The 114,218-nt window shown below is 67.3% G+C and carries 103 protein-coding genes (2 of these 103 cut by a window edge); 52 read left to right on the top strand and 51 right to left on the bottom strand.

All coding sequences use genetic code 11. The features are described from left to right. The 4 genes from JS278_RS13040 to JS278_RS13025 form a co-directional block, all read right to left on the bottom strand. Window positions 1-381: the 5' end (the start) of an aspartate:alanine exchanger family transporter gene (locus JS278_RS13040; protein WP_114045565.1), read on the bottom strand. Its footprint begins 1,197 nt before the window's first position; only the first 381 of its 1,578 coding nucleotides appear in the window; its start codon is at window positions 379-381; the stop codon falls past the left edge of the window. 7 nt (window positions 382-388) lie between these two features. Beyond that, window positions 389-1,855, bottom strand: coding sequence for an amino acid permease (locus JS278_RS13035; RefSeq protein WP_245935114.1), 1,467 nt, complete (start codon window positions 1,853-1,855; stop codon window positions 389-391). 199 nt (window positions 1,856-2,054) lie between these two features. After that, window positions 2,055-4,514: an ABC transporter permease gene (locus tag JS278_RS13030; RefSeq protein ID WP_114045564.1), complete on the bottom strand. Its 2,460-nt coding sequence runs from the start codon at window positions 4,512-4,514 to the stop codon at window positions 2,055-2,057. Window position 4,515: 1 nt separating this feature from the next. Further along, window positions 4,516-5,256: an ATP-binding cassette domain-containing protein gene (locus JS278_RS13025; protein WP_181833910.1), complete on the bottom strand. Its 741-nt coding sequence runs from the start codon at window positions 5,254-5,256 to the stop codon at window positions 4,516-4,518. A gap of 306 nt (window positions 5,257-5,562) precedes the next feature. Here JS278_RS13025 and JS278_RS13020 point away from each other — a divergent pair, with 306 nt between their 5' ends. Continuing rightward, the gene (locus JS278_RS13020) at window positions 5,563-5,784 is read left to right on the top strand and encodes a ribbon-helix-helix domain-containing protein (RefSeq protein ID WP_114045562.1); all 222 of its coding nucleotides are present in this window, start codon (window positions 5,563-5,565) and stop codon (window positions 5,782-5,784) included. Here the strand turns inward: JS278_RS13020 and JS278_RS16075 are convergent. From JS278_RS16075 to JS278_RS13000, 4 genes are all read right to left on the bottom strand, one after another. Next, on the bottom strand, window positions 5,762-6,160 hold the full coding sequence (locus JS278_RS16075; RefSeq protein ID WP_181833732.1) for a VanZ family protein: 399 nt from the start codon (window positions 6,158-6,160) through the stop codon (window positions 5,762-5,764). The genes JS278_RS13020 and JS278_RS16075 overlap by 23 nt on opposite strands. Beyond that, window positions 6,157-6,786, bottom strand: a complete 630-nt coding sequence (locus JS278_RS13010) for a response regulator (RefSeq protein ID WP_245935320.1) — start codon at window positions 6,784-6,786, stop codon at window positions 6,157-6,159. Before JS278_RS13010 ends, JS278_RS16075 begins: the two co-directional genes overlap by 4 nt. A 113-nt stretch (window positions 6,787-6,899) precedes the next feature. Then, window positions 6,900-8,081, bottom strand: coding sequence for a sensor histidine kinase (locus JS278_RS13005; RefSeq protein ID WP_114045560.1), 1,182 nt, complete (start codon window positions 8,079-8,081; stop codon window positions 6,900-6,902). 261 nt (window positions 8,082-8,342) lie between these two features. After that, window positions 8,343-8,567: a hypothetical protein gene (locus JS278_RS13000; RefSeq protein WP_114045559.1), complete on the bottom strand. Its 225-nt coding sequence runs from the start codon at window positions 8,565-8,567 to the stop codon at window positions 8,343-8,345. A gap of 589 nt (window positions 8,568-9,156) precedes the next feature. On the opposite strand from JS278_RS13000, the gene JS278_RS12995 reads away from it, so the two are divergent. The 6 genes from JS278_RS12995 to clpB all read left to right on the top strand — a co-directional run bounded on the left by JS278_RS12995 (window position 9,157) and on the right by clpB (window position 16,178). Further along, window positions 9,157-9,405 carry a PLD nuclease N-terminal domain-containing protein gene (locus JS278_RS12995; protein ID WP_220149973.1) on the top strand — a complete coding sequence of 83 codons (249 nt, stop codon included), beginning with the start codon at window positions 9,157-9,159 and terminating at the stop codon, window positions 9,403-9,405. A gap of 249 nt (window positions 9,406-9,654) precedes the next feature. Further along, the gene (locus JS278_RS12990) at window positions 9,655-10,845 is read left to right on the top strand and encodes an Nramp family divalent metal transporter (RefSeq protein WP_245935319.1); all 1,191 of its coding nucleotides are present in this window, start codon (window positions 9,655-9,657) and stop codon (window positions 10,843-10,845) included. Between the two features lie 79 nt (window positions 10,846-10,924). Beyond that, complete coding sequence (locus tag JS278_RS12985) at window positions 10,925-11,425, top strand: flavin reductase (protein ID WP_114045557.1); 501 nt, start codon at window positions 10,925-10,927, stop codon at window positions 11,423-11,425. 303 nt (window positions 11,426-11,728) lie between these two features. After that, window positions 11,729-12,622 carry a fructose bisphosphate aldolase gene (locus JS278_RS12980; protein WP_114045556.1) on the top strand — a complete coding sequence of 298 codons (894 nt, stop codon included), beginning with the start codon at window positions 11,729-11,731 and terminating at the stop codon, window positions 12,620-12,622. Between the two features lie 54 nt (window positions 12,623-12,676). Next, on the top strand, window positions 12,677-13,447 hold the full coding sequence (locus JS278_RS12975; RefSeq protein ID WP_114045555.1) for an HAD-IIB family hydrolase: 771 nt from the start codon (window positions 12,677-12,679) through the stop codon (window positions 13,445-13,447). A 133-nt stretch (window positions 13,448-13,580) separates the two neighbouring features. Then, window positions 13,581-16,178, top strand: a complete 2,598-nt coding sequence (gene clpB / locus JS278_RS12970; RefSeq protein WP_114045554.1) for an ATP-dependent chaperone ClpB — start codon at window positions 13,581-13,583, stop codon at window positions 16,176-16,178. 75 nt (window positions 16,179-16,253) lie between these two features. Here clpB and JS278_RS12965 read toward each other — a convergent pair whose 3' ends face one another. The 5 genes from JS278_RS12965 to JS278_RS12950 form a co-directional block, all read right to left on the bottom strand. Next, window positions 16,254-17,051 carry a carbohydrate ABC transporter permease gene (locus JS278_RS12965; RefSeq protein WP_114045553.1) on the bottom strand — a complete coding sequence of 266 codons (798 nt, stop codon included), beginning with the start codon at window positions 17,049-17,051 and terminating at the stop codon, window positions 16,254-16,256. Further along, window positions 17,051-17,968: a carbohydrate ABC transporter permease gene (locus JS278_RS12960; RefSeq protein ID WP_114046331.1), complete on the bottom strand. Its 918-nt coding sequence runs from the start codon at window positions 17,966-17,968 to the stop codon at window positions 17,051-17,053. Before JS278_RS12960 ends, JS278_RS12965 begins: the two co-directional genes overlap by 1 nt. Window positions 17,969-18,022: 54 nt before the next feature. Then, window positions 18,023-18,574 (bottom strand): extracellular solute-binding protein, encoded by a 552-nt coding sequence (locus JS278_RS16615; RefSeq protein WP_281269199.1) that lies wholly within the window; start codon window positions 18,572-18,574, stop codon window positions 18,023-18,025. Between the two features lies 1 nt (window position 18,575). Further along, complete coding sequence (locus tag JS278_RS16610; protein WP_281269198.1) at window positions 18,576-19,373, bottom strand: ABC transporter substrate-binding protein; 798 nt, start codon at window positions 19,371-19,373, stop codon at window positions 18,576-18,578. Between the two features lie 64 nt (window positions 19,374-19,437). Next, a complete protein-coding gene (locus tag JS278_RS12950; RefSeq protein WP_114045552.1) occupies window positions 19,438-20,535 on the bottom strand; it encodes a carbohydrate kinase family protein in 1,098 nt (365 codons plus the stop codon). Window positions 20,536-20,668: 133 nt separating this feature from the next. Here JS278_RS12950 and JS278_RS12945 point away from each other — a divergent pair, with 133 nt between their 5' ends. From JS278_RS12945 to JS278_RS12925, 5 genes are all read left to right on the top strand, one after another. Next, entirely contained in the window at window positions 20,669-21,430 is a 762-nt protein-coding gene (locus tag JS278_RS12945) for a DeoR/GlpR family DNA-binding transcription regulator (RefSeq protein WP_114045551.1), read from the top strand. Beyond that, the gene (locus JS278_RS12940; RefSeq protein ID WP_114045550.1) at window positions 21,427-22,776 is read left to right on the top strand and encodes a family 4 glycosyl hydrolase; all 1,350 of its coding nucleotides are present in this window, start codon (window positions 21,427-21,429) and stop codon (window positions 22,774-22,776) included. The genes JS278_RS12945 and JS278_RS12940 overlap by 4 nt, the downstream gene beginning before the upstream one ends. A gap of 288 nt (window positions 22,777-23,064) precedes the next feature. Further along, entirely contained in the window at window positions 23,065-23,244 is a 180-nt protein-coding gene (locus JS278_RS12935) for a hypothetical protein (RefSeq protein WP_147243214.1), read from the top strand. A 115-nt stretch (window positions 23,245-23,359) separates the two neighbouring features. Beyond that, a complete protein-coding gene (locus tag JS278_RS12930) occupies window positions 23,360-23,701 on the top strand; it encodes a DUF559 domain-containing protein (protein WP_147243213.1) in 342 nt (113 codons plus the stop codon). Between the two features lie 417 nt (window positions 23,702-24,118). Then, window positions 24,119-24,619, top strand: coding sequence for an Hsp20/alpha crystallin family protein (locus tag JS278_RS12925; protein WP_114045547.1), 501 nt, complete (start codon window positions 24,119-24,121; stop codon window positions 24,617-24,619). A gap of 184 nt (window positions 24,620-24,803) precedes the next feature. Here JS278_RS12925 and JS278_RS12920 read toward each other — a convergent pair whose 3' ends face one another. Genes JS278_RS12920 through JS278_RS12910 form a run of 3 tightly spaced genes read right to left on the bottom strand, consistent with a single transcriptional unit; the run spans window position 24,804 to window position 28,518 of the window. Then, entirely contained in the window at window positions 24,804-26,978 is a 2,175-nt protein-coding gene (locus JS278_RS12920) for a YhgE/Pip family protein (protein WP_114045546.1), read from the bottom strand. Then, the gene (locus JS278_RS12915; protein ID WP_114046330.1) at window positions 26,975-27,766 is read right to left on the bottom strand and encodes an ATP-binding cassette domain-containing protein; all 792 of its coding nucleotides are present in this window, start codon (window positions 27,764-27,766) and stop codon (window positions 26,975-26,977) included. Before JS278_RS12915 ends, JS278_RS12920 begins: the two co-directional genes overlap by 4 nt. Before the next feature lie 47 nt (window positions 27,767-27,813). Continuing rightward, the gene (locus tag JS278_RS12910) at window positions 27,814-28,518 is read right to left on the bottom strand and encodes a TetR/AcrR family transcriptional regulator (RefSeq protein ID WP_114045545.1); all 705 of its coding nucleotides are present in this window, start codon (window positions 28,516-28,518) and stop codon (window positions 27,814-27,816) included. A gap of 229 nt (window positions 28,519-28,747) precedes the next feature. Here JS278_RS12910 and JS278_RS12905 point away from each other — a divergent pair, with 229 nt between their 5' ends. Continuing rightward, a complete protein-coding gene (locus JS278_RS12905; protein ID WP_114045544.1) occupies window positions 28,748-29,617 on the top strand; it encodes an SDR family oxidoreductase in 870 nt (289 codons plus the stop codon). Between the two features lie 86 nt (window positions 29,618-29,703). Here JS278_RS12905 and JS278_RS12900 read toward each other — a convergent pair whose 3' ends face one another. From JS278_RS12900 to JS278_RS12865, 8 genes are all read right to left on the bottom strand, one after another. Then, window positions 29,704-31,485 (bottom strand): glycoside hydrolase family 2 protein, encoded by a 1,782-nt coding sequence (locus JS278_RS12900; protein ID WP_220149972.1) that lies wholly within the window; start codon window positions 31,483-31,485, stop codon window positions 29,704-29,706. 2 nt (window positions 31,486-31,487) lie between these two features. Beyond that, window positions 31,488-32,867 (bottom strand): glycoside hydrolase family protein, encoded by a 1,380-nt coding sequence (locus tag JS278_RS12895; protein WP_114045542.1) that lies wholly within the window; start codon window positions 32,865-32,867, stop codon window positions 31,488-31,490. After that, the gene (locus tag JS278_RS12890) at window positions 32,867-33,736 is read right to left on the bottom strand and encodes a carbohydrate ABC transporter permease (protein ID WP_114045541.1); all 870 of its coding nucleotides are present in this window, start codon (window positions 33,734-33,736) and stop codon (window positions 32,867-32,869) included. Before JS278_RS12890 ends, JS278_RS12895 begins: the two co-directional genes overlap by 1 nt. A gap of 10 nt (window positions 33,737-33,746) precedes the next feature. Continuing rightward, a complete protein-coding gene (locus tag JS278_RS12885) occupies window positions 33,747-34,721 on the bottom strand; it encodes a carbohydrate ABC transporter permease (protein WP_220149971.1) in 975 nt (324 codons plus the stop codon). Further along, the gene (locus JS278_RS12880; protein ID WP_220149970.1) at window positions 34,709-35,851 is read right to left on the bottom strand and encodes a sugar ABC transporter substrate-binding protein; all 1,143 of its coding nucleotides are present in this window, start codon (window positions 35,849-35,851) and stop codon (window positions 34,709-34,711) included. Before JS278_RS12880 ends, JS278_RS12885 begins: the two co-directional genes overlap by 13 nt. 169 nt (window positions 35,852-36,020) lie before the next feature. Further along, window positions 36,021-37,055 (bottom strand): LacI family DNA-binding transcriptional regulator, encoded by a 1,035-nt coding sequence (locus JS278_RS12875; RefSeq protein WP_114045540.1) that lies wholly within the window; start codon window positions 37,053-37,055, stop codon window positions 36,021-36,023. Window positions 37,056-37,181: 126 nt separating this feature from the next. After that, a complete protein-coding gene (locus JS278_RS12870) occupies window positions 37,182-38,435 on the bottom strand; it encodes a type II toxin-antitoxin system HipA family toxin (protein ID WP_114045539.1) in 1,254 nt (417 codons plus the stop codon). Continuing rightward, a complete protein-coding gene (locus JS278_RS12865) occupies window positions 38,432-38,683 on the bottom strand; it encodes a helix-turn-helix transcriptional regulator (protein ID WP_114045538.1) in 252 nt (83 codons plus the stop codon). The genes JS278_RS12870 and JS278_RS12865 overlap by 4 nt, the downstream gene beginning before the upstream one ends. A gap of 352 nt (window positions 38,684-39,035) precedes the next feature. Here JS278_RS12865 and JS278_RS12860 point away from each other — a divergent pair, with 352 nt between their 5' ends. Together JS278_RS12860 and JS278_RS12855 are read left to right on the top strand one after the other, a co-directional pair. Further along, complete coding sequence (locus tag JS278_RS12860; protein WP_181833731.1) at window positions 39,036-39,293, top strand: plasmid mobilization protein; 258 nt, start codon at window positions 39,036-39,038, stop codon at window positions 39,291-39,293. Window positions 39,294-39,357: 64 nt separating this feature from the next. Beyond that, a complete protein-coding gene (locus tag JS278_RS12855) occupies window positions 39,358-39,645 on the top strand; it encodes a hypothetical protein (protein WP_114045537.1) in 288 nt (95 codons plus the stop codon). Window positions 39,646-40,767: 1,122 nt separating this feature from the next. On the opposite strand, the gene JS278_RS15880 is transcribed toward JS278_RS12855, so the two are convergent. The 5 genes from JS278_RS15880 to JS278_RS12835 all read right to left on the bottom strand — a co-directional run bounded on the left by JS278_RS15880 (window position 40,768) and on the right by JS278_RS12835 (window position 50,268). Then, a complete protein-coding gene (locus JS278_RS15880; RefSeq protein ID WP_147243212.1) occupies window positions 40,768-41,523 on the bottom strand; it encodes a hypothetical protein in 756 nt (251 codons plus the stop codon). Between the two features lie 693 nt (window positions 41,524-42,216). Next, window positions 42,217-45,378 carry a type I restriction endonuclease subunit R gene (locus JS278_RS12850; RefSeq protein WP_114045536.1) on the bottom strand — a complete coding sequence of 1,054 codons (3,162 nt, stop codon included), beginning with the start codon at window positions 45,376-45,378 and terminating at the stop codon, window positions 42,217-42,219. After that, window positions 45,379-46,539, bottom strand: a complete 1,161-nt coding sequence (locus JS278_RS12845; RefSeq protein WP_114045535.1) for a restriction endonuclease subunit S — start codon at window positions 46,537-46,539, stop codon at window positions 45,379-45,381. After that, window positions 46,536-48,173 (bottom strand): class I SAM-dependent DNA methyltransferase, encoded by a 1,638-nt coding sequence (locus JS278_RS12840; protein WP_181833730.1) that lies wholly within the window; start codon window positions 48,171-48,173, stop codon window positions 46,536-46,538. Before JS278_RS12840 ends, JS278_RS12845 begins: the two co-directional genes overlap by 4 nt. A gap of 55 nt (window positions 48,174-48,228) precedes the next feature. Then, on the bottom strand, window positions 48,229-50,268 hold the full coding sequence (locus JS278_RS12835; RefSeq protein ID WP_114045533.1) for a hypothetical protein: 2,040 nt from the start codon (window positions 50,266-50,268) through the stop codon (window positions 48,229-48,231). A 230-nt stretch (window positions 50,269-50,498) separates the two neighbouring features. Between JS278_RS12835 and JS278_RS12830 the strand changes: the two genes are divergently transcribed. The 3 genes from JS278_RS12830 (at window position 50,499) to JS278_RS12820 (ending at window position 53,399) form a co-directional block, all read left to right on the top strand. Then, the gene (locus tag JS278_RS12830; protein ID WP_114045532.1) at window positions 50,499-51,188 is read left to right on the top strand and encodes a DUF4352 domain-containing protein; all 690 of its coding nucleotides are present in this window, start codon (window positions 50,499-50,501) and stop codon (window positions 51,186-51,188) included. Window positions 51,189-51,529: 341 nt separating this feature from the next. Continuing rightward, window positions 51,530-52,183: a DUF4352 domain-containing protein gene (locus tag JS278_RS12825; protein ID WP_181833729.1), complete on the top strand. Its 654-nt coding sequence runs from the start codon at window positions 51,530-51,532 to the stop codon at window positions 52,181-52,183. Between the two features lie 307 nt (window positions 52,184-52,490). Continuing rightward, a complete protein-coding gene (locus tag JS278_RS12820; RefSeq protein ID WP_147243211.1) occupies window positions 52,491-53,399 on the top strand; it encodes a hypothetical protein in 909 nt (302 codons plus the stop codon). Window positions 53,400-53,625: 226 nt separating this feature from the next. Here the strand turns inward: JS278_RS12820 and JS278_RS12815 are convergent, their stop codons facing one another. After that, window positions 53,626-54,015 (bottom strand): YchJ family protein, encoded by a 390-nt coding sequence (locus JS278_RS12815; protein ID WP_281269194.1) that lies wholly within the window; start codon window positions 54,013-54,015, stop codon window positions 53,626-53,628. Between the two features lie 721 nt (window positions 54,016-54,736). On the opposite strand from JS278_RS12815, the gene JS278_RS12810 reads away from it, so the two are divergent. The 10 genes from JS278_RS12810 to JS278_RS12765 all read left to right on the top strand — a co-directional run bounded on the left by JS278_RS12810 (window position 54,737) and on the right by JS278_RS12765 (window position 64,835). After that, window positions 54,737-56,110, top strand: coding sequence for a quaternary amine ABC transporter ATP-binding protein (locus JS278_RS12810; protein ID WP_114045529.1), 1,374 nt, complete (start codon window positions 54,737-54,739; stop codon window positions 56,108-56,110). Window positions 56,111-56,115: 5 nt separating this feature from the next. Next, entirely contained in the window at window positions 56,116-56,985 is an 870-nt protein-coding gene (locus JS278_RS12805) for an ABC transporter permease (protein ID WP_114045528.1), read from the top strand. Window positions 56,986-57,040: 55 nt separating this feature from the next. After that, complete coding sequence (locus JS278_RS12800; protein WP_114045527.1) at window positions 57,041-58,048, top strand: glycine betaine ABC transporter substrate-binding protein; 1,008 nt, start codon at window positions 57,041-57,043, stop codon at window positions 58,046-58,048. 141 nt (window positions 58,049-58,189) lie between these two features. Beyond that, a complete protein-coding gene (locus JS278_RS12795; RefSeq protein WP_114045526.1) occupies window positions 58,190-59,206 on the top strand; it encodes a glycine betaine ABC transporter substrate-binding protein in 1,017 nt (338 codons plus the stop codon). A gap of 191 nt (window positions 59,207-59,397) precedes the next feature. Then, on the top strand, window positions 59,398-60,594 hold the full coding sequence (locus JS278_RS12790; protein ID WP_114045525.1) for an aminotransferase class I/II-fold pyridoxal phosphate-dependent enzyme: 1,197 nt from the start codon (window positions 59,398-59,400) through the stop codon (window positions 60,592-60,594). A 49-nt stretch (window positions 60,595-60,643) separates the two neighbouring features. Further along, window positions 60,644-61,447: a spermidine synthase gene (locus tag JS278_RS12785; protein WP_114046326.1), complete on the top strand. Its 804-nt coding sequence runs from the start codon at window positions 60,644-60,646 to the stop codon at window positions 61,445-61,447. Between the two features lie 685 nt (window positions 61,448-62,132). Further along, window positions 62,133-62,633 carry a hypothetical protein gene (locus JS278_RS12780; protein ID WP_114045524.1) on the top strand — a complete coding sequence of 167 codons (501 nt, stop codon included), beginning with the start codon at window positions 62,133-62,135 and terminating at the stop codon, window positions 62,631-62,633. Next, on the top strand, window positions 62,630-63,283 hold the full coding sequence (locus tag JS278_RS12775; RefSeq protein WP_114045523.1) for a sortase domain-containing protein: 654 nt from the start codon (window positions 62,630-62,632) through the stop codon (window positions 63,281-63,283). The genes JS278_RS12780 and JS278_RS12775 overlap by 4 nt, the downstream gene beginning before the upstream one ends. 86 nt (window positions 63,284-63,369) lie before the next feature. Next, entirely contained in the window at window positions 63,370-64,179 is an 810-nt protein-coding gene (locus tag JS278_RS12770; RefSeq protein ID WP_181833728.1) for a LemA family protein, read from the top strand. A gap of 221 nt (window positions 64,180-64,400) precedes the next feature. Further along, window positions 64,401-64,835, top strand: coding sequence for an FAD synthase family protein (locus JS278_RS12765; RefSeq protein WP_220149968.1), 435 nt, complete (start codon window positions 64,401-64,403; stop codon window positions 64,833-64,835). Window positions 64,836-64,844: 9 nt separating this feature from the next. Here the strand turns inward: JS278_RS12765 and JS278_RS12760 are convergent, their stop codons facing one another. Next, entirely contained in the window at window positions 64,845-65,819 is a 975-nt protein-coding gene (locus tag JS278_RS12760; protein WP_245935112.1) for a glycosyltransferase, read from the bottom strand. A gap of 118 nt (window positions 65,820-65,937) precedes the next feature. Here JS278_RS12760 and JS278_RS12755 point away from each other — a divergent pair, with 118 nt between their 5' ends. The 3 genes from JS278_RS12755 to JS278_RS12745 are packed head-to-tail and all read left to right on the top strand — an operon-like array spanning window position 65,938 to window position 69,976. After that, entirely contained in the window at window positions 65,938-67,116 is a 1,179-nt protein-coding gene (locus JS278_RS12755; RefSeq protein WP_114045521.1) for a DUF1972 domain-containing protein, read from the top strand. Then, window positions 67,116-68,033 (top strand): glycosyltransferase family 2 protein, encoded by a 918-nt coding sequence (locus JS278_RS12750; protein ID WP_114045520.1) that lies wholly within the window; start codon window positions 67,116-67,118, stop codon window positions 68,031-68,033. Before JS278_RS12755 ends, JS278_RS12750 begins: the two co-directional genes overlap by 1 nt. After that, a complete protein-coding gene (locus tag JS278_RS12745; RefSeq protein ID WP_114045519.1) occupies window positions 68,030-69,976 on the top strand; it encodes a PIG-L family deacetylase in 1,947 nt (648 codons plus the stop codon). Before JS278_RS12750 ends, JS278_RS12745 begins: the two co-directional genes overlap by 4 nt. Window positions 69,977-69,979: 3 nt before the next feature. Here the strand turns inward: JS278_RS12745 and JS278_RS12740 are convergent, their stop codons facing one another. Together JS278_RS12740 and JS278_RS12735 are read right to left on the bottom strand one after the other, a co-directional pair. Continuing rightward, the gene (locus JS278_RS12740) at window positions 69,980-70,612 is read right to left on the bottom strand and encodes a CDP-alcohol phosphatidyltransferase family protein (protein ID WP_245935111.1); all 633 of its coding nucleotides are present in this window, start codon (window positions 70,610-70,612) and stop codon (window positions 69,980-69,982) included. A 149-nt stretch (window positions 70,613-70,761) separates the two neighbouring features. Next, on the bottom strand, window positions 70,762-71,703 hold the full coding sequence (locus JS278_RS12735) for a glycosyltransferase family 2 protein (protein ID WP_181833727.1): 942 nt from the start codon (window positions 71,701-71,703) through the stop codon (window positions 70,762-70,764). Window positions 71,704-72,006: 303 nt separating this feature from the next. On the opposite strand from JS278_RS12735, the gene JS278_RS12730 reads away from it, so the two are divergent. Beyond that, a complete protein-coding gene (locus tag JS278_RS12730; RefSeq protein WP_181833726.1) occupies window positions 72,007-73,638 on the top strand; it encodes a glycosyltransferase family 39 protein in 1,632 nt (543 codons plus the stop codon). Between the two features lie 15 nt (window positions 73,639-73,653). Here JS278_RS12730 and JS278_RS12725 read toward each other — a convergent pair whose 3' ends face one another. Continuing rightward, window positions 73,654-76,200 carry a right-handed parallel beta-helix repeat-containing protein gene (locus tag JS278_RS12725; RefSeq protein WP_114045515.1) on the bottom strand — a complete coding sequence of 849 codons (2,547 nt, stop codon included), beginning with the start codon at window positions 76,198-76,200 and terminating at the stop codon, window positions 73,654-73,656. Window positions 76,201-76,426: 226 nt separating this feature from the next. Here JS278_RS12725 and JS278_RS12720 point away from each other — a divergent pair, with 226 nt between their 5' ends. Next, window positions 76,427-77,848: a lipopolysaccharide biosynthesis protein gene (locus tag JS278_RS12720; protein ID WP_245935110.1), complete on the top strand. Its 1,422-nt coding sequence runs from the start codon at window positions 76,427-76,429 to the stop codon at window positions 77,846-77,848. A gap of 1 nt (window position 77,849) precedes the next feature. Here the strand turns inward: JS278_RS12720 and JS278_RS12715 are convergent, their stop codons facing one another. From JS278_RS12715 to JS278_RS12700, 5 genes are all read right to left on the bottom strand, one after another. Further along, on the bottom strand, window positions 77,850-79,310 hold the full coding sequence (locus JS278_RS12715; RefSeq protein ID WP_181833725.1) for a tyrosine-protein kinase domain-containing protein: 1,461 nt from the start codon (window positions 79,308-79,310) through the stop codon (window positions 77,850-77,852). Next, entirely contained in the window at window positions 79,300-80,679 is a 1,380-nt protein-coding gene (locus JS278_RS16070) for a hypothetical protein (RefSeq protein WP_181833724.1), read from the bottom strand. Before JS278_RS16070 ends, JS278_RS12715 begins: the two co-directional genes overlap by 11 nt. Then, window positions 80,676-85,400 carry a PKD domain-containing protein gene (locus JS278_RS16605; RefSeq protein WP_114045512.1) on the bottom strand — a complete coding sequence of 1,575 codons (4,725 nt, stop codon included), beginning with the start codon at window positions 85,398-85,400 and terminating at the stop codon, window positions 80,676-80,678. The genes JS278_RS16070 and JS278_RS16605 overlap by 4 nt, the downstream gene beginning before the upstream one ends. A gap of 2 nt (window positions 85,401-85,402) precedes the next feature. Continuing rightward, window positions 85,403-86,062: a DUF4352 domain-containing protein gene (locus JS278_RS12705; protein ID WP_114045511.1), complete on the bottom strand. Its 660-nt coding sequence runs from the start codon at window positions 86,060-86,062 to the stop codon at window positions 85,403-85,405. A gap of 145 nt (window positions 86,063-86,207) precedes the next feature. Then, window positions 86,208-86,963, bottom strand: a complete 756-nt coding sequence (locus tag JS278_RS12700) for a DedA family protein (RefSeq protein WP_114046323.1) — start codon at window positions 86,961-86,963, stop codon at window positions 86,208-86,210. A gap of 158 nt (window positions 86,964-87,121) precedes the next feature. Here JS278_RS12700 and JS278_RS12695 point away from each other — a divergent pair, with 158 nt between their 5' ends. The 7 genes from JS278_RS12695 (at window position 87,122) to JS278_RS12665 (ending at window position 93,486) form a co-directional block, all read left to right on the top strand. Beyond that, window positions 87,122-87,748, top strand: a complete 627-nt coding sequence (locus JS278_RS12695; protein ID WP_114046322.1) for a TrmH family RNA methyltransferase — start codon at window positions 87,122-87,124, stop codon at window positions 87,746-87,748. 9 nt (window positions 87,749-87,757) lie between these two features. After that, on the top strand, window positions 87,758-88,375 hold the full coding sequence (locus tag JS278_RS12690; RefSeq protein ID WP_114045510.1) for a hypothetical protein: 618 nt from the start codon (window positions 87,758-87,760) through the stop codon (window positions 88,373-88,375). Between the two features lie 77 nt (window positions 88,376-88,452). Beyond that, entirely contained in the window at window positions 88,453-89,478 is a 1,026-nt protein-coding gene (gene fbaA, locus JS278_RS12685; RefSeq protein ID WP_114045509.1) for a class II fructose-bisphosphate aldolase, read from the top strand. Between the two features lie 285 nt (window positions 89,479-89,763). Beyond that, window positions 89,764-91,257, top strand: a complete 1,494-nt coding sequence (locus JS278_RS12680) for a methylmalonyl-CoA carboxytransferase subunit 5S (protein ID WP_114045508.1) — start codon at window positions 89,764-89,766, stop codon at window positions 91,255-91,257. 15 nt (window positions 91,258-91,272) lie between these two features. Continuing rightward, entirely contained in the window at window positions 91,273-92,847 is a 1,575-nt protein-coding gene (locus tag JS278_RS12675; protein WP_114045507.1) for an acyl-CoA carboxylase subunit beta, read from the top strand. A 12-nt stretch (window positions 92,848-92,859) separates the two neighbouring features. After that, window positions 92,860-93,105, top strand: coding sequence for a hypothetical protein (locus JS278_RS12670; RefSeq protein WP_114045506.1), 246 nt, complete (start codon window positions 92,860-92,862; stop codon window positions 93,103-93,105). A gap of 15 nt (window positions 93,106-93,120) precedes the next feature. After that, window positions 93,121-93,486: a biotin/lipoyl-containing protein gene (locus tag JS278_RS12665; RefSeq protein WP_114045505.1), complete on the top strand. Its 366-nt coding sequence runs from the start codon at window positions 93,121-93,123 to the stop codon at window positions 93,484-93,486. A gap of 86 nt (window positions 93,487-93,572) precedes the next feature. Here JS278_RS12665 and JS278_RS12660 read toward each other — a convergent pair whose 3' ends face one another. The 3 genes from JS278_RS12660 to JS278_RS12650 all read right to left on the bottom strand — a co-directional run bounded on the left by JS278_RS12660 (window position 93,573) and on the right by JS278_RS12650 (window position 96,453). Then, window positions 93,573-94,322, bottom strand: a complete 750-nt coding sequence (locus JS278_RS12660) for an SDR family oxidoreductase (protein ID WP_114045504.1) — start codon at window positions 94,320-94,322, stop codon at window positions 93,573-93,575. A 185-nt stretch (window positions 94,323-94,507) separates the two neighbouring features. Then, window positions 94,508-96,181 (bottom strand): phosphoenolpyruvate--protein phosphotransferase, encoded by a 1,674-nt coding sequence (gene ptsP / locus JS278_RS12655; protein ID WP_114045503.1) that lies wholly within the window; start codon window positions 96,179-96,181, stop codon window positions 94,508-94,510. A 5-nt stretch (window positions 96,182-96,186) separates the two neighbouring features. Then, window positions 96,187-96,453: an HPr family phosphocarrier protein gene (locus tag JS278_RS12650; protein WP_114045502.1), complete on the bottom strand. Its 267-nt coding sequence runs from the start codon at window positions 96,451-96,453 to the stop codon at window positions 96,187-96,189. 157 nt (window positions 96,454-96,610) lie between these two features. Between JS278_RS12650 and JS278_RS12645 the strand changes: the two genes are divergently transcribed. Then, window positions 96,611-97,360, top strand: a complete 750-nt coding sequence (locus JS278_RS12645; protein WP_114045501.1) for a phosphoglyceromutase — start codon at window positions 96,611-96,613, stop codon at window positions 97,358-97,360. A 73-nt stretch (window positions 97,361-97,433) separates the two neighbouring features. Here the strand turns inward: JS278_RS12645 and phoU are convergent, their stop codons facing one another. Further along, entirely contained in the window at window positions 97,434-98,102 is a 669-nt protein-coding gene (gene phoU / locus JS278_RS12640; RefSeq protein WP_114045500.1) for a phosphate signaling complex protein PhoU, read from the bottom strand. Between the two features lie 204 nt (window positions 98,103-98,306). On the opposite strand from phoU, the gene JS278_RS12635 reads away from it, so the two are divergent. Both JS278_RS12635 and JS278_RS12630 read left to right on the top strand, forming a co-directional pair. Then, window positions 98,307-99,512: a sensor histidine kinase gene (locus tag JS278_RS12635; RefSeq protein WP_114045499.1), complete on the top strand. Its 1,206-nt coding sequence runs from the start codon at window positions 98,307-98,309 to the stop codon at window positions 99,510-99,512. Beyond that, window positions 99,512-100,186, top strand: coding sequence for a response regulator transcription factor (locus tag JS278_RS12630; protein WP_114045498.1), 675 nt, complete (start codon window positions 99,512-99,514; stop codon window positions 100,184-100,186). Before JS278_RS12635 ends, JS278_RS12630 begins: the two co-directional genes overlap by 1 nt. A gap of 102 nt (window positions 100,187-100,288) precedes the next feature. Here JS278_RS12630 and JS278_RS12625 read toward each other — a convergent pair whose 3' ends face one another. Continuing rightward, on the bottom strand, window positions 100,289-100,858 hold the full coding sequence (locus JS278_RS12625; protein WP_114045497.1) for a hypothetical protein: 570 nt from the start codon (window positions 100,856-100,858) through the stop codon (window positions 100,289-100,291). Window positions 100,859-101,142: 284 nt separating this feature from the next. On the opposite strand from JS278_RS12625, the gene JS278_RS12620 reads away from it, so the two are divergent. Next, window positions 101,143-101,628 (top strand): CarD family transcriptional regulator, encoded by a 486-nt coding sequence (locus tag JS278_RS12620; protein WP_114045496.1) that lies wholly within the window; start codon window positions 101,143-101,145, stop codon window positions 101,626-101,628. A gap of 94 nt (window positions 101,629-101,722) precedes the next feature. Here the strand turns inward: JS278_RS12620 and JS278_RS12615 are convergent, their stop codons facing one another. The 4 genes from JS278_RS12615 to JS278_RS12600 form a co-directional block, all read right to left on the bottom strand. After that, a complete protein-coding gene (locus JS278_RS12615) occupies window positions 101,723-102,217 on the bottom strand; it encodes a PTS sugar transporter subunit IIA (RefSeq protein WP_114045495.1) in 495 nt (164 codons plus the stop codon). 16 nt (window positions 102,218-102,233) lie between these two features. Beyond that, on the bottom strand, window positions 102,234-102,527 hold the full coding sequence (locus JS278_RS12610; RefSeq protein WP_114045494.1) for a PTS sugar transporter subunit IIB: 294 nt from the start codon (window positions 102,525-102,527) through the stop codon (window positions 102,234-102,236). 245 nt (window positions 102,528-102,772) lie between these two features. Then, window positions 102,773-103,831: an NAD(P)H-dependent glycerol-3-phosphate dehydrogenase gene (locus JS278_RS12605; RefSeq protein ID WP_114045493.1), complete on the bottom strand. Its 1,059-nt coding sequence runs from the start codon at window positions 103,829-103,831 to the stop codon at window positions 102,773-102,775. Between the two features lie 265 nt (window positions 103,832-104,096). Beyond that, complete coding sequence (locus JS278_RS12600) at window positions 104,097-105,044, bottom strand: sugar-binding transcriptional regulator (protein ID WP_114045492.1); 948 nt, start codon at window positions 105,042-105,044, stop codon at window positions 104,097-104,099. Between the two features lie 258 nt (window positions 105,045-105,302). Here JS278_RS12600 and srlA point away from each other — a divergent pair, with 258 nt between their 5' ends. From srlA to JS278_RS12560, 8 genes are all read left to right on the top strand, one after another. After that, window positions 105,303-105,977, top strand: a complete 675-nt coding sequence (srlA, locus tag JS278_RS12595; protein ID WP_245935108.1) for a PTS glucitol/sorbitol transporter subunit IIC — start codon at window positions 105,303-105,305, stop codon at window positions 105,975-105,977. Beyond that, window positions 105,974-107,008: a PTS glucitol/sorbitol transporter subunit IIB gene (srlE, locus tag JS278_RS12590; RefSeq protein ID WP_114045491.1), complete on the top strand. Its 1,035-nt coding sequence runs from the start codon at window positions 105,974-105,976 to the stop codon at window positions 107,006-107,008. Before srlA ends, srlE begins: the two co-directional genes overlap by 4 nt. Before the next feature lie 41 nt (window positions 107,009-107,049). After that, window positions 107,050-107,433: a PTS glucitol/sorbitol transporter subunit IIA gene (locus JS278_RS12585; protein ID WP_114045490.1), complete on the top strand. Its 384-nt coding sequence runs from the start codon at window positions 107,050-107,052 to the stop codon at window positions 107,431-107,433. 10 nt (window positions 107,434-107,443) lie between these two features. Continuing rightward, window positions 107,444-107,857 (top strand): transcriptional regulator GutM, encoded by a 414-nt coding sequence (locus JS278_RS12580; RefSeq protein WP_114045489.1) that lies wholly within the window; start codon window positions 107,444-107,446, stop codon window positions 107,855-107,857. A gap of 96 nt (window positions 107,858-107,953) precedes the next feature. Further along, window positions 107,954-109,252, top strand: a complete 1,299-nt coding sequence (locus tag JS278_RS12575; RefSeq protein WP_114045488.1) for an NAD(P)H-dependent oxidoreductase — start codon at window positions 107,954-107,956, stop codon at window positions 109,250-109,252. A gap of 114 nt (window positions 109,253-109,366) precedes the next feature. Then, on the top strand, window positions 109,367-110,413 hold the full coding sequence (locus JS278_RS12570; RefSeq protein ID WP_114045487.1) for a zinc-dependent dehydrogenase: 1,047 nt from the start codon (window positions 109,367-109,369) through the stop codon (window positions 110,411-110,413). A 49-nt stretch (window positions 110,414-110,462) separates the two neighbouring features. After that, window positions 110,463-111,500, top strand: a complete 1,038-nt coding sequence (locus JS278_RS12565; RefSeq protein WP_114045486.1) for a 2-hydroxyacid dehydrogenase — start codon at window positions 110,463-110,465, stop codon at window positions 111,498-111,500. A 110-nt stretch (window positions 111,501-111,610) separates the two neighbouring features. Beyond that, window positions 111,611-112,570: a sugar-binding transcriptional regulator gene (locus tag JS278_RS12560; RefSeq protein ID WP_114045485.1), complete on the top strand. Its 960-nt coding sequence runs from the start codon at window positions 111,611-111,613 to the stop codon at window positions 112,568-112,570. Window positions 112,571-112,656: 86 nt separating this feature from the next. Here the strand turns inward: JS278_RS12560 and JS278_RS12555 are convergent, their stop codons facing one another. The 3 genes in view from JS278_RS12555 to JS278_RS12545 are tightly spaced (at most 28 nt apart) and all read right to left on the bottom strand, a layout consistent with a single transcriptional unit that may run on beyond the window. Continuing rightward, window positions 112,657-113,511 (bottom strand): class II fructose-bisphosphate aldolase, encoded by an 855-nt coding sequence (locus JS278_RS12555; RefSeq protein ID WP_114045484.1) that lies wholly within the window; start codon window positions 113,509-113,511, stop codon window positions 112,657-112,659. A 4-nt stretch (window positions 113,512-113,515) separates the two neighbouring features. Continuing rightward, window positions 113,516-114,049 carry a YjbQ family protein gene (locus tag JS278_RS12550; RefSeq protein WP_114045483.1) on the bottom strand — a complete coding sequence of 178 codons (534 nt, stop codon included), beginning with the start codon at window positions 114,047-114,049 and terminating at the stop codon, window positions 113,516-113,518. A 28-nt stretch (window positions 114,050-114,077) separates the two neighbouring features. Then, window positions 114,078-114,218, bottom strand: partial view of a triose-phosphate isomerase gene (locus tag JS278_RS12545; protein WP_114045482.1) — the 3' end only. The gene runs 558 nt beyond the window's last position; the window shows 141 of its 699 coding nt (coding positions 559-699); the start codon falls outside the window, past its right edge — the gene reads right to left on this strand; it ends in the stop codon at window positions 114,078-114,080.

Raw genomic sequence — 114,218 nt, 5'->3', positions numbered from 1 at the left:
GCCGGCGTAGAGCCCGGCGACGTGGGGGGAGGTGAGGCCGAAGAGGCGGCCGAGTCCCAGGGCGGCGGCGGCCATCGCGGCCAGCCCGACGACCCCTGCGACCATGAGCGACCACTGCCGTTTGAGGTCGGAGATGAAGGTCGCGCCCGCCGCGAGGCCCACCGTGTAGCAGAAGAGCACGACGCCCAGGGCCTTGATGCTGCCGAGTCCCTGGCCCAGCCTCGGGTCGAGTGCCCCCACCACCAGGCCCATGAACAGGGCGCCGGCGGCTCCGAACCGCAGGGGTCCGAATCTGATCTGGCCCAGCAGCGCTCCCAGAGCGAGCACCACCAGGATGGTGACGAGTTGGTGAGCTGCCAGGAAGTCCAGCACAATGCTCATCGCGATCTCAGTCCTTCCGGTCCGTTGCGGCTTCACGTCGGCGCCGGGGGAGCCGAGACAGCGCCCAGCCGGCGATGAGGATGATGAGCCAGACCGGTCCGACGCCCACCGCGATCTGGTAGGCCGGGTTTCCCGACAGGATCATCAGCACGACGATAACGGCCATGAATGCCAGGACGAGCCAGTTCGTCACGGGCGCGCCGGGCATCCGGAAGCGCAGCGCCGCCGCGGCGTCGGCGTCCATCCTCCGGCGGAACAGCAGCTGGGTGATGACGACCATCCCCCAGTTGATGAAAGCGGCGATCAGTGCGATCGACATGACGTAGGAGAAGGCCTGGGAAGGCAGCACGGCGGTGAGCACCACGGCGATGGCGGTGACGACGCTGGAGGCGATGATGCCGACCCATGGGGAGCCGTGCCGGCTCACCCTGCCGAGGATCTTCGGGGCGTTGCCCTGGTGAGCCAGGGAGAAGAGCATCCGGCCGTTGGAGTACAGGCCCGAGTTGTAGGTCGACGCGGCGGCGGTGAGGACGACGACGTTGAGGATGGCGGCGGCTCCGGGGATCCCGACCTGGTCGAAGATCTGGACGAAGGGGCTCGCCTTGCCGTCGATCCTCGTCCACGGCGTCAGCGAGACGATGACGAGGATCGCGCCGACGTAGAAGATGAGGATCCGATAGACCACCTGGTTGATGGCCCTGGGGATGGAGCGCTGCGGATCCTCTGCCTCGCCGGCGGTGATGCCGATGAGCTCGACCCCGCCGAAGGAGAACATCACGACGACCAGGCCGGTCATCACTCCGTGCAGTCCGTTGGGCATGAATCCGCCGTGGGCCCACAGGTTGGTGAGGCCGGTGGCCGGATGCCCGCCGGCGCCGAAGAACATGATCCACAGGCCGAGGGCGATCATCGCGAGGATGGCGACCACCTTGATGATGGCGAACCAGAACTCGAACTCCCCGTATGCGCGCACGTGGAGCAGGTTGATGGCAGTGATGAGGATCAGGACCACGGCCGCGGTGACCCACTGGGGAACGTCCGGGAACCAGTAGTTGATGTAGATGCCCACCACCGACAGCTCGGCCATCGACACGGCGATGTAGTTGAACCAGTAGTTCCAGCCCGACACGAAGCCCGCGAGATCTCCCCAGTAGTCGTGGGCGTACTCGGAGAAGGCGCCGGAGGTCGGGTTGTGGACGCTCATCTCGCCCAGGGCCCGCATCACCAGGTAGATGACGATGCCGCCGATCAGGTAGCTGACGATGACGGCCGGTCCGGCGGCCGAGATGGAGTCGGAGGCGCCGTAGAACAGCCCGGTGCCGATCGCCCCGCCCAACGCGATGAGCTGGATGTGGCGGTTGTGCAGGCCCCGGCGCAGGGCGATCGGAGACTCGTCCTTCGGATTCTCGGTAGGCGCCCCGTCTGTTCGGGGCGCTGTATCGGTGGGGGGCTGGGGTTGACTCACTCCCCGCATCCTAGATACCGGCGAGCGGGACGACTCGGGTGGTCGGGGAGTGGCCATGATGGTGAGGTGCGCCGAAGATGTGCTCCCCCGGGTTCACCTGCTCCATCTGTCCTGCTCATCCAGCGGTCCGTGCGACGACGCTCCAGGGTTCGCACGCCGCTCCAGGTATTACAAGGAGCGGCGTGCGAACCCTGGAGGATCGTGGGGATCACTCCCCGGCCAGGGCGACCGCCGGGCTGATGCGGGCGGCATGGCGTCCCGGAATCACCGAGGCCAGCCAGCCGGCCGCCAGTGCGACGACGGTCACCGCGGCCAGCTGGGCCCAGGGAATGGAGATGTGCATCGTCGCGGTTCCCTCGCTGCCCAGCAGGGCGTAGGCGCCGGCGATGCCGTAGGCCGAGCCGAGTACCAGTCCGACGATGACGGCGGCCACCGATTCCTGGACGGCCTCGTGGCCGAACATCGCGCGGATCTGACGCCGGGTCAGTCCCAGCGCCCTCAGCAGGCCGATCTCGCGGGTACGTTCCAGCACCGACAGCCCCAGGGTGTTGGCCACTCCCACCAGGGCGATGACCACCGAGATCGCCAGCAGCCCGATCACCAGCACCATCATGATGGTGACGATCTGCTGCACCTGCGCCCGCTCGTCTGCGGCCGAGTTGATGCTGGCGCCCGGGTAGGGGGCCAGCGCGGTGGTCAGCGCCGAGGTGACGTCGGAGGCCTCGGTGCCCTGCGCGTAGCGCACCAGCGCCTGATGGGGCTGCGCACCGGGGGACACCTTCTCCAGCGTGGTGGAGGTCAGCATCACCTGGCCGAGCGACGCGTCCGCCCCCTCCGGCACCACCGCGGTGAGGGTGAGGGTGCGCCCGCCGGACTTCAGCGTGACGCGGTCACTGGACCTCACCCCGGAGGCCTGGACCAGCGCGTGGCGGTCGTCCAGACCCTTCAGCGGGGCGGTGTCGCGGAAGGTGCTGCGGGCCTGGGGGCCGTAGCCCAGCCCGGTCACCTCGGTGCTGCGGTCGTCGTGGCCCTCGACGCCCAGGGTGAGCGCCGCCTGCGGGACGGCGCCGGCGGAGGCGACCCCCTCGGTGCGGGAGATCGCCTTGACCATGGCGGGGGTCACGGGCTGCGAGCTGGTCACCGAGGCGTCGAAGGGGAACTCCTTGTCCAGGGCCGCGTTGATGGTCGACTGGCCGCAGGCCGCGCCCACGGCGGTCATCACGATGAGGGTGACGCCGACCAGCAGGGCCGAGACCGTGGCTGCGGCACGGCCCGGATTGCGCCGGGCGTTCTCGGCCGCCAGGTCGGCGGGCACCCCTCCGACCCGCCCGGCAGCCCGGCCGATGACGCGGGCCAGCCTGGGGATGAGGATCACGGCGAGCACCAGGACACCGGCGAAGTTCATCAGTCCGCCGGCGATCCCGGCCAGAAGGGCCGGCGTCATCGAGTCGGCGCCTACGGCCGCCCAGGCCAGCAGCGCCGCCCCGGCGGCGAAGAGCACCAGGCCGATCACCAGCCGGACTCGACCGATCCGCCGGGTCGGTTCGGCGATCACCGGGGACAGGGCGGCGACGGGCGGCACCCGGGTGGCGCGCCGGGCCGGGGGAAGGGCCGCTAGCAGGGTGACGAGCGTGCCGGCCGCCAGCGGGACGATGATCGAGGCCGCCGACACCGAGATCCAGTTGGCGAGCGGGATGTTCGTCGAGTCACCGGCCACTGAGATGATGAGTTGGGCCAGTCCGGCGCCGGCGATCACGCCGAGCACCGATCCTGTCAGGCCGACCTCCAGTGCGTCTCCCATCACCGAGCGGCGCACCTGGGCGCGGGTGGCGCCCACGCAGCGGGCCAGCGCCATGGTGCGGGTGCGCTGGGCCACCAGGATGCCGAAGGTGTTGACGATGACGATCGCCCCGACGGCCAGCGCGATGACGGCGAAGGCCGTCATGAACCCGGTCATCGCCCCCGATCCGGCCATTGCCCGGTCGGTGAGGACGTCGCGCTGGGCGTCGGCGGTGCGTACGGTGATGCCCTTGTGGTCCAGGCCGGGGACGGCGCGCACGGAGGCCGCGACGGCGTCCTGCCCGCCTGAACCGGAGACGTAGATGGTGTCGTAGCCCTGCTCGCCGCGCAGTGTCATGAGGGTTGCGGCGTCCAGATAGACCTGCTGGTCGTTGTTCGTGGAGACGCGCGGGCCGGGGGAGATCACCCCGACGACCGTGACCCGGCGGGCCGGGGCGTCATCACTGAATCCCGACAGGTTGATCTTCTGACCGATCTTCACCCCGGAGTCGGTGGTCAGCGGGTTGATGGCCACCTCGCCGGCGTTGTTGGGCAGCCGGCCCGAGGCGAGACTCGTGCCGTGGCTCAGGGGCGGGGTGAGGTGCGCCTCGATCGTCGAGGCCCGGTCGGTGCGCTGCAGGGTGGTGGAGATGGCCGGTTCGACGGCGTCGACACCGGAACGAGCCTTGATCCGGGAGAGCGCCGAGGTCGGGATGGTGGTGGAGTCGTCCGCGCTGACCACGGCGTCGGCCCCGTCGACCGAGGCGGAGGTCTGGGCGACTATGGAGCTCTTGATGGTGGCCGACATGATGAGGGTGGCGGCAAGGAAGGCGATACCCAGGATGACGGCCAGCAGGGTGGGGACGAGTCTGCGGCGTTCGTGAATCATCTCAGGCCTCCTGATCGGAGTGGGTGGCGGCGCGGGCGGGGATGCCAGCGCGCACCGAGCGCCAGCGGTCCTCGTCGATTCGGCCGTCTTTCAACGTGACGACACGATCGGCGTAGCCGGCGGCGTGGTGATCGTGGGTGACCATCACCACGGTCTGGCCCAGATCGTCGACGCAGTTGCGCAGGAAACCGAGCAGGTCGTCGCTGGCCTCCGAGTCCAGGGCGCCGGTGGGTTCGTCGGCGACGATGACGTCGGGTCGGGTGATGAGAGCCCGTGCCACCGCGACGCGCTGCTGCTGACCGCCCGACAATTCGGAGGGGCGGTGGTCCAGGCGGTCGTCGATGCCGAGCAGGTGGGCGACCCGGTCGAACCACTGGCGGTCGACCCTGCGCCTCGACAGCTTCAGCGGCAGCAGGATGTTCTTCTCGGCGTCCAGGGTCGGCATCAGATTGAAGGACTGGAAGATGAAGCCGACGTGATCGCGGCGCAGCCGGGTGAGGTCGTCGTCGCTCAGCGCGGTGATCTCGGTGCCGCCGATCCACACCTGCCCCGAGGTGGGGGCGTCGAGTCCGGTGATGCAGTGCAGCAGGGTGGATTTCCCGGAGCCCGAGGCTCCCATGATGGCGGTGAAATGGCCGGCCGGCAGCTCCAGGCTCACCGAGTCCAGCGCCCGGACGAGCGTGGCGTCGGCGCCATAGGTCTTGGTGAGGTCGGCGGCGCGCACGGCCGCGTTCCGTGACATCTCCCCGGCGGGCGGGGCCGCCGGGTCGGCGGGAAGGGTGCGGGTCTGTGACATCGGATGCCTCCTGAGGACTGGAATCAACGTCCTCGACGCTACGAAGCCGCCACGTCGTCGCGGATCATGCCGACGGACGGTTCCGGGCCTCCTCCCGCGGGAGGATCCGCCGAAGTCGATCCGTCTGGGAATGGATCGTTCGTGTCGGATGCTGAAGATCGGTGGTGTTGTGAAGGACACTGGAGAGGTACTGATCATTCGTGCCATGCGGGCACGGCCTCGGTACACGCGAAGGTTGAGGTGGAGAGACGGATGAGCGATCTGACGCCGGAACAACTCGACGAGATCACAGCGGACTTCGAGGCCGGATGGTCCGAGCACCGTCTGGACGCCGCCGAGGTCCGGTGGGGCCCGGGGTTCGCGCATGTTCTTCCTGACGACGTCCGGCAGGCTTTGCATCGGAGGGCGCTCGACGAAGGGTTGACCGACGCCGAACTGATCGAGCGAGCGGTCAGGGCGTATCTCGCCGCCTGAGAGCGGCGCTTGTCCACCAGCACACGAGAGATCCGATGAGGGCCCCGGCGGTGTTCGCGACGACGTCGCGCGGATCGGCGACCCGGTGGGGCAGGAAGAGTCCCTGAATCGTCTCGATGAACACGGTGGCCACCAGCCCCACCACCACATTGCGCGGCACCGACCGGCGCCACCACCAGGCCACGGCCCCGACCGGTACGAACATGACGATGTTGGCGGTGAACTCCAGCGGCGGCGCCAGGCCGGGCCCGGCCCCCGGATCCGGGGTGAAGACGATGACGCCGATCACCGCCGCCAGCGCGCATGTGCAGGCCAGCCGGAGCCCCCTGCTGCGCCATGCCCGCCAGTCCGCGACGCGGGCCGCCAGGCGTCTCACCGGCCGGGCCTCACCAGGCCGGCGTCGTAGGCGGTGATGACCATCTGCACCCGGTCGCGCAGCCCCAGTTTGGTGAGGATGTGGCCGATGTGGGTCTTGACGGTGGTCTCGGCCAGGAAGAGCTTCCCGGCGATCTCAGTGTTGGTGAGCCCTTGGCCCACGCACACCAGCACCTCGCGCTCCCGGTCGGATAGCGCGGCGATGAGTTTCGGGTCGGTGGGTGCTTGGGCAGCCGAGTCGTGTGGGAGGAACCGTTCCAGCAGCCGGCGGGTGGCCGACGGGGCGACCACGGCGTCCCCGGAGCTCACTGCGCGGATGCCGGCCAGCAGTTCGGCCGGCCCGGCGTCCTTCAGCAGGAAGCCGCCCGCCCCGGCGCGAAGCGCGGCATGGACGTACTCGTCCAGATCGAAGGTGGTGAGCACCAGCACCCGGACCGCGGGGTCGGCCTCGATGATGGTGCGGGTGGCCTCCAGGCCGTCCATCCGCGGCATCCGGATGTCCATCAGGACGATGTCGGGGTGCAGCTCGGCGGTCAGCCGCACGGCTTCAGCGCCGTCGCCGGCCTCGCCGACCACCGTCATGTCGGGCTGGGCGTCCAGCACCATCCGGAAGCCGACGCGCACCATCTCCTGGTCGTCGGCGAGCAGCAGGCGGATGGGGTGGTCGGCGGTCACGGTGTCGTCTCCTCGGTGGTGGTCATGGGTTCGTCGGGTTGAGGCCCGGCGGCCAGTGGTGGGGATCAGTGCTCGACGGGAATCACCGCACGCACCTGGAAGCCGCCGTCGAGACGGTCCCTGGCCTCCAGGGTGCCGCCCCATGCGGCCACCCTCTCACGCATCCCCACGAGCCCGTGCCCGGCCCCGTCGTCGGCGGCGCCCTCTGTGCCGCGGCCGTCGTCGACCACCAGGATCTCCACGGATTCCGGGCCGTGGGTGATGGTCACTGCGGCCGTGGCTGCCGGCCCGGCGTGCTTGAGGGTGTTGGTCAGCGATTCCTGGACGACGCGGTACGCGGCCAGGTCCGCCCCTTCGGGCAGCGGCGGGTGGGAGTCCGGGTCACCGACGACCTCCAGGGTCACGGGGAGCGCCCGGCGGGTCTCGGCGATGAGCTCGGGCAGTTCCGCCAGCCCCTGCGAGGGGGCCAGCTCGGCCGGTTCGTCGGAGTCGTCGCGCAGCACCCCGACCAGTCGGCGGGTCTCGGTGAGGGCCCGCCGCGCGGTCTCGGCGACGGTGTCCAGAGCCCTGCCGGAGGCTTCCAGGCGGGTGGCGGCGTCGCCGGCCTCCTCATGGTGGGCCAGGTAGGCCCCGCCGTCGGCCTGCACCACGATCACCGACAGGGAGTGGGCGACGATGTCGTGCATCTCGCGGGCGATCCGGGTGCGCTCCTCCTGGGTGGCCAGGCGCACCCGCTGGTCGCGCTCGCGTTCCAGGTCCTCGGCGCGACGGCGGAGCTGGTCGATGTTGAGGCGGCGCTCCCGGGCGAAGCGGCCGGCGTACCAGGCCATCAGCACGATGACCGCGCAGACGATGGTCTCAGTCATGATGCTGAAGATCGCGGTCCGCATGCTGTGACGAGTGAGAAACCCGTCATCGAGGGTCCAGAACAGTCCGGCCGCGACGCTGCCGGCCAGGGCGAGCCACAACCACCACTTGGCGCGTCTGGGCTGTCCGTAGGCGACGACGGCATAGATGACGATGGGGACGCAGAGATCCCCGCTGATGGGGCCTGGCCAGACCGCCAGCTGAATCAAACAGGCCAGGGCCACACCGCCGGCTGCAACATCTGGTCGGGTGCGTCGCCAGATCAACGGCATGGTGAACAGGAGGGACCAGAGGAAGTGTGGCAGGGTCGTCGCGGTAGCCATCGTCCCGGCAGCTGCCGGAGGCCACAGGATGCACGCGAGGACGGCGTCCCACACCATGGGGTGCCGGGTGAACCAGCCGTGTATCCCTCGAATGCTCACATGCCGAGCCTACGGAGCCCGGACGGTTCGGGCATCCTCCCCCGGTCGGAGCGTCATGGGGAAGTAGCGGGGGATTCTCTGGGGACGGCGAAGGGGCCCGTCGGTGTGACGGGCCCCTTCGCGATACTGGGATACGGATGCGTCTCGGCTCAAAGAGCCGCAGGCGTGAGACTCACCGTTGCGTCTCAGCATGGATCGACGGCCGTGCGCCGCCGCGGGTCAGTTGAGCTCGGAGAGCATCGACCTCCAGGCCAGGGTGATGCCGGCGCCGGCGGTCATGAGCCCGGCGGCGATGACGATGACGGGGGAGGAGGTCGCGATGCCGGTGATGGCCAGCACCAGGGAGACAGCCATCAGGATGACGGCGACGGCCTTGACGTTGAAGCTGGAGACCTCGGCGCGGTTGGTGGCCAGGATCGGGGTGTTGAGAGAGATGGCGGTCATGTGAGTGCCTGCTTCCATGAACTGGTGCCAGACACGACGAAGCGGCCGCGCCCGGCACGGCTTCGTGCGTCCCCCGGTTCCCCGGAGGTATCAGGCCGTTTGACCTGACATGAAGAACTATACGCACCTTCCGGGCGCCGGGTGAAACGCGGCACGGGAGGCGTGCGAATCTGTGCAGCGGTGCGGGTAGATGACTGGCCGAAGGTGCGGCACGGCCTCTGCAGAGGCCTCAACGTGGGCCCTGTGACAAGGGATGATGCAGGGACGTCCGATGCCTAGCCGAGGACCGGCGGAATTATTCCCGCGGGACGGGGCGGGAGTCTTCGCCCGCAGCGCACGGATTGTCCGGACAATTGTTCTCTGGAGGTGTCAATCGGATAGTGAACCCTTCTGCGGGACTCACGGTCTCATCACGACGCCGGCACACCGGTCCGGCCTCATCCCGCAGTACCACCGAGGGTGCCGTCCTGATCCTCGGGCCGGGGCGGCCGCGGTCTGGGAAGTCCTACCCGGGTAGGTTTCCCGGGCAGAAAGCGGTCACTAGCGTTGACGCATATCGATTGAGCTTCAGTGGAGAAAGGAGACGTGAATGGATATGCAGATCTTGGAGACCGGTGACCTGTCCGCATGGGCGTCCGCCGGCATGCTACTACTCGCAGTTCTCGCGGTCGTGGGACTTGTCACGCTGTTCATCGCCGCGCTGGTGAGTGTGGCAAAGAGCCCACGGCTGATGGCGGGTGGAAAGCTGGTATGGATCGTGGTCGTGTTCTGCTTCCCATTCCTGGGGCCACTGGTGTGGTTTCTTTGGGGCCGGCACGTGCAGACCACAATGGACTAGTTCGGCAATGGTCTGATATTTCGACTTCTACGGACGGCCCCTACAGGCGGTCAGTGCCGCGGATCGGCCGAGCGGCTGCCGCCGGGAGTGCTCCGGGCGGAGCGCTCGCACTCGTGTTGTCGCACGTGGCGGGGCCTCGGCCCGGGGCGATGCGGTAGTTTGCGGTGCGTGAGCGACCTCGGCGATGTCGGAGCGGTGGACCGCGCCCTGCACAGGGATGGCGGCGGCCGCCGTCATCTCTGGAGGCTTCTGGGGCCCGGCTTCGTAGCCGCGGTGGCATACGTCGATCCCGGCAACGTGGCCGCCAACCTGTCGGCCGGCGCCGAGTTCGGCTACCTGCTGGTCTGGGTGCTGGTGGCCTCCAACGTCATGGCCATGCTCGTGCAGTATCTCTCCGCCAAGCTCGGCCTGGTCACCGGCCAGAGCCTGCCGCAGATCATCGGCGAACGGATCGAGCATCGATGGGCCCGGATCGCGTTCTGGGTCCAGGCCGAGCTGGTCGCCGCTGCCACCGATCTGGCCGAGGTGATCGGCGGGGCGATCGCCCTCAACCTGCTGTTCGATCTGCCGCTGCTGGCCGGGGGCGTCATCATCGGCGCCGTGTCCATGGGCCTGCTGGCCATCCCGTCGCGGCACAGCCAGCACGCCTTCGAGCTGGTCATCATCGGCATGCTGCTGGTGGTGACGATCGGATTCACCGCCGGCCTGTTCGTCTCCGGGGTGTCCTGGGGGGACGCCCTGGACGGGCTCGTCCCGCGCTTCGAGGGGCAACGGACGCTGGTCCTGGCCACCTCGATGCTCGGCGCCACGATCATGCCGCACGCCATCTACATGCACTCGGCCCTGGTCCGCGACCGCCACGGCTCCTCCGAGGATCCCGCGCGGACCCGCAGGCTGCTGTCGGTCACCCGGTGGGATGTCGGGCTGTCCCTGGCGATCGCCGGGTCGGTCAACATCGCCATGCTCCTGCTGGCCGCCTCCAGCCTCTTCGGCGTCCACGGGATCGACGGCATCCAGGCCGCCCATGCGGCCATCGGGCACGCCCTGGGACCGGTCGTCGCGCTGATCTTCGCGATCGGCCTGCTGGCATCCGGGCTGGCCTCCACATCGGTGGGCGCCTATGCCGGGGCCGAGATCATGAAGGGACTGCTGCACATCCGGGTGCCGCTGCTCACCCGCCGCCTCGTCACCCTCATCCCGGCTCTGGTCCTGCTGGCCACCCCGATCTCGCCCACCTGGGCGCTGGTGCTCTCCCAGGTGCTGCTGAGCATGGGACTGCCCTTCGCGATCGCACCGCTCACCAGGCTCACCAACGACCGCAACCTGATGGGCCGGTTCGTCAACGGCGCCCCGATGCGGGTCATCTCGTGGGCTGTCACCGGTCTCATCACGGTGCTCAATCTGGCGCTGATCTGGCTCACGCTGACCGGCGCCGGCTGAGCGCGCGGTTCTCAGCCGCTCGCGAACCGGGAGGTTCGCGCTCTGGCGCCGTGGCGATCAGGTGTGCGAGTGTCTGGGGGTGAGTGCGAATCCCGTTCCCCAGGTCTCCGACGTCGGTATCCGGCTGGCCGACGTCTTTCGCTGGCATCCCGCGGGAGTCGCGGTGCTCACCGCCGATGGGCCCACCCGGCCGGTCGGGATGACGGTCTCCTCGCTGACGTCGGTCTCGGTGGTTCCCCCGATGGTCAGCGTGTCGATGGCCAACTCCTCGACGACTCTGGCGGCCCTCCATGAGGGGGACCGGGCCGTCATCCACCCGCTCGACACCGGTCAGCAGGATCTGGCCGACAGCTTCGCCCGCCACGGCGTCTCGGCCACCGGCATCCAATGGCAGAGGTCGGCCGAGAACGCCCCTCAGCTCGACGTCGAGACGCCCCGGCTGCACGCGGTGGTCACTCGGATGGTCGACGTCGGCACGGCCACCGTCGTGGTGCTGACCGTGGAGAGGATCGAGGTCGGGAGGCGCGGCGCTGCGGCCCTGGTGAGGATGGGCCGGGGCTGGTACTCGGTGCCGCGCTGAACCCGTGTCCTCGGCGTCCTTTTCGTCGCCCGATGCCCTTTCCAATCCCGGCGCCCCTTCTAAATTCCTGTGTGGTTGCTTTGCGTCTCTAACTCGGCGTTGGCCCTCCTGCTAGAGGGCCAACGCCGAGTTAGAGACGCAAAGCAAATTCAAAGGTGGACTGCCGGGGGCGGCTGGGCCGAAGGGGACGGTCGGGTTGCGCGCACTCGGCTTGTCGGCCGGCAAGCTCGCGTAGGCTGGCAGTGTGCCTTGACGACGGGCGCGCAGCCTTTCGCCGGGGTACTCAGGTGGAAGGAGAACGTCATGAACACACAACAGTTGGATCGGATGCACTCGGCCCCTGGATTCATCGCGGCACTGGACCAGTCCGGAGGCAGCACTCCCAAGGCGCTCAGGGCCTACGGAATCGAGGAGGATGCCTACGGCGACGACAAGGACAAGATGTTCGACCTCGTCCATGAGATGAGGACCCGCATCATCACCAGTCCGTCGTTCACCGCGGCGCACATCCTGGCCGGCATCCTGTTCGAGCAGACCATGGACCGCGAGATCGAGGGCGTCCCCACGGCCGATTATCTGTGGGAGCGCAAGGGGATCGTCCCCATCCTCAAGATCGACAAGGGTCTGGAGGACGCCGCCGATCACGTCCGCGTCATGAAGCCCATCCCGGGCCTGGACGAGACCCTGGCCAGGGCTCGCGACGAGAAGCACATCTTCGGCACGAAGGCCCGCTCGGTCATTCTGGACGCCGACGAGGCCGGTATCGCCCGCAACGTCGATCAGCAGTTCGAGATCGGGGACCACGTCCGGGCCGCCGGCCTGGTGCCGATTCTGGAACCGGAGGTGGACATCCACGCCCCGAACAAGCAGCAGGCCGAGGACATCCTCCATTCACGGTTGCGCCGCAACATCGATGCCCTGCCCGATGACGCGCGGATCATGCTCAAGCTGACCCCGCCGACGACCGACGATTTCTATGCCGACTTCATCGCCGACCCGAAGGTGGTGAGAGTGGCCGCACTGTCGGGCGGGTACTCCAGACACGACGCCGATGAGATCCTGATGCGCAACCACGGGCTGATCGCCAGCTTCTCCCGGGCGCTGAGCGAGGGACTGAGCGTCGACCAGTCGGACGAGGACTTCGACGCCACCCTGGCGAGCTCGATCGCCGAGATCTACCAGGCATCGATCAGCTGAGTCAGCCGGGCGGGGGACAGGCGGCCGGGGTGTCGCTCGGGTAGGTTTTGCCACGTGACCGCTCAACTTTCTCCGATCGTGGTCTTCGACCTCGACGACACCCTGGCCCCCTCGAAGACGAGGCTGCCCGAAGCCATCGCCCGTGTGCTCGGCCGTCTGCTGAGCCGCACCCAGGTGTGCATCATCTCGGGCGGCCAGTTCGGCCAGTTCCGCAAGCAGGTCGTCGAGCCCCTCGAGGAGCTGGAGGTGAGCGGCCTGGACCGGCTGCACCTGATGCCTGCCTGCGGCACCCAGTACTACCGGCACATCGACGGCCAGTGGTCCCGGGTCTATTTCGAGGCCCTCACCGACGACGAGAAGCAGCGGGCCGAGGCGGCCGTGGAACGGTGCGCACGACGTCTGGGGTTGTGGGAGTCCCACACCTGGGGACCCCCGATCGAGGACCGGGACTCCCAGATCACCTTCTCCGCGCTGGGCCAGGAGGCCCCCGTCAAGGCCAAGCGATCCTGGGACCCGACCGGTGAGAAGAAGCTGGCGCTGCGCGAGGCGGTCGCGGCCGAGCTGCCCGACCTGGAGGTGCGCGCCGGAGGGTCGACGTCGGTGGACATCACCCGGATCGGCCGCGACAAGTCCTTCGGGATGAAGAAGCTGCTGGTGGCCACCGGGCTTTCCAAGCAGGATGTGCTGTTCTACGGCGACCGTCTCGACATCCACGGCAACGACTACCCGGTCAAGGCGATGGGCATCCCCTGCGTGGCGGTGCGCGACTGGCACGACACCGTGGAGCGCCTGGAGGAGATGCTCAGCGCCGATCCGGTGGCCTGAGGCGCAGCTGCGGCCTCCAAGCGGAATATCGCCGGCCCTCCTGCAGTTGAGTCTATGTCACTCAAGTTTGGCTTGACGTTCTGAGTCAAGCAACCATACTTGAGTCAGTAGAACTCAACCTTGCGAGGCATACATGGACACGAATCTCACCACGATGAGTCGCGACGCGGTCTCAGCCGCCTCGCGCCATGCACTGGCTCACGGCAACCCGTCCGTTGAGCCGTCACACCTTCTCCACGCCCTGTTCACCATTCCCGACAACACCGTCGGGCCTCTGGTCAAGGGCCTTGGAGTGGAGCCCGAGAAGATCGACCGGGTGGCCACCGAGGCGATGCGCAAACTGCCGTCGTCCTCGGGAGCATCGGTCTCCCAGCCCCAGCTCTCCGGTTCCTTCGCCCGGGTCATCGCCGACGCCCAGAACCGCGCCCAGCAGCTGGGCGACTCCTTCGTCGCCACCGAGCACCTGCTCATCTCGCTGACCACCGTCCCCAGCGACGTCCAGCCCGGCCTGTCCGCGCTCGGTCTCAAGGCCGATGCGCTGACCCGCGCCTTCAACGAGGCCCGTGGCGACCGCCGGGTCACCTCCGAGGAGTCCGAGGGCGGCGAGTCCGCCCTGGCCAAGTACTCCGTCGATCTCACCGAGCGGGCACGCGCCGGCAAGCTCGATCCGGTCATCGGACGCGACGCCGAGATCCGCAGGGTGGTGCAGGTCCTGGCCAGGCGCACCAAGAACAACCCCGTGCTGATCGGCGAGCCCGGCGTCGGCAAGACCGCCGTCGTCGAGGGTCTGGCCCAGCGCGTGGTCGCCGGAGACGTCCCCGACTCCCTCAAGGGACGCCGCGTCGTCTCCCTGGACCTGTCCTCGATGGTCGCCGGCGCCAAGTACCGCGGCGAGTTCGAGGAACGCCTCAAGGCCGTGCTGGGCGAGATCAAGGATGCCGAGGGGCAGATCATCACCTTCATCGACGAGCTGCACACCGTGGTCGGTGCCGGTGCGACCGGTGAGGGATCGATGGACGCCGGCAATATGCTCAAGCCGATGCTGGCCCGCGGCGAGCTGCGGATGATCGGCGCCACCACGCTGGACGAGTACCGCGAGCACATCGAGAAGGACCCGGCCTTCGAGCGCCGCTTCCAGCAGGTGCTGGTCGGCGAGCCCTCGGTGGAGGACACCATCGCCATCCTGCGCGGGCTGCGCGAACGCTACGAGGCCCACCACAAGGTCCGCATCACCGACGGCGCCCTGGTGGCCGCCGCATCCCTGTCCGACCGCTACATCAGCGCCCGGCAGCTCCCCGACAAGGCCATCGACCTGATCGATGAGGCCGCCTCGAGGCTGCGCATGGAGATCGACTCGTCGCCGGAGGAGATCGACACGCTGCGCCGCGAGGTGGACCGGATGAAGATGGAGATCTTCGCCATCGAGAAGGAGGAGGATCCGGCGTCCAAGCAGCGGCTGGCCCGCCTGCAGGGAGAGATGGCCGACAAGCAGGAGCAGCTGCGCGGCCTGGAGGCCCGCTGGCAGGCCGAGAAGGCCGGGCTGAACCGGGTCGGCGAGCTCAAGACGCAGATCGACGGCCTGCGCACCACCGCCGACAAGTTCCAGCGGGAGGGCGAGTTCGGCAAGGCCTCGGAGATCCTCTACGGCCAGATCCCTGGCCTGGAGAAGGAGATGGAGGCGGCCGCCGAGGCCGAGGAGGAGACCCCCCGGATGGTCTCGGAGGAGGTCGGCACCACCGACATCGCCGAGGTCGTCTCGGCCTGGACCGGCATCCCGGTCGGACGGATGATGCAGGGCGAGCAGGAGAAGCTGCTCAAGATGGAGTCGCGGATCCACGACCGCCTCATCGGCCAGGACAAGGCTGTGGCGACCGTCGCCGACGCCGTGCGCCGTTCCCGCGCCGGCATCTCGGACCCGAACCGTCCGACCGGATCCTTCCTCTTCCTGGGACCCACCGGCGTCGGCAAGACCGAGCTGGCGAAGTCCCTGGCCGAGTTCCTCTTCGACGACGAGACCTCGATGGTCCGCATCGACATGAGCGAGTACATGGAGAAGCACTCGGTATCCCGCCTGGTCGGCGCCCCTCCGGGCTACGTCGGCTACGAGGAGGGCGGCCAGCTCACCGAGGCGGTGCGGCGGCGTCCCTACTCGGTGATCCTGCTCGACGAGGTGGAGAAGGCTCATCGCGACGTCTTCAACATCCTGCTGCAGGTGCTCGATGACGGCCGCCTGACCGATGGCCAGGGCCGCACGGTGGACTTCCGCAACACCATCCTCATCCTCACCTCGAATCTGGGCTCCCAGTTCCTCTCGGACCAGAGCCTCGACGAGGCCGCCAGGCGCGACGCCGTGATGGGTGCGGTGCGCAACGCCTTCCGCCCCGAGTTCCTCAACCGGCTCGACGACATCGTCCTGTTCGATCCGCTCACCACCGCGGACCTCAGCCGGATCGTCGACACCAACCTGGACAAGCTCAACTCCCGGCTCGCAGAGCGCCGCATCACCGTCGAGCTCACCCAGGCCGCCAAGGACTGGCTGGCCATGACCGGCTACGACCCGGTCTACGGCGCCCGCCCGCTGCGTCGGCTGATCCAGACGACCGTCGAGGATCAACTCGCCCGGCGGATGCTGTCGGGCCAGACTGCCGAGGGCGACGTCGTCACCTTCGACGTGAGCGACAACTCCGACGGCCTGGAGATCGTGACCGCCGACCCGGCTGCGGTGGGCTGAGCGGGTGGCCCGCTGAGAATGTGTAGGAAGTGTGGGAAATGACGCCCACATTTCCTACACGACCTCGGCGGCCGTCTACTTGACCGCACCCTCCGTCATCCCGGCGATGAAGTGGCGCTGCAGGAAGACGTAGGCGATCACCACCGGCAGCGCCACGATCACCGCGCCGGCGGCGAGCAGCGTGAACCCCTGGGTGTACTGGCCCTGGAAGAAGGCCAGGCCCAGGGGTGCGGTGCGCAGGCTCTCCGAGCTGGCCATCACCAGCGGGATGAGGAACTCGTTCCACGTCCACATGAACTCCAGCACCACCAGGGTGAGGATCGACGGCTGGCCCACCGGCGCCACGATCCGCCACAGCGTCTGCCAGGAGCTGAGGCCGTCCAGGCGGGCGGCCTCCACCAGCTCCCGGCTCGAGGTGCGGAAGTAGGCGCGCAGCCAGAAGGTGCCGAAGGCGATCGACTGGGCGGTCTGGGGCAGCACGATCGCCCAGATGGTGTCGGTCATGTGCAGGGATCGCAGGTCGAAGTAGAGCGGCACCACGATGGCCTCCGAGGGCATCATCATGCCCAGCAGGAAGAGGTAGAAGACCGGCGTGGAGCCGCGGAACCGCATGGTCCCGAAGGCGTAGCCGGTCATGATCGACGCCGTGGTCGCCACCACGACCACGATCACTGACACGACGATGCTGGTGACCATCGAGCGGCCGAAGTGGCCCTGCGTCCAGGCGGTGGCGAAATTCGCCACGCCTCCCGGGGCGCCGGTGTCGTGGCCCAGGGCCGAGGAGAGAAGTGTCGCCAGGGGAGCGAGCGCGAAGAGCGCGAAGATCCCGAGGATGAGGTAGTTGACGAGGGTCTCGCTGCGACTGGTGCGCATCAGTCCTGCCTCCCGAGCCGCTGGATGCCCACCGAGATGACGAAGATGAGGGCGGTGAGCACGACGCCGATGGCCGCGGCGGTGCCCACATTCCCGAGTTCGAAGGCCCGGTGGTAGACCTCGTAGGAGGGCACCGAGGTCTGATTGCCGGGCCCTCCCTTGGTCATGATGTAGACCAGATCGAAGGTCTTGAGGGCCGCGATGACCGTCATGGTGAGCGCGACCGCCGTCTCGCCGCGCACCGAGGGCAGAGTGATCGCGAAGAACTCGCGCACCGGCCCGGCACCGTCGAGCCGGGCCGCCTCGTACTGGTCGCGGCCGATGCGCGACATTCCCGCCAGCATGAGGATCGTCACCAGCCCGATCTCGAACCACGTCCCCACGAACCCCACCGCCGGCAGTGACCACGTGTAGTCGCCGAGCCAGGCGCGTGCCAGGGCACCCAGCCCGATCCCCTGCAGAGCCTGATTGAGGGGCCCGTCGGGTTCGTAGATGTGGCGCCAGGCGACGCCGATCGCCACCATCGCGACCACCTGGGGCAGGAAGATGACGGTGCGGAAGAAGGACAGTCCCCGCACCTTCCCGTGGTTGATGACGGCGGCCAGGACGAGCCCGATCACCAACGGCAGCACCGCGAAGAAGACCATCAGCACCAGGGCGTGGCCGAAGGCGCCGCGCAGCGACACATCGGTGAAGACCTTCGCGTAATTTCCCAGCCCCGCCCAGGTGCCCAGGGTCAGCCCGTCCCAGTCGTAGAGCGAGATCTGGACCGAACGGATCAACGGATACAGCAGGAACAGCCCGTAGATGAGAAACCCGGGCAGGATGTAGAGCCACGCCACCCGGCGCGGCTCCCCGGGCGCGCCGTGGCCGCGGCGCGCCCGCCCGCTCAGGGGCGCGGTGGGCTGATCCGCCACCCTGTTCACCGTGTCCCCACTCTGATCATCTGCTCACCATCTCGTCGCCGGGGCTCACTTCGATGTGAAGTCGCCGTAGTCCTTCTGGATCGTCTGAGCCGTCTGGTCGACGGAGGCGCGCTTGGCCAGCAGGTCCTGGAGGGCCGCTCCCAGGGTGTCGCTCATCGTCGGGGTCGCCCAGTCGAGATAGGGCAGCAGGGCGTCGTTCTTCGTAGTGGTTCCGAAGGCGTCGAAGAGCTGCTTGCTGAGCGCGTCCGGGGCCTTCTGCTTGTCGGACTCGACGACGGGCAGGTTCCCGGTCTCGGCGATGACCTTCATGGCCTCGGAGCTGGTGATGTGGTTGATGAATGCGGCGGCGGCATCCGGGTTCTTGCACTTGCCGGTGATGGCGAAGGGGAGGCTCGTCGCGCCCGTGGTGTAGGAGACGCCCCCTGCCTTGGCCGGTGGCGGCAGGATGAATCCGACGTTGTCCTTCATGGCGGTGGTCAGGTCGGCGGCGAGCCACGTTCCGGCGATGAGGAAGACCCCCTTGCCCTTGCTGAACTGCTGCCAGGCCGGGTCGTATCCCAGGCCGTTGAAACCGGGGGTGAAATACCCCTTGGTCACCCTATTCCTGGAATTTCGTCAGGGCCTTCCTGTTGCCCTCGCTCGTCCAGCTGGCACCCGCGTCGCCGTAGCCGAGTTTGCGGGCGGCGGCGGGCTGCTCGTACTGGCCCTGGAGGACGCCCAGGATGTGGATGGCGGGCCACTTGTCGAGATTGCCGAAGGCCAGCGGCACCTCGCCGGAGCTCTTGGCCCTGGCGAGGGCGGCCTCGAACTCCTCCCAGGTCGAGGGGCTCTTGATGCCGAGCGAGGAGAGCTTGGACTTGTTGGTGTAGATCGCCACCACCTCGCCCATCTGGGGCAGGCCGTAGAGGGTGCCCGAGCCGAAGGTCTTCGCGTCGGCGGAGTAGGAGGCGGTGGCGCGCAGCGACTCGGAGTAGCGGTCGTTCCACTTGTACGCGGTGGCGTAGGAGTCCAGCGGGATGATGTATTTCGCCTTGACGAACTCGCCCATCTGGGACCGCGTGTTGTTGGCCTGGATGACGTCGGGGGCATCATTTCCCGACAGGGCCAGGCGCAATGTCTTCGTGAGATCGTCGAAAGACCGGGAGACGCGCTTGATGGTGATGTCCGGGTAGGCCTTCTGGAAGCTCGCGATGAGCTTGGTCAGCTCGGAGTTGCCGCCTCCGCGAACCTCCTGGTCCCACACCGTCAGCGTGGCCTTGCCGATCTTCGCCGGATCGATCGATACGGCACTCGGGGCGGTGGCGGAGCCGGTCGACGTGGACTGGCCCGATCCGGGGGCGCAGCCGGCCAGCAGGGCGAGTCCGGCGGACATGGTCAGGAAATCTCGGCGCTTCATCGCGTTCTCCTCGTGAGCATGGGCTTGTGGGTACGGGTCCGGTGGGTGTCTGGTGGGCAGGGGTTCAGGCGGGCAGGTTCCAGCCGATGGACGTCGGGGCGGGCAGGCGGGGCGGGGCGTCCAGCTCGCACTCGTCCAGGAAGGCGAATCGATCTGCGAGGTCCGGATCGGCCGCGGAGCCGGCGACGCCGCGCCACCAGGCTCCGATCTCGGCCCAGCCGGGGGCTCCCATCGATCCGGTGAGTCCGCGCACCGCCAGGCTGGAGCACAGGCAGGCCAGGTCGAGCCGGCGGTCCAGCGGCCAGCCGGCGAGGGTTCCCCAGACCAGGGCGGCGTCGAAGACGTCGCCCGCCCCGGTGGCGTCGACCACCTCCTCGGGAGGAACCGGCACGGCGGCGGCATGGATCTCGGTGCCGGCCGCCGAGTCGACGGCCCAGGCGCCGTCGAGGCCGTCGGTGACCACCACGAGCGGCACCCGTGCCGCCAGGGCGCGCGCGGCGTCGCGGGCGGTGGCGGTGCGGGTGAATCCCGTGGCCTCGGTGGCGTTCGGGGTGAAGAGGTCGCAGTGCCGAAGACCGTCGAGGACCGCAGGGTCCCAGCGCCCGGTCTCGTCGAAGCCGATGTCGGCCAGCACGACGGTGCCCGCGTCGTGGGCGTGCCGCACCCAGTCCGAGAGGCGGCCGGAGCTGCGGGTCTGGTCGGCACCGTGGAGCTGGTCGAGGTCGATGAGGGCGGCGCGGGGAGAGGGGACCGTGGTCAGACCGTCGTCCGTCGAGGGCCCGGCCGGGGGAGGAGTCTGATGGGTGACCATCCTGCGGTCGCCGTCGTGGGTCATGGAGACCGTGACCGGCGTCGTCCATCCCTCGTGGATCCGCGAGGCCGACAGATCGACGCCCTCCTGCTCCAGGGTCGACCAGCAGAACCGGCCCGCCATGTCGCGGCCCATCTCGGTGACCAGGGCGGTGCGCAGCCCCAGCCGGGCGGAGGCGATCGCCAGGTTCGCGACACCGCCGGGGGCCGTGGCCATCCGCCGCACCCGGATCTCCTCGCCGTTGCCGGGGATCCTGGGCAGGCCGGTCATCACGAGGTCCCAGAACACTGTGCCGGTCAGCACGACGTCGGCAGGCCTGTGGGGCGACGGAGTGCCGTCCTGCTGAGTCATGTCCGACCTCCCTGGGACCCGTGGCGAGAACCTCCGGCGGCGATGCCCGGCTGAACGCCGCTGCGATCAAGAGTAGTCAACGTATGGGAGAAATGCGCGATTCTGCGCAATTCTGCATGTTATGGTGCGTGGCATGAAGGCCATCAGGCAGGGTCAGATCCAGGCCATGCTGGCCCGTCATGAGATCTGCACTGTCGCCGAGCTCGCCCGAGGACTCGGGGCCAGTCCCTCGACGATCCGACGCGACCTGGCCGATCTCGCGGTCCGCGGCGAGGTGGTGCGTGAGCGCGGGGGAGCGCGCTCCGCCGACAGCACCGATGCCGACGAGGCCACCCCCTTCGTCGAGGTGGCCGAGCACAACCGGCTCGCCAAGGAGGCCATCGCCAGGCGGGCGGTCTCCATGGTCGCCGACGGCGACGTCGTCATCATCGACATCGGCACCACCACCCGGCTGCTGGCCCGGCATCTGCGCGGCCGGGCGGTGACCGTCGTCACGACGAGCCTCACGGTGCTCGACGAGCTGCGCCCCGATCCCGCCACCGAGGTGATCCTGGTGGGCGGGGTGCTGCGACGGGCGTACCACAGCCTGGTCGGCGTGATCGCCGAGGATGTGCTGTCGAAACTCTCGGCGGACCTCGCCTTCCTGGGGACCAGCGGCGTCAATGCGCGCGGCCAGGTACTGGACACCAGCCTGGTGGAGGTGCCGGTGAAACGCGCGATGCTGCGCGCCGCCGGGCGCCACGTGCTGCTGGCCGATCATGACAAGTTTCCCGGGGCGGGTGCCCTGGAGGTGACCGGCGTCGAGGGGTTCGACGCCGTGGTCACCGACCATCGGACCGGACAGGAGGCCCTGGAGATGCTCGCGGACAGACAGGTTGAGGTGGTGGTCGCATGAAGCTCGCGATCCTTGGTGGCGGCGGGTTCAGGGTGCCGCTGGTGCACGGGGCCGTCCTGGACCAGATGGGCCCGGAGGACGGCACGCGCATCGACGAGATCTGGCTCCATGATGTCAGCTCCGAGCGCCTCGACACGATGGTCCGGGTGCTTCGCGGACAGGTGGCCGGGCGGCCCGGCGCTCCCAGCCTGCACGCCACGATCTCCCTGCCGGAGGCGGTGGCGGGGGCCGATTTCGTCTTCTCCGCGATCCGGGTCTCCGGGCTGGAGGGGCGCTGCTGCGACGAGCGGGTCGCCCTGGACATGGGTCTGCTGGGCCAGGAGACCACCGGGGCCGGGGGACTCATCTACGGGCTGCGGACCCTGCCCGAGGCGATGCGCATCGCCCGGGTGGTGGCCGAGGAGGCGCCGGGTGCGTGGGTCATCAACTTCACCAACCCGGCCGGCATGATCACCCAGGCGATGCAGCAGGTGCTGGGGCCCCGGGTGATCGGGATCTGCGATTCCCCCATCGGCCTGGGGCGCCGTGCCGCCCAGGCGCTGGGCCTGGATCCGGCCGCCACCCGCTTCGGCTACTCGGGGCTCAACCATCTGGGCTGGCTGCAGTCGTTGACCGTCCAGAGCCGCGACGTGCTGCCAGATCTGCTGGCCCGGCCGGACCTTCTGAAGGGCACTGAGGAGGGCCGTCTCTTCGGGCCCGAGTGGCTCGGGATGCTCGGTGCGATCCCCAACGAGTACCTCTACTACTACTACTTCAACCGTGACGCCGTGGCCGCGATCCGGGGGGCCGCGGAGACCAGGGGAGAGTATCTGCGGCGTACTCAGGCCCAGTTCTACCGCGACGCGGCAGCTTCAGATGATCCCTACCGGGTGTGGGTCGAGGCTCATCACGGACGCGACGCGAGCTACATGGCCGAGGCTCGGGCCGAGGGGGAGGAGCGCGACGAGGCGGATATGGCCGCCGGCGGCTACGAGGGCGTTGCGGTGGCGATCATGAGGGCCATCAGCGCCGGCGAGCGGGCCTCGATCATCCTCAACGTGCGCAACGGTTCGGCACTGGCCGGGCTCCCCGCCGACGCGGTGGTCGAGGTGCCCTGCGTGGTCGACGGCTCCGGGCCGGTGGCGCTGGAACCCGAGCAGCTCACCGGCCACATGCTCGGGCTGGCCGCCACCGTCAAGGAGTGCGAGATGGGGATCATCTCCGCGGCCGAGAGCGGTTCGGAGGCCGAGGCGATCCGGGCTCTGGCGATCCACCCGCTGGTCGACTCCGTGACCTCCGCGAAGAAGCTGCTGGCCGGCTACCGGGCCGCCGTCCCCGAGGTGGAGGCGGTGTTCTCCGGCCGGTAGCGGTCCGGGTCACGGGCGTAGCGCTTCGGCGCCGCGGCTGCCGGCGGTCGAGGACGGGGACCTCTGAGAGCGTGTAGGACGTGTGGGAAATGACGCCCACATCTCCTACACGCTCTGTGGGGGGTCGTCCCAGAAGACGTGGCTTGCACAAGAGACTGACAGCCCAGAGACAGGGTGTTGTCCCAGGTGTTGCCCGGATCCCGAAAGTGTTGCCCGTTCCGGGTCGGGTGTTGCCCGTCTCCGACAGACTCTGGCCACCGGAGGGTGTCGGAGGTCAGGCTCTCCGGCATGAAAGCCAGAACGGTACCTCCCCGGTCACTGCTGATCTTCGCGGGGGAGCAGTGCGACGTGGTGACGATGCTCCAGGCCCTGGAGGGCGGGATGACCCGCGACGGGGTGCGCGGGATGGTCCACAGCGGCCGGTGGGGCCGACAACATCAACGGGTGGCTGGCGAAGGCGCTCAGTGACTACCGCACGACTCCCGACCGGCTACGAGCAGCGATCGTCCGGGCACCCACCCTGCCGAACCGGAGGCTCATCCTCGAGGGCATCGATGCGGTGTCGATCGGGGCGCAGAGTTCGATGGAGGTGCGATACCTGCGTGACGTGGAGAAGGCGCACGGGCTGCCGCGGGGGGTGCGGCAGAAGTCAGTGGTGGCCCACAAGTTCACCGACGTCATCTACGAGCAGTACAAGCTGGTAATGGAACTCGACGGGCTGGTGGGCCACTTCGGCGAGGGCGAGAATCACGACACCTGGCGGGACTCCGAACTGCTTCTGCGAGGTATCGAGAGCATGCGATTCGGCTGGGCCGATGTCACGGTGAGGCCGTGCGAGGTGGCCGCCATGGTCGCCTGGGTGCTCCAGGTCCGCGGCTGGGATGGCCAGATGCAGCTCTGTCCGTCCTGTCCGGTGCCACGATGACCTGCGTCTCCACCGGAGAGCTCACATCACCGGGAGTACTGCCGAGAGTGTGTAGGACGTGTGGGAAATGACGCCCACACTTCCTACACATCCCCCGCCGGGGCGGGCGGGTGAGGTCCGGGACACGGTGGGACGGGCCTCATCTCCCGGCCCATCGTGGCCTTGTGACCTGCGAGGTCCGGGACTCGGTGGGACGGGGTATGAGCGAGGTCCAGTCAAGTTGAGGGCGTGGATCGAAAAAAGTTGAGTCTTTCTCGCTCAAGTCTGGAATAACCACCCCGGCTACGTGGTTGTGCTGTATGTGACGGCGAGAGGGGCCGCCGGGAGGGCAACCTCCCGAGCCCCGATCGCTGCGACAAGTCAACATTCGTGGTGACCCGGAGACTCCGGGTGCCTGCCTGAGAAGGGGGAACAACGATGGCTCTTGTTGAGTACAACCCGTTCCGTGGTCTGGATCGCTTCTTCGACCAGTTCGCTCAGATGGCTTCTGGTGACTCGCGTCTGATGCCCATGGATCTCTACCGCGACGGCGACGACTTCGTGGCCAGGATGGATCTGCCGGGTGTCGATCCCAGCAGCATCGACATCGACGTCCACGACAACGTCCTCACCGTGCGCGCCGAGCGCAAGGCCAACGACGTCAAGCACGACGAGCACTCCGGCTGGGTGTCCCGCGAGCGCAGCTACGGCTCCTTCGCCCGCCAGTTGAGCCTGGACTCCAGCCTCGACGCCTCGAGGATCACCGCCGACTACACCGACGGCGAGCTCGTCCTCACCATTCCGGTGGCCGAGGAGGCCAAGCCGCAGAAGATCCAGGTGACCCAGGGCCAGCACCGCGCCGTGACCGTCGGCACCGACGAGTCCGACGCCTCGGAGCAGAAGGCCGAGACGAGCACTGACGCGAAGGCCGCCGACTGAGCCCATGGGCCCATCCGAACCTGAACATCACAACTGAATCGCACAACAGAACGATCCGGTGCCCGGTCCCCCCTCGAGGAGGCCGGGCACCGGCATGCCGGTCGGCCGGGTGCGACGGCCGCCGGAGCCGCAGACACGTTCCCCCGTCCCCGGCCCCGACGGTCATCAGGCCCGGCCGCCCGGCTCAGCGCGGCCGCACCGAGAAGGCGTAGTCGGCGGTGGTCGTCGAGGTCACCATCGGCGGGTGCAGGTCACGCATCCGGAAGATCTTGTGCCGCCGGATCAGCCAGACGATCAACCCGATCGAGGTGGCCAGGATCCCGGCCTGCACGCCGAACCCGAGCCCCACCGTCGACATCTGACCGCCCGAGATGAGCGCCCGGAAGGTGTCGACGGAGTACTTCATCGGCATGATGACCGACAGCTTCTGGTAGAAGGGCGGCAGCATCGTCACCGGGAAGGTGCCGCCGCAGGTCGGTAACTGGAGCACCAGCAGAATGAGGAAGACCGCCGTCTGCGGGGATCCCAGGATCAGCCGTATCCAGTACGCCAGCGCCATCCACGCCAGGGACGTCACGGTGACGAAGCCGATGAACAGCCAGGGATGGACGGGGTCCAGGCCGAGCAGCAGCCACACCCCGGCGACCATGAGGAAGGAGCCCGCCAGGCCGATGGTGGCCAGCGGCCCGAATCCCATCATCGCGATCTTCAGCGAGTTCGCCCGCCCGGTCAGTGACCGCCCCGAGGCGGTGCGCACCACCAGGAAGGTCGAGATGCAGGCGATCCACATCGCGATGGACAGGAACATCGGCGCCAGCCCGCGTCCGTAGTACTTCGCGGAGTGGTCGACGGTCTGGGTGATGTCGACCGGCGAGCTCATGACGTCGGCCAGGTTGGTGCGCTGTCTGTCGGACAGGTCGGGGATCTGCTTGTTGCCCTTGTCCAGGCCGGTCGCCAGGGTGTGCATGCCATTGGACAGCTGCGGCATGGCGGTGTTGAGGCTCCCCAGCGCGTTGGACAGCTGCATGACGCCGTCGATGGCCTTGGGGGCGACGGCCAGCAGGTCGCGTCCGGCGCTGGTGGCCTGTTTGACCCCCTTGTCGATGTTCTGGACGCCGTCGTCGGCCGTCTTCATCGCGCTGTTGAGCTGCTGGACGCCCTTGTTCACCTTGTCGGCGTCGGCGTTGAGGTTGGTGGCGTCCTTCTTCGCGTCGGCGGCCAGCGTGTCGAGGTCGGACTGGTTGAGCTGGAGGTTGAGCCCCGCGGAGGCGTTGACGACGGTGTTGACGTTGGCGGTCACCGTCGTGTTGGCGGTGGCTGCGGCGTTGAGCTGCTTGCGCAGTGCGACGTAGTCGGAGTCCTTGGCCAGGTCGGGATGGGAGGCCTCCAGGGACGCCAGGGAGGTGAGCGAGGCGTTGATGTCGGTCTGGGTCTGGATCGTCCCGGAGTTCTGCATCCTCCCGGTAGCGGTGACGAGGTTGGCGGCCTTGGCCTTGATGGTCGGGTAGTCCTTGGCGGCCTTGTCGGCCAGCGCGGCGGTCGACGACGTCATCTTCTTCGCGTCGCCGGTGAGATCGCCGGCGCCCGAGGAGATGGTGTTGACGCCGCCCTTGGCCTGGGTCATCGCGGTCGAGAGTTTCGTCGAGGCGGCGTCGATGTTGGCCAGGGCGTCGGCGTTCTTGGTGGTGGCGGTGGACAGCCCCGACAGGCTCTTGGTGGCTCCGAGCACCGAGTTGTTCATCGTCTTGACGCCCTTGGTGGCGGTGGCCAGGTTCGTGTCGAGGGTCTTGGCGCCGGAGGAGGCCGTCCCCAGGCTCGACTTGATGGTGCCGAGGTTGACGAAGAGGGCGTCGAAGTAGGTCTGGGAGACGGTGGCGTCCAGGGTCTTGCCGACGGCGTTGTCCACCTGGGAGGTGAGCAGGCCGATGATGAACCCGTTGGCGTCGTCGCGGTGCAGCCGCAGGCTGGCCCGCGCCGGTTTGAAGTTGCCGGCGCTGACGATGTTCTTCGAGAAATTCGAGGGCACCTCGATGACCATGTAGTAGTCGCCCTTGCGCAGCCCCTCATCAGCCTTGTCGTCGTCGGTGCCCAGGAACTGCCAGTCGAAGGTGCCCTGCTTCTTCAGGGCCTGCTCGAATGCCGCCCCGCCGTCGACGGTGGCTCCGGCGTAGGAGGCCGGCCTGTCGTGGTTCACCACGGCGATCTTCACCTGGTCGGTGTTGTTGTACAGGTCCCAGTTGGCATGCAGGTAGACCCCGCCGTAGAGCAGCGGGATGACGAGAATGAAGATGAGCGCCAGTTTCGACTTGCCTTTGAATCGGCGGAACTCGAACTGGATGAGCCTCAGGAATGAAGTCATGAATCGGTCACCTCTGTGGCCTGGGTGGTGGGTTCGTGGGCCGGGTCGCCGCCTGCGGAAGCGTCGGGGGTGGCGGGGGAGGCCGCCACCTGCTCTCCGCTGATGGGGTGCACCTTGGCCCTGTGGCGTGCGGGCAGAGCGATGTCGATGGAACCGGGCGGGGCCATGTCGTCGTCGACGGTGGTGGCCACGATGGCCGAGTCGTCGAGTTCGGTCATGCGCAGGAAGATCTCGAAGAGCTCCTTCTGCTCGGCGTGGGGCACCATGACGTCGGCGTCGTCGATGACGATGAGCTTCGAGGGCCGGATCATGGCCAGGGCCACCGACGCGATGGCGTGTTCCATGGCGGTGAGCTGCTCCAGCTCGGTGGAGCGCTCGATGGTGTAGCCGACGAGCTCCTCGATCCGGCGCATCCGGTCCTCGGCGTGGGTCAGGGGGACCGAGTCGAGGTAGCCGCGCTCTGCGATCGACTCGGCCAGGGTGAGGCGGTCCTCCGGCTGGACGTAGTTGCCGATGGTGGCGACGCTGGTGCGCCGGATGGCGTGGTAGGGGTCGGCGATGGCGTCGACCCCGTCGATGATCAGGGTGCCGCGGGTCTTGCGGAAGCGGCCGGTCAGGGCCAGCAGCAGGGCGGACTTCCCGGTGCCCTTGGGGCCGTGGATGACGGTGAGCTGGCGGGGGGAGAGGTCCAGATCGACGGGCCCGAAGATCACCCCGTGGGATCCGGACGCCGTGAGGCCGCGGGCGTGGAGAACGAGGCCGGATCTGGAGGCGTCAGGGGCGTTCAGGTCGGAGGGGCTGAGGGTTGCCGGTGCGGCGGCTGCATGGCGGGGGCTCACCGGATGAGGCCTTCGACGGCGTGGGTGACGATCTCGGTGATGAAGGCCTCGGTGTAGACCTCGGGGGCCGCGATGTGGTCGACGGCCATGACGTTGAGCAGGCCCAGCGCACCGGCGGCGAGGCTGCGCAGATCGGGATCGGCCAGTTCGGCGAGCAGCGGGCTGGTGGCCAGCAGCTCGATGAGCCTGTCGATCCGTTCCCGGCTCAGGGCCGTGTAGCCGGCGGCGACCTGCGGGTCGGTGCGCGCCAGGCCGCGGAACTCGGCGATGATGAGCTCCCATGCGGTGTAGCCGAGCAGCGACTGGGTGAGCGCGCGGCCCAGGCCCACGACGAGTTCATGGCGGTCGGCCGCCGAGGCCAGGACCGGTGTGAGGGAGGCGAAGACGTCGGCGCCGGCACCGCTCATCCGCTCTGTGGCGACCTGGCAGAACAGGTCGGGCTTGGAGCCGAAGTTCGAGTAGACCGCGCCCTTGGTGAATCCGGCGTCCGAGGCGATCTTGCGCAGGTTGGTGCCGGCGTAGCCGAACTCCTCGAAATTGGCGGCCGCGGCCTCCAGGATCTTCGCCCGGACGCTGTCGTGGCTTCGGCGCCCGGGGAGGGGCGCGTCCGGGGCGTCGGCGGGGGAGGCTGCCCCCGGGGCGTCGTCCCGGACGGGGCCGGCCGTCGACTCCGCCGAGTCGGGGTGGGTGGCGATCTGCATGGCTGCTCCTCGATCATCCGTCCGGACCGGTTCCGGGCCGAACGGATACCGATGGTATCAGACGTCGATACCGGTGGTATCGAGGGTTGTCCGGGTTGTGGTCGGGGCTGAGACGGGCATTCCCGCACGGCGCTGACGGCGAACGTGTGGACCGAATCGTTGAAATAGGTGACGCGTCACGTGTAGGACTGGGAAAACGGCTGATCGCCAGCCGGGAAAGGACTCACCCATGACCATCGCCATCGCAGGCGCCACCGGCCAGCTCGGCGGCCTCGTCATCGACTCACTGCTGGGGCGCGGCGTCCCGGCCGGCGAGATCGTCGCCCTGGCCCGCGACACCCAGAAGGCGGCCGGCCTGGCCGCCCGCGGTATCGATGTGCGCCTCTTCGACTACGACAAGCCGGAGACTCTCGAGCCGTCTCTCAAGGGCGTCGATCGGCTCCTGTTCATCTCGGGCAACGCCGTCGGTCAGCGAATCCCCCAGCACAAGGCCGTCATCGACGCCGCGGTGGCCGCCGGCGTCGAGTTCATCGCCTACACGAGCTTCCTGCACACGGATGAGGCCTCGATCATCGCCGTCGCTCCCGAGCACAAGGAGACCGAGAAGCTGCTGGCCGCCGCCCCGATCAAGGTCGGTCTGCTGCGCAACGGCTGGTACACCGAGAACTTCATCCCCCAGGCGCAGCAGGCCGCCGAGACCGGGACGCTGCTGACCAGCGCCGGCGCGGGCCGGATCTCCTCGGCCACCCGCAAGGACTTCGCCGAGGCCGCGGCGGCTGTGATCAGCGCTGAGTCCGCCGATGACGCCGTTTACGAGCTGAGCGGCGACGAGTCCTTCACCTACGGAGACCTCGCGAACGTCATCGCCGAGCTCACCGGTAAGCCGGTGGCGCTGAAGAACGTGAGCGCCGAGGAGCACGAGCAGATCCTCAAGGCCGCCGGGGTCCCGGAGTTCGGGATCGGCTTCGCCACATCCACCGATCTGGCCATCAAGGAGGGCGAGCTCTTCGACGAGCACCCCGGCACACTCTCGAAGCTCATCGGGCACCCCACCACCTCGCTGAAGGACGCCCTGGCTCCGGCTCTCAAGCAGTCCTGAGGCTGTCGGAGCCCTGATCCGACAGAGCGTGTAGCAACAGGCTCAAGACGCCCACACTTCCTACACGCTCTCCCGGGCCGACGGGTTCAGTGGCCGGTGACCATGGCCCGGATCTCCTCGACGGGCAACTTCGGGGTGCGGTCGGGGGTCAGGAGGCCGTTGGTCTCCTGACGGGTGTCGGCGAACTGCGTGTAGCAGAACCCGGCGAGCCCGGAGGCGCCCGTCACCGCCGCCAGGATCCCTGACAGCAGCCGCCAGTACTCCTCGGGATCCGATGCGGAGGTGTACCCCCAGCCCTGGTTCTCGGGATCGAAGGAGATCCCTCCGAACTCGGTGAGCATCACCGGCAGCCCGTCGGTGTCCCCGGCGAGCACCGACACCCTGCCCGCCGGCCCGATCCCGGCGACGGCCGCTCGCAGCAGTTCGGGTTCGCTGTACCGGTCGGCCAGGCGGTCGGGATCCGCGTCGTAGTCGTGGATCGTGACGATGTCGGTGTCCACCTGCTCCCAGCCGTCGTTGCCGATCACCGGTCGGGTCGGGTCCAGGGCCTTGGTGAGGTGCACCAGCGCGTCGACGAAGTGCCGCTGGGCGGGGTCGGAGGCGATGGACTGCACGCCCCAGCTCTCGTTGACGGGCACCCAGGTGATGATCGACGGGTGGGAGTAGTCGCGGTCGACCGCCTCCTGCCACTCGGCGACGGTGCGCATCACGGCGAGCGGCGTGAAGGCGTAGGCGGCCGGCGCCTCGGCCCACACCATGAGGCCCAGCCTGTCGGCCCAGTAGAGGAACCGCGGATCCTCGTACTCCTGGTGGAGTCGGACGGCGTTGAAGCCCATCGACCTCATGAGCTCCACATCGGTTCGCAGGGCCTCGGCGGAGGGGGCCGCCAGATGACTCTGCGGCCAGTAGCCCTGGTCGAGGACGGACCGCAGGTAGCAGGGGAGGCCGTTGAGCAGGAAGGCCCCGTGACGGGCCCGGGTGCTGGTGATCCCGAAGTATGACGAGACGAGGTCGGTACCCGCGTGCACCCTCGCGTCGAGGAGCCGCGGGTGATCCGGGGACCAGGTGAGGTCCTGGACGGCCTGCCCGTTGCGCAGCAGGGGGATCTCGACGGCGATCGTGGTCTCGCGTTCGACGGCGGTGGTGCGGATCTCCGCCAGCGGCCTGCCGTCGAAGAACAGCTCCACGCTCACCGGGACCGGTGCGGCCGGGCGGTGCGAGAGCCGCACGGATGCCGTGACGAGCGGGCTGGCCGCGTCGGTGGTCCAGTGGACCTGCTCGATGTGCAGGTCGGGTACGCCCTCCAGCCACACCGGCTGCCAGATCCCGGTGGTGCGGTGGTACCACACCACATGGGGATCGGCTTGCCAGTCCTGCTTGCCGCGCGGCTGGGCGGCGTCGAGCGGGTCGTCCTCGGCCCGCACGACGACCGACAGGTCGCCCTCGTCGCTCACCAGGTCCGTGATGTCGAGGGTGAAGGGGGCGTGGCCGCCCTCGTGGCGGCCCGCCGGCTGCCCGTCGATCCACACGGTGGCCCGGTAGTCGACCGCTCCGAAGTGCAGCAGGGTGCGGCCGTCTCCGGTGGATCCTCCCCGACGCCGTTCCTCGGCTGTGACCACGCGGCGGTACCAGACGACGCGGTGGTAGCCGGTCTCGCCGATCCCCGACGCCGGGGATTCCGGCGGGAGGGGCACCACGATCTGGTCCGAATCGTCGGGCCAGCGGGCCTGCCACCGGCGATGCTCCCCGACGTCTCCGTCATCGAACAGGAACTGCCAGGGGCCGGACAGATCGGCCCAGCGCCCGCGCATCAGTTGGGGCCGCGGGTAGCTGCCGTCCTGCCGGCTGGCGATCGGTGCGTCGGTCATCATCAGGATCCTTGGGGGAGAGCGGCGGCGTCGTCGTGAGGGTCGGAGGTGGAGGCGACGTCGTGGTAGCGGTCGGCGGCCGGCGTGGGGACCCGTGCCATCCGATGGTCGGGGCCCTCCTCCAGACGGACCAGGCCCATGCGCCTCAGATAGGGGTCCAGGCCGTCGGCGGCGGTCCGCCGGTCGACGAGGTCGTCGGGGATCGCGAACTCCTCGACGTTACGTCCGCCGGAGGCATAGGACCAGTCGACGAAGTCGGTGAGCGGCCACCACGTCCATCCTCGGATATCCATGCCCTGGTCGACGAGGGAGCGGATCCGCTCGATCGACGCCGCGATCCAGGAGGACCGCAGCTCGTCGGAGCCCTCGATGCTGGTCTCGGTGATCACGATCGGTAGCCCGTACCGGCCGGCGAATCGGTGCAACGACTCCTCGAGCCCGTCGGCCCAGGCATTGGTCGCGATCTGCCGGGAGCCGTCCTCGGCGGGTTGCAGCAGGCGCGGGGGGAGGTCGGGGTAGTAGTTGACCCCCATCATGTCCAGGTCGACGCCGCCGTCGGCGAGCCGATGGAGCTGCGCGGCGTCCGCCCCGTGCTCGCACAGCCAGCGATAGTTGCTCGAGCCCGGTCTCACCCGCCCCAGCACCAGGTCGGTGGGGAGCATGCCGAGACGATTGAGCCAGCTGGCCTCGGCCGCAAGGTCGGGTGATCCGGCCGAGTACAGGCTCGACGCCTCGACGTGGACGATGACGGCGTCAGGGTTGGCTGCCCGGATCCGGCGCACCGAGCGCTGGATGCCGTCGCAGATGTTGACGACGACCTTCGCCCAGCCCTCCCAGCCGGACAGCCCCGGGGGCCAGACTCCCCGCATCCCGCAGAACGAGGCCGTGGTGAGGGGTTCGTTGAAGGGTGTGATGTGGTCTGCGACTCCCGCGAAGTGGGCCGCGTAGGCGGCGGCGAAGTCGGCGACGGCCTCGGGATAGTCGGGGTCGGCGAAGGATCCGTCGAGCCACTTCGGCGTCCCGTAGTGGACGAGGTCCGCCACGATCGACAGCCCCAGGGAGTGGGCGTAGGCGACCCGCTCGTTCAGGGAGCTCCAGTCGTAGACGCCGGGTGCGGTGGCGACCAGCGGCCAGTCGGCCCCGTATCGGATCGCCTGGGCTCCCAGCGCCCTGGCCGTCTCGAGATCGGCGCGCCAGTCCTCCCGGTGCCCGGTCAGGGCGAGCTCGTCCAGCGGATTCATGCCGAATCCCGGGCGCGGGTAGACGCAGGTGTCCTCGATGCCCAGCAGCCAGGTGAAGCTCCCGGGGGCGAACGGGCGGCCCGTGCCGCGATCGAGTGGCGCGCCGTCTGGTGCGGGTGTGAGGGGGTGTGGTCGAGGCACTATTTGAGTCCTGTCGTGGCGATTCCGGCGACGAAGTACTTCTGGAGGAAGAAGAACAGCAGCGCGATGGGAATCATGGACATTGTGGAGCCGGCGAGAAGCACGGCGTGGTCGGTGACATGCTGCCCGCCGAACAGCGTGAGGCCCGCGGGAAGGGTCTGCATCTCGGTGGAGGAGGAGACCACCAGGGGCCACAGCAGATCGTTCCACAGGTTCATCCCGTTCATGAGGGCGACGGTGGCGATCGCCGGCTTGGCCTGCGGCAGGATGAGCCGCGAGTAGATCGTCCAGTGATTGGCGCCGTCGACGCGGGCCGCCTCGTCGAGCTCGGGCGGGATGTCGATGAAGAACTGACGGAACAGGAAGATGCCGAAGGCGCTGGTCGCCCTGGGGATGATGAGCCCCTGATAGGTGTTGAGCCAGCCGAAGTGGTACAGCTCGTCGAAGACGGGGACCAGCGTCACCTGGAAGGGGATCATGAGCGTCGCGATGATGATGATGAACACCACATTGCGGCCCTTGAACCTGATCCTGGCCAGCGCGTAGGCGCACATCGAGTCGAAGAACAGGGTGAGCAGGGTGGTGACGACGGTGAAGATCACCGAGTTGAGGAAGAGCCGGCCGAAGGGCAGCTGACTCCACACATCGGTGTATCCGTGCAGGAACGGGCTCGAGGGAATGAGGCTCGCCGGATTCCCGTACAGGTCCTTCTCGGTGCGGAAGGATCCCGACACCATCCACAGGAAGGGGACGAGGGTCGCCAGGAGGCCGATTCCCAGGTAGATCCATTTGAGTGTCGTACCGGTGAGATGCCGGCGTCGGACCGGAGCTGAACCGCTCGGAGCAGGAGATTTCAGACTGATGGTCATGGCGCGCCTCTCAGTCGACGTCGTCGTACCGGAAGAACTTCAGCTGAAGCAGCGATACGGCCAGGATGATGATGAACAGAACCCATGAGATGGCCGACGCGTATCCGGTCTCGAAATTGGTGAAGCCGACCCGGTACAGCATGTTGACCAGGGTGTCGGTGTGGAACACCGGCCCGCCGGTGGTCATGGCGTAGACCAGATCGAAGACCTCGAAGGACTGGATCGTGAGGATCAGCGAGGTGAACAGCATGGTGGGGCGGATCCCCGGAAGGGTGATGTAGCGCAGCGTCTGCCACCTGGAGGCGCGGTCCAGCTGGGCCGCCTCGTAGCGCTCCCGGGGGACGGCGTTGAGGCCGCCCAGAAGCAGGATCATGGCGTAGCCCACGTACTTCCAGATGTAGACGAAGATCACCGTGGGCAGGGCGAGGTGCTCGCTCTGCAGCCATGCCACCCGCGGCAGCCCGAGGGCGGAGAAGAGCCCGCCGATGATGCCGATGTCGGGGTCGAGGAGGAATCGCCAGACGATGCCCATGGTCGACAGGGCGACAACGGTGGGGAAGAAGAATGCGCTGCGCACGATCCGATGGGCCCAGGTGTTGCGCTGCAGCAGAAGGCCTGCGGCCAGGCCGAGCACGATGAGCAGGACGACGGAGACGACGGTGAGTTCCAGGGTGACCCGAAGCGCATTCCAGAACTGCTTGTCGTGGAAGAGCTTGACGTAATTGGCGGCGCCGGCGAATTCCTGGGAGACGGCGCCGACGGTCCAGTTGTAGAAGCTGTACTGGAGCGAGCGGAGCATCGGATAGATGACGAAGACCCCGAGGATGATGAGGGAGGGGGCCATGAACAGCCACGCCGGCTGGAAATGGCGTGCCCGCCGGCGCCGCGCCGGGGCGGTGACCCCGGCGCGGCTCGGCGTGGGGGCCCCGGTCCCGGTGTGCGGCTCGCCCGCCCGGACGGAGGCCTGGGCACTCACTGCTGGCACCCGGTCAGCGAGTTGATGGTCTTGGCGGCCGTGGCGGTCTCGGAGGCCAGCGACTTGCCCCTGGTGATGTTGCCGATGAGCGGCACGTAGGCGTCGGAGTCGACCTTCGTGGCGCTGGGCACCTGGGGCAGGTACATCCGGGAGTCGGCGGTCTGGCTCTGGAAGACGGCGACGGTCTGGTTGGCCTTGAGCTCGGCGTCGTCGACCAGATCGGTGCGCACCGGCGGGAATCCGGTCTGCAGGGAGAACTTCTTCTGGGTGGTCTTGCCCGTCCAGAAGGCCAGGAACTCCTGGGCCTCCTTGGGGTGCTTGGTCTTCGCGGAGATCGACAGCGGGGCGACGGATCCGAGGGTGGCGGACTTGCCGTCGACGCCGGTGGGGATCTTGACGATGCCGAAATCGACGCCGGCCGACTTGTAGCCGGGGGCGGCCCAGGGGCCGTTCATCTCCATCGCGGCCTTGCCGGCGGAGAACAGCGAGTCGGCCTCGGCGCCGGTCAGCCCGACCGGGCTCACCTTGTCCTTGACGACGAGGTTCGTCCAGTCGGTGAGGCTCTTCTGGCCCTCGGTGGTCTGCAGGACGCTGCAGTTCTTGGAGTTGACGATGTCGCCGCCCTCCAGCCACTGGAGGATGGGCCACATCTGAATGGTGTTGTTGTCGGCCAGGGCGATGCCGTACTTGCCGCCGGTGGTGAGCTTCTTGGCGTCCTGCTTCATCTCGGCGACGGTGGTCGGGGGATTGGCGATCCCGGCGTTCTTGAAGAGGGTCTTGTTGTAGTAGAGGCTCAGGGTGGCGAAGTTGGCGGGGACGCCGTAGAGCTTGCCGTTGTAGGTGAACTCCTTGACGATGCCGGGGGCGAAGGCGTCGGTGTTGATCTTCGTGTCTCCCGAGCCGGTGTTGGTGATCGGTAGCACGGAGTTGGTCTTGACGTACTGGGCCACCGCGTTCGGGTCGGAGCTGACGGCCGCGATGTCGGGCCCCTGGCCGGTGAGCCAGGCCGAGGGCAGCTTCTGCTGGATGTGTCCCAGGGCTGGACGGTGCTCTCGATCTTGATGTTGGGGTGGGACTTCTCGAAGTCCTTGACGATGGTGTCGTAGCCGGGCCGGTCCCCTCCGGTGAATCCGGTCCACAGCTTCAGGGTGACCTGGCCGCCGCCCTGTGAGGATCCGTCACCGGATCCCGAACATGCGGTGCCGGTGAGGGCCAGCAGGGCGGCGAGCCCTGCGGCGGCGAGTGAACGTGCTTTTCTCATGATGGATTGCTCCTTTGCAACGGGCATTACAGGGGTTTCTTGCTGGGTCAGGCGTTGTCGGGGGTGCATCCGCAGGAGTGCCGGTAGGTGGTCGAGACCGGCAGCCGCTGGGATGAGTTGTCGTGGCGTCCGTTCGCGATGAGGTCGAAGAGGGTCTCGGCGGCGATGCCGGCGATCTCCTGGGCGGGCACCCGGATGGTGGTGATGTCGGGGGTTGTCAGGCGCGCGACGCCGAAGTCGTCGAAACCGGTGATGCGGACGTCCTCTGGGATCCGGATCCCGGCGTCGCGCAGGACGGGCAGCGCCCCGACGGCCATGTCGTCGTTGGCGAAGACGATGCCGTCGTAGGGGAGGGCGCCGTCGACGATCGCGGTGCGCATCGCTGCGGCGCCGGACTCCTCGTTCATGTCGCCCTCGATGACGTCGGCCGTCTCGATGCCGGCGGATGCGGCGGCGTCGAGGAAGCCCTGGCGCCGGTCGATGCCGGTCTGGTGGTCGAGGCTGCCGGCGACGTGGAGGAGGCGTTGGCAGCCGTGGTCGGCGATGAGGTGCTCGGTGATCTGGCGGGAGGCGGCGGTGTCGTCGATCCAGATGGTGACGGCGTCGGGCAGGTCGGGGTAGTTGCCGAGCAGGACGACGGGTAGGCCGGTTCCGACCAGGCTGTGGATGTACTCGTCGTCGATCGAGGAGCTGGTGGAGATGATGCCGTCAGCCGCCTGGGAACGGATGATCCGCTCGTAGGCCATGTCTCCCGAGGCGGTCTCGGCGTTGGTGGAGACGATGACCTGGGCGTCGTGGGCGGCCGCCGGGATCGTCATGCCCGAGAGGACGTGCATGAAGTACTGGTGGCTGAAGACGTGGACAGAGGAGTTGGGGACCACCAGGGCGATGGCTCCGGCGTGGCGGTTGCGGAGGTTGCGGCCGGCGGCGTTGGGGACGTACCCGAGCTCCTTGGCGGCGAGCTCGACGGCCTCACGGGTGGCCTCGCTGATGCGTGGGCTGCCCTTGAGCGCCATGGACGCCGCGGCGGGGGTCACGCCGACGCGGGCGGCCACCGCCTTGAGGGTCACGGGCTTGGGCATTGCGACCTCCGTTGGTTGCTCCGTGGTTGGTTTCTCCGGCTGTGCTTTAACGATTAAACAGTTTAACGTTTAAGCAGAAGTGTGGCACGGTGTGGGCCCGGACGCAAGACCCTGGTGAGAAGAACCTCAGGCGGGATTGACCTGAGTGAGGCGTTCGGCCATGGCGTCCTGCATCCGAGCACGTGTGGAGTCGGCAACTGAATCAGAGAGATCTTTCAGAGCTGTGGCGACGGCATCGGGGATCCGGGTCAGGTAGTCCTTGGTGATGCCGACCAGGAACTCCTCGGGGACCCGCAGCTCTGAGGCTGCCTTCGCGCAGCGGCCGAGGTCGACCCTGCGGAGCCTGTACTCCCCGCCGAACTTCATTGCGAGGCGGCCCTCGAAGTGAACCTGCTTCGCTGGCCATAGGAGCGCCGTGGAGATGAGGTCATAGAACGGGGCGAGGATGGTTCGGCTGCCGAGGTGCAGGAGCGCATAGTTCTTGGCATGGGCGTCTGTCCCCGCGAGGATCCAGTTGAAGACCAGGGCGCGGGCGAAGTCGTGGATCCCGCGGTCCCGGTCGCGTGGGTCGAGGGTGCGTTCCAGGAACTCGACGACGTCCGAGGAGGACGGGCCACCGTCCGACTGGTACTTGCTCGAACGCCACAGTCCCATGGCCTGGCAGAGGTCCTCCTGATGCAGCCTTCGCACGTCCTCGTTCATCTTGAGGCGGTCGAAGCGCTCGGCCACCAGCACCGCCTGATCGCCGAACTGGGCGTACTCGACCGTCGGTACGGGCAGCCCGAGCAGTGCTGCGGTCCGCATCGTGACGAACTCGGCGATGTCGGAATCCGGGACGGCGGCGATTCCGACCTTGACGATATGGGTGCTGGCGGCACGTCCGGATGGCAGGAACCAGCCATCCTCCATGCGGGCGAGGGCGAACTTGCCCTGCTGCCCGCCGAGTGACCATCGGCCACCGCGCTCCTCGAAGTCCCATGCCGCGTCGTCGGCCCTAAGGGTACGGATGTGAGAAGCGATCTCAGTCTCTGACGGTCCGGTGAGCGCCCCGTCCTGGCCAGGGATCTCGCCGGCGGGTACCACCTGGACCGCGCCCGCACAGTCGGCACCCATGTGACGCAGCAGGTTGAACGGGGTGGCGCGCCGTTCACCGAACTCTGTGGCCCATCTCCGGCGCACCTCGTCGTTGTCGGGAAGCAGATTGTCCAGCCATGGCATCGTCACGTCGGGGGAGTGGTGGGAAGCCCCCTTCGGCATTGACAATGACAGGGGTGTCGGGTCAGTGGAATCGACGTAGTCGAAGCTGACAGATCCGTCGGTATCGCGATTGAGTCGGCCCGTGAGTCGGCTGTTCAGGTAGACATCGAGCACGTCAGTCATCCGAGATTGCTCCGGATCTGATCGAGGAGCGCCTGGGAATCGTCGTTCCTGGTCTCCAGGAGCACGTCGACACAGCGGAGGGCGTCGATGACCAGCCCGAGACGGGCGGTCGGCGCGCCGACCTCGACGTTGGCCACCCACTGGCGTGTGACGTGGAGCATATCGGCCAGCTGCTGCTGGGTCATGCCCTTCTCAAGGCGGGCGGTCCGGAGGATGGCGCCGGCATCGGATGCACTGGAGATCTCCACGGATCGTGCCTCCTTGGACTCGGGAATGACCTGAATGTCAGCTCCAGATGACATTGGGAGTGATGTCAGCTATAGATGACATCAGCCTACATGTTAGCTCCAGCTGACGCCACTGCGCCAGATGTGAGCTCGGGTACGCCCAGGCTCATCCTGAGCATTGCTGAATCCGGGCTCGAGTACGGACCGGGATGTAGCAAAGCTCCGGCGCTGATCATGGAGCCGAGGGTGTAGTAAGTTGGTGAATAGACGAACCAACTTCCTACACGCCCTCGGAGTAGCTCCGACCAGAACTGGACCTGTGCGGTCCGCCCGGCGGCGGGTCTCCTCATTCGAGGCGTATTACGATATTCCCATGAAGGAGACGATCAGCGGCCGTCAGGTCTCCGAGGACCAGATCGCCGAATGGGCAGCTGAGGCTGAAGCCGGGTACGACGTCGAGAAGCTCCGTCGACGTGGACGCGGCAGACCGGGGCGTGGCGCGCAGCCGTCCCAGGTGGTGGCCGTCCGGCTCACTCCTGATGAGTTGGCCGAGGTGGATGAAAGAGCGGCCGCCGCGCGCAAGACCCGGTCCGCCTACATTCGCGACGTGCTCCTACCAGAGTCGGCATGAAGGCCCATCCCGGTGCATTGAAGCACGGCGTGTCCGAGGAGGATGCGATCCAGACGAGGTCAACATGAGCAAGACCACTGCAGAGCCGGTCAATGGATCCTATGGAGAGATCGAGGGTGTGGAGATCACCGAGGAGGTGATCGCACGCCTCGTCAAGAACGCCGAGGAGGGGTTCCCGGGCGCGACGTTCCGGTCTCCCGGCAGGCCGGCCAGGACTGACGAGCCGACGCGTGCGGTCATGGTGTGCCTGAGCGAGTCCGAACTCGAGGCCGTGATGGCGCGGGCCAGTCGCGAGCATCGTAGCCTGTCGGACGCGGTCCGCGAGGCGCTGGTTGAGTGGGCGCACGCTTGATCCTGTCCCTTGCTCCCAGGGGAGTACCAGCGAGGTCAACTTTCATGGTCAGTACCGGACACGGAGTCGGCACGCGACCCCTTCGCGTGGCGTCCCACTCGGCTGCCTGTTGGTTGCATCCGGGCTCTGCTTAGAGCAGTCGTCGATCCGGGTCGCCTCTCGGGTGGACGGGACACGGTCCCCGAGGTCTACACCCACGTGGTCCCGGGCCCAATTTCAGCAAGCTCCACGTGCCATCCTGTATGTCGACGATGCCGAATGCGCTTGCAAGGCCCGAAGGAGTCCTACACCCTCTTAGCTAAAACCAATCAAGATATTCTGGGCCGCGTCCAGGTATTCTGTCAGAGTGCCTTCTATCCCTGGTTCGCTGATCTTTCGCACGTGGAAACTGCGGGTAATTGTGCTCATTTATCAAGATGGGAGCTGGGTATCCATCAGACGTGCATGCACCGACAGCTTGGCTGGGCTCTTCTCCCCGACTGCAGAAACCAATCACTGAGCCTTTTGCTGCGCCAGCAATCGACTGGAAAAGGAACTCGAACCGAAGAATCAGAACACCGTCAAGGTGATGTCCAGAAAGATCTATACACAATTCCGCAATGCGACCACGAACAATCCCTCGAGACTGTGTTGACTCAATATCCTCTTCGAGGTGCGGGATTAAGTCTCGTCTGTATACTATGCCAGCGCACCATACCGCTGCAGGCCATCCATCATGCGACACGATATATGAGTCGTTGGGACGAATACCTATCGCTTTCAGATCTGCTGGATCCCTCCGCATCACGCTGAAGATCTGCGCCTTATCAATGTCCTCGAGGGGCAAGCACTGACGAGCAACGCGCCTCTTCCCTGACGCTTGCACTGAAACGAAACCACTTCGGTGATAGTGCAATTTTGGAGCAGGTTTAGCCGCACTCTGCGGCCCCCACTCCACACGCTGACTGAGCCCCAATGCTGGCACGGGAAGCTCCCTACCCCAGGTTTGCCAAGAATGGTGGTCGATTGATGTCATCGTGACCATGATTCCGCCGTCTGGATTTACGCTCAGCGTAAAGAACGGATAGAATACCGATTCTCCGTTCATCATGATGCCAACCCTGCGGGCTTGAACCTTTGGCGTCATCTTTCTGATCCTCTCCTTACCCATCCACTCTCGTCGCGAACCCATTCTGATGACACCTTGGTATCCGATCCGACGGTGGTGAAATCGTGCCCATCATCATTTACCTCGAAGTAGTGCATCCTGCCATTGGTGAGTGCGGGAACCCTTGCCCGCCATTTCCAAACTCCAGGAGCGTGAACCATAACTCTAATAAGAAACGTCTCAACGTCACCTCTTCTCATATTCCACGTGTAGGTGAGTGTGGCATCGCGGTCATCACCCGCGACTAGCTTGACAACTTCAGGATGCGAGTCAAGATGGACCTCAAACGCACGAGGCCGCGTTTCAGCGCCTCCAACAGTTCGAACGAGCTCTACGCCCGGTTCCTCTAAGGAAACCACCGAGGTAACGTCAATTAGCGGTGGTCGAATAACTACAGTTGCGTCGCTCTCAGCCACTATGTTGACCATGACGACGGAGTATCCCTTGTCGAATCCTCCTTGAGATATCACCCAGTGTCGGTAGGCACCTCTTCCACCGTGCGGAAGATCGGTCGGCAATCGCGCAATCCAGTACCTTGTGGCGATCCAATCTGGATGCCCAGCATAAATGACATCAAGATCGGTTTCCGAAACGACCGTCACCGGTGGGACTTTGAGCGAATCGATTCCCTTTGATGAGAGGCGATGTCTTAGAGGCTTCAAGAAGTCAAGAGTCAAAGTTGCTAGAATCCCCAAGAATACGCCTAGGAGCGTGGTTAATATCGACACCATACGGATATAGTATCAGAACACGGCACGTCTCGGAGGTGTTCAGGTAAGGGCAAATCTAAGACTGGAAGTAATTCTCTCCGAGGCTGGACGGTGCCTATGCCATGCGGGTTCGTGTTTCCACCGGAGTCGCTTCGGACCGATCCCATCGTGAAGTAGAGTCAATTCCATGGTCCCATCTGATACGTGGTTCGGAGTCCTGCTGAGTGGGCTCATCAGTGGCCTTGTAGGCGGCGTCTCCGCTGCCGCCGGGGTCTGGTGGACGATACGGGCTCAAGCTCGTGCGTTCCAGACGCGGCACGTTTCCCAACTTGGCTCTGAGGTCACACGCCGAGCTTGGCAGCTATTGATTGCGGGTGACTCGAAGAGGCTCGACGCTCGAGAGGTGCTTGAGTGCCTCGCGGCAACAAACGAGCTAATCGCGGCGGCACGGAAGACGGCACCAAAGTACGCTCAAACCCTTGAGTCTTGCACCTACTTCATGGTTCGGATTCTATTCCCGCGGACCAGTGATCATTGTTGGAAGATGGACCGAAGGGGTTGGTCAAACGTTCGGGATTATGTCGTGATTCTCAGGGTCTGTCCCCAAAGGTGGGAGCATTCACCCGAGGGCTTCGAGGTGGGTGAATGTAATCTCACCACGATTCGCGATGAATTTGAAAGTCGACCCGAGGCGGCTGGAATGTAATATATGTGCTACCGCGCCGCGTATCCCGGGGCCAACTCCTCCATCTGGTCGATGACGCGCTTCACCGCGGTGGGCTGCTTGTCCGGCGGGTACTTGTATTTGCGCAGGAGCCTCTTCACCGCCGAGCGCAGCTTCGCCCGCACATCCGCGCGCACCCGCCAGTCGGTCCTGGTATCCCGGCGCATCACGCCCACCAGTTCCCGGGCGATCACGGCCAGGACGTCGTCGCCCATCAACTCCACCGCGGAGTCGTTCTGGCTCACGGCGTCGTAGAAGGCCAGCTCGTCGGCGCTCAACGGCGGGTCGAACCGCTCCCCGCGCGCCGCCTCGGCGGCGACGTCTCCCGCCATTCTGAGGAACAGTGTGATGGCCTCCACCGACGTCAGCTGCTGGTTCGTGTAGCGGATCATGAGGTCGTTGATCCGCTCGCTGAACATCGTCCGCCGGGTCAGGTTGTGCGCGGTCGCGGCCTTCGCCTCGGCCATCAGCATGTCGCGGAGCGCCTCGATCGCCAGCTGCGGCTTGTCGCTCTTCGCCAGCTCCTCGGCCTTCTCAGGTGTCAGCGCTCGCAGATCCGGCAGGTCGATGCCGGCCTCGGCGTAGATGTCGGCGACGTCGCCGGCGGCGGTCGCCTCGGCCACCAGCCCCTTGAGCATCCGCTGAACCTCCTCGGGAATGGCCTGCCCGGAGGCCTCGCGCTCCCGGGCGTCCCATTTGGCCATCCAGCCACGGACCTCCTCGTAGAACCGGATCTCCTGGCGCAGCTCGTTGAGGTTCTCCGACCCCGCCGACAGCGCCCACATCCGCCCCAACTGCCCCGAGAGCATCCGGAACCGCTCCTTGAGGGTCGCCTGGCCCTCCTCCACCCGGTTGCCGGGGGTGGCCGCAGACCTCAGATACTCCACGGCCTTGGTGACGGCGTCCCTGGCCGCCCGCCGTCCACCGCCCTCAAGAACAGACCTCCAGTCGCAACCGGCCAGCAATCCCCGCAGCGCCTCCACCAGGCGCCGGGTCTCATGAACCGCCGCCGAGATGTCCTTGCCGACCGGTTCATTCTCCTCATCCCGTGCCGTGTACTCGCGCAGCGCCGCCTTCAGGTTGTCTGCCAGCGGCGCATAGGCCACCAGCAGCCCGGCCTTCTTCCCCCGGAAGGTCCGGTTCACCCTGGCCAGGGCCTGCATCAACTGGGCGCCCTTCAACGGCCGGTCCAGATACATGGTGTGCCAGGCGGGGGCGTCGAATCCGGTGAGCATCATGTCCTTGACGATCACCAGTTCGAGTTCGTCGTTGACGTCCTTGAGACGGTTCTTGATGGCCTTGTTCTGGGACTCGCGGCGTACGTGCTTGCGGATCGGATCCGGGTCGGACGCCGACCCGGAGTACACCACCTTGATGACGCCGGTGCGGTCGTCGTCGGAATGCCAGCCCGGCCTCAGCGCGACGATCTCGTCATAGAGCCTGGCGGCGATCTCCCGGGTGCCGCAGACGATGATCCCCTTGCCGTGGGGCACCGCGAGATCACCCGGATCGGTGGGCTGCAGGTACTCGGCCATCAGGTCCCGGCGTCGCTCCCAGTGGGCGACGATGTCAGTCGCCAGGGCCGCCAGCCGTTCGGGCGCCCCGTAGATGGCATTGATGACGGCAACGGTGCGTTCGATGCGCTCCCGCTCGGAGTCGTCGAGCCCGGCGGTCTGCTCGTCGGCGGCCTCGTCGATCTCCTCGGCGGACAACCCCGGCGCCAGGGCCACCTTCACCAGCCTCGGCTCGAAGTACACCGGGACGGTGGCGCCGTCCGCCACGGCCTGGGTGAGGTCGTAGATGTCGATGTAGTCGCCGAACACCTCACGGGTGTCGTGCTCGGGCTTGCTGATCGGCGTCCCGGTGAAGGCGATGAGGGTGCCGTGGGGCAGGGCGTCCTTGAGGTGTCTGGCGTAGCCGTCGAGGTCGTCGTAGTGGCTGCGGTGGGCCTCGTCGACGATGACGATGACGTTGTGCCGGTCGGTGAGCAGGGGGTGATCGGCGCCGCGATCGCGCTCCTCATCGGTGAGGCCGAACTTCTGCAGGGTGGTGAAGTAGATGCCCCCGGAGTTCCGGTTGGACAGTGAGTCGCGCAGCTCCTGACGCCGACGGATCTGCCGGGGCTTCTCGGGCAGCAGGGTGGACCTGTTGAAGATGTCGTAGAGCTGCCCGTCGAGATCCCGCCGGTCGGTGATGACGACGATGGTGGGGTTGAGCAGCGCGGGGTCGCTCATCACCAGGTTGGCGTAGAGCTCCATCTCCATCGACTTGCCCGACCCCTGGGTGTGCCAGACGACGCCGGCCTTCCCGTTGGAGTCGACGGCGGTCAGGGTGCGTTCGACGGCCTTGCGGACCGCCTGGTACTGGTGCGGTTTGGCGATCTTCTTGGTGATGTGGTCGCCGTGCTCGAAGGTGACGAAATGCTTGACGATGTCGACAAAGCGATGCGGTTCGAACAGTCCGTAGGTCAGGTGTTCCAGGCCTTGGTTGTCGTCGTCGATGTGCGCGCCGTGTTCGTCGATGTTCCAGGGGGTGAAGTGGTTCGACGGCGTGAAGGGGGTGCCGTACTTCGCCCCGACGCCGTCGGAGATGACGGTGGCGACGACGGTGCGGAAGGCGGTGGGGAATTCCGCCAGGTAGGTCTGGAGTTGGTTGTAGGCATTGCCGAGGGTGGCCGAGGTGTTGGATGCTTTCTTCAGTTCGACGATGGCCAGCGGCAGTCCGTTGAGATACAGCACGACGTCGAAGCGGCGGCGGTGCTGGCCGGATGCGATGGCGACCTGGTGGATGGCGCGGTAGCTGTTCTCGGCGGGGGAGTCCGACAGGAGGCGCAGCGTGGGGGTCTGTTCCCGGCCCTGGGTGTCGACGTAGGTGAGGCCCCGGAATCCGTGGACCAGGAAGTGGTGGAGACGCTCGTTCTCGGCGATCGCGTCCTGGGACTTCGGGGCGATGATCTCGGCGGCGGCCTCGGCCAGCCGCTGGTCGGGGACGTCGGGGTTCAGACGTCGTAGCGCGGCCAGCAGGTCGGTGTGCAGGATGAGATCGGCGGGCGAGAGACGTTGCCCGTCGATGTCGGCGCCCGTGCCCGGCTGCCAGCCGAGTTCGGCCAGCCAGTCGAGCATGTCGGCCTCCCAGTCGGCCTCGCTGATCATTCAGACCGCCTCCTCTGTGGCTTTTTGGGCGTCCTTGACGCGGATGGTCCCGTCCATCAGGGCGGGAAGAAGGGTGTCACGAAGCGCGGCGAGAGTCTCGGACTCCCGAACTGCGGCTTCGATGCGGTCCTCTATCGGTGACAGCAATTCCTCAAGTGGTGCCAGTCCAGTGTCTGGAACTGTCAGTGGCAGCGCTTCCAGGCCCTTCTTGGTGATTGAGCCGAAAATCGTTCCGTCGCTGTTATAGCTGTAAAAGACCTCAGGCTGGCAGCTGATCAGGAAGTACATCGCGCGTGGGTGTGCGGCGTGTATCGCAGCAAGGCCGCGGCCGATGCAACACCGGTTTCCTGCAATGTTTAGTTCTCCAACTGGCGCCCGAACGCTGAGGAGGAGATCCCCGGCATCGGCGATGCGAACTGGGTCAGTCGTCCAGATTCGGGGCGATGGGAATCGTGGTCCGAAGTCCCGATTGCCCTGGTACATGACGATTCCCTGACCGTTTTCATTGTAGGTGTCGCCCTTCGGGGATGAGCCCATGGTGATGTCCGCCAGCTCAGAGAGTGGGGCGACCGTGCTCGTGGCGAGGGCGCGGCGGGTGAGGGCGCAACCAAGCTCGGTGCCGGTGGTGACGAGCTTGCGGTTTGCGGCGATCTTGTCGTCCAGCGCCCCCAACACCTCCGCAATGGCCTGCTGCTCGGGGAGGTCAGTGTGTATCCTCAGTTGAAGTTTGTTGAAGTCGCCCTTCTTGAAGTGCGGAATCAGTGTTCCAACGAAGAGGCTCTCAATAGAGGATCGCGTGCTGGGGAGTTTCAGAACGTAATACAGGTATCGCCAATAGACTTGGGTCGGGTCTGGGCGAAGCGCCACCATGTCCTGTGCGATTGCGAATCCGACCGGCTGAGGCGCCAGTGCGCATCGACCAGGTGACCCCTTGCATACAAAAATGATGTCGTTGGGCTTCGGATGCCCTCGGAACCAAGTTCTCATGGTGTGTTCGTCGACATATCTAATCTTCTCGAAAACAGGGTACTCGGAGTCTTCCTTAATGCAGTTTGTCGCGATGAGCGGAGTTCCAGACTCGGCGGTTGGGCACGTTCGACCGCGATTGTCGATGATGGCGTCTTGAAGGTCAGCGAGATTCGTGGTCCTGAAACGACTCATTGCAGACGCTCCAGCTGTGAGACAACCTCGTCCTGTAGCCGTGACGATCCGGCGAACTGCTCGTTCAGCTCATTCGTGAGCCTGGCGATCTTCTCGTCCAATGGCTCCGCATCCTCCTCGGCTCCCGCCATTCCGACGTACCGCCCCGGCGTCAGCGCGTATCCGGCGTCCTTGATCTCCGAGATCGACACAGACTTGCAGAGCCCCGGAACATCCTCGTACTCGATCCCGGCCGCGGACACATCCGCCTCGTCGTCGACCGTGACGTCCGCGGTCGCCAGACTCAGCTGCTCCATCCCGCGCCAGGCATGAAACGTGTCGGCGATCCGCTGGATCTCCTCGGCCTTCAACCCTCTCTGGGCCCTTGTGATCATGTAGCCCATCTCGCGGGCGTCGATGAACAAGACCTGCCCTCGCCGATCCACCGAGCCGCCGCGTCCGGCCCCTTTGTCTTTTGCGAAGAACCACAGGCAGGCCGGAATCCCGGTCGATCGGAACAGCTTGTCGGGCAGCGCCACCATGGCCGCCACCAGGTCGTTCTCCACGAACTGCGCCCGGATATCGCCCTCGCCGTTCGACGTCGACGTCATCGAGCCGTTGGCCATCACCACGCCGGCCATCCCATCCGGCGCCAGCTTGGAGATGATGTGCTGCATCCACGCGTAGTTCGCATTCTTGGCCGGCGGCACCCCGTAGACCCAGCGCGGATCGGACTCGTTGCGGTTCCAGTCCTTGATGTTGAACGGCGGATTCGCCATCACATAATCCATCTGCCTGTCCGGGTGGTACGGCATCGCGAAGGTGTCGCCCCAGCGCGGCCCCAGATCCCCGTTGAGCCCGTGAATGGCCAGGTTCATCTTCGCCATCCGCCACGTCGACTCATTGAGCTCCTGCCCGTACACCGACAGATTCGTCGGATCGGCGTCATGGGCGTCCAGGAACTTCTCCGCCTGGACGAACATGCCGCCCGAACCGCAGCACGGGTCGTACACCCGGCCCTTCCTGGGCTGAAGCACCTCCACGATCACGCGCACCACGCTGGCCGGAGTGTAGAACTCCCCTCCCCGATGACCTTCCGAGAGGGCGAAATTCGCCAGGAAGTACTCGTACACCTCGCCCAAAAGATCTCGCGCCTTGGCGGCCCCCATCCCGGAGAACTGCACCGAATTGAGCAGATCCAGCAGCTCGGCGAGCCTGCGCTGGTCCACATTGTCCCGGTTGAAGAGCCTGGGCAGGGTGCCCTCCAGCGACGGATTGTCGCGCATGAGCAGATCCATCGCCTCATTGATCCGCTGCCCGATGGTCGTCGCCCCGGTCACCTTCGCCTCGGCCACCAGGGCGCCCCAGCGGGCATCCGGATCCACCCAGAAGGCGCCCGAGGCGTACTCGTCGCGGTCTTCCAGAGTCTCGGCGACCGCCTCGTCGTCGTAGCCGTCGGCGCGCAGCTCCTCGGTGATTTGCCCGCGACGCTCATTGAAGGCGTCGGAGACGTACTTGAGGAAGATCAGCCCCAGCACGACGTCCTTGTACTGGGCGGCGCTCATCGAGCCGCGCAGCTTGTCGGCCGCCCTCCACAGGGTGTCCTTGAGTTCCTTTCGGGTCGAGGGCTGAGTCGTTGCGGGTCTGCGTGCCATCACTGGCCTTTCCATCACTCGGTTGTTGTCACTGGGTTGTTGTCTCTGGGGGTTCTCACTGGGCGTTCCTGACAGGGACGAATTCGACCGCGCCGGAGGTGACCGACCGGGTCGCCAGGCGATGCAGTTCGTCGAGCAGGTCGAGCCGGCTGCGGATCTGATCCTCCCACGAGTCGATGCGGCTCAGCGCTGCCTCAGCCTCGGCCCGGGAGCCGGTTACCACCGGAACCGGCCAGGACCGCCATCTTCCCTTGCCGGAGGCCGGCCTGAGGTCATTGATCGCCGCGGCGATCGCTCTGGCTGACAGGGAAGCGGTGGCCGATACTCGCAGAATCCTGGCCGGTTCGGCGACCGCGGATCCGCCCTCGGCGTCGACCACGGCGTGCGGGGTTGCCGCGCTGGTGAACACGACGTCGCCCGGCCGGGTGAGGCGGACGTCGGGGTATCGGGAGGTCAGCGCCATCAGATCGACGGCCTCGGGGCGGCGGGCGGCCACCGCGTCTGCGGTCCACATCCGCAGCTGCCCGCCGGGAAGAGGACCGAAGCGGTGACCTGAGATCACCTGGATGAGCCGGGTGCGGGCCAGATCCCCCAGAGTCGATATTCCTGGTGTGGCCGATCCGGTGGCCCGGGGACGGACGCCGGCGAACGGGTCGGCCATCGGCTGAGCCAGGCCGATGAGGAGTTCGGCCATCCGGGCGGCGTCGTCGGCGGCCGAGACGGGGAAGGGATCGGTGGGGGAGACGTCCAGCGCGGTCAGCGCCAGGGACCTCGCCAGAAGACGGGTGGAATCAGCCCGGTGGAGAAGGGCGAATGCGCGGCGTCTATCGGCACTGTGTTCGTAGGTCCGGTGTTGATCGGCGCTGTGGCGATGGGCCCGGTCGGTCTGCTGGTGGCCGGATGTCTGACGGGCCTGGCCGGAGGCCGACGCGACCGCGACGACGTCGTCCAGCAGCTGCTGCCGGGTGGGCGCCTCGAAGTCGGTGCCCGACAGGTCGCCGGCCCACAGGTGCTTCGGATCGCCGGAACCCATGACCCACAGCCCCAGGTGCTCCCCGCCGCCCTCGCGCAGCAGGCCCCGGGGCAGTCGCGCCGCCGCCAACAGCTGGCCGCGGCGCAGGAAGGCGTCTCGCGACGCCACCACGTCGGCCGGCAGTTCGTCGATGAGGATCGACGCCGGTCCGACGACCAGCGCCGCCGTGGATGCGTCCATGTGGAGGGCCAGCTCGTCGATGACGGTCATCGCATCAGCAGGGTTCGGCTCAGCGGAGCCGCCATCTGGAGACGGGCCACCGACCCGGGCCAGGATGACCGAGCCCTCGGGCAGATCCCAGTCGTCCTGGATGCCGACGGCGCGCACATCGCGGGAATGCACCCGGTAGCGGCGGATGCATCGCCGGATGTGCGGGGCGCCCGCCGGCGCAGTGGGTGCAGTGAGGGAGGACGTCGCCAGGAGAATCGGTGTCTCGGGGAGGGAATCGTCTCCGGTGACCGCCAGGGCGACATCGGAGGCGGTGGCGTCGACGTCGACCAGGGCGCCGTTCTCCCCGAGGAGCGCGGTCGCGAGATCTACAAGGGTTGAGGTGAGGGAGTCGCGCAGACCGCCCGGGGCCGCGGCATGCGATCTGAGTTCCTCGTAGCCGCCGGCCGTAGAGAAGGCGTTGTCGGCGATGGCGTCGGCCTGTGGGGCGAGGCGGTCCGCGTCGGTGTCGGCCACCTCGGAGAAGAGCCACTCGTCGTCGGGGTCGAGTGCCTCGATGTCATCGAGGAGGTCCTCGGTGTCGACGCCGGTGATGGCGTCGAGGCCCAGGATCGCGCGGGCGGCCAGAAGGGCCAGGATGTCGGCCTGATCTCCGGGATCGGCGGCCGGGCTGGCGGTGACGGCCATGTCGGACGAGAGCTCGGGTTCGGGATTGTTGCCCCGGCCGGTGGTGCGCAGATAGCTGACGACGTCGTCGGCCAGGAATCGGCCGTCCGGCTGAGGCGAGGGAAAAGGCACGTTGCGAACGGGCCGCCGACGCCACATGGAGACGACCGGCCGCTGCACACCGGCGAGGCGGGCGACATCGGCCAGGGACATGGTCGTGGTGGTCATGGCGTCTCCTTCCGTCTCCTGTGATGTGCCGTGGTGTCTGCACTGTACGGCCGATGGACGACGAAACGGATGATCCTGGGGCAATAAATCCTGATAAGGGGACTTATCAGCCACCGCAAGATGACGTTGCACTGTTCTCAGTCACAGTTGTGACGTCGCCGTCGGCGGGGGCCGACAGCAAGCTCAACGTCTCACCCAACGTCATCCGCACATGCGTGAAAGGAACAACCATGTCCCAGCAGACCCCGGGCCATCAGCAGCCCGACCCCCGGCAGCCCTACCAGCAGGGGCCCGTATACCAGGGTCCCAACTTCCCGCCCCAGAAGCCCAAGAAGTCCATCTGGAAGCGCTGGTGGATGATCTGTCTCTACATCGTCGTCGCGATCGCCGTGTTCGCCAATATGGGAGGCGGGGGCGGTGAGGAGGCAGCCACCACCGACTCCAGCGCCACGGCGGCCGCGGATGAGGCCGGTGACGCCGGGGCGACAGCGACGAAGCCGGCCACCAAGGCCACGAAGAAGGCGGCCCCCAAGAAGGTCGGCATCGGCACGGCGGTGAAGTCCGCCGATCTCACTCTCACCGTCACGGAGTTCAAGTGCGGAGTGTCTGTCAGCGACGGCTACCAGGACATCACCCCTCAGGGGCAGTTCTGCAAGATGTCGCTGACGATCAGGAATGACGGTTCCGACCAGGCCACCGTCGACGACTCGCAGATCAAGGTGAAGGACGCCAAGGGCAACGAGTACGGCACCTCCTCGGACACCATGACCGTTGACGGCAACATCTTCCTGAAGCAGATCAACCCCGGCAACAAGATTGTCGGCGTCGCCTACTACGACGTCCCGGTGGGTACGACGCCGGTGACCGCCGAGTTCAGGGGCTCGATCCTCAGCTCGGCCGCAGAGGTCGCCCTGTCCTGACCTGAACTGGGGCCGGGCAGAGCCGTAGCCGGTCCGTGCGGCTGAAGGCTTCAGTGGTGAAGGGCACGGCCGCTCCTGAATGCGGGCGCCGGCCGTCGCGACGCGCGGCGCCCTCGATGCTGTCGTACGTCGAACGGACCCGGTTGCAGCATCAATCCTGTGTACCGATACAATATCGGCTGTGCAACGGCCATCCATATTCAGGGTGCCCGGTAGTCATGGGGTGCTACGTCGCATCTCGTTTGAATCCTTCACCGAAAGATCGAGCCATGTCCCAGCAGTCGCCGGGTTACCCTCAGTCCCAGGGGCAGCCTGCTGGCTACCAGCAACCGTACCCACCCATGCCCGGGTATGTGGACCCGTACAGCCAGGTACCCGGTCAGCAGCCCCCCGGGTATCCCCAGGGCCCTTACCCCCGGCCGCCGAAGAAGCCGAAGAAGTCGGTCTGGAAGCGCTGGTGGATGATCTGCATCTACATCATCCTCGGACTCTCCGTCATCGCCAATCTCGGCGGGGGTGGTTCCGACGCTGCCAGTTCCGGATCCAGCGCTGCGACCGATTCCAAGGGCAAGCAAGCCACCACGAAGGAGACGAACGCTGCGGAGAAGAAGGCCGGTATCGGGACTCCAGTGACCTCGGACGAACTCACCATGACGGTGACGGCGTTCAAGTGCGGCGTCTCGGTCGCTGATCCGATCGAGGACCTGAGCCCGCAGGGGCAGTTCTGCAAGATGTCGGTGACCATCAAGAACGACGGCTCTGACCAGGCCACCGTCGATGACTCGCAGATCAAGGTGAAGGACGCCAAGGGTAACGAGTACAGCACATCCTCGGACACGGTGTTCGTCGACGGCAGCATCTTCCTCAAGCAGATCAACCCCGGTAACAAGCTCACCGGCGTCGCCTACTACGACGTCCCGGTGGGTACGACGCCGGTGACCGCCGAGTTCAGGGGCTCGATCCTCAGCTCGGCCGCAGAGGTCTCCTTGTCCTGACCCGGTCCGGGCCCGATGTTTCTCCCGAACGCAGCGCCGGAGTCTGAACGGAGCGCCAGGAATACCTGGCGCTCCGTTCAGACTCCGGCGCTGCGTCGCTCAAGGGAGTTGTCCACAGGGGAGGGCGTTCGTGACTGCGGGCAGAAGTTGTCCACAGATTGATGTCTGGCCGACAGATCAGGGCCTCCGCCCCTAGAACCTGGGTATGAAGAGCGAAGAAGAAATCCGGCAGATTCTCCGTGTCACGGATCTGACCGACGGCGACATGACCTACAAGGAACTCCGGGCGCGCATCAGAGCGGGAGACATGACCAGAGTCAGGCACGGGGCTGTGGTGGTCGGCAGACTGCAGACGGACCGACGAGCCCGGCATCTCGAGCTTCTCGCCGGGACACTTCCGGTGCTGCATGGCGAATCATGGGTGCTCAGCCACACGACGGCGGTGGCCCTGCTCGGGCTGCCGATGATGCGGGACGGCTCCGATTCCATATGGGTCAACCGGCCGCCCGGTGTGGGAGGCCACCGTCGTCCGCAGCTCATCACCCGTGCAAGCGGACTTGTACCCGACGAGATCGTGCTGGTCGACGGCCTTCGGGTGACGTCGCCGGAGCGCACGGCGATCGACATGGCCCGGGAGTTCGGGTTCGTGACCGGTGTCACGATCACCGATGCCGTCCTGGCTATGGGAGGGAGGCGCGATCTCCTGGAGCTGGAACTCGAACGCGCGCGCCGACGACATGGGAACGCCACAGCCCGGAAGGTGGTCGCCTTCGCCGACGGCGTGGTGGAGAGCCCGGGGGAGTCGATGATGAGGGCCATGCTGAAGGCAGAGGGCTGCACTCCAACCAGCCTCCAGGTGAAGATCCACGACCGCTTCGGACGCTTCGTCGCCCGCTGCGACTTCGGGTGGCTGGAGTGGGGCGTGGTCGGTGAGTACGACGGGCCGCAGAAGTACCTCCGGGATCGGAAGCCGGGCGAGAGTCTCTCCGACGTCATCGTCCGGGAGAAGGCCCGCGAGGCGGACATCCGGGACCAGAGTCTGGAGGTCGTCAGGTTCTGTGCCGACGACCTCAGGAACCCGAAGGCTGCCGCTGCACGGGTCCGACGTCTGCTCAACCAACGCGGCCTGCTCCCCACGCCCTGGACCAACCCCGCGCCCCAGATGCCGCAGGTTCCGCAGGACGACTATCCGTGGCTGCCGCCGTGGAAGTTCTGATCCGGCCGGGATCGATGTTTCTCCCGAACGCAGCGCCAGAGTCTGAACGGAGCGCCAGGAATACTTGGCGCTCCGTTCAGACTCTGGCGCTGCGTGGAGGTGGAGGGGTGGATGGGCCAGGAGGTGGGGCCGACGGGACGGGGGAGGTGAACGGCGGGGTGGTGACAGACCGGAAGAGGTGACAGACCGGAATGGGGGACAGGTGAACGGCGGGGTGGGCGGGACGTCAGCTCTCCAGGACGTCCCCGTCGACGTAGAGCCATCGTCCCGCCCGCCGACGGAACCGGGCCACCTCGTGAAGGACGCCGGGGCGCCTCCCCTCCCGGAAGGAGGCGCGGTACTCCACCACACCGGCGTCGTCCCCCTCCTGACCGCTCTCGACCCGAAGAACCTCCAGGCCGGTCCACCGCAGCCCGTCCTCCTCCACCAGATCGGGCCTGGTCCGCGGGTGCCAGGTGACCCAGAGGTGATTCCAGCGGCCCAGCACATGGGCCGTGTAGCGGGAGCGCATCAGCTGCTCTGCGGTCATCGCGGCGCGCGGATCGTCGATGATCGGACCGCAGCACGAGGAAAGCGACGCACCGGACCCGCAGGGACAGATTTCAGTGGAACCCATGGCCCCATTCTGCCGCGCGAGGCGCCGTTCCCGCAGTCGCCGGACATGCGTCCGAGTGCATTCCGGGTGGCCCGGGCGACGCGGTGCGTGAGGGTCCTGGAGGTCCGGGACGCCCGGGCGATCTCTCTGGGGAGAGCCGTCTCGCGGTAGCTGTCCAGGGCCTCCCCAGAATCCCCGATGTGGGCATGTGTACACATTATGCGGTGACGCACTCCACGGTCGTAGGTCGAGCTGCTGCCGGTACCCCCGCAGTAGCAGGAGATGCGCGCGGCGTCAGCCTGTGGGGGTGCTCTGGTAGTCCCGGGCTCTCATCTCGTCATCGGGTTGACGGCCCGGTTCCTACGGGGTCTGGAGCGGGTTGCCCGGTTCGCCCGAGCGGTGTTCATCTCGGGCCGGAGCGCACGGGCGGGTCGGTCCGCGGGAAGCTGTCGGCCGTCTCGCGAGGGCCCGACGGGTCCATCATGAAACGAACGCAACATCCTATCCGAACGTTCAAGTAGACAGCATGCACATGATTCGTGAAGACATTCTGCGCCTCGTTCCTCGAAGTTGGTAGGACCTTCTGCGCACGGCCGCCCTCGAGGAAGTCCTTGCATTCTGGGAATCCCACTGGTAGCGTGGCGGAATCGTTTGCCTGCCTAATTATTATGATACGCCGTGATATTTCAAGGATGATTTGAGGAAATATCCAGCCGAATTCAAGAGGAAGGTCTCACACGAAGTGGCTATTGTACGTGCGTCACACGTCTACAAGGTGTTCGGACGACATGAACGCGAAGTCGTCGACCGCCTGAAGGCGGGCCAGAGCCGCGAGGAGCTCGCGCATCTGGGCACCGCCGCCGTCATCGACGCGAGCTTCGAGGTCGAGAAGGGCGAGACGTTCGTCGTCATGGGCTTGTCCGGTTCGGGCAAGTCGACGCTCATCCGAACGATCAACGGCCTGTGGGCCCCCTCCGACGGCACCATCGAGATCGGAGACAACGTTGTGTCGGACATGGGCGCCAAGCAGCTTCGCGAGCTGCGCCGCGACCATGTCTCCATGGTCTTCCAGCATTTCGCCCTGCTGCCACATCTGACGGTCCGCGAGAATGCCGCTTACGGCCTGAAGCTCCAGGGCAAGGGCGACAACAACGAGCAGCTCGAGAAGGCCAATGAATGGCTGCACACCGTCGGCCTGAAGGGGTGGGGTGACAAATACCCGCACCAGCTGTCCGGCGGCATGCAGCAGCGCGTCGGTCTGGCCAGGGCGCTGGCCGCCGAGACCGACATCCTGCTGATGGACGAGGCGTTCTCCGCCCTGGATCCGTTGATCCGCCGCGAGATGCAGGATGAGCTCGTCGACCTGCAATCGAAGATCCAGAAGACCATCATCTTCATCACCCATGACCTCAACGAGGCGATGTACCTCGGCGACCACATCGCGGTGATGCGCAACGGCCGGATCTCCCAGATCGGCACCTCCGAGGAGATCCTCACGTCCCCGGCCGACGACTACGTCGCCGAATTCATCCAGGACGTCGACCGCACCCGTGTGCTCACGGCGTCGACCGTGATGAAGGAGACCGACGCCATCGTCTCCGCCAAGGCTGGGCCTCACCGGGTCATACGCATCATGGAGCAGTTGGGTATCAGTGGCATCTTCGTGGTCGACGAGAACCGGCGCCTGCTGGGCATCGTCGATGACCAGTCGGTGGTCAACGCGGCCCGGGAGGGCAAGCCCGACGTCTCCTCGATCGTCGAGAACGCCGACATCCTCACCGTCAAACCCGACGCCCCACTGGCACAGCTCTTCGCCCCCAGCTCGAGCGCCCGGGTACCTCTGGCGGTCGTCGACGACGGCTACCACTTCCTGGGCATCATCCCGCGCGTCGCGCTGCTGGACTCGATGTCACGGATGAACGGCGGCGAGTCGGACAACGGCGTCGCCACCTCCTTGGAGGACACCGGCGAACTGCCGGTGATCACCGACGAGGAGCCCGTCGGCCTGGAGCCCGCGGACCAGCGCACCACCGGCCCGCGCGAGCAGGGGAGCGGCGGTGGTTCGGGAGGAGCCTCGGCGGAACCCCGGCACACTGACGATCCCAAGGAGGTCTGATATTCATGGGTAGCTTCAACTTCTTGAGCCCGCGCATTCCGCTCGGCAGCTGGATCGAGAGCTTCTTCAACTGGTTCCAGCAGGCCTTCGACTGGCTGATCTCCTTCGTCAACTTCGTCGTCGGCGGCATGTACAACGGCTTGGAGGCAGTCCTCGGTGCGCCGCTGTACCTGATCATGATCGTCATCCTGGCGGCCATCGCCTGGTTGTGCGCCTCCTGGAAGGTGGCCGTCTTCACCCTCATCGGGTTCTACATCATCCGTGCCGTGGACCAGTGGGACAACGCCATGCAGACGCTGTCCCTGGTGATCGTCGCCGTGGTGATCGCCCTCATCATCGCCATCCCACTGGGCATCTGGGCCGCCAAGTCCAAGAAGTTCTCAGCCATCATCAAACCGATCCTGGACTTCATGCAGACCATGCCGTCGCTGGCCTACTTCGTGCCGGTGATCGTGCTCTTCGGCATCGGCCAGGTGCCCGGCGCCATCGCGACCATCATCTTCGCCCTGCCGCCCGGCGTGCGGTTCACCGAGCTGGGCATCCGCCAGGTCGACACCGAGACCGTGGAGGCCGGCGCCGCCTTCGGGGCCAGCCCGGGCCATATCCTCACCCGTATCCAGATCCCGCTGGCGATGCCGACCATCATGGCCGGCGTCAACCAGGTGATCATGCTGGCCCTGTCGATGGTCGTGCTGTCGGGCATGGTCGGCGCCGGTGCCCTCGGAGGCGAGGTCGTCGCCGCCCTGTCGCAGGTCGATATTGGGCTGGGCATGGAGGCCGGCGTGGCCGTCGTCGTCGTGGCTGTGTTCCTCGACCGCATCACCAGCGGCCTGGCCAACCGGACACCGCTGGCCCGGGCCCAGCGCGCCAGCTGAGGCCTCAAGACCTGGGATCCCCCGATCCCTCACATCAATCCGAAGGAGTAGAGACATGGTGAGGAAGAAGCTTCTGGCACTCACCGCGCTGCTGAGCGCGGGAGCACTGGCCCTTTCGGCCTGCGGAGCGTCCAACAGTGGAGGAGGCTCGGGCGAGGCGTCGGGCACCGCCGCGGCGACACCGGACCAGAAGTGGGCCGACTGCAAGCCCAGCGACGGCGCCAAGGACACCAGCAGCATGGACGCCGACAGCAAGAAGGACATCACCATCGGTGCCTTCAACGGCTGGGACGAGTCCTTCGCGACCGCCGGTCTCATCAAGAACGTCCTGGAGAAGGACGGCTACAAGGTCACCATCAAGGGGTTCGACGCCGGCCCGGGCTACACGGGCGTCGCCGGAGGCGACATCGACCTCATCACCGACGGCTGGCTGCCGCTGACCCACGCCGACTACATCAAGAAGTACGGCGACAAGCTGGAGAACCTGGGCTGCTGGTACGACAACGCCAAGCTCACCATCGCCGTCAACAAGGACTCCAAGGCCCAGTCCATCGCCGACCTCAAGTCGATGGGCAAGGAGTACAACAACACCCTGTACGGCATCGAGGCGGGCGCCGGCCTGACCAAGACCACGCAGAACTCGGCCATCCCGAAGTACGGCCTGGACAATATGAACTTCAAGGTGTCCTCGACGCCGGCCATGCTGTCCCAGCTCAAGAAGTCCACCACCGCCAAGCAGGACATCGCCGTGACCCTGTGGCGTCCCCACTGGGCCTATGACGCCTTCCCGGTGCGCGATCTCAAGGACCCGAAGGGGGCCATGGGAGGCGCCGAGGTGCTCTACAGCTTCGGGCGTCCCGGATTCGAGAAGGACTTCCCCAAGGCCGCCCAGCTCGTCAAGAACATGGCCTTCGACGACAAGAACCTGTCGAGCCTGGAGAATGTGATGTTCTCCGACGACAAGTACGGCGGCGAGAACCAGGAGAAGGCCGTGGCCGAATGGGCCAAGGACAACCCCGACTGGATCAAGAACTGGCAGGCGGGCAAGCTGCAGGTCAAGTGATTCAGGGCTGAGGCCCGCGCTCATGCCGTGATCGACCCGTCCGCGGCTAGCATCACTGCAACTGCGCGGGCCCGCCCGGGCCACGCCCGCCGCTCGGTCGCAACCGAGACCAGTCTCATCAGACTGAGAGGGAGTTCGACGATGATCAGGAAGAAGCTCGTGGCAGTCGTCGCACTGTTGAGTGCGACGACGATGTACCTGTCGGCATGCGGCGCCTCCAACAGCGGGGGCGGCTCGGCGGGGGGAAGCTCGGACGCTCCCTCCTCCAATGTTGACCAGAAATGGGCGAACTGCAAGGTGACCGACGGTGCCAAGGACGCCAGCAGCATGGACGCCGACAGCAAGAAGGACATCACCATCGGTGCCTTCAACGGCTGGGACGAGTCCTTCGCCACCGCCCACCTCATCAAGTACGCGTTGGAGAAGGACGGCTACAAGGTCACCGTCAAGGGGTTCGACGCCGGCCCCGGCTACACCGGCCTGGCCGGAGGCGACATCGACCTCATCACCGACGGCTGGCTGCCGCTGACCCACGCCGACTACATGAAGAAGTACGGCTCGAAACTGGAGTCGATGGGCTGCTGGTACGACAACGCCAAGCTCACCATCGCGGTGAACAAGGACTCCAAGGCCAAGTCCATCGCCGATCTGGAGTCCATGAGCAGCGAATTCGGGAACACCCTCTACGGCATCGAGGCCGGCGCCGGGGAGACGAAGGTCGTGCAGGACACCATGATCCCGAAGTACGGGCTGAAGAACATGAAGCTCAAGGTGTCCTCGACCCCCGCGATGCTGTCCCAGCTCAAGAAGGCCACCGCCGCCAAGCAGGACGTGGCCGTCACCCTGTGGCGTCCGCACTGGGCCTACGAGGCCTTCCCGGTCCGTGATCTCGCGGATCCCAAGGGGGCCATGGGAGGAGCCGAGAAGATCTACAGCTTCGGCCGTCCCGGATTCGAGAAGGATGATCCCAAGGCCGCGCAGCTGGTCAAGAACCTGGCCTTCAGCGATGCCGAGCTGTCCAGCCTGGAGAATGTGATGTTCTCCGACTCCAAGTACGGCGGCAAGAACAATGACAAGGCCGTCGCCGAGTGGGCCGGGCAGAACTCCGACTGGATCAAGAAGTGGGAGCAGGGCAAGTTGACCGGCAACCAGAAGTAGTCCGATCATCCGGGAGATGGCCGTTGACTCCGTCGTCCCCGAAGAATTCACTCCCAACACGCCGTCCCGCAGCTCACCAGGGCTGCGGGACGGCGCGTTGGGAGCGGCCGCACCCGTGACCCGTCCGCATCGCGGCGCCGGTCGGCGGAGGGGCGACAATGGAGGGCGCACACCCCACCTGAGAGGACGTCATGACCGCCGACCCCGCCCGATTTCTGGCCCCGCGCTACCGGATCCGTCCTCATTCGATCCTGGCGGAGGCCATCACCGCAGGGCAGCAGGCCGGTCACGAGGACCTCATCAACTTCTCGATCGGCGATCCCGATCTCACCACCGATCCGCGGATCATCCGCGCCGCGATGGATGACGCCCTGGCGGGCCACACCCACTACACGGCCGCCCACGGGGACCCAGAGCTCGTCGATGCGATCGTCGAGGCCCAGCGCTCTGACTACGGCGTAGACGTCGACCCCCGCGACGTACTGGTGACCGCCTCGGCATGCCACGCCATGGCGCTGGCCTGCATGGCCGTCCTCGACCCGGACCTGCCGTTCGGGGAGCGCTCTGAGGTGATCATCCCCGAGCCCTACTTCAACTGCTACGACGGGCAGATCGAGCAGGCCGGGGGCGTCCCCGTCCACGTGCCCACCGCCGAGGCCGACGGATTCCAGCTGCGGGCCGACGCCCTGGAGGCGGCCATCACCCCCCGCACCCGGGCGATCATCCTCAACACCCCGACCAACCCGTCGGGGGTCTGCTGGACCCGTGATGCCCAGCTGGTCATCGCGCGCGTGGCCGCCGAGCACGGCCTGCTGGTGCTGGCCGACGACATCTACACCTCCTTCTCCTACGCGGAACCCTTCATCCCCTTCGCCACCCTGCCCGGTATGGCCGAGCGCACCGTGACCATCCGGTCCTTCTCGAAGAACTACGCCATGACGGGCTGGCGGATCGGCTACGCGATGGGGCCGCGGGCGATCATCGGCGCGATGACCGACATCAACGAGAACATCGTCTACTCCGCTCCGGACCCGTCCCAGCGGGCCGCACTGGCCGCGATCCGACTGCGACACGAGATCATGCCGCCGATCGCCGAGCTCTATCGCTCCCGTCTCATGGCGGCCCACCAGGAGATCTGCCGGACCCCGAACATGCACGCCCTGGAGCCGGGTGGGGCCATCTATCTGTGGGTCAACATCGCCGACACCGGGCTGAGTTCGCAAGCCGTGATGGACGCCATGCTCACCCAGGCCCATGTGCTCACCATTCCGGGGCCCGCATTCGGGGCGTCGGGGGAGGGCTACCTCAGGCTGGCCGCCACCCTCGACGTCGAGCGCATCCGTGAGGCCTTCGCCAGGATCCGCCGGATGGAGATCTTCAGTGACTGACAGGCGCCCGCGGGGGGAGCCGGATGAAACCTCGCACACGGACGCCGGGATCGAACGTCTGATCCCCGACCCGGACCGGCCCGGTGCCTGGGTGGTGCGGATGGGCGGGGCCGACCAGTCCTGGGTGGATCCGGAGCACCCGACCCGCCTGGAGTTCGACTACATGGAGCGGATCGCCGACCACCTGGACCTTCACAGACCCCCGGGGGAGCGGATGCGGGTGGTACACGTCGGCGGGGCCGGGATGAACCTCGCCCGCTACGTGAGCGCCACCAGGCCGACGTCCCCCCAGATCGTTCTGGAACCCGACGCGCGGCTCACCGAGGAGGTGCGCCGCAAGGCGCCGCTGCCGGTTCGATCCGGCATCAAGGTGCGGCCCCTCGACGGGAGGACCGGGATCGCAGCGATGCGCGACGACTATGCCGACGTCGTCATCCTCGACGCCTTCGCCGGAGCCCGGGTGCCCGGCGACCTTGTGACCGTCGAGTGCTTCACAGAGGTCTCCCGGATGCTGGCGCCCGACGGCGTACTGGTGGCCAATGTGACCGACTCGGCGCCGATGGGATGGTCGCGGCGGGTGGTCGCCGGGCTGGGGGAGGTGTTCAGCCAGGTGGTGCTGGAGGCCGAGTCGGCGACGCTGAAGGGACGCCGGTACGGCAACGTCATCCTGGCCGCGAGCCATCTACCGCTCCCGGTCGGCGAGGTGACCCGGCGCTGCGCCGGGGCGGCCTTCCCGTTCCGGGTGGTCCATGGACCGGCTCTGGAGAGGATGGCCGCCGGAGCGATGCCCTTCACCGACGACGCCCCGGAGCCGTCGCCCGGGCCGCCCGGCGGGGCGGGCTACTTCTCCTGAGGCGCGACTGCTTCCCGTCCCTGTCGCCCCATCGTCACCGCCCCTCCCCTGTGCGTCGCCACGGCACCGGCCCCATCCACCCACCTTCACCTTCCACGGCACCGGCCCCATCCACCCACCTTCACGCAGCGCCAGAGTGTGAACGCAGCGCCAGGAATTCCTGGCGCTGCGTTCACACTCTGGCGCTGCGACGGGGAAGTCGACGAACTCGGGGAAGTCGGGAAGTCTGGAGGATGGCGAAGACAATGACGGGGGACGGGAAACGAGGGAGGGCAGGGACGTCGTCGGCTCAGGTGGTGGGTTGACCAGTACGATGGCGACCATGACGTCGCGTGCGGTGGGAGGATCCGGTCAGGTGGCCCTCAGCGTGCCGCCGGGCCAGGGCTGGCCCCCGCAGGGACACGGGGCGTCGCAACAGGACCAGGGCCACGATTGGCCTCCGCCAGGGCAGCCGCCGGGCCAGAATTGGCCTCCGCCCGGGCAGCGAGGGCAGCCGCCGGGGCCGGCCCAGCCTCCGCAGCAGGGTCCCCAGGGTTGGCCCCCTCCCGGCCAGGGCGCGCAACCGCAGGGTCGGCCGCCCTACGGTCAGCCCCAACAGGGACAGGGCTGGCCGCCCCCCGCTCAGAATTACCCTCCGCGATACCAGTCGCAGTACGCTCAGCGCCCGGTTCCGGACCAGCACCGGATGCGCGACGTCAAGCCTCCCACGCCCGCGGCGCTCACCGCGGCACGGATCGTGGTGATGATCCCCGCCGGGATCTGGCTCTTCGGGCTGCTGATGATCTGGCTGTTCCAGGGAAGCTTCTCCGAGTCGGCGCTGGGGCCCCTCGTCAGCACCTTCGTCCTCGGCCTGGCAGCCGGGGACTGGGCGCCCATGGTGCTGCTGCCGCTGGCCGGTGCGGCGCTCTCCCTCACGATGGGCGGCGGCCATCAGATCGACCGCTGGCTGTTCACCGCGGCCGCGGTGCTGTGGACGGCGTGGTTCTGGTGGAACGTGCATTTCGTGCTGACCCCCGCCTGGCTCGCCACCCTGCTGGTGGTGGCCGCCCTCATCTGCGTGTGGAACCCCCCGTACAACCGCTGGCTCAGGGACGTGGAGGCGTGGGAGATGCGCCGGGCCGTCCCGGTCGGCCCACAGATGGGCGGACAACCCGGGCGCCACGAAGGGGGAGGTCTGAGCCGATGAGCCGCCTACGTCTGCGACCCTTCGGCTGGACCGTCGTCAGTCTCGTCGCCCTGATCGTCGCCGCGGCCCTGTGGGCCGGATGGACGTGGTGGGGCAGCACCCTCCCGCCCGGGGACCGGGCCCGCGCCGCGGCGTCGTCGGCCGCCCGGTCCTGGTCGGCGTCACCGTCCCCCTCCGCGTCGACCTCCAAGGGCCCGGCCGAGGGCGATCTCATCGCGGTGATGAGGATCCCGAGGCTCGGATCGAGCTGGGCATGGCCGGTCTACGCCTCCACCGATGACGCCGACTCCGCCCTGGCCGATGGTCTGGCCTGGTACCGCGACACAGCGCTGCCCGGCCAGAAGGGCAATTTCGCGGTCGCCGGGCGTTCGGCCACCGGCGCCAACGGCTTCCGCGATCTGCGGAAGCTGCACGCCGGGGACGACGTCGTCGTGGAGACCGCATCCTCGGTGTTCACCTACCGGATCGACGTCGCCCCGGCGAGCCTCACCGTGCGCAGCACCGACGACTGGGTGCTCGACCCGGTGCCCGGCCATGCCGACGCCACCGCACAGCAGCCGCTCATCACGCTGACCACCGGTCAGGACATGATCGCCACCTCCGGCCGCTCGGTCGCCATGGGACACCTGGTCTCCGCCCGGAACCGCTAGGGCCCGGGCCGCCGCGCCGACCCGGAAGCGCCCCCGGCTGCCGGTACTCTCGGCGTCAAGCCCAAGACCAGAAAGGTCCATCCCAGATGTCACTGGCACTGATCCTCATCCTCATCATCCTCGTCGTCGTGATCGGCGGCGGGGTCGGGCTGTTCATCGCGCCCTACAACTCCTTCGTCAGACTGCGCAACACCATTCAGGAGTCCTGGCGACAGGTCGACGTGGAACTGAACCGCCGCTACGAACTCATCCCGAATCTGGTCGAGACCGTGCGGGCAGCGGCCGCCCATGAGCGCAACACCCTGGAGGAGGTCACCCGGCTGCGCAACCAGGCGGTGGCGATGGCCACCGGAGCGCGGGGCGACGCCCCCGACCCGCAGCGCTCCCAGATCGAGTCGCAGCTCACCGGTGCCGTCCACAACCTGGTGGCCCAGGTGGAGGCCTACCCGGAGCTGCGCAGCAACGCGAACTTCCTGGAGCTGCAGCGCGAGCTGGCCGCCACCGAGGACCGTATCGCCGCCGGCAGGCGCTACTACAACGCCAACGTGAAGACCTACAACACCAAGACCGAGAGCTTCCCGTCGAACCTGGTGGCAGGCATGTTCCACTTCGAGAAGGCCAGCTACTTCCAGGTCGAGGATCCGGCGGTCCGTTCGGCTCCCGGCGTCAACTTCGGGGAGATCAGCCAGCGGCCCGAGACGCAGCAGAACATCGGCCAGGCCGGGGCGCCGCAGCTCGGCCAGGGCTCCCAGGCCCAGGCTCCCGGATACGCGGCGCCGCAGCAGTCCCCCGATCAGTTGCCGGATCCGCAGGCCGCACAGCGGCCGAATCCGGCGCAGCAGGCCGATCCGTCTCAACAGCCGTGGGGGAACCAGGGTAACCAGACCTCCCAGTAGCTCCCGGGGGCCCCGACTCTCCACATTGCGCCCCGGCCGCGACATCTCGCGGCCGGGGCGCAACCACGTCACCCGGGAGTGGGGGGGCGGTCACCCGGGAGTGGGGGGGCGGCTGCACAACTGTCGACCGCCGAATGGCGTTCACAATGTGGACGCCGTTATAATCCGGAAGGGACGGGTGAACCTACAGGTTCGCCGCGCACTGATCCGGAGGTTGCTCGATGGCGGGTTCGATGACGGTGGGCTATGTGCCGGGCGGTTTCGACATGCTCCACATCGGTCATCTGAACATTCTCACGTCCTCCCGGGAGCGTTGTGACCGGCTCATCGCCGGAGTCGCCACGGATGAGGCCCTCATCGCCATGAAGGGACGCGCTCCGGTGGTCCCCTTCGAGGAGCGGCTCGCACTGGTCGCAGCGCTGAGATGCGTCGATCGTGCGGTGGCGGACGTCGGCCAGGACAAGCGCATCGCCTGGCGGCGTCATCACTTCGACGTCCTGTTCAAGGGCGACGACTGGAAGGACACCCCCAAGGGCGACCAGCTGGAGGCGGAGATGGCCGAGATCGGTGCCCGGGTGGTCTACCTTCCCTACACTCCGACGACCTCCTCGACGATACTGCGGGGCTACCTCACCAAAGCCCTCAGGATCGCCTGAGCGCCTGTCTCAGTGTGCAGTCGGCCGACGCGTGTACAGCGGAGAACCCTTGCCCAACGCCCCAAGGATGCGACCCTGCGCGAACCATGCCCGCCTGGAGAGCACCGCATTGCGCCGCCGGTCCAGCCGTGCGGGGATGAGCCGTGCGCCGGTGGAGAACACCGCCAGACGCGCCACCCCTCCGAGCAGATGCTGACCAGAACGCAGCAGACGCACCGCGGGCCGGGGATCATCGATGAGCATCTGCGAGCGAGAGGCGCCCTGGGTCCTCGCCCGACGGCGGGCGAAGTCGCGGGTTGCGCGCTCGGGCGGGATGTCGGCGCGCACCACGGAGTCGGGGGCCGCGACGATCCGTCCGCCGGCCGCCAGCACGTCGCGGCCGAATCGCGTGTCCTCGCCGCCGGCAAGTCCCAGCGAGGTGTCGAAATCGACGCCGAGCCTGCGCACCTGGCCGGTGTCGAAGAGCGCATTGCTGGTGGCGAGGTAGTCGAGTTCCTGAGCGCGGGCATGGCGGGTGCGTCGCATGAAGCCCGAATCGGACACCCACGGGTCGCAGTCGGGCGGCCATACGTACTGCACGAAACCCATGACCACCGCGGCGCGGGTCTGGCGCCACACCGCCACGAGCTCACAGAGCCATCCGGCCTGCGGCATCACGTCGTCGTCGACCATGACGGTGAGTTCCTGGTCGGCGGCTGCGGCCAGTGCGGCCTGTCTGGCGGCGGCGATCCCGGGGAGGGCGACCGGCAGATAGCCGACGCCGGCGGTCTCGCAGACGCGACGGGCCGAGCAGTCCGGATCGTTGTCGACCACCAGCAGGCGCGCCGGGCACGGCGCCTCGGCCATCTCCTCCTGGACGCGCGCGATGAGATCGGGCAACAGATGGATGCGCCGGAAGGTGGTGACGGCCACCAGGACGCGCAGGTCGTCGAGTTCAGAGCCTGCCGTCCTCGGCTCGGGGGCACAGTGGTAGACATCGTCCACGGGGCTCAGTCTGGCATGGGCGACCGGCGGCGGCAAGACGACCGGAGAGTAGTCGGCGTGGCAGTGTAAGGCGTTGCCGGGCATGACAGGATGCAGATGGCGGAGCGACTGAGGAGATATGGAGGAAAATGTGGACGGCGTTCTGAGGATCGCGCTCATCGGGACCCGGGGCGTACCCGCCCGGTACGGGGGCTTCGAGACCGCGGTCGAGCAGATCGGACGTCGGCTGGCGGACCGCGGGCACCGCGTCACCGTCTTCTGCCGTCACTCCAATGATGGTGGTTCCGAGTCTCTCCAGCACTACCTGGGGATGGATCTGGTGACCCTGCCGGCGATGCGCCGGCGGTCCCTGGAGACCCTCAGCCACACCGCCCTGTCCGTCATTCACCCGGTGCTGCGCGACGTCGACTCCGCGATCCTCTTCAACGCCGCGAACTCGCCCCTGCTGCCGGTGCTGCGAGCCCGCCGGATCCCCACCGCCACCCACGTCGACGGCATCGAGTGGAAGCGGGCGAAGTGGCAGGGGACAGGGCGCACCTACTACCGGGTCGCCGAGGGGATGGCGGTCCGTCTCTCCGACGCCCTCATCGCCGATGCCCGCGGCATCGCCGAGTACTACCGGGACGAGTTCGGGGCCGACACCCGCGAGATCACCTACGGCGCGCCGATCATCGACTCCTCACGTTCCGACAAGCTTGCGGAGAAGGGCCTGGAGCCCCGGCGCTTCCACCTGGTGGTCGCGCGCTTCGAGCCGGAGAATCACATCCTGGAGATCGTCGAAGGGTACCGGCGATCCGGCTCTCGTCTGCCGCTGGTGGTGGCCGGGGCGGCGCCCTATTCTGCCGAATACACCCGGGCGGTCCATGAGGCGGCCGGCCCGGCCGACGTCCGCTTCATCGGATCGGTGTGGGATCAGGAGCTCCTCGATCAGTTGTACGCCAACTGCGCCTCCTACCTTCACGGCCACAGCGTCGGCGGCACCAACCCGTCACTGCTGCGTGCCTCGGGGGCGGGGGCCGCGGTGATCGCCTACGACGTCGTGTTCAACCGCGAGGTGCTCAACGGCAACGGGCTGTTCTTCTCCGATCCGGACGGTGTGGCCAGCGCACTGGCCACGGTGCGGGAGGATCCGCAGGCGGCCTGGTCCATGGGGGCGAGGCTGCGCACCGACATCAAGCCCCGCTACTCCTGGGACACCGTCACCGACCGCTACGAGCAGCTGCTGCGCGATCTGCACCGGGTCGGCGTCACCCCGCTGCGCTCCCACCCGAGTGGGAGACGCAGGGGCGCGCGCTGATGACTGCCTCTCCCTTCGCCCTGGTGATAGTCAACTACGGTTCCCACCAGCTGATCGCCGACAACGTCGCGGGACCGGTCGCCGAAGAGGGCGCCCGCGTCTATGTGGTGGACAACCCCTCCAGCGTCGCCGAGTGCCAGGCCGTCCGGCAGCTGTGCGCCGAACGCGGGTGGACGCTGGTGGCCTCTGCGGCCAACGTCGGCTTCGGCGCCGGGGTCAACCAGGGCGTGCGCGCCGCGATCTCCGACGGGCTGGACGTCTTCGTGCTGCTCAATCCGGACGCCGCCGCCGACGGACCGGTGCTGGCCGGGCTGGCACGGGCCGTCCGGGAGGATCCGGGCGGCGTCATCTCGCCGCGGGTCGTGGGGTCAGACGGACACACCGATTTCGACGGGGCGATGGTGAGCCTGCGCACCGGCCGCACCCGGATGCGCTGGATCGACAGCGATGGCGATGGCGAATGGGTGAACTGGCTGACCGGGGCCTGCATGGCCTTCGACCGGAGCACCTTCGAGGAGACCGGAGGCTTCGGCGAGGAGTACTTCCTGTACTGGGAGGACGTCGACTTCTCCCGCCGGGCGGTGGCCTGCGGCCGGCACCTGGCGGTGCGTCACGACCTGCTGGTGGTCCACGACGAGGGCGGCACCCAGGGCTCCCAGGGCCGCCGCGCGAAATCCCATTCCTACTACTACTGGAACTGCCGCAACCGGGTGGTGTTCGGGCGCCGTTTCGCCCGCGTCGCCTGGCGGGACTGGCTGGCTGCGACCCCGTCCCAGTCCTGGCAGATCCTGTTGCGGGGAGGACGCCGCCAGCTCCTGGAGGATCCCGGCACCTTCGTTGCCGCCGTACGCGGCACCCTGGCCGGGATCCTGGTGACCGCCAGGCCCCACCCGCACACCCGGGAGGGCCGCCGATGAGCGGAGCGGGAGACCTCACCGGCCGGACCGTGCTGGCCGTCCATCCGGGGGCGGAGATGTTCGGCTCGGACCGGATGTTCCTGGAGTCGGTGACCGGGATGGTCGAGGGCGGCGCGCGCGTCGTGGCGGCTCTCCCGATGACGGGGCCGCTGGTCGCGCGGCTGGAGGGGGCCGGTGCCTCCGTGGTGATCACCCGGGCCTTCGTGCTCCGCAAGGCGCTGATGCGCCCGTCCGGTTGGCCGCAGCTGCTGGCGGACCTGGCGGGCGGTACTCGTTCGGCGCTCCGACTGATCGGCAGGGTCCGTCCTGACGCGATCTACGTCAGTACGATCATCGAGCCCCTGTGGCCGCCGTTGGGACGGCTGCACCAGGTTCCGGTGGTCAGTCACGTCCATGAGGCTGAGAGGTCACTGCCGGTCGCAGCCCTGCTCTACGGCCCGCACGCGCTCTCGACACAGGTGATCCTCAACAGCCGCTTCACTGCCGGGGCGTTCGCCCGGGTGTTGCCCGGGCCGGCTCACCGGGCGCGGATCCTGCTCAACGGAGTCGAGGGACCGCAGGATCCGCCTCCTCCCAGGCCCGCCATCGACGGCACCCTGCGGCTGGTCTATGTCGGGCGACTGTCGCCGCGGAAGGGCCCGGATCTGCTGCTGGACGTCGCACAGATCCTTGCCGATCAGGGGATCGACGTGAATGTCACCCTGGTGGGGGACGTCTTCTCCGGCTACGAGTGGTACGCCGAGGAACTGCGCGCCAAGGCCGAGGGGATGGACGTCCCGGTGGAGTTCGCCGGATTCGAGGCCGACGTGTGGCCACGGCTGGCGGCCGCCGACATCCTGGCGGTGCCCTCGCGTGCCGACGAGTCCTTCGGCAACGCCGTCGTCGAGGGGGTGCTGGCACTGCGCCCGGTGGTCGCCTCGGACATGAGCGGCCTGCGGGAGGCCGCCGAGGGATATCCCACGACGCGCCTGGTTCCGGCCTGTGACGCTCACGCCGTCGCGACGGGGATCCAGGAGATCTGCGACGACTGGCCGGCGGTGGTCGCCGCCGCACCGCAGGCCCGCGCCGAGGCCCGGCGGCGTCTGGCCCCCCAGATCTATCGCGCAGGAGTGCGCGCGGCCATCGCTACTGCGGTCGACGCGGGCCGGCCCGGAGAGGAACCGAGGATGAACCGCTCACAGGCGAGAACAAGTCCGGCGTTGCTGGCGACGGCGCCCCGCAGAGCCGCCAAGACCCTCGTGAGGACGGTCTCCTCGACGATCATCGGCGCCCTGGGGGTCGATGCCACCTCGGCGATCGCCGGCCGTCCGACGCTCGTCATCACCCCCCACCCCGACGACGAGACCTTCGGCTGCGGGGCGACGATCGCGCGGATCCGGGCCGGTGGAACACCCGTACAGCTGCTCGTCGTCTCCGACGGGGCCGATTCACCGCGTCCCGATGGCGTGGGCCCGGAGGCCATGATCGGTCTGCGGCGCCAGGAGACCATCGCGGCGCTGGCGGCGCTCGGCGTCGACGAGTCCGCGATCACCTTCTGGGACTTCCCCGACGGCAGTGTGGAGGCCCACCGTGCCGAGCTGACCGATCGGGTCGCCGGCCTGCTGACCGACCTGTCCCCCGAACAGGTGATGGTCACCTCGGCCCATGACCGCCATCCCGACCATGCCGTCGCGGGCATGGCGACCCGCGAGGCCGTGGCGCGGCTGCGCAATCGCCCGAGGCTGCTGGAGTATCCGATCTGGCAGCGGATCCCGGCGGCGCTGTACCTGCGTCGTGGAGCGGACAGCCGGATCTCGGGCCCGCTCCTGTGCCGGGCGGACGGGTTCCGTGAACAGAAGAGGGCGGCCGTCGCCGCCTACCAGAGCCAGCTTCCGCACTTCCCGGCCGGTTGGGTGGAGGACTTCCTCCGGCCCTTCGAGCACTTCACCGAGGTGAGGGCCTGATCCTCAGAGGCGGCGCATCCGGGCGAACCAGGTCGGCAGGGCCAGGGCCACATAGGCCACCTCGGCCAGGGTCAGCAGTGCGTAGACGATGACGAAGACGCGGGGGAAGCCCCACAGCACGAAGGAGAAGCACACCACGCCGTAGTCGGTGGGCAGACCCATCAGCGACCGCACTATCGAGGAACCGCCCTGCTCGGTGGCCTGGGGGACGCCCTGCCGGGCCTTGAGCAGGTCGTTGAGGATCATGCCGAAGAACTCGACGGTGGTGGCGACCGCCAGAACGAGCGGCACCAGTAGCCAGGAATCGTGCTCCAGCGGGAAGAACCGGTACCAGCCGACGGCCGCGGCGAGAGGCAGGCAGACGGCTTTGAAGGCGTCGATCACGTGGTCGAGCCACTCCCCGGCCACCGACCCTCCGCCGCGCAGCCGGGCGACCTGCCCGTCGGCACTGTCCAGGGCGTAGCCGACGGCCAGCAGCAGCCAGACCACCACTCCGAGCCACACGGACGCATGCACGGTGGCCAGCAGGACGATGCCGACCGCGGTGAACGCCGCGCTGACCAGAGAGACCTGGTTCGGCGTGAGGCCCAACTCGTTCAGGGCCGCGGCGAAGACCCGGCCGACCGGGCGATTCACGTACAGCGAGTAGGCCGGAGCCCCTCGGCCGCGGCCCTTCTGCGCGTCGGAAAGTTGACGGTACGAACTCGCGTAACTCAGGACAGCCCCTTCCCTATGACCCAGATGTGGGCGGTGTGAGCTTACCATCGGGAGCCGGGTGGCCCGCGTCAGCCCCGCGAGTACTCCTCGGTGGTGCGACCGAAGGCACCTCGCACCATCCCGCGTGCCCCGGCAGCGCTGAACTGATGGCGCCCAACGCCCTTCGCGTCCCCGCGGGCCCTGCAGATGAGTGCCCTCGCGGTATCCAGTAAGCAGCGGACGGCCCCGGTGACGGCGTACCGCAGTCGCAGCGCGACACCGCGATGAGGCTGGTCGATGGTGCGGACCCGCACCCAGGTCTCGCCGGACCGGGTGGCGCGGGTGAGCACCCATGGCCTGGTGAGACGCTCGACCGGGACGAGTTCGCGGACCACCGACTCGTCGCACCAGACGATGGTGCCGCCGCGTCGCAGCAGGGTCTGGCCGAACATCGAGTCCTCGCCCCCGGTCAGACCGAAACGCGGGTCGAAGCGCAGTCCCAGCTCACGGACCTGCCGGAGGTCGAGCAGAAGGTTGTTCGTGGCGAGGCCCGGGCGCGCCGAGTCGGTGGCGTGCCGGGCGCGGGAGAACACCCCGGCGCCGGTGAGCCAGTCTTCGAGGGGATGGGCCGGGATCGATTCGACGGGGCCCGTCACCGCAGTGGCGCCGGTACGCTCCATGACCTCCAGCAGGCTTCGGAGCCAACCGGGGGAGGGCTGCTCGTCATCGTCGATGAGGGCCAGGAGGTCGGCATCCTCCGCTTCGTCCAGCATGCGGTTGCGGGCGGCAGCCAGCCCCGGCCGGGGCTCAGCCACCAGGCTCAATGGTGTGCTGAGGGCCGCCGTGGTCACCTGTGGGCCGGCACTGCCGTCGGGGTCGTTGTCGACGACGAGAATTCCGCTTGACAGCTCAGCGGAGGCGACATCGCGGGCCTGCTCGTCGAGCAGCGGAAGCAGCCCCGCCAGAAGCTGCGGACGCCGGAAGGTCGCCACCGCCACGACGAGGCGTCGCTGGGGCGCGCCCGCACTCACCGGGCCCCGGCTCCCAGGACCCGGGAACTCCGAAGCAGGTGCGCGGCGGCATGTTGACAATACGAACTCTCGTAACTCAGGACAGCTCCTTCTCTATGGCCCAGATGTGAGCGGTGTGAGCCTATCATCGGGCCGGTGGTCGGACCCTCGCGGGTCCCGGTGGTTTCGGCCGACCCGCCGGATATGGTTGTGGACGCCGTCACCAGGACCTGAGTGGGAGACATACCAGCGAATCGCCCAAGAGTCATGCAGGTCATTGAGCGCTATGCGCCGACGGTTTCCGGCTCCGACGGAAGGGACACGATGACCCGGTTCAGGCAGGCCGATTCCGCGGGGCCCGCGGCAGAGGTGGTGACACCGATGGGCCGGAAGGCCCACATCTGGGCTCTCGCTTTCCTGGTGGGCGGGTTCGTCGGCATGCCAGTTGTGATCGGTCTTGCCGCCGGGAGTCTGGGGCTCCCTCGGAACGATGCATGGTCGTACTCGTGGATCGCCCAGCACTTCGGTCGGACCGCACAGATCACGATGCTCGGCTGGAACAGATCGGCACTGGTCGGGCAGGTGGTTGTCCTCGGTCCTCTGGCAACGTCGATCACGGCTCAGCACGTGTTCGTCGCCCTGTGCGGTGCGGTCTGCCTCGTCGCCGCCTACCACCTGGTCCTGCCGAGGGCGGGAGGTCGCGCGGCCCTGCTCGCCGCGGCGGCACTTGGAGCGGTTCCTGAGTTCGGTCTGCTGACGACGTCCTACATGGCCGACATCCCCGCTCTGGCCGGTGTTCTCACCTGCCTGTGGGCGGGCGACCGGGCGGTCCGCCGCACGTCTTCCCTCAGCTTGTGGCTGGGTCTGATTGCCGGGATCTGGGCGGTGACGGTGCGCGAACAGGCGATTCTCGCCCCGGTGGCAGTGCTGATCGCCGGATGGTGGGCACGTCGTCCCTCCCGCCGCCAGGTGGTGGCCGGAGGAATGATCGTCCTTGCCGGGGTGGTGGCATTCGAGGTCTGGCGCCGGACGCTGTCGGGAGACGATCCGCTGGGCTCCACCGGGATATCGGTGGAGGAGACCGCGAGCGTTGTGGTGAAGATGTTCTTCACCTCGGGTCTGTATCTGCTTCCTGTCCTGTGTGCCGTGGTACGCCCACTGCGGTGGCGGAAACGCACCTGGTGGTTGACGAGCGGGCTCGTGCTGCTAGGTCTCGTCTGGGTGTTTCAGTCACGGCGATCCATGCTGCTGGGCAACTATCTCGGCGATACCGTTGCCTATCCGGTGGCCTCCGTCGGTGCACCCGCCATCCTTCCCACGGCGCTGTGGGGGCTGTTCCCCGTGCTGGCGGTCGTGGGTGCCGGCCTTCTTGCCGGGCAGCTCATTGAGGGCGCCTTCGTCCGGGATCCCCTACTGATCGTCGCCGGCGCACTGCTGGTGCTGGGGACGCTCGCCCAGGGCGCCGTGGGCCAAGTCATCTTCAGCCGGTACCTCCTCCTTCTGGTCCCAGTGGTGGCGGGCGTCGTCCTGCCGGCCAGGAAGGGAACCGCCGGCGCACCGTCGGGAATGACCGGGCCGGGGTTCAGATTCGCGATCGTCGGTGCGTGTCTGCTGGGTCTTCTCGGACTGGTCCTGACCGCCGCCACTGATTCATACGATGCTGCACGATGGAGGGCCGCCGAAGGCCTGGTAGCCGCCGGTGAGGCGCCGCGCGATGTCGATGCGGGGCTGGAATGGGTGGGTACCCATTCTGACCGGAAGTTCCTGCCCCGGGCTACCGGACGGCCCTCGGGTGGCGGGTGGTACGTCGATCACTTCAGGACTTCGCGGGCGTGCGTCGTGGTCTCCGGTTCCCCGCAGCACCGGAGAGGGGCCGGCGAGACCCACCCTTATCCAAGGTTCGTGGCGCGGGCACTGGGGACCGCGCAACTCCACATCTACCGGGACCGGTGCTGACCGGGCCGTGAGATCTCAGTGGCTCGCGCCCAGGATCCTCGCTCCCTGCGTGAGGCGCGGCGCGGCGGCGGCCACGTCCGCACTGATCGGCAGCGCTGAAGACGCTCGCGATGAGTACTGGGATGTGAGCTGCAGGTTCGCCGTGAGCGGCGAGGCGCCGGTGACCAGTATGGACGAGGAGTCCCGTTCCGTGGCCGACTGGTAGTCCCGCAAGGTCGCGTAACCCTTGCTGCCCGCACCGACATGAGGCGACCACACGGCCGTGTAGGTCGGCGTGGCCGCCGATGCCCTGTGCAGGAGGTTGCCCTCGCTCCGGGAGACCATCTGCGCACCGGTGAACCCCCGCGACCAGTCAGCGATCCGCAGAATGTACTCGCCCTTGCTCTGGGAGACGATGTTGTTGGCGACTGACACATTCCGCACGATCCAGGGCATCGTCGGGTCGGGCACGGGTCGGCGCCTGTCGTGGCCGGGGAGTCTCAGATCGGAGGCCCGCCGGTAGTCCTGGGTGATATCGATGCCGCCGCCGTTGCCGATGATGGTGTTGTTCCAGATCGTGGCGTTCCCGCTGTTCATGATCGCTACGGCGTCATCGCCGTTGTTGGTGAAGACGTTGTCCGCGGCGATCAGGCGATCGGACAGTTCGAAGACCAGAGCGTTGCCCTCGTTGCCGACGACGTCATTGTGGGAGAAAGTTGCGTTGTACACAGACTCGTCGAACCAGGGGCCCTGTCCGTTGTTGTTGATGAATGCGCTGTCGGTGACGGTGACATTTCGAGATGTGGTGATCTTCATGGCGCCGGATACCGGAGCCGTGTTGAAGTGCTGCGAGTTGTTGCCTGTCGACAGCAGTGACTTCACGGTGAGCCCGTCGGCGTGATTCGCATCAAGGCCCAGGAGGCCGTTGTTGCGCACCGTGACGTTCTTCACCGTCACGTTGCTGGCGCCGGTGAAGAGTCCGGTTGCCGCGTTGTCGATGATCGTCATGTTGTCGAAGGTGACACCCGGGAAGAAGGTGGTGACAGCGCCCATCCCGGGGATACTGGTGGCATAGCGGCGCACGCCGATCCCCCGGATCAGGGAGTTCTTCGAGCGGATCGACATGGCCTCGACGAGGGTGCTGGCCTCGACCTTCCTGTTCGTCGGGTCACTGCCCATCACCAGCTGCTTCGCGGACTCGTCGACGAAGAAGGTCCCGGCCGTGACCGCGGTACGGGTGGCGACCTGCCTCAGGGCTGTACCGTCGACCCAGATCTGGTCGGGATGGGAGGCCATCGGATACCTCGGGTTGATCCACGTCCAGTTCTCCTCCGTTCCGTCCGGGGCGCCCTTGGTGTAGGTGGGGCTGGCATCGAAGAAGGCGGTCCAGCCGTTCTTCACCCACGTGCTGCCGGATTTCACCCAGCCCGAGACCATCTGGGAACCGTCGAGCCAGACGGCTTCTCCCGGGTAGGCCTCGACCGTCAGTCTGTTGTGCGGGTAGACGACGGCCTGCTCGTGGTATACGCCACCGCGCACCACCACCGTGCCGCCGTCCCTGGCGGCCCTGGTCGCGGCACTGATCGTTCTGAACGGGCTGGCCTTGGTGCCAGGACCGGCATCTGATCCGGTGGTTGCCACGTACTTGGCATTCGCCGCGACGCCGTAGGACTGGGATCCGGGAGCCGTGGCACCCGCATGGAGACGCTGGCCGGCGTATGCGGTGCCGGCCGGAGCCGCAGTCGTGGGTTCCGCTGTGGTGGCCGGTGCTGTTGTGGGCGTGGTGGGCCTCGGAGTCGAGGAGGGAGCCGGCGTGGTGGAGTTCTCCGGGGCAGTGGTGGTGGCCCTGGTCAGCAGGTTGTCGAATCGGACGGGGGTCACCGTTCCGGACTTCGACGCGTAGACGTCGACCCCTGTGGCGCCCGGGGCGGTGACGCGTCCGGCGCTGCTGTCTGATGCCACTGCAGCCCATCCGGTGGGTTCGCGACCGGCCGTCGACCAGGCCTTGATTCCCACCTGGACAGGGTTCGTGCCCGCCAGCGACACCTCAAGAGTCGTGGGCCTCCCGGCCGCCATCCTCGGACCGGTCACGGTGGAGAACTTGGTCTCGACGCCGTTCCTGATGCGCTCGAGGACCAGAAGACTCGTGCCGTCGGAGGAGACCACCATCATGGCCGCGTAGGAATTGAGATCAGTGCCGCGGAGAAAATGTGTGATGTACACCTTGCTGTTACCGGCCGGCAACGACGGCAGCAGGACGTCGATGCGGCTGGTGGCGTTCTGAGCCCTGACCGAGTTCAGCGTCACGACAGCGGTGCCTCCCGGTGCGGGGCTCACCAAAGACGCCGTCCCTCCGCTGACCGCGCCGGCATCTGCCGGTGAGGCGGTGTAGACGCCCCCACTGTTCGCGCCGCCCCAGCCTTTGGATTCGCCGTGACTCATCGTGTCGTGGGCGATGATCTGGCCCGCCGCCACAGCCGAGGTCCGGGGCAGGACGAGGGAGGCGATCGCGAGGGCCGCTGCCATCGCCACCAGCAGGGCCTTGTGCCGGGATGAGGGACGGTGTCGGATCGGCGTGGTCACGGTGCTCCTTCAGGAACCTCCTGAAGGGCGGCTCCGGGTCGGACGGCATTCCAAGGTATGTTAACAGTCGTCCTATGGGCATCATCGTCCGGCACACGAGTCGGGACCCAGAGTCTCAGGACGCGGCTGAGACTTTTGGACGAAGGGAAAGAACTGTGGAGAGAATTCTGATCGGGAGAGGTCATTCGTGAGTCCCTCGCTGGGGCGTTCGGCTGCGCGAGGAGCGATGTTCACTCTCGGAGCGCAGGGAATCAAGATTCTCCTGCAGCTGCTGTCCGTGGTGACCCTGTCGCGGCTGCTCACACCGCACGACTACGGCCTCCTCGCGATTGTGCTCGTCATCATCGGGATAGGGGAGATCTTCCGCGATTTCGGTCTCACATCGGCCTCTGTACAGGCGCCTGAACTGACGGATGGTCAACGGGACAATCTCTTCTGGATCAATACCGGTATCGGTGTCGTGCTGGCGGCCCTCATGTACTGCTCCGCCTGGCCCGTGCAGGCGTTCATGCATGACCGGGAACTCATTCGCATTGTCCATGTGCTCTCGGTGACCTTCGTGCTCAACGGCCTCACCACCCAGTACCGCGCGCAGCTCATGCGCGCCCTCCGATTCCGTGCCATGGCGGTGATCGACATCATCGCAGCGACCTTTTCCCTGGGATCGGCGATCGTGGCGGCATTGCTCGGGGCCGGGTACTGGGCCCTTGTGCTCCAGCAGATCATCAGCTGTCTGGTGCTTCTGGTCGGTGCGGCCGTTGCCGGCAGGTGGATGCCGCGCTGGTACTCGCGACGCCACCAGATCGGCTCCTTCGTGCGCTTCGGCTGGAATCTCGTGGGCTCGAACCTGCTGTCCTATGGAGGGAAGCAGGTTGACACTCTCATTGTCGCCGGCCGTTTCGGCACCACCTCGCTGGGCTTCTACAACCGTTCCTACCAGCTCATCATGTCGACATTCTCGCAGATCCGATCACCTCTGTCGGATGTGGCGATACCGGTGATGTCGAGGGTCCAGAGAGAGAAGGGACGATTCAACTCTTATGTGGCGGCGGGCCAGATCACCCTGGGCTACGGCCTCGGCATCCCGATCGCCCTGGTGGCCGGTCTTGCCGATCCGGTCGTGCAGATCATGCTGGGGTCGCAATGGACGCAGGTCGCCCCGTACATGCGATTCTTCTGCGGCGCCACACTCATGTCGACTCTCGCCTTTGTCGGATACTGGGTCTACGTCAGCCGCGGACTGGGCCGGCAACTGTTCCTCTACTCGTTGGTCGAGGTCGGCATCCGGGTCGTGTGCATCGTCGTCGGGTCCTTCTTCGGCATGCTCGGTGTGGCGGCCGGGGTCTTCGTCGAGCCTCTCCTGTCATGGTCCCTGTCGATCTACTGGCTCTCGCGGATCACACCCATTCCGGTGAGATCCCTGTGGCTCGGTGGGTTCCGCATCCTCGGCCTCACCGCGACGGTGACGGCCGTGTCGTGGCTCACGGCCTCGGCCGTCCACGTCGGGGCATGGCTGACCCTCCTGGCCGGGGTCGGCGCCGGGGCGGTGGCCGTGCTGGTCTTCCTGATTCTTCCGGCCTATCGAAGCGACGCCCGTGAACTGATGGACTTCATCCGCCTGATGATCAGGCGCGAGCGCACAGACTGAGTCACTGCCCCCGACGGGCGGACTTGGCAGGAGCGGCAGCTGCGGATGTCGGGGAGTGACCGATGGAGGCGGGTCCGCGCCATGGCTTACGGGGTTTCTCCGACAGATACTCCCCGTACCGGCGATTCCCGCGGCGGGTGAGCCTGGCGCGGTTGAGGACCATGCCGGTGATGCGGCCACCGGCGCCCTCGAGTCCTGTGACCGTAGCGGTCAGAGCTCCTTGCCGGGTGTGCTTGGCATCCACGACGACCAACGTCCCGTCGGTGAGCGGGGCCAGAAGAGCGGTGTCGGCGACGCTGAGCACAGGCGGCGAGTCGATGAGGACGAAGTCGTAGTGCTCCGCCGCCTCCTTCAGGAGGGTACGCATCCTCTCCGAGGTGAGGAACTCGGCCGGGTTCGGCGGCAGCGCGCCCGAGGCCAGTACATCCAGATCGCTGCCGGGATGCTTCTGAATCGCCTGGGGGAGGGGAGTGCGGTCCATGAGAACCGTGGTCAGCCCGACGACATCCACCAGTCCGAAACTCGCCGCTACTCGCGGGCGCCGCAGGTCGGCATCAATCAGGAGAACCCGGCTTCCCAGGCTCGCGAGCGTCAGTGCGAGATTCGCCGAGATCGCCGACTTGCCCTCGCCCGGTCCGGACGAGGTGACGATGATGCTGCGCGCCCGCTTGTCGAAGGTCGCGTAGGTCAGAGCCGAGGCGATGCGGCGGAACTCCTCGGCGGTCTGGCCACTCGGATCCTCAGCGACCCACAGCCTTGACGGCGTCCGGACCCGTGAGACCGAGCCGAGGAGAGATGCACCGGTGAGCTGCTTGAGCGCCTGGGGAGTGGGAATCCGGGTATCGAGAAGGGTCCACACCAGAACGGCGAGCACACCGATGATGAACCCGCCGAGGGCACCGAGAATGGAGTCCTTCACCTTGTCCGGAGACGTCTGATGAGCGGGAGCGACGGCCTTGTCGACCAAGGTGACGTTGATGGCCGAACGCTGTCCCGAGGCCGGTTTCGGTGCGACCTGTCGGACCACCGTGGTGAGGCTCTGGGCCACCGCGTTGGCCACGGTCGCTGACTCTTGAGCGGATGTCCAGGAAACCGCTACTTGAAGAACGAGGGTGTTCTGCGGGATCGTCACGACCATCAACTTCTTGAGGTCATTGACGCTCATCTTGAGACCGAGATCGTCGATGACGGGCTGCAGGACCGCCGAGGATGTCGCCAGCTGGGCATAGGTCGGCATCTGAGTCTGCATGTACGTGCTGCCGTCAGCCAGTTCCTGGGAGGTCGAGCCCTTACCGGCGGAGAACGCCAGGGTCGACGTCGACTCGTAATGCGGTGTCATCACGGAGGTGGCGGCGAACGTGACCAGCGCCCCTGCCAGAACCGTCGCAGCAATGACGCCCCAGAGTTTCCTCAGCGTTCCCCAGATCCGTGAGAGAGTCCACCCCGAGGATTCAGGCGTCATGTGAGGTGCCTCCTTGCAACTGTGATTCGCGACGAGGTGGCGAGGACGGCACGGGCGCGGCGGCCTCATCCTCGCCGAAGTGTACAGGGCCCACTCGGCCGGCCCCCGATGCGGTTTGGGCGTCGTGGTCCTCGCGCATGACCTGCCATGCTGATCCATCCTCGCGCATGACCTGCCATGCGACGGCCAACCCGGTGAGGAACCAGAAGTACATGCCGAACTGGGTGATCAGGGCCACCGCGAACAGGCTGGGGGCGGTAGCGGTGATCGCGATCGAGGCCGGGTTGGCCCAGCGGGGGGAGAAGGCCGGGATGATCACCAGGGCGACGATGAGGCAGAACATGGCCAGGGCGAACCATCCGAGCCTCAGGCCGGTGAGCAGGACGGTGTTGTCGATCGATTTCGCGAAGCTGCCGAGGTAGTCGCCGCCGACCGTGGCGCCCTTGAAGCTCTGCGCCGATCCGAACAGTCTGACGTAGCGGAACAGGGAGAACAGCGTGCTGCGATAGTCGGCGCTGCCCGAGGCCTCATCGCCGGCGCCGGCCAGTACCTTGCCGATGATCGGCACGATGACGACAGAGCCGAGAGCACCCGCCGCGATGACGACGATGCGTATGGTGCGGCCGATCCCGGGAAGCAGCACGATGGTCAGTACCACCACGAGAACCAGTGTCAGCAGCCCGATCCGGCTGAGGGTCATGGTGGTGGCCCCTGCTATCAGGACCAGCGCCAGGATTCGCACGACCGGTCTCCATCGCGACGCGAGGATGAAGCTGGAACTCATGGCCAGAGCCGCTCCCAGGGCGATCGAGTGACCCCAGGCACCCTCGGCGCGGAGAATGCCGTTGCGGACCTGAAGAGTTCCCCATGCCTCGTACAGCGAGTTGTCGAAGGGGACGAGGGTGAAGATGTTCGTCTTCGTGGCGAACTCGACGAGGGCCAGTGCGGCTGCGATCACCGCACAGGTCGCAATGATGTCGGTGACGAATGCCGGCGACACCCGCGAGAGAACGAGTCGCCCCCAGATGTAGGGCAGCATCCATTCCAGCAGGGTGGTCGCCGCAGAGCTGAGATCGACGACCCCGATCACGGTCTGGACGACGGCCAGGAGCACCAGGATGGCGACGAACAGGTCCACGATCGACAGTCTCAGGTCCCCGCCGAGGGCGGCGATCGCGATCAGGGTGGCGGCGGTGATCGCCTCCAGGAAGAGGTGTCTCACATCCAGTCCGACCCACACCGGCACGAAGAACATCACGACCGCCCACAGGGCGAAGGTGGTCCGGGGCATCGCCCTCAGCACGAGGACGATGACCACCAGTGAGGACAGGCCGACCAGCGCTGCGCCGATCGCCGCCAGTGTGCTCAATCGACCTCCGTGGCACTGAAATCGGTGAACCTGAACACGCCGGTCGTCGTGGCCGTCGAGCCACGGCTGGCCGTGACGCCGACCGCACCGGCGGCCTGGAGGGCCGCCGTGCTGTCGGTCGAGGTGACCTGCCAGGATGCGGGTTCGGTGCCGTCGGCCTTCCAGATCTTGGCCCGGATGGTCGTCGTGGCGGATCCGGTCACCTGCGCCTTCAGCGTGAAGGAGTCACCGGCCTTCCAGGTGAGACCGGGCACGGCGTAGGTGCTCAGGTTGTCACCACCGTGCTGGGTGACCAGCCACACCGTGCCGTCGGGACGCAGCCAGACGCGTGCCTGGTAGTTGTCCCCTGCAGCGGTCTGGCGGGCGGTGAGCCCGACGTAGGCCTGGCCGGTGGTGGGGGCCTCGGTCGCCGAGAAGGTCGTCCTGAGGCTGACATCGCGGGTTGAGACCCCGTTGAGCATCTGGGCCCTCATCTGCCCCTTGTCCAGCCTGATCTGACCGTATCCGTTGGTGATGCTGGCGGCCGACGAGCTGCCGTACATGGTGCTCCAGGCACCGCCCTTGTCGGCGGTTCCCCAGCCCGAGGCCGTCGTGCGAGCGAACTTGTCGGAGGCCAGGCCGGTGTCTGTCTCAGGATCGGTGTCTGTTCCGGGATCGGTGGCGGGAGCAGTGACCGTGACGGACTTCGTGGCGGTTCCGGTGAGCCCGTCGCCGTCGCTGACGGTGAGTTTGACGGTGTAGGTGCCGGCCTTGGCGTAGGTGTGGGTCGCCGTCCTGCCGGATCCGGCAGACGTGCCGTCGCCCCAGTCCCACGCGTAGGAGGAGATCGAGGTGTCATCGGTCGAGGCGGAGGCGTTGACGCTGGCCGTCAGGCTGTCGGAGGAGGCGGTGAAGGACGCCCTCGGCGCCTGGTTCACCGGCTCCGGTTCCGGGTCCGGAGCCGACGTCGTGGCGCTGGAGACCCGGAAGTCGTCGAAGGAGGCCGTCGAGGCTGCCGTCGCTGTCGTGGCCCGGGCGAAGTGCAGGCTGGTGTAGCCGGCCTTCTGCAGGGCCGCGGTCGAATCGGTGGTCGACAGCTGCCAGGTCGTCGGCTCGGTGGAGCCCTGCTTCCAGATCCTGGCCTCGATGGTCGTCGGGCTGGTGCCCGTGACCTTGGTCCGAAGGTTGAGCTTCTCACCGGCCGTCCAGGTGAGGCCGGAGACCTGCTGGGCCTTCAGCGTCTCGCCGGACTGCTCGGCGACCAGCCAGACGCTGCCGTCGCTCCTCATCCAGGCACGCACCTGGTACGCGGTGCTGGAGGACTGGCGGGAGGCGATCCCGACGTAGGAATTGCCCTGCGAGGGGGCCGCGCTCAGAGAGAACCGGACCGACGAGTCGGAGTCCAGTGCGGAGGCCGACGGCAGCGCCATGTTGCGGGTCTGGCCCACGGGAAGGGCGATCTTACCGGTGGAGCCGTCGACCGACGCCACGGAGGCGGTGCCGTACATCGCCGACCAGGTGCCACCGATGGCGGCGGCCCCCCAGCCCGAGGCGACGTCACGGGAGAAGTCGTCGGAGGCGATGTAGGTCGCCTGGCTGACGGTGGCCCGCTGAGAGGCGGTCGCGGTCCGGTCGAGGCTGTCGGTCACAGTCAGCTTGACGGTGTAGCTGCCGGCCTTGGCGTAGGTGTGGGTGGCGTTCTTTCCGGACCCGGCTGCCGTGCCGTCGCCCCAGTCCCAGGCGTAGCTCAGGGCGGCGGCGTCATCGGCGGTGGAATCACCGGCGTCGACGCTGATGCCGAGGCCGTTGGCCACCATGTTGAAGGCAGCGGTGGGTGCGCCGTGGGTCACGGTGACGGTGCCGGTCTTCGTGGCGGTGCCGCCGCGGTCGTCGGTGGTCGTCAGGGTGATGGTGTAGGTGCCGGCCTTGGCGTAGGTGTGCGCCGACGTCCTGCCGGTGCCCGCGGCAGTACCGTCCCCCCAGTTCCACGAGTAGCCGGCGATCGAGCCGTCGGTGTCACCGGACGCCGTCCCGTCCACCGAGGCGGTCAGGCCGTTCACCGTGCTGGTGAAGGAGGCAGTGGGCAGGACGTTCTGGGACTGGACCACCACCGGCTTGGTCGAGGTGCTGGTCATCCCCGAGGAGTCGGTGATGGTGAGGCTGACCTGGTATGTGCCGTCCTCGTCATAGGTGTGAGCGGCGGTCCTCCCGGAGCCGACGTTCGAGCCGTCTCCCCAGTCCCAGCTGTAGGAGGAGATGGTGCGCCCGGACGGGGCTGTGGAGGTCGAGGCGTCGACCGATGCCGTGAGGTTGTTCTTCGTCGTGGTGAAGGCCGCGCTGGGAGGCGTCAGCCCCTTGCCGAGCTGATAGTGCTGGGAGATCTGCCGGGCGGTGAGCGCCTTGGGGTAGAAGGCGGCGTCGCTCATGGATCCGACGAAGTAGCTGCCCGTGGGCTTGTTGGGCCAGGAGCCGCTCAAGGAGTCCCCGCCGATCCGCCAGTAGCCGGAGTAGGACTGCGCCGAGGTCACCGACGCGTTGGAGGCCACCAGAGCGCCGTCCATGTAGAGCCGCATGCCCTCGGAGCCCAGCGTGGTCACCACATGGTGCCAGGACCCGTCGTTGTAGGAGCGGGGGCTGGTGACGGTCTTGACGGCCCCCGGGTAGACGCCGTAGACGATCCGCCCGTTATTGGTCATGTAGACCTGCCGGTCATGGTTGGTGGAGGCTCCGGCCTGCGCGGAGCCGTAGCCCAGCAGAGCGCCGCCCCTGGTGCCGGTGGTCCTGAACCAGGTCTCCTGGGAGATGGGCGCGGTCGCCGGGGTGGTCCTGCTGGTCGAGACCCGGCCGTTGGTGTTGCCGTTGAAGGTGGAGCCGGCCGACCCCTGCTCGGCCGGGCCTCCGGGCCTGGTGGTGGTGACGCCACCGCCGTAGAACGGGTTGTTGGAGCCGGCCCAGTCGGTGGTGGAGCCGCCGAGGCGGTAGTAGACCGACGGGTCGTCCTTGAGGACCTCCGTGGCGTACTTCGACGTCGTGCCCGAGGCGACGCTCACAGTGACCGGGGAGCTCGTCACGGAGTTCCCGTCGCGGTCGGTGGCCCTCACCGTGTAGGTGTGGCTGGACCCGGCGGCGGCCGTGGGATCGGTGAGCGACACTGAGGGCAGGTTCCACCAGGTGGAGGAGGCCACCTTCGTGGCGACCGGAGCCGTGGTGCCCTGTCGGTAGAGGGCGTAGGTGAGATCCAGATCGTCGCGGTCCCAGTTGGCCGGGACGGTGATCCGTGCGGTGCCCGCATTGCCGCCGGTGGCGGTGGGCTTCCAGTCGGCGGTCTGGACCCGTGGCCCCTGCTTGGCCCCGGTGGACGGCTTGGTGGAGAACCGGGTCAGGCCCTGGACCAGGTGGTTGTTGACGGTGCCGAACTCGCCGCCGATGGAGACGTAGCCGTTCGCCCCGGTGACGGTCAGACCCGCCTGTCCGAGACCCGAGGTGGTGCCGACGGTGAAGTCGGGGAACCAGTCATGGGCGGCGGGGGAGGGGGTGCCGCCCCAGTCCTTGTAGATGCTGCCGAGGACCGATGAGGTGGTCAGCTTGCCCTTGGCCTGTGCGGTGTAGGACTCGGCGTAGCGGTAGTACTTGGTCGGTGTGTACCCCCACATGCTGACGGTCTCGCACTGATGGGTGTGGTTGGTGGTGTAGACCACTGAGCCGGTGGAGTAGACGCCGTAGTGGTCGCCATGGCAGTCGGCGACCCAGCGAACCTTCCCGGTGCCCGCCTCTGCTGCGAAGGTGCCCTCGAGATTGCCGACCGAGGCGTTGGAATGCACCCATCCTGTGCCGTAGACGCCGTTGGCGTCTGTGGTGAGCGCGAAGATACCGGCCCCTCCGGCATAGGTGCCGGAGTTCCAGCCGTTCTTGACGGTGCTGGGTGCCTGCCATGCGGTGTTGACGGCGCCCGTGGTCGGGTTCAGATTGGCCAGGCCGCGCTGCACCTTGCTGTTGACCGCGTAGAACCGCCCGCCGATCACCACCTGCCCGGTCTTGGGCTCCATCACCATCGCGTCGACCTGGAGGTCGGTGGTCGGGGCCCAGGACCGAAGGGCGCCGGTACTCGTGTCAAAGGCCGAGAGGTTCCTGCGGGCCACGCCGTTGGCCTGGGTGAACAGGCCACCGACGTAGACGGCGTCCGCGGTGGCCGTGATGGCGTAGACGCCGGTGCCCCCGACGCTCGGAGCCAGGCCTGAGACGAGCTGGCCGGTGGCGGCGTCCAGCACCGCGAAGTTGGAACGCGCCTGCCCGTTGACGGAGGTGAAGGATCCGCCGATGTAGACGCGCTTGCCGTCGGGGGAGGGGGCCACCGCCTTGATGACGCCGTTCACGGTCGGCGCGAAGGCGGTGATGAGATCACCGGTGGTGATGTCGTAGGCGAGGATGTTGCTGCGTGCGGTGAGGTTGGTGCCCACCGCGGCGCCCGCGGGCCGGACGTTCTTGAACTGGCCGACCGCGTAGACGGTGGTGCCGATCGTGGTCTGGGCCCACACGTATCCGTCGTTGATCTGGACCGTGGGCAGCGGATCGGCGGTCACATGGTCGGTGGATCGTGCGCGCACCGGCACCGGCGAGGGGTATGTCGCGGTGTCGGCCTGCGCGGCCGGGGCGGTTGAGCCGAGGATGCCGATCGCCAGCCCCACGGCGGCTGCTGTGGTGGAGGCCAGAATGCGGCGGATGTGACGTGCTGGGGACCGCATGCTCATGCCGTCCTTCCCGTGAAGACCGCGACGGGCTCGCCCGCCGAGTAGTTGACGCTGACGCTGACCTGGCGCCCCTTGGCGGGAGCCAGCATGAAGATGTAGGTGCCCTTGGCGGTGGCGCCGGGGGCGACGCTGCCCTTGAGGGGCAGGGAATTCCCGGCCGTGGTACCGACGCCGGCGGCGCCCTTGTCGGCGGTCAGAGAGACGACGGCCGAGTTGACGTCGATCGGCGCGGTGGACCGGTTCTGGACCGAGACCGTCACCTTGACAGCAGGACCGCTGTTCTCGCCTGGGGTCACGGCCTTGACGGTGGTGGCGCTGACGGCCACCAGGTTCACCGTGACCCGGGTGTCGAGGGCCACCGGGCTGTGCAGCGCCGCAGAACGGGTGGGCACCGCGGCCGGGGCGGTCGGGCCGGCGGTGGCACCCTTCGCGGGAGGCGTCCAGCTGCCTGTCGGAGCGGTCAGGGGCGGTGGCGTGGCGGATCCTGTGGCGCCGGGCGATCCCTCGGGCACGGGGGAGGCTGAATTCTCCGAGGCGCCTGTGGAGCCGCCGGGGCCCGAACAACCGGTGAGCAGAATGGCGCACGACAGCACGAGCGTCGCGAGGGCGCGCGGCCCCGTGAGGCGCAGCGGGAGATGATCGGGAATCGATCGCATGGTCCAGGTACTCGGCGTCCTGCAGGAAATAGTTCGCCAGAAGTATATGTGGACACTGTCATAGAATGTGAATCGGCTCCGGTCGGCGACGTACCCCGTCCGGGTGGCCCGGCGTCAGTGCTTCTCAGCGACGGGCAGCAGGACTTCAGTCGGTCTCTCCGGAGCCCTGGTGGAGCCGGTTCTCGATGTCGTCGTAGACGGCGGCCGCCGGCTCTGCGGCCTTGCGGCGCGCGCGCAGCCACTCGATGCCCATCGGTACCACTGAGATGAGGACGATGAGGATCAGCGCCATCTCGAAGTTGTCCCGGATGAAGGGGATCTGGCCGAGGAAGTGGCCGGCCTGCACGGCGATGAGGACCCATGCCACGCCGCCGATCGCGGTGTACGTGATGAACCTGCGGAAATCCATCTTCCCGATGCCTGCGACCATGGTGACGAAGGTTCGCACGATGGGGACGAATCGGGCGAGGATCAGGGCGGCGGAGCCGTGACGCTCGAAGAAGGCATTCGTCTTGCCGACGTATTCGGGCTTGAAGAGCCTGCCCATCAGGCCCTGGCGCTCGCGGAACAGTGCGGGACCGATCCGGTGGCCGATCCAGTAGCCGACGATGTTGCCCGCGACGGCCGCCACGAGCAGCACGATGTTGACCACCAGGACCGTGCTGAACTTCCCTCCGTAGGAGATCAGCGGGTCGGATCCGGAGGTCACGCCCACCGCGGTGAACATCCCGATGGCGAAGAGCAGGGAGTCCCCGGGCATGAAGAAGATCGCCAGGCCGCACTCGGCGAAGACGATGAGGGCCACGATCCACAGGGCAGAGGCGCCCGTTGCCGACACGATGTGCTGCGGGTCCAGCCAGGACGGCAGCAGGAGCGGCACCAGGGCACTGAGTTGCGTCATGACCACAAGACTACGTTGATGCCATGTGCCCGAGCCGTCCTGAAACTGTCCCGCCCGGCGGTCGCGGCGTCGACGCCGCTGGTGAGGAGGGCGCCGTCGGCCCGCTCGCCGACCTGTCCGTGCGGGTGCCCCCCTCGGTTCAGGTCGGGGTGGGGCCGATGTCTGAGCCCTGGCCCGAGGATCCGCGCCTCGACCGTGAGCTGCTGGCCGAGGGCGACCGGCGCAATGTGGCCGACGAGTACCGGTACTGGAGCGTCGAGGCGATCGTGGCCGATCTGGACACCCGTCGCAACCCGCTGCATGTGGCGATCCAGAACTGGGAGCACGATTTCAACATCGGGTCGGTCGTGCGGACCGCCAACGCCTTCAACGTCGCAGGGGTCCACATCCTGGGCCGACGGCGCTGGAACCGACGCGGCGCGATGGTGACCGATCGCTATCTCCACATCCACCATCACGAGACGGTGGGGGAGTTCCTGGACTGGCTCGACACCCACGGCGTCACCCCGATCGGCGTGGACAACCTGCCCGGTTCGGTGCCCCTGGAGACCGCCGAGCTGCCCCACGACTGCTGTCTGGTCTTCGGTTCGGAGGGATCGGGGCTCACCGATGAGGTGGTGGCCGGCTGCCGGCAGCTCGTGGCGATCACCCAGTACGGGTCGACGAGGTCTGTCAATGCGGGGGCCGCCTCGGCCATCGCCATGTATCACTGGGCGCTGCGGTGGGCACAGGGTGGATCGGTGCAGGGCGGATCGGTAGGGGGCGGATCGGCGCCGCACCGTTAAGCTGGCGTCATGTCGTCGGATCGAGCCCCATCGGATCAGGCACTGGTGGTCGCCTTCAACCCGGTGCCGGCGGCCGGCCGGGTCGCGCGTCACCAGGCGACCCGCTGGCGCCTGGCTCTGGAGGCACTGGTCCTCGTCGTGGTCGGCGCCCTGGTGTGGGCGGTGACCAGGAACTCCTTCGACGTCGGCACCCTGCTCGGGATGCTGGTCGGCTGGGTGATCGTCTTCGTCGTGCTGTTCAGTATTCAGAACCTGCGGCTGCGCTCGGCGCGCAAGGCCCTGCTGAGCATCGACGAGGGCACCGCCCTGAGGGTGGATCCCCTGGGCGTGGCGGTGCGGCGCTCCCAGCGCGACGCGGGTTCCCGGACCTCCTTCGCCGACGTGGGCGCCCATCCGCTGGCCCCCGAGCTGGATCTGGTCGGATGGAATGACGTCACCCAGCTGGCGGTTCTGGGGACGTCCATGGGGGCCGGCCCGGTGCTGCGCCTGGAGGACGCCGCCGGTCACCGGTGGGAGGTCCCGGTCTCCTGGCTCGACGCCCTGCCGGGGACCGTCGACTCGGCCGCCCGGGCCTGGTCGGGAGGCCGTCGCGGCCTCGACGTCAGCGGGCTGGACCGTCCCTTCTGAGCCCGACTCCCCATTCGTCGAGCGAATGCGAGACAATGGGACGGTCATCGCGAGACACACAGCAGAAAGGCACACATATGCCCATCGCAACACCTGAGGTCTACGGCGAGATGATCGACCGGGCGAAGGCCCAGGGCTTCGCCTACCCGGCCATCAACGTGACCTCCTCGCAGACCGTCAATGCGGCCCTGCAGGGCTTCACCGAGGCTGGTTCGGACGGCATCATCCAGATCTCGACCGGCGGCGCGGAGTTCGCCTCCGGCCAGACCATCAAGGACAAGGTCACCGGCGCCGTCGCACTGGCCGAGTACGCGCGGATCGTGGCCAAGAACTACCCGGTCACCGTCGGTCTGCACACCGACCACTGCCAGAAGGAGAAGCTGGACTCCTACGTCCGTCCGCTGATCGCCCTCTCTCAGGAGCGCGTCGACAAGGGCCTGGATCCGATCTTCAACTCCCACATGTGGGACGGCTCGGCCATCGAGGTCGAGGAGAACCTGCAGATCGCCGATGAGCTGCTGGCCAAGGCCGCCAAGGCCCACATCATCCTCGAGATCGAGGTCGGGGCCGTCGGTGGCGAGGAGGACGGCGTCACCGGTGAGATCAACGACAAGCTGTACACCACCGTCGCCGACGGGATGCGCACCCTCGAGGTGCTCGGCACCGGCGACAAGGGCCGCTACATCACGGCCCTGACCTTCGGCAACGTGCACGGCGCCTACAAGTCCGGTCACGTCAAGCTGCGCCCGGAGATCCTCAAGGAGATCCAGGACGCCTGCGGCGCCGAGTACGGCAAGGACAAGCCCTTCGACCTGGTCTTCCACGGCGGGTCCGGCTCCACCGCGCAGGAGATCGCCGACGCGGTGTCCTACGGCGTCATCAAGATGAACATCGACACCGACACCCAGTACGCGTTCTCGCGTCCGGTGGCCGATCACTTCTTCAAGAACTACGACGGCGTCCTGAAGATCGACGGCGAGGTCGGCAACAAGAAGGCCTACGATCCCCGCGCCTGGGGCAAGAAGGCCGAGTCCGGCATGGCGGCCCGCATCGTCGAGGCCTGTGAGCAGCTGGGCTCCAAGGGCACCTCGGTGAGCGCCTGATCCGACCGCTCCGCACATCGTGTGTGCGCGTGATGCCGGGGCCGGCCCGTCAGGGCCGGCCCCGGTTGCACGTCCGGTCCGGGTGTACCCCGGATCCTGGGAATCCTTGCTGGATGGCAATGTGCAGTTCCTCACAATCTCCGAATCCCGGTGTCGGATTTCCCACAGGATTCGGCGCTCAGGTCTGGAGGGCACTGCGACACGCCGATATTTTGAACGATGTTCAGTGCGTCAACGTCGACCCCAGGGCTGAACTTGTCGACCGCGGGTGCAAGGATTGGACCCATGAGTCCGCGAAAGATTGGCGTTACCGAGCTCGTGCTCCGCGACGCGCATCAGAGCCTGATTGCAACCCGGATGTCCATGGAGGACATGGTCGATGCCTGTGCCGACATCGACGCGGCTGGCTACTGGTCCGCTGAGTGCTGGGGTGGGGCAACCTTCGATTCCTGTATCCGGTTCCTCAACGAGGATCCCTGGGAGAGGCTGCGGACCTTCCGCAAGCTGATGCCCAACACCCGCCTGCAGATGCTGCTGCGAGGCCAGAACCTGCTGGGCTACCGTCACTACGCTGACGACGTCGTCGACAAGTTCGTCGAGAAGTCGGCCGAGAACGGCATGGACGTGTTCCGCGTCTTCGACGCGCTCAACGATCCCCGCAACCTCGAGCGCGCGATGGCCGCCGTCAAGAAGACCGGCAAGCACGCCCAGGGCACGATCTGCTACACCACCTCCCCGATCCACACCCCGGAGAGCTTCGTCAAGCAGGCCGACCGCCTCATCGACATGGGCGCCGACTCCATCGCCTTCAAGGACATGGCCGCGCTGCTGAAGCCGCAGCCCGCCTACGACATCATCAAGGGCATCAAGGAGAACCACCCCGACGTGCAGATCAACCTGCACTGCCACTCCACCACCGGCGTCACCCTGGTGACCCTCATGAAGGCCATCGAGGCCGGCGTCGACGTCGTCGACACCGCCATCTCCTCGATGTCGCTGGGGCCGGGCCACAACCCCACCGAGTCCCTGGTCGAGATGCTCGAGGGAACCGGCTACGAGACCGGCCTGGACATGGATCGCCTCATCAAGATCCGCGACCACTTCAAGAAGGTCCGCCCGAAGTACAAGAAGTTCGAGTCGAAGACCCTGGTCAACACGAACATCTTCCAGTCCCAGATCCCCGGCGGCATGCTCTCCAACATGGAGTCCCAGCTGGCCGCCCAGGGGGCTGCCGACCGTACCGACGAGGTCATGAAGGAGGTGCCGCGCGTCCGCAAGGATGCCGGCTACCCGCCCCTGGTCACCCCCTCCTCGCAGATCGTCGGCACCCAGGCCGTGTTCAACGTCCTGATGGGCAACGGCTCCTACAAGAACCTGACCGCCGAGTTCGCCGATCTCATGCTCGGCTACTACGGCAAGCCGGTCGGCGAGCTGAACCCCGAGCTCATCAAGACGGCGGAGAAGCAGACCGGCAAGAAGCCGATCGACGTCCGCCCGGCCGATCTCATCGATGACGAGTGGGACGAGCTGGTCAAGCAGTCCGCCGAGCTCGAGGGCTTCGACGGCTCCGACGAGGACGTGCTCACCAACGCGCTGTTCCCGGGAGTCGCCCCGAAGTTCTTCAAGGAGCGCCCGCAGGGCCCCAAGAGCGTCGCGATGACCGAGGCCCAGATGAAGGCCGAGGCCGAGGGCAACGGATCCACGTCGGTCTCCGGGCCGGTCAATTACAGTGTCACGGTCGGTGGCCGCAGCCACGACGTGACCGTCGAGCCTGCGTGAGGATGATTGCCGATCATGGCTAACAAGAAGCGCGTGAAGCTCGCCGAGACGATGCAAGGTCGTCTCGAGCAGCTGACCGAAGAGCGTCACAAGATCGAGCTCGGAGGTGGCGAGAAGCGCCTCCAGAAGCAGCGCGACAAGGGCAAGCAGACCGCCCGCGAGCGCATCGACAACCTTCTCGACGCCAACTCCTTCGACGAGGTGGGCGCCTTCCGCGAGCACCGGACCAGCCTGTTCGGGATGGACACCGCCGAGGTGCCCGCCGACGGCGTGGTGACCGGCCGCGGAACCGTCAACGGCCGCCCGGTCCAGGTCGCCTCCCAGGACTTCTCCGTCATGGGCGGGTCGGCCGGCGAGACCCAGTCGACCAAGGTCGTCGAGACCATGGAGCAGGCGCTGCTGACCGGCACACCGTTCCTGTTCTTCTACGATTCGGGCGGCGCCCGGATCCAGGAGGGCATCGACTCGCTGTCGGGCTACGGCAAGATGTTCTACGCGAACGTCAAGCTGTCCGGCGTCGTGCCGCAGATCGCGATCATCGCCGGGCCGTGCGCCGGCGGTGCCTCCTACTCCCCGGCGCTGACCGACTTCATCATCATGACGAAGAAGGCCCAGATGTTCATCACGGGCCCCGGCGTCATCAAGTCGGTGACCGGCGAGGACGTGACCGGCGACGAGCTGGGTGGTGCCGAGGCGCACATGTCGACCTCCGGCAACATCCACTTCGTGGCCGAGGACGACGACGCCGCGGTGCTGATCGCGCAGAAGCTGCTGAGCTTCCTGCCGCAGAACAACACCCAGGACGCCGCGATCGAGTTCCCGAACAACGACGTCTCCCCGACCCCCGAGCTGCGCGACATCGTCCCGATCGACGGCAAGAAGGGGTACGACGTCCGCGACGTCATCTCCAAGATCGTCGACTGGGGCGACTACCTGGAGGTCAAGGCGGGTTGGGCGACCAACATCGTGACGGCCTTCGCCAAGGTCAACGGCCGCTCGGTGGGCATCGTGGCGAACCAGCCCAAGGTGATGTCGGGCTGTCTCGACATCAACGCCTCGGACAAGGCCGCGGAGTTCATCGGCTTCTGCGACTCGTTCAACATCCCGCTGGTGCAGCTGGTGGACGTCCCCGGATTCCTTCCCGGCGTCCAGCAGGAGTACGGCGGCATCATCCGCCACGGCGCGAAGATGCTGTACGCCTACTCCGAGGCCACCGTCCCGAAGATCACCGTGGTGATGCGCAAGGCCTACGGCGGCTCCTACCTGGCCATGTGCAACCGCGACCTGGGCGCCGACGCCGTCTACGCCTGGCCGACCGCCGAGATCGCCGTGATGGGTGCCGAGGGCGCCGCCAACGTCATCTTCCGTCGTGAGATCAAGGCCTCCGAGGATCCCGCCGCCACCCGTGCGGAGAAGATCGAGGAGTACCAGACGGCGTTCAACACGCCGTATGTGGCGGCCGCCCGCGGTCAGGTCGACGACGTCATCGACCCGGCCGACACCCGCCGCAAGATCACCGCCGCTCTGGAGACCTACGCCACGAAGCGTCAGTCCCGTCCGGCCAAGAAGCACGGGAACATGCCGTGCTGATCGGAGGAACAGATGACTGACAATGAGAAGGATCGCGTCATCGAGACGCTGACCAGACGGCTGGGCGCGCTGGAGGCCGACGTGAGCCGGTTGAAGGCCCAGAGCGCCGACATCCCCGAGGACGTCGTGACCGTGATCAGCGCCGCCGTGGCGGCCTACCTGGGCAATGACGGGAAGGTTCAGGCCATCCGTTTCGCCCCGAGCGAGAACTGGACCCGCCAGGGTCGCAGGGCGCTCCAGAACCATTCCATTCGTTGACCCGGAGAGACTGACATGAAGCTCAAGGTGACTGTCAACGGCGTCGGATACGACGTTGACGTTGACGTTGACAAGACCAACAATTCCCCGATCCCGCCGATCCTGTTCGGCGGCGGTTCCGGTGGCCCGGCCCGCGCTGCCGGAGGCAACGGCGGCGGCAAGGCCGGAGCGGGCGAGATTCCCGCCCCGCTGGCCGGCACCGTGGCCAAGATCCTGGTGAAGGAGGGTGACGCGGTCAAGGCCGGCGACGTCGTGCTGACGCTGGAGGCCATGAAGATGGAGACCGAGATCACCGCCTCCTCCGACGGGACCGTCAAGGGCATCCTGGTGGCCGTCGGCGACGCCGTCCAGGGCGGCCAGGGCCTGGTGGCCATCGGCTGAACCGTACGTTCGCGGAACATCGGACGCCGCGCTCCCTCGGGGGCGCGGCGTCCTGCATGTCCGGGGTCGGCGACCGGGCTGGCCCGTCAGTCCGCCCGGTGCCTGGCGACCCGGTAGACCTTGTGCTGGGCCGCCTGCGCCCGGGGGCGCACCGTCATCCGATCGATATTGACGTGATGGGGGAGGCCCGACACCCAGCGGACGCACTCGGCGATGTCGTCGGCGGTCAGCGGGGCCGGGACGCCGGCGTAGACGTCGTCGGCCTTCGACCGGTCGCCGTGGAAACGGTTGAGGGAGAACTCGGGGGTCTTCACCATGCCGGGGCAGATCTCGCAGATCCGCACGTCGCGGTCGAAGAGCTCCAGGCGCATGGCCTCGGCGATCATCCGCTCCCCGCCCTTGGCGGCGTTGTACCCGGCCCCTCCCTCGTAGGCGCCGTCGGCGGCGGTCGAGGACATGAAGACGATCATCCCGGAGGCCGCCTCCAGGGCCGGCAGCAGAGCCTTGGTGACCCGGGCCGTGCCGAGGACGTTGGACTCGTACATGGTCCGCCAGGCCGCCAGATCGGCCCGGTCAACCGGCTCCTGGCCCACCGCCCCGCCGGCATTGTTCACCAGCAGGCCCAGGGACGGGCCGACAGCCTCGGCGAGCTCGGCGACCGAGGCATCGGAGGTGACGTCGCAAGGAACGGCCCGCCCGTCGATCTCCGCGGCCAGCTCGGTGATCCGGTCCACCCGGCGGGCCGCGCAGATCACCGTCCAGCCGTCATGTGCGAGCGCCCTGGCGGTGGCTGCACCGATTCCGGAACTGGCCCCTGTCACTACTGCAGTACTCATGGGCTCATTCTTGCGCGCGTGACGTCGCGGGTCCACGAGAAGGCGCCGGGCCCGGGAGCCGGGCCCCGAACGCGGTCGCAGGTCCGCGTCGCGGGAAAGACCTGCGACGCGGACCTGCGGATCTCGCAGACCGCCGCTACGAGGGAATCAGCGAGCTGCCGAGCGTGGGAGTCGCCTCCCCCCTCTCAACTGACCAGCACCTCCATGCCCGGATCGGCCAGGGCGAGGGCCGCCTTCTTCGCCTCCTCGGGAGTCGGCTGGGCCAGCGCGGCCACGGCGATCTCCTCGCACTGGGCCTGGGTGTGCAGGGCCAGTGCGGCCTTGACAGCCTGGATCTTCCCGGCCGCCATGGACAGCGAGCGGATGCCCACCCCGACCAGCACGAGGGCCAGCAGCGGATCGCCGGCGGCTTCCCCGCAGACGCCGATCAGGCGTCCGCCCGCTCCGTCGCAGGTGCTCTTCACCAACTGCATCACGGCGGGCTGCCACGGCGTCAGAAGATCGGAGAGCTCGCCCTGGAGGCGGTCGGCGGCCATCGCGTACTGGGTGAGGTCGTTGGTGCCGATCGACGCGAAGTCGACGGTCTCCAGCACCTGGGAGGAGCGCAGCGCAGCGGCCGGCACCTCCACCATGACGCCCACGACGCCCAGGCCGGCCTCGCGGGCCCGGTCGGAGAACCACTTGGCCTCGAGGGTGGTGGCCACCATCGGGGCCATCACGTAGGGCATCTTTCCGGTCTTCTGCGCCGCCTCGGCCAGGGCCGCGAGCTGGGTGTCGAGAAGGTCGGTGCGCACCTGTGACAGACGCAGTCCGCGCCGTCCGAGAGCGGGGTTCTCCTCGGGCCCCAGGTCGGCGAAGGCCAGCGGCTTGTCGGCGCCGGCGTCCAGAGTCCGGAAGACGACCTTGGCGTCCTCGTCGAAGGTGTCGAGGACCTGCGAGTAGACGCCGACCTGCTCGGTCTTCGTGGGGGCGTCCTGGCGCTCCAGGAAGAGGAACTCGGTACGGAACAGGCCTACTCCCTCGGCCCCCTTCTTCTTGGCCGCGATCGCGTCGGCCGGAGCGCCGATATTGGCCAGGGTGAGCACCCGCAGGCCGTCCTTGGTGTGAGTATCGCCCTCGGGGACGGCGTCGAGCACCGCCTTGCGCTTCTCCGCGCGGGCGATCAGGACTGCGACGGCCTCCTCCTCGGGCTCGACGAGAACCGTCCCGGTGACGCCGTCGACGGCCAGCTTCGTGCCGCTGGTGATGGAGCGCGCCTGGGGGCAGCGCACGATCGCCGGGATGCCGATCTGGGAGGCCAGGATCGCGGTGTGCGAGGTCGGGCCACCGGCGGCGGTGACCAGTCCCTTGACCATCTCCGGGTCGAGGGTGGCGGTGTCGGCCGGTGCCAGATCCTCGGCGACGAGGATGGTGGGCCGGTCGATCGTGGGGACGCCGGGCTCGGGGAGCCCCGCCAGGACGGCGAGGGTGCGGGAGCGGACGTCCTTGAGATCGGTGACCCGCTCGGCCAGGTATCCGCCGGCCGCCGTGAGCTGCTCGCAGAACTCGTCGAAGGCGTCCCACAGGGCGTGGGCGGGGCCGGAGCCGGACTTGAGGTGATTCTCGACCGAGAATCCCAGGCCCGGATCACGGGCCATCATGGCCGTGGCCGTGAGCACTGCCACCGCTGCGGCGTCGGCGTGCATGGCGCGGTAGTCGAGCCTGTCGGCGACCTTGTTGAGCGCGGCCTGAACTGTTGCGAGATCATCCTTGACCTCGCCCTTCGGATCGGTCTCGGGCAGCCCGGGGGCCGGGGAGACGACAAGGGCCTCGGCCTGGCCGACGCCGGCCGAGACTCCGAGACCAGTCAGAGTCTGCATGCGGATCAGGCCTCCGGATCGGTCTGGAGGTTGGCGATCAGGTCGTCGAGAACCTGCTCGGCGCCCTCGCCCTCAACGGTCAGCTCCACGGTCTCGCCGCACTTGGCGCCGAGTCCCATGACAGACAGGATGCTGCGGGCGTCGACAGGAGTCTCGCCCGGGCGGCCGATGGTGACCGCAAGACTGGACTTCGATGCGGCCTGGACGAACATCGCGGCCGGACGTGCGTGAAGCCCGCTGGCTGCGGCAATGGTGGTGGTGCGGCTGGGCATGTGACTGCTCCTTCTGAACATGATCGGAACCTCTGCCCTGACGATAACCGAAAGTGGCGGATCGGATGCGGGGTGGTCCTACATAGCGGTTGCCCGTCCAGATGCCGACGGGCAGGACCACCTCCCGGATCTGCGGCTCCGCCGATATTGTGGGCCCATGACCTCGAAGCTGATCCTGCTCCGCCACGGCGAGAGCGAATGGAACTCCAAGAATCTGTTCACCGGCTGGGTGGACGTCGATCTCAATGAGAAGGGCGTCGGAGAGGCGAAGAATGCCGCCGCACTGCTGAAGTCCGAGGACCTCCTGCCGACCGTGCTGCACACCTCCCTGCTGCGCCGCGCGATCCACACCGCCTATCTGGCGCTGGACGGCTGCGATCGTCACTGGATCCCGGTGCGTCGCTCCTGGCGTCTCAACGAGCGCCACTACGGCAGCCTCCAGGGCCTCAACAAGGCCGAGATCCGCGAGAAGTACGGCGAGACCCAGTTCATGGCGTGGCGCCGCTCCTACGACGTGCCGCCGCCCGAGATCGAGAAGGACGGCGAGTTCAGCCAGTACAACGATCCCCGGTACGCCGACATCCCCGCCGAGGAGCGTCCGCTGCACGAGTGCCTCAAGGACGTCGTGGCCCGGATGCTGCCCTACTGGGAGTCCGACATCGTCCCGGATCTCAAGGACGGACACACCGTGCTGGTGGCGGCCCACGGCAACTCGCTGCGCGCCCTGGTCAAGCATCTCGACGGCATCAGTGATGACGACATCGCCGGGCTGAACATCCCGACCGGAATCCCGCTGTACTACGAGCTGGATGAGACCCTCAAGCCCGTCGTCAGGGGCGGCCGCTACCTCGACCCGGAGGCTGCCGAGGCCGGTCAGAAGGCCGTGGCGAATCAGGGCAAGAAGTGACCTCCTGACCTGTTGGTGCGCCGAGCGCCCCGGCATCCTTCGTCGATGCCGGGGCGTCTCGCGCCTCAGATGATCAGAACGCCTTGGGCCAGTTCTCGCCCTCGGGAGCCTCTCCGCTGACGATGTAGATGACGCGGGAGCCGATCGCGACGGCGTGGTCGGCGATCCGCTCGTAGTACCTGCCGAGCAGGGCGGTGTCGACCGCCTTCTCGACGCCGTAGGTCCAGTCGTCGCCGAGCAGCAGCCGGAACTGTTCGCGCCGCAGGTCGTCGACGGCCGAGTCGTCGCTGGCAAGACGCTCGGCGTCCTCGGCGTCCCGGTCGATGAGAGTCCTGGTGGCGGTGGCGATCATGGCGTCGGCGAGCCTGGCCATCTCGCTGAACTGCTCGGCGACCGGATCGGGGACGGCGTGCTCGGGGAAGCGCAGTCGCGCCGTCTCGGCCACGTGGACCGCCAGGTCCCCCATCCGGGAGAGCTCGTAGCACATCCTCAGCACCGCGATGACGGTCCTCAGCTCCCCGGCGACGGGGGCCTGACGGGCCAGCAGGTTGAAGCATCTCAGCTCGACGCCGTCGTGCAGATCGTCGACCCTGGCATCGTCGCTGATCACCTTCTCGGCACGTGCCAGGTCGGCGTCGATGAGGGACGAGGTGGCCTCGGCGACGGCGGTGCGGACCAACTGGGCCATGGTGACGACGTCATTGGTCGTCGCCTCCAACTCGTCGTGATAGCTCTCGCGCATACGGACCTCCAGAACTGTGGGCCTGACGAGACGAGCCTAATGGGCCGGGGAACCGCGCCGTGTCCGGCCGTTGAACCTGCCGTGAACCTTTCGTGAACTCGCGGGGCCGGTGACAGTCGCCGGGCCGCCCGGGGGCTGGCCGCGCGCCGTTCATCCATGGGTTCAGGTGATTCGGGTGGGTCGGGGGCCGCCGTCGGCCCCCCTATGCTCAGAGCCGTGTACTGGTGGTTGGCGGGATTCCTGGGTCTGGGCATCGGAGTCCTCGCGACGTGGGCGGTGATCCGCGTCGTCGAGGCGAGCCGCCACCCCGTCGACACCCTGGCGACGTCGGTGCAGGTGCTCCCGGTCGAGCCCACGCTGGCCACCGCGGCCGACCTCATGGAGATGCCGGTCGCAGTGATCGGGGCCCATGATGAGATCCTCCATGCCAACGAGGCGGCCCTGACGAGCGGCGTGGTGGACGGCTCGCGGGTCGCCGACAACGAGGTGATCGCACTGGTTCGGGCCTCCCGCGAGAAGGATGCCGGGCAGCGGCGAGACATCGACCTCAGACGGATTCCGCACGGCCCGCTGCTGCACTGGACGGCGAGCACCGGGCCGGTCGACGGGCACGGGACGATGATCCTGGTCGTGACCGATCGGGCCCCCCTGCTGCGCGCCGACCAGGCCCGCCGCGACTTCGTGGCCAACATCAGTCACGAGCTCAAGACGCCGATCGGCGCCGTCTCGATCCTCGCCGAGGCGGTCGAGGGGGCCGCGGACGATCCGGACGGCGTCCGCCATTTCGCCGGCCGGATGCAGGCGGAGACAGCCCGACTGTCGGCTCTCGTCACCCAGGTGATCGATCTGTCCCGGCTCCAGTCCGACGAGCCGCTGCTTCGTGCCGAACCGGTCGCGGCCCGCGAGGTGCTGGACGACGCCGTGCACCGGGCCGATGAACTGGCGCACCGACGGGAGGTGGCGATCGTGGTGCGCTGCCAGAAGGGGCTGGAGGTGATGGGCGACGCCGCCCTGCTCACCGACGCCGTGGCCAACCTGGTGCAGAACGCCATCGTGTACTCCGCACCGCGGGCCCGGGTGTCGGTGAGTGCCCGGAGCCAGGGGGACCGCGTCGAGATCGCGGTCTCGGACAACGGCATCGGCATCGCCGAGAAGGACCTCGACCGTATCTTCGAGCGCTTCTACCGGGTGGACTATGCCCGCTCCCGTGACAACGGCGGTACCGGCCTGGGGCTGTCCCTGGTCAAGCACATCGCCCGTGTGCACGGGGGAGCCGTGGACGTGTGGAGCAAGTTGGGGCAGGGGTCCACCTTCACCCTGCGCCTGCCCGTCCGGACGGCTCCTTCGCCGACGGGCGAGGCTCCGACCGATTCGACGACAACCGATTCGACAGCTGAGGACCTGATCTGATGACCCGAGTACTGATCATCGAGGACGAGGAGTCCTACCGGGAGGCCACCGCGTACATGCTGCGCAAGGAGGGCTTCGACGTCGTCGAGGCCGCCGACGGCCGCACCGGTCTGGCCGAGTACGACTCCGCCGGGGCCGACATCGTGCTGCTCGACCTCATGATGCCCGGGATGCCGGGGGCCGACGTCTGCCGGGAACTGCGACGGCGCGGCGGGATGGGAATCATCATGGTGACCGCCCGGGACTCCGAGATCGACAAGGTGGTCGGCCTGGAGCTGGGGGCCGACGACTACGTCACCAAGCCGTTCAGCCACCGGGAGCTGGTGGCGAGGATCAGGGCGGTGCTGCGACGCGGACAGGGGCCGGACGTCGAGCCCGACGTCGTCGAGGAGTCCGGGGTGCGGATGGACGTCGAGCGCCACGAGGTGAGCGTCGACGGGCGAGAGGTGCCGCTGGCTCTCAAGGAGTTCGAGCTGCTCGAGGCGCTGCTGCGCAACGCCGGACGGGTGATGACCCGGGGACAGCTCATCGACCGTGTATGGGGCGCCGACTACGTGGGGGACACCAAGACCCTGGATGTCCACATCAAGCGCCTTCGGGCCAAGATCGAGGTGGACCCGTCCCATCCGGTGAGGGTGCTCACCGTCAGGGGGCTGGGCTACAAGTTCGATTGACGGGCGGTCTCGCCCTAATGAAAGCAAATACACAGGGTGGAGTGGCCTGCCGATGCACCAGGAATTCCTGCCGATGAACCAGGAACTGGGGCCGGCGGCGGGTCAGGAACTAGGTGTCGGTGTCGGCGTCGAGGCCTTCGGGGTGGTTGACGGCGTGGGGGCCTTCGGGGTGGTGGAGGGCGTCGGCGCCGCGGGTGTGAAATCGGGATCCGAGGCGGAGATCACCGGCGTGCGCACCGTGACCGGCTCCGAGTTCGCGAAGGTGATGGTGATGGAGGCCAGCAGACCGTCCTTCAACTCGTCCGAGGACAACTGGATCCCGGCATTCGTGAGGTTGCTGGCATCCCCGCTGGTCAGCACGACCCGTGTGGTGCTGGGCGTCAGCGCTCCGGCCGCCGCATCGTCGGAACTCAGCGCCTCGCCCGTGACGCCGGTGATCGCGTCATTGGCGGAGGTGGTCGCCATGCCGGTGAGCCGGGCCTGGCCGTCGGCGTGGACCAGGGCCAGATTGCGCAGCTTCACCGAGTCGTTGCCCGCGCTGACCCCGGCGGCCGGGGTGTAGGAGCGGATGACCTTCGGCTCCTGACTGCACCCGGCGAGTACCGGGGTCAGGAGTGTGGCGGCCACGACGATGGTGGCGGCCCTGCTGCGGAACGTGCGCGCGCTGATCATCTTCTGCTCTCCAGGCCGACGACGGGATCGACGCCGAGCCTATCTGATCCGGGCACCCCCCGCTGTCGTGGCGAGCAGTCCGTGTGGTACCGCGCCGGATCTTCGCTCCTGGCCCTCGAGCGCCTAGTCACGCGGCAGATGGCAGATACCGGGTGAGTCGTGACGCACATCGGTGGCGGAATGTCAATCCATTGGTATAGGGTCGATCTGCCGATGACTAGGAGTGACGGCTTCCAATGAGGGAAGAATTCTGGTAGGATGGATCCCCGAAAGGGGTTGCGTACATGACTTTCAACGTCGGCGAAACGGTTGTCTATCCCAATCACGGGGCGGCGGTCATCGAGGATATCGAGACCCGGACCATCAAGGGTGAGGAGAAGCTCTACCTGGTTCTGAGGATCATCGGACAGAGCGATCTCGTGGTCAGGGTGCCGGCGTGCAACCTGGATCTCGTCGGCGTGAGGGACGTCGTCGACGAGGAGGGTCTGGCGAAGGTCTTCGACGTGCTGCGCAAGACACAGGTCGAGGAGCCGACCAACTGGTCGCGCCGATACAAGGCCAACATGGAGAAGCTCCACAGCGGCAACGTCATCAAGGTCTCCGAGGTGGTCCGTGACCTGTGGCGTCGCGAGCGCGATCGCGGCCTGTCGGCCGGTGAGAAGCGGATGCTCTCCAAGGCCCGCCAGATCCTCGTCTCCGAACTCGCCCTGGCTGAGAAGGTCGAGGAGGACAAGGCCGAGGAGATGCTCGATGAAGTCCTGGCCTCCTGAGCCCCGAGCCTGAACCCGAATTCGGCCCCGCGGACAATCCGCGGGGCCGAATTCCGTCTCCTGGACGAAGGCGTGGATCGCGTCCCGGAGGTGCTCAGTCCGGTGCGGAGATGGCGGCCAGGACGCCCGTCAGGTAGGCCTCGAGGTCCTCCGGGGTCCAGGTGAGCAGCCGGTCGGCGGAGGCGGCGTCCTGGAGGGTGGAGATCACCGCCGCCAGCATCCCGGTCTGGTTCTGCGGATCGGTCACCAGGGGCCAGATGGACAGTCTGACGTCAAGGTGGTGCTCGGGGTCATCCATCGCACGGAAGACCGTGGACCGCGCATTGCGGCACACCAGCAACCCCGGTCTGATGACGTGCTCGGGATCGATATGAGGGATCGCGACCCGGCTGTGGCTGAAGTCCAGGCCGGTGGGGTAGCGCTCCTCCCGTGTGCTCACCGCCGCCAGAAAGCTGCGTCTGACGGCTCCCTCGGCGAGCAGGCGCGCGTTCACGGCGTCGAACAGCTCACCGGTGGAGGGGCAGTCGACGTCGATCACGAGAAGCCGGGGCGCTTCGGTCGTGGATTCCTCGGGTGCGGATTCGGGCATGACCGGTCCCGGGCTCTCAGACCTTGAGATCCTCGGCAATGGTGTCGGCGAGCTTGTCGGCGTCCACCCCGGTGAGGAAGGCGACCCCGCGGTACACCTTGACGCCCTTGAGGGGGGACTTCACAACGGTGGTCGAGACGATGGCGTCCGGCTTGAAGCTGAGCGTCTGCTCGGGCACCTCGACGGCCCGGCACTCCTTCATGGTGGCGTCGACGCCACGCTCCTTGAGCATCCGCTGAAGCTTGTTGGCGACCTGCACCGAGGTGGCGATGCCGGTACCGCAGCAGACCAGGATCTTCTTGCTGATCATCGTGTCCGTCTCCTTCGAAGGGCTGGGAGCCGCACTCAGCGGTCCCCGGGGTTCTGGGATTGAGTTCTAGCATCATCGGGCGAGTGATCGTCGGTTGTTGAGACGACCGGCGGCATCTGTGAGGAGATTCAGCCCCCGGATGCACCCTTTTGCATGGATCCCGCACGGTCAGCATCGCACACACGCAGCCGTCCCCGGCCACCGGGGCGGACCACCGGCGGTCGGGGACGGCATGAACGGGGCGCTCAGCGCTCCCCGCCGAAGAAGGTCTCCCAGGGGAGGTCGAGCGGAGCGTCGTGGGCGACGATCTCGTAGAGTGCGCGCACCAGCGGGAAGTCGGTGTCCTTGATGACGCCGCGCGCGGTGAGCCTGCCGAGGGCCTCACCGACCACCCCGATGGCGGCGACGCCCTCGAGGGTGACGCCCTTCATCTTGACGTTGCGGATCTCGGAGAAGGGCACGCCCTGGCCGACGAAGGTGCCGGCGCGGACGTTGCGTCCGCCCATCGTGGTGACGAACATGTCGCCGACGCCGCCGAGGTTCTCCGTGACCGTCGGGTCGCCGCCGAACAGCTCGACCATCTGCTTGAGCTCACGGGCGCCCTCGCCGAACAGGGCCGCGGCGTAGTTGTACATGACGTACTTGTCGTTCTCCTGACCCAGCTTCTTGAGGATGCCGGGGGCGAAGCCTCCGCCGAAGGCGAAGATGTTCTTCATGCAGGAGGCGACCTCATTGCCGATGAAGTCCGTGGAGGTCCACACGTGGTAGTAGTCGGTGCGGTAGAGCGGAGCCAGCTTGTCGGCGATCTCCTGCTTCTCGGCGCAGAAGGTGACGCAGGTGAGGTGGTGGACGGCGACCTCGCCGGCGATCGACGGGCCGACGATGGCGGCCCAATCGACCTGGTCGGCCAGCGGACCCATCTTCTCCTTGAGGACGTCGGGGAGGATGTGGAGGGTGCCGTCCTCCTCGGCATGCATGCCCTTGGTGATCGAGAGGATCGTCTGACCTGGCTTGGCCAGCCTGGCGAGCTGCTCACCGGCCCACTCGACGCCGAAGGAGTTCACGCCGCTCATGATGATGTCGGCGCCCTCGATCGCCTCGGCCGCATCGGTGAAGTAGTACGGCTTGACGGACTCGGGAATCCTGAGGCCGAGCACCGGGTGGGTGCCGTCCTTCTTGACCGAATCGATGATCTCGTCGTCGAGGTGGGTCCCGATGAGGTGGATCTCGTTGCCGTTCTCCGCGGCGGGGAAGGTGAGGGCGGTCGCCATGATGCCCGCGCCCAGGACTGCGATCTTGGCCATGATGCTCCTTGTCGGCGCCGCACGCGGGAGCGGTCCGTGCCCGGCCGCGTGGGCGCCCTGTGATGGATCGAATTGTGATGCTGGTCCGGCGCTGCTGCCCGACCGACATCCTGACCGTAACCCGAGGGCCGTGCGAGTGGCCGTACTCCGACGACCACTTGCACATATGTTGGGATACGGCATCATCTGAGCAGCCTGCACCGGTGGTGCGGCGGTGCTCCATCTCATGGCAGACCGGCCCCGGAGTTGTGGACCGGCCTTCTGATCAGCCCTTCAGGACGACCTGTGCCACCTCGGAATCGGTCACCAGCTCGGTGCACAGGCCTCCCGACAGGACGGTGCGGACCGCCTCGGCCTTGTGGAGCCCGGCGGCGACCGCCACCACCCGGGAGGCTCTGTGGATGGTGTCGAGCTCGATCGAGAGGGTGCGGGCGTCCAGGTCCTGGTCGACGGGGGAGCCATCGGCGTCGACGAAGTGGCTCATGACGTCCGCCCCGGCCCCGGCGGCTCTCAGCCGTTCGATGTCGGATCTGGTGATGTGCCCGGCGCTCACGAGCACTGAGCTGTCCGTGGCGGGGCCGGGGGAGTAGACGAGCAGGTCCGCGTCGGCGGCGGTCTGGAGGGTGCGCGAGACAGCGGCGTCGGCGCGCAACATGGAGCACAGCTGGGCGGATCCCAGGATGGTGGGGGCCTGCAGTGTGATGGCACGACCGCGGCCCAGTTCCGCCATCGCCACCACCGAGCGACCGACCAGATCGTTGCGGGTGATGGCGACCCCGCCGTTGGTCTGGGCGACGGTGACGTCGTGGTTCCAGCCGGGGCGCAGGTGGTGGGTGACCTGGGCGAGAGTGCGTCCCCAGCTCACGCCGATCACCTGGGGGGCCGGCCGCAGAGTGGTGAGCCGGTCCGCCGCGGCGGAGGAGACGACGTCGGTCGTCGCCTCGTCGTGGGCCTGGCTGGGGACGACGACAGCCTTGGTGAGGCGGTAGCGGTCCATGAGCTCGACCTCGAGGCGGTGGTGACGGGCCAGGGGGTGGTCGATGGTGATGTGGACCAGACCGGATGCGCGGGCGGCCTCGAGCATCCGTCCCACGGTCCATCGGCTCAGGGACAGCCGGTCGGCGATCGCCGACTGGGTCATCTGCTCGAAGTAGTACATCTCGGCGACGTGCAGCACCTGGATGAGGTGTTCGTCGCGGCTCTGATGCGCCATCCGAGTCCTCCTGAGCCTGTGATGTCGATCGGGCGTGAGCTACCGGCCTCGATGCTGCGGGCTCCGGGGCACCCACGGCCTGTTGTCACCTTATGGGGGACGAGGGGCAGGCGTCGCGGGAAGCCAGGGCACATGAAGTGAAAAAACATGCGCAAGGTCTTGCGTATGGCTGAGGGATGTGTCATGCTCACTGTGTTCGCAAAAAGATGCGGACACAGTGCAAAAAATTGCATTGAGACGAGACGAAGGAGTTTCGAGATGACCCCTTTACTTGCCGCCCTCCCAGGGGGCTGGCAGACCTTGATGGTCCCTCTGGACGTCAAGTCGAACCCTGTCATGCAGGGGATCACCTGGTTCGCGACGCACTTCATCGGCCTGTTCAAGGCGGGCGCCGAGAGTTTTGTCGACCTCTCCACCGGCGTGATCCCGCTGCTGCTGGTCCTCATCACCTTCATGAACGCGCTCACCACCTGGATCGGTGAGAAGCGCGTCACCCGGGCGGTGCAGTGGGCCGGCAAATATGCGGTGACCCGCTACACGATCATGCCGATGCTGGCCGCCATCATGCTCACCAACCCGATGTGCTACACCTTCGGCCGGTTCCTGCCCGAGCGCTACAAGCCGGCCTACTACGACGCCACGGTGTCCTTCCTCCACCCGGTGACCTCGATCTTCCCCCATGCCAACGGCGCGGAGCTGTTCGTGTGGACCGGAGTCTCCGCCGGAGTGATGAAGGTCGACGGCGGCGCCTACGCCAGGCTGGCCGTCCTGTACTTCCTGGTCGGCCTCATCGTCATCCTGATGCGCGGGCTGGTGACCCAGTGGATCACCACCTTCCTCATCAAGCGCGGTGGGCATACCGAGACCTTCAAGAAGTACGACGCGGACTACGCGGCCGGTCGTCTTGAGAGCGCCGAGGGGGCAGTGGCATGAGCGAAGAGCAGAACCCGGCCGTGAGGATCGATCACGGCAGCGGCGGATGGGGCCCGGGCCTGGTGGTCCGTGCCCATGGTGAGCGGAACATCGTGCTGTCGGTCACCGGCGGCGACGAGCACCCCGTGGCCAAGAAGATCGCCGAGCTGACCGGAGGGCGGGTCGTCAACGCGTTCAACGCCGGTGCGCCCGACAACCAGGTGCTGTGCGCGGTGATCAACTGCGGCGGAACCGCCCGCAGCGGTGTCTACCCCAAGAAGCGGATTCCCACGGTCAACGTGTTCAACGCCTCTCCCGGCGGTCCGCTCCAGAAGTACATCACCGACGACATCTACGTCTCGGGAGTCGGCGTCGACAACGTCCAGCCCGCCGACCCGGCCGAGGCCGCGATCGGCGATGACTCCGCGGAGAGCGCGGCGTCGGCTCCAGCGGCTCCCGCTCCGGCGGCTTCCGCCGCAACGGCCGCCGCGCAGCAGCCGTCGAGGCAGACCAAGGAGGCCACCGGCTTCTCGAAGTTCATCATCAAGTTCGGCGGAGCCATCGGCTACGTCATCACGAGCCTGCTCAACGCGGGCCGCGAGGGCGTGAAGATGATCCTCAACACGGTGATCCCGTTCATGGCCTACGTGGCGCTGATCATGGGCATCGTCAACTACACCGGCCTGGCCAACTGGATCGCCAAGAGCGTCTCACCGCTGGCCGGAAACCTCTGGGGCCTGTTGCTGCTGGGCATTATCACCGCCCTGCCAGTGCTGTCGCCCTTCCTCGGTCCGGGCGCGGCGATCGCCCAGATCATCGGCGTGCTGATGGGCGGCCAGATCGCCGCCGGTGCACTGCCGGTGAGATACGCCCTGCCCACCCTGTTCGCCATCGACGGCCAGGTCGGCTGTGACTTCGTCCCGGTGGGCCTGGGGCTCGGCGAGGCGCAGTCCGAGACGGTCGACGTCGGTGTGCCGGCCGTGCTCTTCGCCCGGCAGCTCACCTCCCCGCTGGCCGTCGTCATCGCCTACTTCTTCTCCTTCCTCGTCTGAGGAAGCCCTCCACCATCCGAATCGAATCAAAGGAGTTCGACATGGCTACCGTGCTGTGGGAATCAGAGGTCACCGGGGTGGGTGCCGACGCCGGCGACCTGCTCGAGGGCGGGGTGCTCATCCTCTTCGGAGAGCCCGTCCCCGACGCTCTGGCCGAGGTGAGCGTGGTCCATCGGCTCGGCGGTGACGATGCCGTCGGCGCCAGCCCCGAGATCGCCCCGGGCGACGAGGTGCATCTGGCTGCCGACGTCTTCACCATCGACGAGGTGGGCGAGATCGCCAACCGGAATCTGGCGGATCTGGGCCACATCGTCGTCTACGTCAACAGCCCCGATCAGGCGCTGCTGCCCGGTGCGGTGAAAGCCACCGGCTCGGATCTGGCGGCTCCGTCCGTCGGCGACACCATCAGCTTCGTCCGTCCGTGAGGGGAGCGACATGGAATGGCAGTTCGCCCTGTACCTGTTCGCGGCGATGATCCTCAGCGTCCCGCTGACCTGGCTCCAGACCCGGCGTTACACCCGGGCGGTCAGGGAGATGGCGGCCGCCCACGATGATCGCTCCAAGATCCTGGTCTCCGGCCGAGGTCGCGGGAAGCTCCGCGGGTCGGTGGCGATGCTCGTCATCGACGCCGCCGACCGGACCATCGTCGAGGCCCGCGTCATGGCCGGTGCCTCGGTCTTCGCCAAGATTCGCCGGGCCCATGAGCTCGAGGGGCCGCTGGACGATGCGACATCGCGAGCCGGCGATCGGATGACCGCCAAGGCGCTCACCCAGGCCACCGAACAGTTCGAGACCGTTCTCGGCTCCCGCCGGACGGCCGCGAAGCGGGTCATCGCCCGCACCGCCTGACCCTGTCGCACCGCCAAGAGTCACATTCCGACAACAAATCCTGACAAACAAATCCTGGCAAACACGCCACGTTACATTTCTGAAAGGAACACTCCCATGGGATACACCAAGCGTCTGCTCGATCGTCAGGCCGAACTCGGCCGTCCGGTCCGCGTCGGCATCGTCGGCGCCGGTCAGATGGGTCGCGGCCTCGTCGCCCAGGTCCAGCTGGCCCCGGGCCTGGAGGTCGTCGCCGTCGCCGACGTCGACATCGACCGCGCCACCACCGCGCTGAAGAACGCCGGACGAGACGACGCCGTCGTCGAGAACGACGTCGCCAAGGCCTCCCAGATCATCGAGGCCGGTCAGTCGGTGGCCATCAACGACGGGCTCAAGATGCCCGAGCTGCCGATCGACATGGTGCTGGAGGCCTCCGGGGTTCCGGACGTCGCCGCCCAGGTGGCCTACGCCGCCATCACCAATCACACCGACATCGGCCTGATGACCGTGGAGGCCGACGTCACCGTGGGCCTGCTGCTGTCCTCGATGGCCAACGCCGGCGACTCGATCTACACCATCTGCCGCGGCGACGAGCCGATCGAGTGCGTCAAGCTCGTCGAGTACGCCCAGGATCTCGGCCTCGAGGTGGTCGTGGCCGGCAAGGGCAAGAACAACCCGAACCGTCCCACCGACGTCCCCGATGACGTCGTGGAGGAGGCGAAGGTCAAGAAGATGAACCCGAAGATGCTGTGCTCCTTCACCGACGGCACCAAGACGCAGATCGAGATGTGCGCCCTGTCCAACGCCACCGGATACAAGGTCGAGGTGCCCGGCATGCACGGGATCGCCTGCGACGTCGACGAGCTCGACAAGAAGCTGGTCCCGGTCGCCGACGGCGGCATCCGCGAGAGTGACGGGCCGATCGTCGAGTACGTCACCGGCAACGTGGCACCCGGCGTCTTCGTCATCGTGAGGTCTCCCAACCCTGTGGTGACCGAGGAGCTGCAGTACCTGCGCGTCGGCAAGGGCGACTACTTCAAGATCTACCGTCCCTACCACCTGGCCTCCATCGAGGCCGACCTGTCGGTGGGCGAGGCCGTCCTGGACCGCCACCCCTCCTTCCAGTCGACCACCTGGACCTCCGAGGTGACCGCGGTGGCCAAGCACGACCTGAAGGCCGGCACGAAGCTGGAGGGCATCGGCGGACACCACGTCCACGGCTGGACCACCAACGCCGAGGACGCCACCGCGAAGAAGGCGCTGCCGATCGGCCTGGCCGCCGGCTGCGTCCTCACCGCCGACGTCAAGGCGGGCGAGACCGTCACCTACGACGACGTCGAGATCGACGAGAACCGTCCGCTGGTGGCCATGCGCCGCCTCCAGGACGCCCTGGTCGCCAACGGCACCATCGGCTGAGCGGCTGAGCCGGATCTCGGCGGGGCCGCGTCGCGGCCCCACCGAATCGCACGGACGGCGTCCACACATGGGCGCCGTCCGTGCCCCGCATCCGGCCCGGAAGAGGAGACATCAATGAAAGCCATGAGATTCCACGCCCCCGGAGACGTCCGCCTCGAGGATGTGCCCGAACCCGAATGCCGAACCGACGAGGTCAAGATCCGGGTGAGGAACTGCTCGATGTGCGGAACCGATCTGAAGACGCTGCGCAACGGCCACCACATGATCAGCCGGGTCACCACCATGGGCCACGAGATCGCCGGCGAGATCGTCGAGGTGGGCTCCGGGGTCGCCGGGAACTGGGCGCCGGGGGACCGTATCCAGACCATCTCGAACATCCCCTGCGGGCAGTGCTACGAGTGCCGTCGGGGCTGGACCCAGATCTGCCAGAACCAGGCGAGCATGGGGTTCCAGTACGACGGCGGATTCGCCCGCCACATGATCGTCCCGGCCGCGATGCTGCGCGCCGGAGGGCTCAATCGGATTCCCGACGGCGTGGGATTCGCCGAGGCCAGCGCCGCCGAACCCTTCTCCTGCGCCATCAACGCCCAGGAGCAGCTCGGCATCGAGGAGGGCGACACCGTCGTCGTGTTCGGTGCCGGACCGATCGGCTGCATGCACGTGAGGATCGCCCGCGCGGTGCACGGCGCCGGCACCGTCATCCTGGTCAACCACCGTCCTGGCCGGCTCGCGAAGGCCACCGCACTGGTGCATCCCGATCATGCTGTCGACTCCTCGGTGGTCGACGTCGTCGACGCGGTGCGGGACCTGACCGGCTGCCGCGGCGCAGACGTCGTCATCACCGCCACACCGGCCGGGCAGAACCAGCAGCAGGCCGTGGAGATGGCGGCGCGCAACGGGCGGATCTCCTTCTTCGGCGGACTTCCCAGGACCGCGCCCACCATCACCCTTGATTCGAACCTGGTGCACTATCGCCAACTCCACATCCACGGCACCAACGGCTCGACGCCCGAGCAGAACCGGCAGGCGCTGGACCACTTCGCCGCGGGCACGGTGCGCGCCGACGACCTCATCACCGACCGGATACCGCTCGACGACGGTCTGAGGGCCTTCGACGTCCTGGCCGGCGGGGACGCCGTCAAGGTCACCGTCGAACCCTGACCATCCCGGGACCGGTTCCGCCGTGCCCAACCCATCGAAGGAGCATTCCATGACCACCCGAATCCTGTGCGTCGGCGACGGAGCCGTCGGCGTCGATCTCATGAGCGAACTGAAACCGTTGGAGAGCCTGGGCGCCGAGGTGACGATCGTCCAGGACGCCGACTCCACCACCCTGCCCGAATACATGGACCGGCTCGCCCTGGTCGAGCGCGACGGGCTGGACGCCGCCTCCTCATGCCGGGCGCTGCTGGACCACTGCGGGCAGGCCGACGTCATCGTCGTCGACGGCACCCCGGTCAACCGGGAGGTGATCGACAACTCCCCGAACCTCAAGCTGGTCGCCGTGCTGCGCGGCGGCGTGGAGAACGCCGACCTCGACGCCCTGCAGGAGCGCGGCATCCCGCTGGTCCACGCCCCGCAGCGCTCGGCCGATGCGGTCGCCGACTACACCGTCGGCATGATGATCGCCGAGAACAAGAACATCGCCCGCAGTCATCACTTCATCTTCGAGGGCCGGTGGCGCAAGAACTACATCAATCAGGACTACGTCCACAACATGCGCACCCGCACCGTGGGCATCATCGGGTTCGGCCAGATCGGCTCGCGGGTGGCCAAGCGCCTCAGCGGTTTCGACAGCCGCGTCATCGCCTACGACCCCTTCATGGACGCCGAGGCGATCCGGTCGGCCGGGGCCGAGGCCGTGAGCCTCGAGGAGCTGCTCGAGCAGTCTGACTTCGTCACCCTGCACCTGCGCACCTCGGAGGCCACGCACCATTTGATCGACGCCGATGCCTTGGCGCAGATGAGGCCCACGGCCTACCTCATCAACACCGCGCGCTCCCCGCTGGTCGACGAGGAGGCGCTGGCCGAGGCGCTGAGGGAGCACCGGATCGGCGGGGCGGCCATCGACGTCTTCGACGTCGAACCCCTTCCGGCCGACCATCCCTACCTGAGTCTGGACAATGTGACACTGACCCCGCACATCGCCGGCACCTGCGCCGACACCTGGCACGCCTCGGTGGAGATCGGTCTGGAGGAGTTGAGCCGGTATCTCAAGGGGGAGACCCTCCAGAACCGCCGGATCTGAAGACAGGGCGCGGGACCGGCCACATCCGCTCACGTATCCTGAGCGAGCAGGGCGCCACGGATCTGCGATGACAGAACCCGGGCGCGACAACACAACACGGGAGGTGCGTGATGGCCCCGCGTCGAGACATCGAGACGCTGGTCAAGGTCGCGAGGCTGTACTACGTCGAGGGCCGCAACCAGTCACGGATCGCCCGGGAGCTCGACATCTCCACCTCCAGCGTCTCCCGGATGCTCACCCAGGCCCGCAATGAGGGCCTGGTCACCATCATCATCAATGATCCCAACGCCACGGTCGAGCGCTGCCCGGAACTGGAGCAGGGCCTGGTCGATCGCTTCGGTCTGACGCGGGCGTGGGTCGCCAAGGACAGTCCCGGCGTCCCGGCTCTCGACCTTGTGGGGCGCCTGGCGGCCGAGGTCTTCGCCGAACTCGCCCCTCAGATCCGCTCGGTGGGGCTCAGCTGGGGTCGCACCGTCGCCTCCTTCGCCCGATCGGTGAGCCTTCCGGCTCAGACCCCTGCGCTCGAGCTCTATCCGCTGGCCGGAGGCATGCCTGACGAGGACGCTGCGACCTCCGGCAACGCCGTCATCGGAATGTTGGCGGAAGGGTGCGGGGGACGCGCTCACCGGGTGGACGCACCGGCTATCGTGCAGGCGGCCCGCACCGGGCGGGCGTTGCGGGCCGAACCGATGGTCACCCGTGCCCTGGATGCGGCGGCCCGATGCGATCTGGCCTTCATCGGCGTCGGATCGATGGGGGTCCACTGGTCGGCCGGGATCGTGCGCACCATGAATCTGTCCGAGGAGGAGCTCGAAGAGCTGCGCACCTCCGGGGTCGCGGGCGACGTCTGCGGCCGATTCCTCGACGACGGGGGAAGGCCCATCGTCACAGTCGCCGACGATCACGTCATCGGGGTGACCCTGGACCAGCTGTCCGCCATACCCCGCAGAATCGGACTGGTGTCAGGTGCGGAGAAGTCGCGTGGCGCGAGCGCGGCGCTGCGCTCCGGCGTGCTCACCGGCGTCGTGCTGGACGAGCATCTGGCGGAGGTGCTCCTCTCGGCGTCGTGACGCGCTCCGCCGATCCCCCGACAGCCGAGGGGTTGCGGCCCGGACAGGCCGGAACAGTCAAGCTGTCGGGGATCGGTCCGGGGCGATCAGCCGCCGATCCCGTAGAGGCATCTCACGAAGGAGCCGACGTCCTCGGCGATCGCGTCGGTGGCCGCGACCGCGACGTCGGGATAGACGAAGACCCCGGCCCTGTCGGCCAGCAGCGCCCGGGCGCCGTCCAGCCCGGCCTTGGCCGAGTAGGTGTAGTAGTTGATCTTGCGGACCCCGCGGGCGATACAGGCGCGGTACTCGTCCTGTGACAGGCCCGAACCGCCATGCATGACGATCGGCACACCGGTCCTGGCCCGCAGCCGTGAGATGAGGTCCAGATCCAGGTGGGGTTCGCGGTGGTACAGGCCGTGGACGGTGCCGAAGGAGGCCGCCAGGCAGGCGACCCCGGTGCGTTCGACGAACTGCCCGGCCACCTCGGGGTCGGTGTACAGGGCCTCGTCGGCCACCCCCTGGTCGGGGTCGCCGTTCTCATTGCCCGTCATCACGCCCAGCTCTCCCTCGACGTCGGCGCCGAAGCTCCGGGCGATCCGCACGGCCTCGGCCGTCCTGGCGACGTTCTCCTCGAAGGGCAGCCGGGAGCCGTCCAGCATCACCGAGGTGAATCCCAGCTCCAGCCCGGTGCGGATGTAGTCGAGATCCTCGCCATGATCGACGTGGACGACGCAGGGCACCGAGCTGCGCCTGGCCAGCTCCAGCATGGCCGGGCCGATATCGGTGATCCGGTTGATCTTCTCGTGGCTCTGCGCATGAGCCAGGATGACCGGCACCTGGTGCTTCTCGGCCACCCGGATGGTGGCCACCAGCGACTCGAAGACCGGAGTGTTGACCGCCGCGATCGCACAGGAGTGGGAGTCGGCGTATGAGAGTGCCTCTTTCAGTCCGATGAGCATGGTGTCACTCCCCGATGACGGCGACCTTGACCTTGCGGTCGCGCTCGCGGTTGGGGTCCCAGTCGACGAAGTAGATGTATCCGACGGCGCCGATCTGGGGGGTGGCGTCCTCGACGACGAAGGTCTGCGAGGCGCCGATGAGGGTGCCTCGCAGATGGGCCTCCGTATTGAGCAGGCTCTCCAGATCCGGCACCAGGATGGTGTCCCCGGTGCTGGTGGCGCCGTCGGTCATGCCCTTGACCGCCTCCACATGCGCCGGACCGGGATGGTGGTACTGGTTGTTGGTCATGCAGCGGGGGAAGACCTTGTCCAGACCCTCGTTGAGATCGGCCTGGATGAACTCGTCGCCGGCGAAGTCGACGTCGTGGCAGTACTCCTCGAAGAAGACCGAGCAGGTGGTGTGGGTGGAGGCCACCGTGCAGATCCCCGTGGTGATGCCCGACTCCGAGATGATGCGACGCACCTCGTCGGTGATCTCGAAGTAGGTCGGCCGACCGGCCTTGGAGTGCAGCTGAATGGTGTCGGTGTGAACGGTCATAGTGGTGTCCTTTCCGGATCGCAGGGTGTCAGTGATGAGAGCGGTCGCGCCTGGCGGCCTGGAGGGGTTCGAGCATCTCTGTGACCTTCGCGCGCCAGTCGGGGGCGCAGACGATCCCGCTGGTGCCGCCCGATGCGTCGGCCCCCAGGGACAGCACCCGGGCGACGTC

Source organism: Acidipropionibacterium virtanenii (assembly GCF_003325455.1).
Classification (GTDB): Bacteria; Actinomycetota; Actinomycetes; order Propionibacteriales; family Propionibacteriaceae; genus Acidipropionibacterium; species Acidipropionibacterium virtanenii.
This window is presented reverse-complemented; position numbering and strand designations above follow the sequence as displayed.

Excerpts from the sequence above, each read along its gene's own strand:
- JS278_RS12795 (WP_114045526.1), top strand. The coding sequence starts at position 58,190 with ATGATCAGGAAGAAGCTCGTGGCAGTCGTCGCACTGTTGAGTGCGACG.
- JS278_RS12940 (WP_114045550.1), top strand. The coding sequence starts at position 21,427 with ATGAAGCTCGCGATCCTTGGTGGCGGCGGGTTCAGGGTGCCGCTGGTG.
- JS278_RS12570 (WP_114045487.1), top strand. The coding sequence starts at position 109,367 with ATGAAAGCCATGAGATTCCACGCCCCCGGAGACGTCCGCCTCGAGGAT.
- JS278_RS13005 (WP_114045560.1), bottom strand. The coding sequence starts at position 8,081 with ATGGTGTGGGACGCCGTCCTCGCGTGCATCCTGTGGCCTCCGGCAGCT.
- JS278_RS12765 (WP_220149968.1), top strand. The coding sequence starts at position 64,401 with ATGGCGGGTTCGATGACGGTGGGCTATGTGCCGGGCGGTTTCGACATG.
- JS278_RS12930 (WP_147243213.1), top strand. The coding sequence starts at position 23,360 with ATGGAGGTGCGATACCTGCGTGACGTGGAGAAGGCGCACGGGCTGCCG.
- JS278_RS12790 (WP_114045525.1), top strand. The coding sequence starts at position 59,398 with ATGACCGCCGACCCCGCCCGATTTCTGGCCCCGCGCTACCGGATCCGT.
- JS278_RS12615 (WP_114045495.1), bottom strand. The coding sequence starts at position 102,217 with ATGCCCGAATCCGCACCCGAGGAATCCACGACCGAAGCGCCCCGGCTT.
- JS278_RS12855 (WP_114045537.1), top strand. The coding sequence starts at position 39,358 with ATGAGCAAGACCACTGCAGAGCCGGTCAATGGATCCTATGGAGAGATC.
- JS278_RS12835 (WP_114045533.1), bottom strand. The coding sequence starts at position 50,268 with ATGACCACCACGACCATGTCCCTGGCCGATGTCGCCCGCCTCGCCGGT.
- JS278_RS16605 (WP_114045512.1), bottom strand. The coding sequence starts at position 85,400 with ATGCGGTCCCCAGCACGTCACATCCGCCGCATTCTGGCCTCCACCACA.
- JS278_RS12585 (WP_114045490.1), top strand. The coding sequence starts at position 107,050 with ATGGCTACCGTGCTGTGGGAATCAGAGGTCACCGGGGTGGGTGCCGAC.
- JS278_RS13025 (WP_181833910.1), bottom strand. The coding sequence starts at position 5,256 with ATGTCACGGAACGCGGCCGTGCGCGCCGCCGACCTCACCAAGACCTAT.
- JS278_RS13035 (WP_245935114.1), bottom strand. The coding sequence starts at position 1,855 with ATGCGGGGAGTGAGTCAACCCCAGCCCCCCACCGATACAGCGCCCCGA.
- fbaA (WP_114045509.1), top strand. The coding sequence starts at position 88,453 with ATGCCCATCGCAACACCTGAGGTCTACGGCGAGATGATCGACCGGGCG.
- JS278_RS12925 (WP_114045547.1), top strand. The coding sequence starts at position 24,119 with ATGGCTCTTGTTGAGTACAACCCGTTCCGTGGTCTGGATCGCTTCTTC.
- JS278_RS13010 (WP_245935320.1), bottom strand. The coding sequence starts at position 6,786 with ATGGTGCGCGTCGGCTTCCGGATGGTGCTGGACGCCCAGCCCGACATG.
- JS278_RS12775 (WP_114045523.1), top strand. The coding sequence starts at position 62,630 with ATGAGCCGCCTACGTCTGCGACCCTTCGGCTGGACCGTCGTCAGTCTC.
- JS278_RS12770 (WP_181833728.1), top strand. The coding sequence starts at position 63,370 with ATGTCACTGGCACTGATCCTCATCCTCATCATCCTCGTCGTCGTGATC.
- JS278_RS12825 (WP_181833729.1), top strand. The coding sequence starts at position 51,530 with ATGCCCGGGTATGTGGACCCGTACAGCCAGGTACCCGGTCAGCAGCCC.
- JS278_RS12805 (WP_114045528.1), top strand. The coding sequence starts at position 56,116 with ATGGGTAGCTTCAACTTCTTGAGCCCGCGCATTCCGCTCGGCAGCTGG.
- JS278_RS12840 (WP_181833730.1), bottom strand. The coding sequence starts at position 48,173 with ATGGCACGCAGACCCGCAACGACTCAGCCCTCGACCCGAAAGGAACTC.
- JS278_RS12550 (WP_114045483.1), bottom strand. The coding sequence starts at position 114,049 with ATGACCGTTCACACCGACACCATTCAGCTGCACTCCAAGGCCGGTCGG.
- JS278_RS12920 (WP_114045546.1), bottom strand. The coding sequence starts at position 26,978 with ATGACTTCATTCCTGAGGCTCATCCAGTTCGAGTTCCGCCGATTCAAA.
- JS278_RS12635 (WP_114045499.1), top strand. The coding sequence starts at position 98,307 with ATGCTCAGAGCCGTGTACTGGTGGTTGGCGGGATTCCTGGGTCTGGGC.
- JS278_RS12815 (WP_281269194.1), bottom strand. The coding sequence starts at position 54,015 with ATGGGTTCCACTGAAATCTGTCCCTGCGGGTCCGGTGCGTCGCTTTCC.
- JS278_RS12645 (WP_114045501.1), top strand. The coding sequence starts at position 96,611 with ATGACCTCGAAGCTGATCCTGCTCCGCCACGGCGAGAGCGAATGGAAC.
- JS278_RS12575 (WP_114045488.1), top strand. The coding sequence starts at position 107,954 with ATGGGATACACCAAGCGTCTGCTCGATCGTCAGGCCGAACTCGGCCGT.
- JS278_RS12845 (WP_114045535.1), bottom strand. The coding sequence starts at position 46,539 with ATGAGTCGTTTCAGGACCACGAATCTCGCTGACCTTCAAGACGCCATC.
- JS278_RS12945 (WP_114045551.1), top strand. The coding sequence starts at position 20,669 with ATGAAGGCCATCAGGCAGGGTCAGATCCAGGCCATGCTGGCCCGTCAT.
- JS278_RS12870 (WP_114045539.1), bottom strand. The coding sequence starts at position 38,435 with ATGACTGACGTGCTCGATGTCTACCTGAACAGCCGACTCACGGGCCGA.
- JS278_RS12890 (WP_114045541.1), bottom strand. The coding sequence starts at position 33,736 with ATGACCATCAGTCTGAAATCTCCTGCTCCGAGCGGTTCAGCTCCGGTC.
- JS278_RS12720 (WP_245935110.1), top strand. The coding sequence starts at position 76,427 with ATGTTCACTCTCGGAGCGCAGGGAATCAAGATTCTCCTGCAGCTGCTG.
- JS278_RS12600 (WP_114045492.1), bottom strand. The coding sequence starts at position 105,044 with ATGGCGCATCAGAGCCGCGACGAACACCTCATCCAGGTGCTGCACGTC.
- JS278_RS12620 (WP_114045496.1), top strand. The coding sequence starts at position 101,143 with ATGACTTTCAACGTCGGCGAAACGGTTGTCTATCCCAATCACGGGGCG.
- JS278_RS13030 (WP_114045564.1), bottom strand. The coding sequence starts at position 4,514 with ATGATTCACGAACGCCGCAGACTCGTCCCCACCCTGCTGGCCGTCATC.
- phoU (WP_114045500.1), bottom strand. The coding sequence starts at position 98,102 with ATGCGCGAGAGCTATCACGACGAGTTGGAGGCGACGACCAATGACGTC.
- JS278_RS12555 (WP_114045484.1), bottom strand. The coding sequence starts at position 113,511 with ATGCTCATCGGACTGAAAGAGGCACTCTCATACGCCGACTCCCACTCC.
- JS278_RS12830 (WP_114045532.1), top strand. The coding sequence starts at position 50,499 with ATGTCCCAGCAGACCCCGGGCCATCAGCAGCCCGACCCCCGGCAGCCC.
- srlA (WP_245935108.1), top strand. The coding sequence starts at position 105,303 with ATGACCCCTTTACTTGCCGCCCTCCCAGGGGGCTGGCAGACCTTGATG.
- JS278_RS12860 (WP_181833731.1), top strand. The coding sequence starts at position 39,036 with ATGAAGGAGACGATCAGCGGCCGTCAGGTCTCCGAGGACCAGATCGCC.
- JS278_RS12580 (WP_114045489.1), top strand. The coding sequence starts at position 107,444 with ATGGAATGGCAGTTCGCCCTGTACCTGTTCGCGGCGATGATCCTCAGC.
- srlE (WP_114045491.1), top strand. The coding sequence starts at position 105,974 with ATGAGCGAAGAGCAGAACCCGGCCGTGAGGATCGATCACGGCAGCGGC.
- JS278_RS12610 (WP_114045494.1), bottom strand. The coding sequence starts at position 102,527 with ATGATCAGCAAGAAGATCCTGGTCTGCTGCGGTACCGGCATCGCCACC.
- JS278_RS12560 (WP_114045485.1), top strand. The coding sequence starts at position 111,611 with ATGGCCCCGCGTCGAGACATCGAGACGCTGGTCAAGGTCGCGAGGCTG.
- JS278_RS12630 (WP_114045498.1), top strand. The coding sequence starts at position 99,512 with ATGACCCGAGTACTGATCATCGAGGACGAGGAGTCCTACCGGGAGGCC.
- JS278_RS13020 (WP_114045562.1), top strand. The coding sequence starts at position 5,563 with ATGAGCGATCTGACGCCGGAACAACTCGACGAGATCACAGCGGACTTC.
- JS278_RS12665 (WP_114045505.1), top strand. The coding sequence starts at position 93,121 with ATGAAGCTCAAGGTGACTGTCAACGGCGTCGGATACGACGTTGACGTT.
- clpB (WP_114045554.1), top strand. The coding sequence starts at position 13,581 with ATGGACACGAATCTCACCACGATGAGTCGCGACGCGGTCTCAGCCGCC.
- JS278_RS12995 (WP_220149973.1), top strand. The coding sequence starts at position 9,157 with ATGGATATGCAGATCTTGGAGACCGGTGACCTGTCCGCATGGGCGTCC.
- JS278_RS12820 (WP_147243211.1), top strand. The coding sequence starts at position 52,491 with ATGACCAGAGTCAGGCACGGGGCTGTGGTGGTCGGCAGACTGCAGACG.
- JS278_RS12660 (WP_114045504.1), bottom strand. The coding sequence starts at position 94,322 with ATGAGTACTGCAGTAGTGACAGGGGCCAGTTCCGGAATCGGTGCAGCC.
- JS278_RS12910 (WP_114045545.1), bottom strand. The coding sequence starts at position 28,518 with ATGCAGATCGCCACCCACCCCGACTCGGCGGAGTCGACGGCCGGCCCC.
- JS278_RS15880 (WP_147243212.1), bottom strand. The coding sequence starts at position 41,523 with ATGGTGTCGATATTAACCACGCTCCTAGGCGTATTCTTGGGGATTCTA.
- JS278_RS12900 (WP_220149972.1), bottom strand. The coding sequence starts at position 31,485 with ATGACCGACGCACCGATCGCCAGCCGGCAGGACGGCAGCTACCCGCGG.
- JS278_RS12700 (WP_114046323.1), bottom strand. The coding sequence starts at position 86,963 with ATGACGCAACTCAGTGCCCTGGTGCCGCTCCTGCTGCCGTCCTGGCTG.
- JS278_RS12850 (WP_114045536.1), bottom strand. The coding sequence starts at position 45,378 with ATGATCAGCGAGGCCGACTGGGAGGCCGACATGCTCGACTGGCTGGCC.
- JS278_RS12695 (WP_114046322.1), top strand. The coding sequence starts at position 87,122 with ATGTCTGAGCCCTGGCCCGAGGATCCGCGCCTCGACCGTGAGCTGCTG.
- JS278_RS12950 (WP_114045552.1), bottom strand. The coding sequence starts at position 20,535 with ATGACTCAGCAGGACGGCACTCCGTCGCCCCACAGGCCTGCCGACGTC.
- JS278_RS12780 (WP_114045524.1), top strand. The coding sequence starts at position 62,133 with ATGCGCGACGTCAAGCCTCCCACGCCCGCGGCGCTCACCGCGGCACGG.
- JS278_RS12935 (WP_147243214.1), top strand. The coding sequence starts at position 23,065 with ATGAAAGCCAGAACGGTACCTCCCCGGTCACTGCTGATCTTCGCGGGG.
- JS278_RS12715 (WP_181833725.1), bottom strand. The coding sequence starts at position 79,310 with ATGACGCCTGAATCCTCGGGGTGGACTCTCTCACGGATCTGGGGAACG.
- JS278_RS12755 (WP_114045521.1), top strand. The coding sequence starts at position 65,938 with ATGGAGGAAAATGTGGACGGCGTTCTGAGGATCGCGCTCATCGGGACC.
- JS278_RS12680 (WP_114045508.1), top strand. The coding sequence starts at position 89,764 with ATGAGTCCGCGAAAGATTGGCGTTACCGAGCTCGTGCTCCGCGACGCG.
- JS278_RS13000 (WP_114045559.1), bottom strand. The coding sequence starts at position 8,567 with ATGACCGCCATCTCTCTCAACACCCCGATCCTGGCCACCAACCGCGCC.
- JS278_RS12670 (WP_114045506.1), top strand. The coding sequence starts at position 92,860 with ATGACTGACAATGAGAAGGATCGCGTCATCGAGACGCTGACCAGACGG.
- JS278_RS12565 (WP_114045486.1), top strand. The coding sequence starts at position 110,463 with ATGACCACCCGAATCCTGTGCGTCGGCGACGGAGCCGTCGGCGTCGAT.
- JS278_RS12650 (WP_114045502.1), bottom strand. The coding sequence starts at position 96,453 with ATGCCCAGCCGCACCACCACCATTGCCGCAGCCAGCGGGCTTCACGCA.
- JS278_RS12800 (WP_114045527.1), top strand. The coding sequence starts at position 57,041 with ATGGTGAGGAAGAAGCTTCTGGCACTCACCGCGCTGCTGAGCGCGGGA.
- JS278_RS12745 (WP_114045519.1), top strand. The coding sequence starts at position 68,030 with ATGAGCGGAGCGGGAGACCTCACCGGCCGGACCGTGCTGGCCGTCCAT.
- JS278_RS12730 (WP_181833726.1), top strand. The coding sequence starts at position 72,007 with ATGACCCGGTTCAGGCAGGCCGATTCCGCGGGGCCCGCGGCAGAGGTG.
- JS278_RS12675 (WP_114045507.1), top strand. The coding sequence starts at position 91,273 with ATGGCTAACAAGAAGCGCGTGAAGCTCGCCGAGACGATGCAAGGTCGT.
- JS278_RS16610 (WP_281269198.1), bottom strand. The coding sequence starts at position 19,373 with ATGAAGCGCCGAGATTTCCTGACCATGTCCGCCGGACTCGCCCTGCTG.
- JS278_RS12625 (WP_114045497.1), bottom strand. The coding sequence starts at position 100,858 with ATGATCAGCGCGCGCACGTTCCGCAGCAGGGCCGCCACCATCGTCGTG.
- JS278_RS12605 (WP_114045493.1), bottom strand. The coding sequence starts at position 103,831 with ATGGCCAAGATCGCAGTCCTGGGCGCGGGCATCATGGCGACCGCCCTC.
- ptsP (WP_114045503.1), bottom strand. The coding sequence starts at position 96,181 with ATGCAGACTCTGACTGGTCTCGGAGTCTCGGCCGGCGTCGGCCAGGCC.
- JS278_RS12905 (WP_114045544.1), top strand. The coding sequence starts at position 28,748 with ATGACCATCGCCATCGCAGGCGCCACCGGCCAGCTCGGCGGCCTCGTC.
- JS278_RS12965 (WP_114045553.1), bottom strand. The coding sequence starts at position 17,051 with ATGCGCACCAGTCGCAGCGAGACCCTCGTCAACTACCTCATCCTCGGG.
- JS278_RS12690 (WP_114045510.1), top strand. The coding sequence starts at position 87,758 with ATGTCGTCGGATCGAGCCCCATCGGATCAGGCACTGGTGGTCGCCTTC.
- JS278_RS12980 (WP_114045556.1), top strand. The coding sequence starts at position 11,729 with ATGAACACACAACAGTTGGATCGGATGCACTCGGCCCCTGGATTCATC.
- JS278_RS12705 (WP_114045511.1), bottom strand. The coding sequence starts at position 86,062 with ATGCGATCGATTCCCGATCATCTCCCGCTGCGCCTCACGGGGCCGCGC.
- JS278_RS12750 (WP_114045520.1), top strand. The coding sequence starts at position 67,116 with ATGACTGCCTCTCCCTTCGCCCTGGTGATAGTCAACTACGGTTCCCAC.
- JS278_RS12875 (WP_114045540.1), bottom strand. The coding sequence starts at position 37,055 with ATGCCCAAGCCCGTGACCCTCAAGGCGGTGGCCGCCCGCGTCGGCGTG.